The sequence below is a fragment of the Acidisphaera sp. S103 genome, from assembly GCF_009765975.1.
Classification (GTDB): Bacteria; Pseudomonadota; Alphaproteobacteria; order Acetobacterales; family Acetobacteraceae; genus Rhodopila.
Genome location: NZ_LMUJ01000064.1, coordinates 4,659 through 114,769, shown reverse-complemented (window position 1 = coordinate 114,769; position 110,111 = coordinate 4,659). Strand labels below are relative to the sequence as shown.

Here is a 110,111-nt window from a genome sequence, read left to right as displayed (position 1 = left end):
TGGCGGTGACGCCAGGGGTTCATAGATCACCCGCCGTTCTGTTGTCGCGCCACGGCTTTCTCGATCATGCTGGCCGTAAGGGCCAGCAACGTCAGGCAGCACGCCGTCTCGGTCAATGCGGTGACCCACAGCGTGCTCACCGCTGTCAAGCCTGACCACCACGGGACCAGCACGGCGATGACCACCAGCACCAGGCGGCAGGCCTGCCAAACTGCCGCCATGGCCTGATGCTCCAGCAATTGCAGCGTGCCGGAAACCGGATGCAAAACAATTTGCAGCAGGTACGCCATGCTCAGCGCGCGCAGATAGGGAATGGCATTTGCCCATGTGGCACCGAACAGCCGCGGAAACGCCCAACCGGCAACCAGGTTTGCAGCCAGTATCCACGTCGTGGCGAGCAGGAATTGCAGCGGCACCACCTGTTGGAAGCGGCGACGGAGTTGCGCCGGGTTCTGCGATGCCGTGCGCCCAGCTTCTCCGGTGAAGACCTGCAACAGCGACGTGCTGATGATCATCATCGGCCGCATGACGACCCGTTCCGAAATAAACATGAAACCGGCGATTGCCGGCGAGTAGCATGCGGCAAACAGGACGAACAGGATCATTCCGCCACCCGCCTCATCCAGGAGGCGGGCCCAGGTCGAGAACAGCGGGAACGCGATGTAGCGCCGGCCAACCGCGGCGATCCGTCGCCAGGTGACCTGCCGCAACCATTCACGTCGGCCAAGCACGAAGCGGAAAAACAGCAGCAGCGTGCCACTGGACTGGCCGATCACGTAGCCGATGATCAGGCCGGGTGTTCCCGCACCCAGCACGCCCAGCAGCACTTGCGAAACGGGTCCGCTCAGACCCTGGGAAATCCGCGTCCGGGCAATGCTGCTGAACGCACCGGCGCGTGTCGCCACCGCCAGCATGATGTAGTAGCCCCCCAGGCAGACCAGCCCGACCGGCAGCAGGTAGCGATAGGACGCGAGTGAGCCGAGCGACAGCAGGTCCAGAGCGTGCAACGGGATCAGCCAACTGACGATGCCGACCAGCCCGGTGGTCGCCGCCAGCACGATGCCGCACAGTGCCAACAGGTTTGCACATTCGCTGTCGGCAAGGCAGATCGGAATCGCCAGTTCGAATCCAAGGCTGGCGATCGTCGTCAACAGGCTCAGTACCGAGTTGTAGACGCTGAGGCGCCCGAACTCCTCGGGTGTGAAAAGCCGCGTGAGGACAGGCGAAAGCAAGAGACTGACCGCCTGGCCGGCCATGGTCCCGGCCAGCATAACAGTGACATTACCAACGAAACTTCCTCCTGACGCCGGTCGGCGCAATTCGCGGAGATGCCCCTGGACCCTGGTCGGCAGCCAGTCGACCAGCACCGCATAACTCCGCATCACGCCACCCACCCGGACACGAGGCGCAGCGCGAACCCATCGTCGCTTTGCCCTTGAAAGGTCGCGGATGCAGCTTGGCGGCAGGGTACTGCTTCAGCCAGCGTAACGCCTGCCTTAATCCGATATGGCAATATTATTCCGGTCACCGAAAGAGAGTTTGAAGGTTCTGCTGAAACACGACCAGGAAATGCGGTACCGCGACGCGCCTGCGCTGAACGGTCCGGGTCGGCCGCCGCGGGTGATGATAGACCGGCCACGGCGCCGAATACGTTGCCTCTTGCACCGGATTTTCGGGAGTCGCCCCGAATGGTTGCGTTGCCGTTGGCTGAACGGCGGTTGCCTGCAGTGTCTCCACGGGTATGGCGCCTTGAATGTCCGCGGGCGGTGGGTCTACCGTTGCCGTATCGGTATGGTTGTCGGCGATTTCGGATTGAACGGCCGCAAGGTGCTGGCTGGCCTGCTGCTGTTGGCCCAGCGGTTCGGCGGTTGCCGGCAGCGTCTCCGCCGGTATCACGCCTTGGGTGTCCGCCTCTTGTACCGTGACGGTATCCGTGTGCCTCTTGACGATTTCCGAACGAACGGCCGCAAGCTGCTGGCCGGCCTGTTGCTGCTGTTGACCCAGCGATTTGACCTCGCCGGCAATCTCGGTAAGGCGGCTGTCGGTCGCGTTGCCACGATGGTTGCCGATCATGCCAGTGGCCCCCGCCGCCAACCCCACCGCGACGCTTACCGCGGCAACTGATGCGAAGGCCCACGTCGCATAGGTCGCCTTCCGGTTCGCCGCATAAGCTTCGCGCAGCAGATCGTCGGCCCGTTCCGATGACGCAACGGCAATCGAGACAAGATCTTCAAAATATTGTTTGGCCGCCGGGTCGGCGTTGGCCAGCACAATGGCAGGCGGCCTCAGTTCGGGCCGCGTCACCGGCGGCTGAATGGCCGGGGTTTGCGCCGTTCTGGCGTGGCCGCGCGTTCGCTTGACCAGCGTGGGGTCATCCCGCGTGCATTGCAGCAAGAGTTGCGCAACAACATCTGCCGGCGGTCGAGCGATGTCGTCAGGCCTCACACGGATCATCTACCTTACCCCGTTGATCAGTTTGGCGGAGCGATGGTGGTCAACGCTCGCCGCGAACCGCGGACAAATCCCTCCTGCCGGCAAAAGCCATGGCGCGGCCCGTTGAGTCCAGTCACGTCTGATGGCGCGAACTGGCTAATGGGATCGTTCGACATGACTATTCTGTGAGGTGCCAATTGGCGGAAAATATAGTCGTCCGGATGTCAAGTGATACCAGCCATCACATTGATCGCACCTCACGCGGACGTGCGATTTGTCATTGTCGGCGCCAAATTCCCACAAGGAGTTGTGATCGATCTGACGGTCCCAACACGCGTGTTCGTGCCATCAGTGGCAGGATTCATGCGTCGCCTCATTGGTGACGATATAAACGATTAGGTGATCCATGACTCCGATTTTGCGGTTGGGGTCAAAAGCCCAACGGCCGCCTCGCCAATCCCGCGTCCGGCAACACTGAAAGGAGGCCAAATGTACCGGTTCCTGCTTCCCGCTTTCGTAATGATCAGCGCGATCGTGGTTCTGTTGGCCGGGGCGCTCGGTGGCATTCCATCCCTGCCGGACCTGGCCGGCGAATGGGTCGCGTACTTCACCAGTACCGCGCCGGAACACACGACCCCGCCCGCCAATGACAGCACGCACGTGGCGTCAGCGCCGCCTGCAACGACGCCGGCGGCACCAACGCAACCGACGCCAACCGCCCCGGATGATCAGGCGAGCCAACGCCCGGCCCCCGATACGCTGCAGCAGCAGGCGACCGAGTTGCAGCGGCAGATCGCGCAGCGCTCGCGGGAACTCGCCTCGCTCAACAGCAGTGAGGACCAGGCACGTCACGAACTCGATGCATTGCATCAGCAGCGACAGGCGGAGCAGGCGACCATATCCCAATTGCAGGCCCGGCAGAAACAGGTGGCCGCCGCTGCGCCGCAATCCGCGCCTGCACCATCAGGCAATCCCCCGGTGCAGGCAGCGCCCGTGCCGCCGCGCGCCATAGCGCAGTACCCTCGGCGACAAGCACAGCCCGCATCGGCATCGCCGCGGCGCGTTGCGCCCTATCCCGACCAGACTCAAACGCCACGGGACGACCTGGAGAATGCGCGCGACCTTCTGGTGTCCGGCCGGCCGGCTGACGCGCGGCAGTTGCTGGTGTTGGCACAGGCGCAATCGGCGCTGCGCCCCGTCACGCCCGATCAGCCGCATGCCACGGGCGGCAGTCTGACCGCGACCCGGATCAGCGACGCGATTCGCTTCCTGGATAGGGGAAATACGAAATACGCGCTGCAAGCGATCAATATGGCGATGGATGGCAACACCACCGCGACCCGAGCCTGGCCCGCCTACCCGTCAGCCACGTCCCAAGGTAACCACTATCCGCCCCAACCTGTGTACCGCTGAGTCGGCAGGGCAGGGCGCGGCGCTATACCAGCGATGCGGACAACAAGTCCGACAGACTCACCGCACCCGATCCGTGCAGCGTTGCAACGCTATAGCTCGCACCGCCGGCGATCCCGCTCGGGTCCACCGTGATCGTCGCATCCACCTGGTCGGGCGCGGCCACTTTCACAAAGTTGCCGATTTTCGCGAGATTGCCGTTCCACGCGGTGGCCGCGAGCATCGGGCGCAGATCAAGCGTATCGTTTTGCTGCAGAACATACCCATAGATATCGTCGAAGCCCTGGCCGCCTTGGGGCAGCATGATCCGGTTGTTGCCGCCGCTGTCTTCAATCTGGTTGGTGCCGGCGCCGGCATTGACCACGTTGCCTGATCCCGCGATCCGAATCGTGTCGTTGCCTACCCCTGTGGTGATCGTGTTGCCACCCTGGAACGCCATTACGGTCTCCGTTCCATTGACGGCAGTCAGCACGTCACCTGTGCCACCGATGAAGAAGACGTGGTCGCCCGAGCCGGCGTTGATGCTCGTGCCGTTGACTGCGATGTTGGAATCCGTGTCGGTCGCCGCAATATCGGCCAACGGTACCGGGGGAGGGGCAGGGGCCGCGGAGATCTCGGTGATTGCGATGCTTGTGCTGGCCTCGATGCCTGCCTGATCCCATACATCGATCAGTACGGAGTCCGTGCCGACACTCCCCTTTGCGGTATAGCCCAGATGCTGAAGATCGGTGTTGATCTGCGCGAGCGTCCCGGTGACAGACAAAGCGTGCGTGCCGGAACCAGTGATCTTGCCGCCGCTGGCACCTGTCAGGGTGACGATGCCCGTGCCGGCACTGACATTCAGCACCAGGCTGCCGGGGTTGCCCGCGGCGAATGCGTCGGCGATCGAAACACCGCTTATGGTAACGGAGGAACCGGGCGTGACGTCGTCGTTCGCCGGCGCGGTGATCACCGGGCCGGACGGCGGTGGCGCTTGCGGTGATGTCGAAGTCGACGTGGATGCGGCCGCGGTAACGGCAACATCGAAGCTTTTGGTGCCCTCGAGACCGGCCTGATCCCAGACATCGACCGTTATCACGTCGTTTCCGCCACTGCTCCCCGCGGTGTACGACAGCGTCGCGAGCTCGGCGTTGATCTGTGCCAACGTACCGGAGACCGAGATGGCATGCGTGCCGGACCCGGCGAGGTTGCTGCCGCCTGAGGTCATGGTGATCAGACCTGTGGATGCGCTGACATTCAGTGTCATCGTCCCGGGGTTGCTGGCGGCAAAGCTGTCAATCACCGACACGCCGGTTATCGCGATGGTGGCGCCCGTCGCCGCGGCTTCGCCGCTGGGCACGGTGAAGGTTGGACCGCTTGGTGGCGCTGTCGTCTGGCCTGATGTCACGGCCCCTCCGCTGCCCGGCACGATTTCCAGCAGCACCGGATGGTCCGGCACCGACACCTGAAGCGTCGACACGTTACTCCACGACGCGATCGAGCTGGTTCCCGTCAACGGATCGAACTCGATCACCGTCGCGGCCGTTATGCCAAGATTGACGGTGATGGTGTGGGGCGCGTTCGCGGTTTCGGTCTCGTTCCAAAGCGACAGCCAGAACTGGCCGTTCGATTTCTCGATCAGAACCGAGCTGTCTCCGGTCTGCGTGCCGCTCAGGGTGTAGTTGAGCGATCCGGGCGTAAAACTGCCAGTGCCGGTATCGGTCAGCAGTGTCGTAAGGTTGTGCAGTGCCGTCGCCGCGGGGCGCGGCGTGCCATCGGCATTGAACAGACCCCAATCGCCCGAGGCATCGTCGTACAGCCCATAGAAATACATCCCCGCATCGCCGTCCTTGGCACCATCCATGGCCGCATCGAGGACATATTTCGCGATCGTCTGCTGGTCGAATTCGGTCGTTTCCCAGCCAATTTCGGTGGTGATCACCGGCCGCGTCGACGCCGCCAGGCCAGCCAGCCCATTCATGCGCTGGATTGTGTCGTCCGGCAGTTGTCCGGGGTTTGGGTAGGTATGTGCATTGGCGTACCCGGTATAAGCCGACAGATCGCCGACCACGCCGTAGTCGCCCTGCCAGTTGTTCGCCGCGGTCCACCCGGCGCCAAAACTCATGTTAATGACAGGTAAATTCAGTTGCTGACCCAGCGCGTACACCTGTTGCTGGAACTGCGCGGTGATCGACAGTGTATTGCCCAGGGATGCGGGATACGAGTCGTCTTCCTCGTCGCCGCCCTCGAGCGACGCAAGAATGCCCTCCTGGGCGAGTTGCTGCACGAACCCGAGGTCGGCCTGCATGCCTGCCGGCGACGTCTCCGCGATGTAGTCGTCGAATTTTGCCCCTGTCGCCTGCGCGACCTGCAGCCACGTCTGTGCGTCGGTCGCGACTTCCGCGCTGTCGCGAATGATCTTTACGCCGAGGTAATCGATGTCACTCTCGACCGTGGTAAGGTTTTGATAGCCATAGTCTGCGAAATCGATGTGGGTATTGATACCGAGCGAACCAACGAACGCGGTCGCTGAAATTGCGATTGCCATACAAATTACTTTCTAACGAAATGGTCATGCCCCGTGGGGCCCGCGGATTGCACGAATTCGAACGATGCCGACCGCATCTTTGCAATCGGCATCAGGATGCTCGTTACGCTGGGAGGGCGCTTTCTGCTTGAGGTGAACCCGCAACGGTTTATCTCACGGAGAATTGAGCAAGTCAACAAAATTTGATGGAGATATTGTGCTGGAACCCAAGTACCGATGACCGCGTAATATAGTACTCGCCCTGGTTATATTAGGCCTCCATCCGCACTGCAATTATGATACAATTGGTCGCGTCGTCTAATTTTTACTCTTTCTCTCTTATTGTAATGTTTCCAACGACGCGTAACGTTTATTCGAAAGCCGATAGGCCGCACACCATAACGGCCATCGTAAAGGGTTACGTAAACCCGCGCACATGAATGCGTCCGTCATTGATCGCCGACCCGGCGCGGTACCGCTCTGGCCTGGCACGATGGTTGCTTCCGTCCCTTGTTAGTGATCGGAGAGCGGCCCGAGCCCATGCACCACGCTGTCACCTACACATTTCGTGGAAGTTTGTGCTGATGCAGCACCAAGATTGTCAGGCGTCGGTCGTCATCCCGGTTTACAACAGTGCCAGCACACTCCGCCGTGCCGTGGCATCGGTACTCCGCCAGACCCTGGAGCAGGTCGAGATCCTGATCGTCGACGACGCGTCGCAGGATAATTCCCTGGCATTGGCGCGCGAACTCGCAACGACCGACAGCCGCATCCGCGTGCTTGCCTTGCCCGCGAACCGTGGCAAGTCAAATGCCATGAACGTCGCCATCAGCGAGGCACGGGGCGCCTGGATCGCGGTGCTCGACGCCGACGACTGGTACGAACCAGAACGCCTTGTGACCCTTGTATCCGTGGCGGAATCGCGAGGCGTCACGTTGGCGGCTGACAATCAGTATTTTCACGACGCCGCGGCTGACCGCATTGTGCGCACTGCTTTTCCGCTCGCCCAACCGGAGCAACCATTGAACCGGCGGACGTTCGCCATCGGCAGCGACCCATACGCCGGTTTCGACTATGGCATGTTGAAACCAGTCGTCCGTGCCGAATTCATCCGCCGCACCGGACTCGCCTATCGCGAAAACACCAGGCTGTCCGAGGATTTCCTGTACCTGGTGGAATTCTTCGCCGCGGGCGGTACCGGCGTTCTTGTGGCCGAACCATTGTATCATTGGATACAATCCTTTGGTACCGTGTCACGCCAGTGGACCACGACGGGTGCCGGCCCCTGGCGCTACGACTTTCTGGCGGCGTTGACTGCCTATGATGATGTACTCAGCGAATTGAATGCCGAACGGGATCGTGATCTTGTGCGCCTGTTGACCACGCGCATGCGCGCTTTCAAGCACCTTCATCACATCGACAAGATCAACCGCATGCGCGCATCCGGATCGCCGCTCATGGCGGTTCTGGGCACGGCCATGCGTCACCCCTCCGTCTGGCCACGACTCGCGCGCCGCGTCTTCCGTTCTACTTGACGCGATCACGGCCCTGCGAGCCAGTGTTGCGGGCCTTACGGCAATGCGCGGGACAGTGACAGCCCGCTACGTAAACCGGCACATCGCATCCACGGTGTCTGCAAAGAGTGCTGTCCCACACAACGGCACTTATGACCGATGATACAGCTCTGGCATGCGGTTTGCGTCAGCGATCGCGGCGCATGTCGGGTCGCCAGGTGGCAACACAGATCTCTTCCGACTGTCGAGGCGAAGGAGGTGCGATGTATCCGGTGAAACAATGGGAACGGGAATCCCCCCTGGCATCCAAGGTGGATACGCGTGCCCGTGGCTCCGCCCGCTCTCGTCGCGGCGTGCATGGCTGCACCGCCACCGTGATCGGCGCCGACCTTGTGGCATTCGCCGTGGCGACATTCGTTGCGTTCGCGGTCGATGTAGTACCGCAGTCGCCGCCATCCACACGCGCCATTGAGAACCTCTCGGAATTGGGAGCGGCTTGGCACGGCTGGGGCACATTGCTGGTCCTGGTCTGCTTGCTTGGCTACTTCGGCGGCCGCGGGCATTACACGTCCCGTGTTCCATTCTGGACACAACTGGGCGACGTAGTCGTCGCGATCACCGTCGCGTTGGCCTGCGACATCTTCCTGACCATCGCGATATACGACCGGCCAGTGCAGCTTGAGGGTTTGCTGCGCTGGGTCTTGTTCTGCCCTTGCCTGCTGATGGTGCGGGCGGGCGCGCGCCAGTTTTTGCGCGCCGCGGGACTGTGGACATTGCGAACCCTGATCGTGGCAGGTCCCACCGAAATCGAGTCCGCTCGGGCTGCCCTGACATCGGATCCTGCACTCGGCTACAGCCTCGTCGGCAGCGTCTCACCGGAGAATGCCGCCGAACTGCACGACGATGAGTTGCTGCATATGGTGGCCATGTACGGGGCCGACTTTGTCGTCGTGTCCGTGGGCGGTGGCGATCCCGAGGCCGAACGTTCAGTGCTGGGCGCGCTGCGTCGCGCCGACCTGCCCATCGCGTTGGTACCGTCCATGGAAGAGCTTCCGGTGATCGGCCTTCGCCAGCATTACTTCCTGGGTCACGACATCGTCATGCTCGTGAGCCAAAGTAATCTTGCACGTCCACTCGCTCGGGTTCTGAAATGGACCTTCGACCAGATCGCCGCTGTCATACTGGTGATTCTGTTCGCGCCGCTGCTTTGCTCCCTCGTGCTTCTGCTGCGGCGCGATGGCGGCCCCGCCTTGTTTCGCCATCGTCGTGTCGGCGCCGGCGGGCGCACCTTCGATTGCATCAAATTTCGTACAATGGTTGTCGATGCCGACGCAACATTACGGCGGGCGATCCAACAGGATCCCGAAGTCGCGGCCGAGTGGGCTTCGACTCAAAAATTGAGCAACGACCCGCGCGTAACGCCAATTGGCCGGTTTCTTCGCCGATCAAGCCTCGACGAACTGCCGCAGCTACTCAATGTGCTGCGCGGAGAAATGAGCCTGGTCGGCCCCCGGCCCATCGTGCAGGCCGAGGTGGCACGCTACGGCAGCGACATCGAGCATTATTACGCCGCCAAGCCCGGTCTGACCGGTCTATGGCAGGTTAGCGGCCGAAGCGACATTTCTTACCCCCGCCGCGTGAAACTCGATGTCTGGTACGCCAGGAATTGGACCCTGTGGCACGACATCGCCATTCTCTTCAAGACCATACCCGCCGTGTTTCTGCAGCGCGGAGCGCACTAGGGATGGCGCGTGCACAGCCTGCTCACAACTGCCCAATTCTCGTTACGCCGGAGGTGCGATAGGCCATGGACAACAGTCCCGCGCGTGCGTCATTCAATGAGTCACGGTCGCGTGCTCCATCATGGTGCGGCCCGTTTCCATTGCGTCGCGCCTTGATCGTTGTGGTGGCCGCGGCGATTCCCGGTTGCAGCCCGGTTCCATCCCTGCCACCGGCGCCCCCCATCCCAGCGCCGAATAACAGCGACATGAGCCAACTCACGCCCTATCGAATTCAGGTCGGCGACGTCCTGGATGTGAAGTTCATCGCGGATCCCGAGTTGAACGAGGAAGTCACCGTCCGTCCCGACGGCCACATCTCCACCTCGGTCGTGCATGATGCTGTCGCCGATGGCCGCACCGTGCCGCAACTGATCGACGATCTGTCAAGAGACTACGGGCACGAACTGAAAAATCCCCGCCTGTCCGTCGTCGTCAAGGCGTTTGCACCTACGAAGTTCTATGTGGGCGGCGAAGTCACCAACCCCGGGGAATTCGTCAATGTCGGACCCAACCTGACGCTGACGCAGGCGCTTGCCCGCGCCGGCGGCTTGAAGATGATGACCAGCGACGAGGACAAAATCTTCATCATCCGCCGGGGACCCGGCAATGTCCCGAAATTCTATTCAGTCCGCTATCAAGATTTGATGTGGGGCAAGAATGCTGCCTCCGACGTGCAACTCGCGCCGTACGACGTGGTTTATGTACCGCGCGCCGGCGTGGCCGAGGTTTACAAATTCGTCGACCAGTACTTGCTGCAATTCGTACCGGTTTCGTGGGGATTCTCCTATGTCACGGGCGGTGCGACGTCCAACGTAACGCCGATAAAGTGAGCCACGCGCCCATCCTGGAGTAGTTTATGGCCTATCAACCATCATTACGGGATATAATCGCCGCATACTTGCGGCGGAAGGCGCTGTTCATGATGCTGTTCGGCGGCGTCAGCCTGATCGGTGGACTCTACCTCCTGGTCAAGCAACCGGAGTATCTCTCCGGCGCGTCCCTTTTGCTGCATTTCGACAGTCAGGCTGTTCCCGACATCGATCAGAATCTGAAGGCCACGCAGCTTGAAGGCTCGAACGAACATCGCGAAATCCTCTATTCCGATGCCGATATTCTGCACAGTCCCGCGATCGTCCGCGACGTCGTCCAGAAGATCGGGCTCGCGCGCCTGTATCCTAAGATCGCCAATGGGCCAGGCGATGAGTCGCGTAAGCTGGATCTTGCGTCGCGGGCTTTCTCGTCGAACCTCGTTGTCGATGTGGGACTGCAAAGCGACGTTCTGAACGTAAGTTTCCTGCACTCGGACCCGACCTTGGCGCGCGATGGGGTCCAAAGCCTGATCGACCGGTTTTTCGGGCAAGAGGCCGAGGTATACGCCAACCCGCAGTTAGAATTTGCGGAATCCGAAGCCAAAGCCAGCAGGGATAAGTTGACGGCAGACCAGAATGCGCTTGCCGGCTTCAAATCCAGCCACCAGATCGCCGACCTCCAGCTGCAGGTCACGCAACTATTGAAATCGCAAGCCGACGTCGAAAGCCGCTACAACATAGCGCACGGTCGGTTGCTCGAATCTGAAAAGCAGCGGGATGCACTGCAACAATTGCTGTCGAGCGTACCGCAGAATGTCACCAGCTCAGCGATGGGTGAGCAGTACCACACGGTAGACAGTGCTGAATCTGAACTCGATGATCTGAAAGCCAAGCGCAGCCGGCTCGCCAGCGTCTATCTGCCTGGCAGCGACGTCTTTCAGCAATTGGATGCGCAGATTGCATCTCTGTCGTCGGCAGCCAAGGCACGCAGCCGAGAGGCACGCAGCAGAAGTGCCAGTGAGCCGAACGTCGTCTATCAGAATGTCAAGACAGACTATCTGCGCGCATCCGCCGCGGCAGACAGCAACCGCCAGCCGGAGCAGGTGCTGCACCAGCAACTCGACCAGATCAATCAGCATTTGTCCGATCTGGAAGCGGCACGAAATCACTATGACGACTTGACGCGTTCCGTCCAGATCATGAGCGATACGTATCGGACGTTGGCCATTCGCTACGAAACGGCACGCGTGGAAGCCAACCGTAATGCTCAGAAGATTTCGGCAGCCGTGGTGATTTCCGCGCCCATGGTGCCCAATGAACCCGCTCGGCCCAGGCGCAAGCTGATCGCCCTGGCAACACTGGTCGCTGCCCTGCTCGTTGGCATAGCCGGCGTGCAGGCAGTCGAAGCCTTCGACGATCGCCTGCATGCACCAAGGGATGTGACGCGGGCACTCCGTCTTCCAGTGCTCGCGACATTTACCGGTAACGGCTAGGCGTCGTAGCCAGCCGACGCCAGACCGCAGTCTATATGGAACGGGATGCGCATGAATTATTCAAGCGTCGAGGGGCCGATCTTGGAACGTAACGTACCAGAGTTGATGTCCCGTTTACCGCCTCGGGTGGCCGCTGGTTCGCGGCTGCATGGCCTCGAACCGGGAGAACTTGTGAAATTGCACCATTCTCTCGCGGAGTCGCTCGACTGCACGCACGGCGTCATTGCGCAGTTCGTGGCACCCGAACCGGATGCAACGATCGAAGCCGTGGTCTACGATCTTGCCTACGTCAGTGCTGCCTGGCTCGACAAGCGCGTGTTGTTCGTCAACGGCACCGGCATGCGGTTTGATATGAAGGAACACACCGCGGTGCGCCGGCAGGAACCCGTACCGGCCAGAGAATTCGACATCGACGACATCGAGGCTTCGATAACCCGCGTGGTCGGTCTGGAACTCTATCAGTTGACGTTCCCCAGCATGCAGGGCGCCTTGAACCTGGCACCCACCCTGCGTCGCATGCCCGAGTTTCTCGATCGGCTGCGCGACAGCTTCGATATGGTCGTCATCGCTTCGCCGCCCGCTTCCGCCGCGCCGATGGGCGTTCTGTTGTCGCCCTTCGTCGACGGCAACATCCTTGTGCTGGAAGCCGGACGCACACGTGCGCCGGTCGCAATGGAGCTGCGCGATTCACTCAGTGCGTCCGGTGGTGCGGTGGTTGGCACGGTGTTGACGCACTATCAATCGCCCATCCCGCGCTTCCTGCGCCGTTGGCTGTGATCGACGATGCATATCCTCGTCGCCAATAACATCTATCCGCCGATCATGGCGGGTGGTGCGGAGCTGATCGTTGCGTGGCTGAGCGAAGGTCTCGTCGCGCGTGGTCACCGGGTGACCGTCGTTTCCACGTGCGGGCCGGAGATGTCGCCATATCCTGTGGAAACCCGGAACGGCGTGACGATCCTTCGATTTTTCCCGCCAAACGTCTATTGGAATTTCGACCGCGGTGGACAAAAGCCGTATCGCCGGATGCTTTGGCATTTGCGCGATGCCTGGAACGTTGAAGCGGGGCGGACATTCCGAACGATCCTGGATGAAGCACCGCCGGACGTGGTGCATACCCATCTGATCGACGGGTTTTCGGCGGCGATCTGGCGCAGCGCGCGACGGGCCGGCGTGCCCATCATTCACACCGCGCACGATTATCACCTGCTGTGCCCTCGCGCTTTCCTGCTGACGAAAAACTGGCAGATCTGCCGGCGACCCAGCGTGGCGTGCCAACTCTATCGCGCCTGGCACCTGCGCACGGCGCGCTATGTCGATCTGTTTGTCAGCCCGTCGCGGTTTTTGCTCGACCAGCATCAACGCGCCGGACTCGCGCCGCGGCAAACCGCCGTCGTGCGCAACGGTATCCCGCTGCCCCCCGAGGCTTCCAACCGCCAACCCGACAGCCGACGAAGTTTTCTGCTGCTGACCCGTCTCACCGAGGAAAAGGGCATCCGTGTCGTGTTGCAGGCGGTTGCCGCATTGCCCGACACGCTCGACTTTGAACTGGTGATCGCCGGCCGCGGTCCGCTGGAAGCAGACGTGCGTCAGGCCGCGGCCCGCGATCCGCGCATTCGTTTCGTTGGCTATGTGACCGGAGACGCCAAGGCGGCATTGCTCAATGCCGCGCACTGCCTGTTGATCCCGTCGCTGTGGTACGAAAACGCACCGGTCGCGGTCATCGAGGCCGCGGCGTACGGACTCGCGGTCGTTGCCAGCAGGATCGGCGGGCTACCGGAACTGGTGCGTGAAGGTCATACCGGGCATCTGTTCGAACCGGGCGATGTCGAGGGTCTTGCCGCGGCCATGCGCCGTGTGCTTCGCGGCGACGCCACACTGCCCCATCTTGCGGCCGAGTCCCGAACGCTCGCGCAACAACATTCCGTTGATCGCATGGTGGATGCTTATCTCGATTGCTACCGGACCGTGGTGGCAACGAATCGCTCTGACGAGGTGGCACATGCGGCATAGGGCAGGGCTGTCGTTGCTGCTGGCCGTGCTGGCGTGGCCGTTGTCGGCGGCCGGCCAGCAGCGGTTTCCATCAGATAGCGGCATATTGAACGTCCATGATTTCGGCGCCAAAGGCGATGGCCGCACTGACGATACCGCCGCGCTGGTCGCCGCGATCGCCGCGGCCGGCACCGATACGGGGGCATTTTTCTGGCGTACCCGGATCGTCTACCTGCCGCCCGGCACCTATCTCGTGTCCGGCCCCCTGATCAAGCGGTATGCCAACGGCAAGTTTGGCTCCGGAATGATATTGGAGGGCGAATCCGAGGCCAAGACCACGATCAAACTGGCCGACAACGCCGCGGGTTTCGGTGACGTCAACGCACCGCGCGGCGTCATCATGACGACCGCGAAATTGCTCGACGGCACGCCCACCAGCGGTGGTAAGGACTATACGAACAAGGGCGAAGGCAACGATGCGTATGAGAACTTTGTCGAGCACCTGACAGTCGATGTCGGCACCGGCAATCCCGGGGCAATCGGCATCGATTACCTTGCCAACAACATCGGTGCCATTCGTGACGTTCGTGTGATCGCGCCCACCGGTCATGGCGCGATCGGCATCGCCATGCAGCGCAAGTGGCCAGGTCCCGCCTTACTGCAGCGCGTCGAGGTGCAAGGTTTCGATACCGGTATCGCCGTCGCCAACACCGAGTACGGCATCACCATGGACCATGTAAGGCTTTTGCATCAGCGCAAGACCGGCCTTGCCAACGACAGCAACAGCATTTCCGCCGCTGACCTCACGATCGACGCCGCCGGTACCGCAGTCGCCAATACCGCGCCAGGTGGGATCGTCACGCTGACGAATTCAACCTTCCGGCGGGCGTCAGAGGGTGCCCAGGCGATGTCCAACAGCGGTGTGATCGTCGCCCGCGACGTCTCGCTCGACGGCTTTTCAGCCCCACCGAACGCGGCCTCCCCGTTGACCGGATTCTGGCAAGGCCAAAGCTGGCATCCTGAACAATCATCGCCGGCCCCGTCTCTTGCCGACGCTCCGCCGCTGCCGGCCGATCCGGTGGCAAGTTGGGTCAACGTATTGCATTACGCGAAGCCGTCGCAGCCCGCGCCAAAAGATATTACCGACAGCCTGCGCCAGGCCATGGCGACCGGGGCCTCGACGATCTACCTGCCATACGGCCGCTACACGATCAGTGACGGTATCGAGATTCCGCCGACGCTCCGCCGCATCGTCGGCATGAATGCGTCGATTACGGTCACGCCGGATCGGAAGCCCGAATTCGCACGCGACACCGGGATGTTTCAAATCAACCAACCTGGTCCGCCACTGGTCATAGAGCGGCTGGCGTTCGACATGACCAACCTCGGCGACCAACTCGCGGTGGGCGTGACCGCGCGACGTGACGTTACGTTGCGTGACATCGTCACCGCTGGCACGTCGCTGCTGGATCGCAACGCCGGCGGTGGGCGCGTGTTTATCGAGGACGTCTGCTGCGGCAGCATGCGGATCGCCGGACCGGCACCGGTGTTCGCCCGTCAGTTCGATACCGAGGGCGGCGATACACGTATTCTAAACGAAGGCAGCCCGCTGACGATCCTTGGCCTGAAGACCGAGGGCGATTGCACCGTTCTCGACAATCGCGACGGCGCCGTCAGCAACATCCTGGGCGGGCTGCTCTACATCGTCAGCGCTGCCGACCCCAAAGTGCCCGCATTCCGGAATAAGAATGCCACGCTGCAAGCGTCCTTCGCGGAAGAAGCCTTCGACCCCAACAAGCGATACACCGTTTACGTTCAGGACGGGCCGCACGACAGACTGGCCGCCACCTACCCAACGCGAGGCTACGGGCGCCTCGTGCCATGGCTAATGACCAACCATTAGCGGACGGATCTCGCGATATGGATCAGGTGCGGGACTTTCTGGGCTGTCGGGTGCTTCGATGCACACCCCCTGCTGATGGGTAGCCTCTCGCGCGCAGTCCGCTTGATCCGCGTAAATGCAGCTCGAGACCGTTCCGGAGGTGAGAAGACAATAGTGACCCAACCCGGTGGAAACATGAACTTCGGCTGGATTGACCGTGCAGCTTCCCCCCATCTGCGCCGCGCGTGTGTTGCACGCGGCAGGATCGGTGTAGATACATTGCGGTGGGATCGCCTGGGTCTGGACACAGTATGGCGACGCCAGCACCGGAAGCGGGACACCCAGCAGTACCGCCCCAATCAGCATCGCCGTGCCGCCGCCATTTCGTCTGTTCATTGCCTCGAACCCTATCGTATTTCTCGCTGGTGCCGCCCAGCAAGCGCTGTGCCATCAAATACGAACTCGTTGCGGTAGCGACGGGATGCAGGCACTCTTCACATTCTGCGGGACCGCCTATCTGCTGATCTATGCCTTCGAAGGCGTGATCCGCTACGGCCTCTACAGTGTAGGGCATGACGACCTGATCCTGCTGCGCGATGGGCTGATTATAGGGCCGCTCTTGCTGTTGCTGGTGATGCAGACATTTCGTCACCATATCCATCCGGCGTTCGCTATCTTTGCCGGCATCGTCGCCGTGCACGGGGCGATCGCCACATTCAACCTCGGCACCACTCTTCCGGCGATATACGGCACCAAACTGCTGGTTAACGTCCTGTTTGGATTCATTGCCGGCCGGCAACTGACCCAACCGTCGCGGCGCATGTTGCTGTTGCTCGTTGCAATCTGGGTGATTTCGGTCACCGGGGTCATATTGGACAAATTTGTCTATACCTTCCCATGGATGGGGCTGGAAACCCATGTCGGCGGCATCCAGGTGGACGTCTCCCGCGGCTGGGACATCGACAGTGGGCCCGATAAACGGGCCGCAGGCTTCACCCGCAGCTCGATTTCCGCCGCCATGATGTTGCCGATCCTCGTGCTGATCATTGCCCCAAGGGTCAGAAGTTTGCTGATTCGTTTCGTGCTTCTGGCGACGACGACAGTTGCGGTCGCGCTCACAACGCAGAAGGGTGCGATGGTCGCGGTCGCCGCGGTCAGCCTGATCCTGTGCGCACCGTACTGGAGCCGCTACCGGTTGCTGTGCATCGCGTGCGTGGCATTCGCCATCCTGGCGGTCGCGCTGCCGGTGATGTCCACCGGCCTGCTCATCCCGGACAGTGGTGGTGTGTTCAGCCTGGCATCGTTTGCGATGCGGATAACACTGACCTGGCCCGACGCATGGCAGTGGATATCCAACAATCAGGTGTTTCCGTTCGGCGTCGGCCTTGGCGGTATTGGAGGCGCGCAACGCTTCTACGCCGCCAACTTCGTCAATCCCTCCGACAATCTGTTTGTTTTCCTCTACGCGAATTTCGGCGTGTTCAGCCTGCTGTATCTCGGTTGGATCGCAACGATCGGCCGGCGTCTGCCACGAAACGTCCAGTCCATGGCAATCCCCGCGCTGGCGATCCTTGCATTCAATCTCGGGTACGGTGCGGCACTGTCGATGCTGGAAGACCAGGTTTCGGCCCTGTTCATCGGCGCGTCCGCCGGAATGCTGTGGCAATTGCACCAGGTGGCCCGCGCCGGCCAATGGAGCAACCCATTCTCTGGAGAGCCGATCGACCGCGGGCCGTCGATCGCCAAATCGTTTCATGACGGTACGGTGAGGGTCAATTGACACGCGCGACTGACGAATCCCGGAACAATTTCACCCTGTTGCGTCTTCTATTGGCGCTCATGGTGGTGATCGGTCATTTCAAGTTGCTGTCCGGCACGGCCTATCCATCGTTTCCGTTCAACCTGGCTGACGCCGCGGTCGATTGCTTTTTCGTGGTCAGCGGTTTCCTGATCGCCGGCAGCTACGAACGTTGTCATGGCCTGTGGTCGTTTTACGCTCGGCGGGTATTCCGGCTCTACCCAATGTATCTTTGCGTTGTGCTGATCCAGGCCGTGATCATGATGGCGCTGCTGCCGGGTGGCCCGTTCAGCGCGTTGCGATCGACAGTGCGATACCTGGTCACGAACGCGCTGATGGCGAATTTCCTGCAATACGACATTGGCGGAGTCTTGTCGGGCCTCAGCAATCCCGGAATCAACCCCAGCCTGTGGACCCTGAAAATCGAGATCGGTTTTTACCTGATCGTGCCGCTGATCTACGTCGCAACCCGGCGCCTGGGCTGGTGGGTCCTCGCATTCATCTTCGTCGCGTCGGTCGCCTACAACGTGTTGGCCCTGCACCTCGGAGATCCACGGATGGCCAAACAATTGCCAGGACAATTGCAGTTTTTTGTCGTCGGCGTGGCGCTCTACCTTTACGGACAGCGACTGCGCGTTGCCGCCTGGGTCAGTGCGGCAATAACCGTGGCGTTTCTTGTCACCTGGACGCTGGTGGTACCAATCCCCCCTGGCATTCGGCCTTTGATCGTGGGCGCATTCGTCTTCAGCTTTGCCCTGTGCACGCCGGTGATCCGGTTGAAGTCGGACCTGTCATACAGTGTCTACCTGCTGCACGGACCGATATTGCAAACCCTGATCCTGCTTGGCCTGTTTCACGACACCCTGCCATTCCTGTCCGGCATCGTATGCTCGGTGCTCGTGCTTGCGTTCATCATGGAGCGCCTGGTGGAACGGCCAGGCAATGAATTTGGCCGGCGTCTCGCCATGCGCCTGGGCCGACGTGTTCCAGCGATGCCGAGCGTGGCCTGAACCATGACCGTTCGTTCTGTCGTGGTACTCAATGATTTCTGCCATGTGCAGGGGGGTGCCAGTCGCGTTGCCATTGATGAGGCCGTGGCACTGCGGCAATCCGGCCTCGACGTCACATTCATTGGCGCGGTCGGGCCGGTTTGTGAGGCTCTCGATGCCGCCGGCGTCAGGACCATCTGCCTCAATCAGCCCGAACTCGCGCACGTCGCACAGCATCCGCTCGTCGCGTTGCAAACGCTGTGGAATCGAACCGCCTGCCGCGCTCTGCAATCGCTGATGCCGGCGCTGGATCCGCGACAGTCGATCGTGCACCTACATGGTTACACAAAAGCATTGACCACGGCGCCCGCGTTGATCGCAAACCGAGCGGGTTTACCGGTCATTTGCACGTTGCATGATTTTTTCGCGGCCTGTCCCAATGGCGCGTTCTTTGATTATCGCCGCCAGGAACCGTGCCGATTGCGCGCGCTGTCGAAGTCCTGCGCATTCACCGCCTGCGATAAGCGGCACCCCATGCACAAAGCCTATCGCGTCGTGCGCGGCATTGGGCAGCGCCACATCGCGCACTTTCCCAAATCGGTGCGGGATTATATAACGCTCTCGGGACAATCAACCGATCTGCTCAGGCCGTACCTGCCGCCGGATGCACGGTTCCATCCACTCGCCAACATAATCGACGTCCAACGATCACCCAAGGTAGACGTCGGCGCAAACCGCACCCTTCTGGTGGTCGGGCGTCTCGACGCGGAAAAAGGCGTCCTGCTGGCGGCTGAAGCCGCACGGCGCACCGGACTGCCGATCGTCTTCGCGGGCGATGGACCGTTGCGCTCCGCTATCGAGGCAACCGGCGCTCGGGTCACCGGCTGGCTAACGCCGGAAGGTGTTCGACACGAAATGGACCAGGCGCGTTGCCTGATCTTTCCCAGCCTGTGGTACGAAACATTCGGACTCGTTGTAACCGAGGCCGCCGCACGTGGCGTGCCCGCCATTGTCAGTGACATCGCGGCACCGGCCGAACGGATCGTTGACGGATCGACCGGTTGGGTGTTCCGTAGCGGCGACCTCGACAGCCTGATGCGTTGCGTCCAGTTTACCCGGGATTCCGATACGGTACAAGCGGTCGGAACGGCCGCCTACAACGCGTATTGGGCCAAACCATCCGATCCCCGCCGGCACACGGCGGCACTGACCGCCATCTACGACGCCGTAATCGCCGATAACGCGCCCACAGGTGGACAACCGCACAGCGCGTTGCATGTCGCCAGCAACTGTTCGTCGGTCATGTCGCGGCATTGAATGAACCTTGTGTCCTCGGCCATCGCATTGACCACAGGCAACGACTCAGCCGAACCAAACCAACAGACGACGCCGCACGCCTGTATCAATGGCAGGTCGTCGATGTGATCGGTGAACAGGATCAGCGGCCGACCGCACCAGCCGATGTCATCTAGGAACGCAACGACCCTCTGCCGTTTCATTGTACCGCTATTGGACGGCTCACCAGCCGAACGGCCGGACCGCGTCGCCAGTACGTGACGGAACCCCAGGCGTCGTCCAAACGCCTCGGCGTAATCGGCTGCCGCCGCGGTGGCGAGCACCGCATCCAATTGGCGTTCCACCATCAGGTCGAGGCATGGTCGCATGTTGGCGCGCACCCGGCCTAACAACATCGCCTCGAAGTGGCTCGCTAAGTCCGGGCCGCGGCCGGCGTTTGCCGCCTGCCATGCTGCCTGAAGACAGCGTTGGAATTCGTCATGGCTCAGTCGCCCGATCTTACGCCTCAGCAACAGACTTGCGGCGCGCAGCGACAACAGCGCGCGGCGTCTCGCGCCAACCCCGCGCAGCCGTCCGGTCATCAGGAACAGGGTCCAAAGCGGAAAGCTGTTGCAGGACAGGATCGTGTCATCAAGGTCGAAGATCAGCACCGGCATCGGATCAGGCGACTGCATCGAACGACCATGGGAAACGGCACAGCGTGTCATGGAACAGGACGTAGTCCGGCGCCGTGATGGGCTGTTCCAGTGTCTGGGTAATGACGGCGCTGCGAATCTCGGTTCCGGAAGGACACACGGTGCGAACAAGCCGCAGCACCGTTGCCAGCGTGGCGCCGCTGTCGATGGCGTCGTCTGCTACGAGAATACGCGATTGTGATCGCTGCTTCGCAAGCCAGGCGGCGATCACACCGATTTCGGCATGATCGACCTGTTGCGGACGCGCCTGGTGCGTGCGCGGCGCGATGAACAACCGATGTTCGATACGCCGCAACAGGTCCAGTGCCGGACGCGGCAACGCGGCCAACGCCGTGCGAAGCAACGGAACGCGGGCTTTTGCGCCCGTTGCCGCGCGTCGGCAGGTGACCGGCAGCACAGGCAACGGCGCGGATGCGGCACGGACCATGGACTCCGCGACTTGCAATCCACCGGTGCGGATACCCACCACCAATGTCGGCTCATAGTCCGCTTCGACCATTTGCATGAGCTCGGCACACGAAGCATGGAATTCGGGTAACCGCAGTGTGCGCAGCGCCGGCCCGAACCACGAACGGTTCCCGTCGACACGGGTAAACTCTGGATTTTGTTGGATTTGCGCCACATTGCCCTCGATGTCGATGATGACAACTCGGGCGGCTGCAAAATCGGCGCCGATGCAGGGGAACGCCGATCACAACCTGTTGACAGTCGTGAAGAGGCGCGTGATAGCGTGCCAGCCGACGCAAAGGCTGGAGCGCATGAGGCCTGAATCAGTAGGAACACCAGTCAGGAACCCACATGTGGCGGCTGACGCCAGGAAAGCGGTCGAAAAGTCCGCCTCCTGGGACGTGCGGGATGATGGGGCAGGGGAAGCCATGTTGCGGCGCCGTGCTAGGCGCCTGGCACTGCTTTTCATGGTCTTGTCCGGTGTTTTTATGATCGCCCTCGCGGTGGGCGCGTGGCTTTTGCTCCGTGGCTGACCTTCGCGTGTGCCACAACGTCTCCCGTGACGTGAAGGGGTGCGTCGCGAGTCACACTGAGTTGCTTCGCGTGTGGAGGCAAAGCGTTGCACGATCAAGACGTCGCGGGATTGCTGCTTGATGCATGAACGTTTGGCGCATAAATTGCTTAGTATGCCCTAGGTGAGGAAATCTACTTCGGTACGCGATATGCAACGCATGAGTGACCACAGCACTGATCTTGGTTCTGCCCGGCAACGGCGATGGCGCCGTCGAGGGGCCAGCATGCCGCCGTCCAGAAGCCAGGCGATTCCATCCCTGCCAGCGCCGACGTTTCTCGCGCTGACGCCGGAGGAGCGTGTGTATCTGCAAACCTGGCGGAAGCTGGCGCTGCCCGCCGGGATAGACATGGTGGAAGACCTGATGGCCCGGCCGTGGCCGTGCGCGGTCGCCGATAGTATCTTGGGCATCTTCCGGTTCGGCGAAGACACGGCCGCTTGGATGGTCATCGGCCAGGATGGGACCTGGGTCGTCGCCCGTTGCGACAATGGCACGATTTCACAGCAATACGGCACACTCGCCGAAGCCTTGTCGCAGATTTATCCGCTCGACGACCCCGCCTGATCCCGGCGATCGTTCGGATCAACCCGGCCTGGCGTCGCCTTGAACCCGCGGGTCAGCGATATCGCGTGACGGTGCAGCATGCGATACAGCGTCACCCGCGAGACGCTCAGTTCACGCGCGGTCTCGGCAATATTCTCCTGCGTGCGTTCAAGTGCGCCAATCAGCGCCAGACGCTCTCCCTCCGACCCTGGCAGCGGTCGCGCCGACACCGGCGGCACGGATGGCATGCGATCCGGGTCGGCCAGTCCGACCAAGTCGGTCGCCGCGATGACCGGGCTATTGCTCATCACGACCGCGCGACGAATGACCGACATCAGTTCACGCACGTTCCCGGGCCACGGGTGCTGGCACAAAGCGTCGATCGCGTCCGGGGTGAAATCGATTATGTTCCGATTGAACTGACCGGCGGCCTCCCGAAGAAAGTGGCGTGCCAGCGGTTCGATATCGCCCGTCCGCTCACGCAGTGGCGGCAGCGATAGCGTCAGGATGCCAAGCCGGTAATACAGGTCCTCACGAAACCGGCCCTCCGCCATCGCGGCCCGCAGGCGCACATTGGTCGCCGAGACAACGCGCACGTTGACGTTGGTCGCTTCGCGTGCGCCGACCCGAACGATTTGCCCCTCTTGGAGAAACCGCAGCAAATGGGCTTGCAGATCCATCGGCATGTCACCGATCTCATCCAGGAACAGGGTTCCCCCATCTGCGTGCTCGATCTGCCCCTTGGTACGGGCGGCCGCACCGGTGAAAGCACCCTTTTCGTAGCCGAATAACTCCGATGCGATCAGGCTGGATGGAATCGCCGCGCAGTTGATCGCGACGAAGCGGCCGCCGTGCCGTTTCGAGTTCTGATGAATCGCACGCGCCGCCAGTTCCTTGCCGGTGCCGCTCTCGCCGGTGATAAGCACGGGTTCATCGGTCTGGGCGTAACGATCCAGCATCTCGTTCACATGACGCATGGCGGCGCTGGAACCGATGATGTCCGAACCGCCATCCGTGGACGTCGCATGCGCAGGCACCGCACCGTCGTCGGTTGCCAGTGAAACGGTCGCGTGCAATCGGCTCAGGAGGCTGTGATCTTCAGCCGCCCATTCCAACAGCAGTTGCGCAAGACGTTCCACCGGAACGCGCGAAAGGTCGCCCAGCGTCACCCGCATCATCAGTGAAGCCTGTGTTCGGTTATGATCGTGCATGAGAGCGTCATGTCTAACACAGAGAATCGGGCCGTTTGGTGGCGCGTCGTGAGTCAATTCTCGGTGTCTGACACAATGCTCACAAACCCACGCTTTTGCGGTCCCGCCGCCTGAGACGCCGGCAGATTAACGTCCCGTAAAGGAATTCAATGCCGCGGACCCCCAGTCAGGGTGGATGCGGTCCGAACCCGCCATGCTGCTGTTGGAGCCAATAACGACGGCTTGACCGGTTGCGCCCGGCACATTGGGGTCTCCCGCAGCCGCCGACCCCTGCTGAAGGCCTGCCGCGGTACAGGAGGCCGCCGACAGGACGACTGCCATCAGCAACACCCGCGTTGGAAAAAGCATCGGAAATTCCTCGGCACATGCCCGGGGCGATCCCGGGACGCCGTAAGACGTGGGTGCCCGGGTGTGGATGTCCAGTGGTCGCGCCTGACAGCCGAGAAGCCGGTGCACAGGTCTGGCCGCGGGGAAGGCGCCGAAGAGCGACGACGCTTGCTGGTCGGTCTCGGCCATCTCGACAGCGCGATAAAAGCCGTGCGACCTCTTACCCCTTGAAATCAAGATACTTTGAAAAAAGTCAACCATTTGTGAACGTGCGGAAAGCGTAATGGCCTATCGTTAACAGTCACGATCTTTTAGGTGTTTGCTCCAAAGCGGTGCGCCGGATGAGGCCCCCCAAGCGCACGACAAAGGAGCTACCAATGGAACTGCAGACGGCTGTCTCAGCGGACGTCGCCTCCTTTAACGGCCATCTGGGTGGCGACATCGACAGCAACCAACTGCTCTCGGCACTGCAGGCGATGCGCGGGGGGGATTTCTCCGTCCGGCTCCGCAGCGACGGCACCGGTTTTTCCGGCAAGATCGCCGATACATTCAACGAAATCGTCGCTGCGAACGAACGCATGGCCGATCAACTGAAGCTGGTCGGCCAGGTCGTCGGCAAGAACGGCCGCACCCGGCAGCGGGTGAAATTCGGCACCTCCGTCGGCGCCTGGGGCGATATGGAAGAGTCGGTCAACACGCTGATCGACGACCTGCTCTGGCCGATCACCGAGGTGACCCGCACCATCAGCGCCGTCGCCAAGGGCGATCTCTTGCAGACGGTCCCGCTCGAAGTCGACGGCCGCGGGCTGGAGGGCGAATTCCTGCGCTCCGCCAACATCGTTAACACGATGATCAAGCAGCTTGGCGTGTTCACGTCGGAAGTGACCCGCGTGGCCCGCGAAGTCGGCACCGACGGCAAGCTGGGCGGCCAGGCCCAGGTCAGTGAAGTAACGGGCGTCTGGAAGGACCTGACCGAGTCAGTGAACTCCATGGCATCCAACCTGACCGCGCAGGTTCGCAACCTCGCCGAGGTCACCATCGCCGTCGCCAACGGCGACTTGTCCAAGAAGATCACCGTCGACGTGCGCGGCGAGATTCTACAGTTGAAAGAAGCCATCAACACGATGGTGGATCAGCTGCGCTCTTTCGCTTCCGAAGTCACCCGCGTCGCCCGCGAGGTCGGCACCGAAGGCAAACTCGGCGGCCAGGCTCTCGTCCCGGGAGTCGCTGGCACCTGGAAAGACCTGACCGACAGCGTCAACGCGATGTGTGGCAACCTGACCGACCAGGTACGCAACATCGCCCAGGTGACCACGGCAGTGGCGCGCGGCGATCTGTCGCGCAAGATCACCGTCGATGTGCGCGGCGAAATCCTGGAGTTGAAGGACACCATGAATACCATGGTGGATCAGCTCAACTCCTTCGCCTCCGAAGTCACCCGCGTCGCGCGTGAGGTCGGCACCGAGGGCCGCCTCGGCGGCCAGGCGCAGGTGCCAGGTGTCGCCGGCACCTGGAAGGACCTGACCGACAACGTCAACTCCATGGCCTCCAACCTGACCGGCCAGGTGCGCAACATCGCCGAGGTCGCAACCGCCATCGCCCGCGGCGACCTGTCGAAGAAGATCACCGTCAACGTCTCCGGCGAGATCCTGCAGTTGAAAGAAACCATCAACACGATGGTCGATCAGCTCAACGCCTTCGCCTCCGAAGTCACCCGTGTGGCGCGTGAGGTCGGCACCGACGGGCGCCTGGGTGGCCAGGCGAACGTGTTGGGGGTGGCCGGCACCTGGAAGGACCTGACGGAATCGGTCAATTCGATGGCGTCCAACCTGACCGCGCAGGTCCGCAACATCGCCGAGGTCTCCACCGCCATCGCCAACGGCGACCTGTCGAAGAAGATCACCGTCAACGTCTCCGGCGAGATCTTGCAGTTGAAGGAGACCATCAACACGATGGTCGACCAGCTCAACCGTTTCGCCGGCGAAGTCACCCGCGTCGCCAGAGAGGTTGGCACCGAAGGCCGCCTCGGCGGTCAGGCGCAAGTGTCCGGTGTCGCCGGCACCTGGAAAGACCTGACCGACAGCGTGAACTCCATGGCAAGCAACCTCACCGGCCAGGTCCGCAACATCGCCGAAGTCGCCACCGCCGTGGCGCAAGGTGACTTGTCAAAAAAGATCACCGTCAACGTCTCCGGCGAAATCCTGCAGTTGAAAGAAACCATCAACACGATGGTCGATCAGCTCAACGCCTTCGCCGGCGAAGTCACCCGCGTCGCCCGCGAGGTCGGCACCGAAGGCCGTCTCGGCGGCCAGGCCCAGGTGTCGGGCGTCGCCGGCACGTGGAAGGACCTGACCGACAGCGTGAATTCCATGGCCGGCAACCTCACCGCCCAGGTCCGCAACATCGCCGAAGTCGCCACCGCCATCGCCGGCGGAGACCTGTCCCGCAAGATCACCGTCGATGTGCGCGGCGAGATCCTTCAGTTGAAGGAAACGCTGAACACCATGGTCGATCAGCTCAACCGCTTTGCCGGCGAGGTGACCCGCGTCGCCCGCGAGGTCGGCACCGAAGGCAAGCTGGGCGGCCAGGCCCAGGTTCCGGGTGTCGCGGGCACCTGGAAAGACCTGACCGACAACGTCAACTCCATGGCCGGCAACCTGACCGCCCAGGTCCGCAACATCGCCGAAGTCACCACCGCCGTCGCCCGAGGCGATCTGGGCCGCAAGATCACCGTCGACGTGAAGGGCGAAATCCTCGAACTGAAAAACACCATCAACACGATGGTGGATCAGTTGAACGCCTTCGCCTCCGAAGTCACCCGCGTGGCGCGCGAGGTCGGCACCGAGGGCAAGCTGGGTGGCCAGGCCGTCGTCCCCGGCGTCGGCGGCACCTGGAAGGACCTGACCGACAACGTCAACTTCATGGCGTCCAACCTGACCGGCCAGGTGCGCAACATCGCCGAGGTCGCCACCGCCATCGCCAACGGCGACCTGTCCAAGAAGATCACCGTGGACGTGCGCGGCGAAATCCTGCTGCTGAAGGAAACGCTGAACACGATGGTGGAGCAGCTTCGGTCCTTCGCCGCCGAAGTCACCCGCGTCGCCCGCGAAGTCGGCACCGAAGGCCGTCTCGGTGGCCAGGCCGTCGTTCCCGGCGTCGGCGGCACCTGGAAGGACCTGACCGACAACGTCAACCTGCTGGCCGCCAACCTGACCACCCAGGTCCGCAACATCGCCGAGGTCACCACTGCCGTCGCCCGCGGCGACCTGTCGCGCAAAATCACCGTGGACGTGAAGGGCGAAATCCTCGAACTGAAGAACACCATCAACACGATGGTGGATCAGCTCAACGCCTTCGCCTCCGAAGTCACCCGCGTCGCCCGCGAAGTCGGCACCGAGGGCAAGCTGGGCGGCCAGGCGCAAGTCCCCGGCGTCGCCGGGACGTGGAAAGACCTGACCGACACCGTCAACGTCATGGCCGCCAACCTGACCGAACAGGTGCGCGGCATCGTCAAGGTCGTCACCGCCGTCGCCGACGGCGACCTGAAGCAGAACCTGACCATGACCTCCAAGGGTGAGGTCGCGGCGCTGGCCGAAACCATCAACAACATGACCAACACGCTGGCCACCTTCGCCGACCAGGTCACCACCGTCGCCCGCGAAGTCGGCGTCGAAGGCCGGCTCGGCGGCCAGGCCAACGTGCCCGGTGCCGCCGGCACCTGGAAGGACCTGACTGGCAACGTCAACCTGCTGGCCGCCAACCTGACCACCCAGGTGCGCGCCATCGCCGAGGTCGCCACCGCCGTCACCAAGGGCGACCTGACCCGCTCGATCCAGGTCGAGGCCCGCGGCGAGGTGGCGGAGCTGAAAGACAACCTGAACACGATGATCGACAACCTCCGCCTGACGACGGAGCGAAACACCCAGCAGGACTGGCTGAAAACCAATCTCGCCCGCTTCACCAATATGCTGCAGGGCCAGCGCGACCTGGCGACCGTCGGCCGCATGCTGCTGGCAGAACTGGCGCCGCTGGTGGAGGCCCAGAACGGCGTCATCTACCTGGTGGATGCCGATCATCCGGATGCGCGTGTGACGCTGAAACTACTGTCCTCATTCGCTGACGGCGGCGAGGAAGGCCATGCGCAACGCCTCGCCTTCGGCGAAAGCCTGATCGGCCAATGCGCCGCGGACGGAAGGCGCATGCTGATCGCAGACGTTCCCGCCGATGCGACACCGATCCGTTCCGGACTGTTCAGAGCCACCCCGCGCAGCGTCTACGTGCTGCCGGTGTTGTTCGAGGGCCAGGTCAAGGCGGTCATCGAACTCGCCACCGTCGGCAGCTTCACCGATCTGCAGCAGGCGTTCCTGGAACAGCTCACCGGCGGCATCGGCATCGTGCTGAACAGCATCGAAGCCACCATGCAGACCGAGGGCCTGCTGAAACAGTCGCAACAGTTGGCGATCGAACTGCAAACCCAGCAGCGCGAATTGCAGCAGACCAACGAACAGCTCGAACAGAAGGCGCAGCAGCTCGCCGAACGCAACGTCGAAGTCGAACGCAAGAACCAGGAAATCGAGCAGGCCAGACGAGCGGTGGAAGAAAAAGCCACCGAACTCGCCCTGACATCGAAGTACAAGTCCGAATTCCTCGCCAACATGTCGCACGAATTGCGCACGCCGCTGAACTCGATCCTGATCCTGGGCCAGCAGTTGACGGATAACTTCGACGGCAACCTGACGTCACGCCAGGTCGAATATGCGCGCACCATCCACGGCGCCGGCACCGATCTGCTGAACCTGATCAGCGACATTCTCGATCTGTCGAAGATCGAATCCGGCACCGTCTCCGTCGACGTTGAGGAAATTCCCCTGGTCGCGCTGCAGGAAACCGTGACGAGGCCGTTCCGTCACGAAGCCGAAAACAAAGGCCTGTCCTTCGAAATACTCGTCGAGCCGCAACTGCGCACGATCACCACCGATTCCAAACGCGTGCAGCAGGTGCTGAAAAACCTGTTGTCCAACGCGTTCAAGTTCACCTCCCAGGGTGGCGTCCGCCTGCGCGTCTTCACCGCGGCGACGGGATGGACTGCCGACAACGCCGTCCTGCGGCAGGCGCCATCGGTGGTCGCGTTCGAGGTCAGCGACACCGGCATCGGCATTCCGGCCGACAAACAGCGCATCATCTTCGAGGCATTCCAGCAGGCCGATGCCTCGACCAGCCGCAAATACGGCGGCACCGGCCTGGGTCTGGCGATTTCCCGCGAACTTGCCAGCCTGCTGGGCGGCGAGATCCAGCTTCGCAGCCAGCCGGGCGTCGGCAGTACCTTCACCCTGTTCCTGCCCCTGACCTATGTCGGACCGCGCGCGCCCGTGCCGATGACGGCAACCGAACAATCTGCCGCGGCCGAGGCATCGGTCGAACTGATGCGGGTGCTGGCGCCGGAACTGGTTCCCGAACGGGTGCCCGATGACCGGCTATCGATCGGACCGGGTGAACACGCCTTGCTGATCGTCGAGGACGATCCGCATTACGCGCGCATCCTGGCCGACCTGGCACACGATCACGATCTGAAGGTGCTGGTAGCGTCCCGCGGTGCGGAAGCGTTATCCCTGGCACGCGAGTACCAGCCTTTGGCCGTGTCGCTGGACGTGTTCCTGCCCGATATGCTGGGCTGGACCGTGCTGAACCAGTTGAAACAGGACCCGGCCACCCGGCACATCCCGGTGCAGATGCTGACCCTGGACGAAGACCGCCAACACGGCCTGGCACGCGGCGCGTTCAGCTTCATCAGCAAGCCGACCACCACCGTCGGCCTGGAACAGGCGCTGGACCGCATCACCGCATTCACCCGCCCGCGCCGCAAGCAACTGATGATCGTCGAGGACGACGCCGGCGAACGTCTGGGCATCAGCGAATTGCTGCGCGACGACGACACCGACATCGTCACGGCGGCAACCGGCGAGGAAGCCATCGCGCTGATGACCGGCTCGCCGCCCGATTGCGTCGTGCTTGATCTGCGCCTGCCCGACATGACCGGCTTCGACATCCTGGAACGGATCAAGGACGATCACCGTCTCGCCGACATGCCGGTCGTTGTCTTCACAGGCCGCGAACTGTCGCCCGAGGAAGACGCCACGCTGCACACCATGGCCCGCAGTGTCGTGGTTAAGGGCGTTGAATCGCCGGAACGCCTGCTCGACGAAACCTCGCTGTTCCTACACAGGGTTTTCGCCGACATGCCGGCCGACAAGCAGCGCATGTTGCAGCGCCTGCACAGTTCCGACGAAAACCTCATCGGCCAGAAAGTGCTGCTGGTCGACGACGACGCGCGCAACATCTTCGCGCTGTCCAGCGTGCTGGAACGCCGCGGCATGCACGTCCTGACCGCCACCACCGGGCGCGAGGCGATCGACCTGCTGGATCACACGCCCGGTGTCGGCATCGTGCTGATGGACATCATGATGCCGGAAATGGACGGCTATGAAACGATGCGGGTCATCCGCCAAAAAGCCGACTTCCGCCGCCTGCCGATCATTGCCCTGACCGCCAAGGCGATGAAGGGCGATCGCGAGAAGTGCCTGGAAGCCGGTGCCTCCGACTACCTGGCGAAACCGGTGAATACGGAGCAGCTTCTGTCCGCGCTGCGCAGTTGGCTACATCGGTGAGTACCATGGAAAAAGTCAATATCCTTCTTGTCGACGATCAGCCCGCCAAGCTGCTCAGCTTTGAGGTGATCCTGGAGGAGCTTGGCGAAAACCTGCTGAAGGCCGGGTCAGCTCGAGCGGCGCTGGAGATACTGCTGAAGACCGAGGTCGCGGTTGTATTGACAGACGTATCGATGCCGGAAACCGACGGCTTCGAGCTGGCGGCGATGATCAGGGAGCATCCGCGTTTTCGTCGCACCGCGATCATCTTCGTGTCCGCCATTCACCTGACCGACCCTGACCGGCTGCGCGGCTATCAGGCCGGGGCAGTGGACTATCTACCCGTACCCCTGGTCCCCGAATTGATGCGCGCCAAGGTCAAGGTCTTCGCCGAACTCTATCGCAAGACGCGGGAACTGGAACGCCTGAACGCCGAACTGGAAAACCGCGTCGCCGAACGCACCCGCGAACTGGCCCAGACCAACGCGCAATTGGAACAGCGGGTCGAGGAACGCACCCGCGAACGTGAGGCCGCGCTCGCCAAGGTCCACGAAATGCAGAAGATGGAAAGCATCGGCCAGTTGACCGGCGGCGTCGCGCACGACTTCAACAATCTGCTGACGGCGGTCTCGGCCAATCTGGAACTGCTGAGAAAACGAATTCCGGACAACCCCGCCCTTCATCGCCTGATCGACGGCGCCCTGGCCGGCGCCAGCCGGGGCGCGTCGCTCACCCGCCGTATGCTCGCCTTCGCCCGCCGGCAGGAACTGAAACCGGCCCCGGTTCACCTGCAGACCCTGCTGGAGGGGATGAGCGACATGGTCCGCCGCTCCCTCGGTCCACAGATCGACGTCAGCATCGATATTGCACCCGGCCTTCCATCGGTCATGGTCGATCCGCATCAATTGGAGCTGGCGATCCTCAACCTCGCGCTCAACGCTCGGGATGCCATGGACGGCGAAGGCCAGCTTACGATCTCCGCGGAACGTGAGGCCACGGCGAACCCGCTCTCCGGGTTGTCGTCGGGCGCGTATGTCAGCATCACCGTCACCGACACCGGAACCGGCATGGATGAGGCGACGTTGAAACGCGCGACAGAGCCGTTCTTCACGACGAAAGGGGTCGGAAAAGGGACGGGTCTCGGACTGTCGATGGTGCAGGGCTTGATGATGCAGTCAGGCGGAGCCATGCAGATCGACAGCCGGATGGGACAAGGAACATCGATCCGTCTCTGGCTTCCGATGGGGGACGTGATGCACCTGGATGCGCCGCGCACAATCACGGTCAGCAAGCCGTCTTCCCCTATTTCGAGACAGATTTTGCTCGTTGACGACGACCCGTTGGTCCTGACCAGTTCCGCGGCCATGCTGGAGGACCTGGGCCACCGCGTGGCCACAGCCGAATCGGGTATGGCGGCGCTCCAGCTTCTGGCGACCGGTTTGGAAGTGGAGCTGCTGATCGCCGACTACGCCATGCCGGGAATGAACGGACTCGAGCTGTCGGCGACCGCCCGGCATCAGCGGCCCGGTCTTCCGATCATCATCGCCTCCGGATTCGCGGAACAGACGTCGGCCGAGGGTCAACCGTTTCAGCGTCTTGCCAAGCCCTATCTGCAAAGCGAACTGGCCGCCTGCATCGAGGAAGCCTGGCGAAGCAAGGAGATTTTCCCCGTCTCCGGGGCCGAAAATCATCGGTTTTCCCGGGATGTCGTGCTCGACGTGCCCGCGGCTTTGGCCGGCCAGGCCAGCCGGACATAGAGCATGATCGCGCTGGGCGGAACGTCCAGAGCGCGTGAATCATGCGATCAAACAAAACGTTCTAGGGCGACCATCCGACGCCATGCTCGGGACACCACGAAGTGGCCGTTACGGCGGCGATCCTGCCGTCTGTCAGGGCGCTTTCACGGTCGGATAGATGTCCGCCCCGTAGAATTTACGGAATGTTTCGATCTGGTCAGGCGGCGGCGGGGCATAGACGCATTTCTTGGAGGTGAACCGCCCGCCCATGATGCGGTTCAGCTTCACCGCCGCTTCGCCCAGCTTCACCAGGTTGGTGATGCCGTTGAGGATCGGCACGCCATCCTCGGTTTCATAAACCCCGGCATGCGCCAGCAACGCCATCACCACGCCGCCGGCGGCGATCACCACCTCGGCGCCCGCTTCGGTATTCTTGCGGGCCGCCTCATTGAACTGTGCCAGGATGCGAGCCTGCGCCTCGGGATTGTCGAACCCCGGCCCAAGATCGGTGATCCGCTCGATCCGCATGCGGTTCGCGCCGACGAAGCGTTCGCGCAGTCCGTAGCGCGCCACGTTCTCGATAATGCGCGGGGTGAATTTCTCGTTGATCGTCACGAACGAAAAATTCGCCCCCATCATGCACGCCATGTGCATCGCTGACTCGCATAATCCCAGCACCGGGATATCGGCGATCTCCCGCGCCGCGTGCAGGCCGGGATCGGCGATGTTGCCAATCAGGAATGCATCGAAACCTTCCCGCACCGCGCGATGCACGTTCTTCAGCACCTCCCCGGTTTCCAGATATTCCAGGTAGCGGAACTGATCGCCGGTGCCGCCGATTTCCGTGATTCCGGCTACGTGGATCTCGGTATCGGGGTCGCGCACACGATCGAGGATCTCGCGCAGCACGCGCGGATAGCCGCCCCATTCCGTTTGCCGGGACATGCTTTGATACCACAGCTTCATGCGTGCTTCCTCCGAGCCTGTAAGTTTTTCGCGTGATTCACGCCTTCCGGCCTTCGGCCTCAGGCGATCTCGCTTTCAGTTCCTTGATCAGCGTGTAGCCGATCGTGGCCAGCGTCAGCAGCACCAGGGCCGCGCAGATCGGCCGTGTCATCGCCTGCCAGATGCTGTTGTAGAGCACCGTTGCCTGCAGGAAGTAGGTCTCGATCGGCCCGCCCAGGATCAAGCCGAGCAACAACGGTGGCAACGGCACGCGCAGCAGGCGCAGCGCGAAGCCGAACAGCCCCGTGGCCAGCGCCACGTAAACATCGAACATATCGCCGTTCACCGCGAAGGCGCCGACCATCGCGAACACGATGATGATCGGCGCCAGGATCGCCAGCGGCGCGCGCGTGACACGAGCAATCAGGCGGGCGCAGGTTAGAGCGAAGATCAGCATCAGCGTGTTGGCAACAAATGCGCCGGCGAAGATCGTGTACAGCACGTCGCCGCTGCTTTGCAGCAGCATCGGCCCGGGGATCATCCCGTGCATGGTCAGCGCCGCCATGACGATCACCGCGTCGACGCTGCCCGGAATCCCCAGCGTCAGCGCCGGCACCAGCGACGAGAACACCGCCGCGTTGGCCGCCGTCTCCGGCGCCAGCACGCCGCGAATGTCGCCGCGGCCGAACTCATGTCCGGGCTTCGCGGTACGCCGAGCCTCACCAAACGCAATGAAACTGGCGATGGTGGGTCCGTGCCCGGGCACCACGCCCAGGAACACGCCCAGCACGGCCGATTTGGCGATGGTGAACCAGTGCGTCGTCCAGTCCGACAGACGCAGCAGGAACGTGTCAGGCTGATCCAGCGAGGCCAGGTTCACCGCCACCCGCGTGCGCCGGTGCAGCACCATTTCCAGCAGCACCGGGACCGTAAAGAATCCCACCAGCGTCGGGATCATCGGCAGCCCATTGATCAGGTCGGGCGTCACCACCAGCCGAATGTCGCCGCTCGGCGCGGTACCGACACTGGCGATCAGCAGTCCGATCAGCATGCCAATGGTGCCACGCACCAGTGAGCCGGACGCCAGCGACACCACCGCGGCCATGCCGAACAACGCCAGTCCGAACATCTCGGCCGGCCCGAATGTCAGTGCCATCGCCGCGAGCGGTGGCGACAGCAGCATCAGCGCGGCCGCCGCGGCGAACCCGCCGATCGTTGCGCCGACAATAGACGCCCGCAGTGCCCGGCGCGCCAGGCCACGTTGCGCCAACAGATGCCCCTCGATCGCGCAGGCCGCGGCCGCGGCGTTGCCGGGAATGTTCAGGCAGATCGCCGCGATCGATCCGGCATACACCGCCGAATTCCAAATCGCGATCAGAAACAGCACGCCGGTATCGGCTCGGAATACGAAGGTCAGCGGCAGCAGCATGGTCATCGCGGTGGCGCCGGACAGGCCGGGGATCGCGCCGAAAATCATGCCGATCGTGACGCCGAACACCATCGCGGCCAGATTGCCCAGCGTGAAGACGTGCAGGAAGCCTTGCGCGATCAGATGCTCCATGCCGACCGCGTGCTCCCCCTGCGTGTTGTCGTTCGTTGGCCGCGCAACTATGGTAGGCGCCGACCGAAGCCTGTCAAATCGAGGCACCGGTTGGGCTGGGAGGGCCGGATGCAAAGAAGAAGCCTGCTGCTGGGCGTCACGGGTGCGCTGGCCGTGTCCCACATCGCCCGCGCGGACGACTATCCGTCCCGTCCGGTCACCATGATCGTGCCCTATGGCCCCGGCGGCGGCGTGTCGATCAACGCGCGCGCCCTGCAACCCTACTACGAGAAGACGCTGGGCACCCGCGTCATCGTGGAGAACCGCGAAGGCGCCGGCGGCATCACCGGCTATACCGTGGGCGCGTTCGCCAAGCCCGACGGCTACACCATCACCATGGTCAGCCCGGCAATCACCGCGTCGCCCTGGCTGGTGCCGAACGTCCGCTTCACGCCGGACGATTACGCCTTCATCGGCCAGGTCAGCTTCGTGCCGAACATGCTGGTGGTGAACGCCGACAGCGCGTTCAAGACCCTGAAGGACCTCGTGGATGCGATGAAGGCGAAGCCAGGCGAAATCTCCACCGGGATCGAGGCAAGCTGGCCAAGCTCCAGCGTGTGCGGAGCCTTGTTCCTGGCGCTGTCCGGCGCCAAAGCGAAGGTCGTTCCCGGCTTCAAGGGCGGCGCGGAGAAAATTGCCTCGGTGCTCGGCGCCCATCTCGATTTCTCGGTGAACAACACGCAGGAGGTGATGCCGCTGTACCAGGCGAAGCGGATCCGCGTGCTGGCGATGGCGGCACCGGAACGATCCGCTTTCTTTCCGGAAGTTCCGACGTTCCGCGAACTGGGCTACGACGTTACCACGGGCGTGTGGCGTTCGATCGCGGTGCCGAAGGCGACGCCGCAGCCGGTGCAGGACAAGCTGGCCGCCGCGCTGAAGCAGGCGATGGCCGATCCGGCCCTGAAACAGGATTTCGCCAAGGTCGAACTGACAGTCGACTACCTCGATCCCGCCGCGACGCGGGCCGCGGTGATGGCGGAATACGCCGAGTTCGACAAGCTGTTCACCCAGCTTGGCATGAACATCAAGCACAAGGCCTAGGAACGTGCTGCGTGCGGCGGGCGGCCTGATCATGGGCGTGGCGTTCGCCATCGGCTTTCTTGCGACGCTGGGCATGGACGGATCGTTGCACTACCCGCTGGCCTATTCGCAGGTGCTGATCGCGGCCATCGCGCTGCTGTTGCTGACCTCGGCAGCGAACGACTGGCGAACCGCGCGGGCCGGGGCAGGGGGCGTCGGCACCCCCGCGGTCGTGCCCGACACGGCAGGCGGTCCGGTCGTCCTGTGGGTCACGATCGCCCTGTGCACCGCCTATGTCGCGTCATGGACGCTGGTCGGCTTTTTCCCCGCGACGTTCGTCTATGTCGCAGTGCAGCTTTGGCTGTTGCGCCAGCGGTCCTGGGGTATTCTGTTCGGCGTGCCCGCGACGGTGACATTGCTGGTCTACGTGGTGTTCGCCAGGCTGCTGACGCTGCCATTCCCCGTGGGGGCTTGGTTCGGCGGATAACAAACCATACCCGGCAAGAGGACAAACCGATGCGACTGCGTGACAGAGTGGCGATCGTGACCGGTGCGGCCGGCGGTCTTGGCAGCGCCATCAGCGAACGCTTTGCGCAAGAAGGCGCGTCGCTGTGCCTCGCCGACCGCAACAGCACCGCGGCGACGGCCGCGGCAGTGCGCTCACTCGGCAGGGAGGCGGTCGAGGTGCTGGCTGACGTGACGCAGACTGCCTCGGTCAATGCCATGGTCGCCCAGGCGCTGGTGGCGTTCGGCCGGATCGACATCCTGGTCAACGTGGCCGGCGTCAGTTCGCACGGCGCCGCGGCGACACTGCCCGAGGCGGAATGGGACCGCGTACTGAACCACAATCTGAAGAGCGTCTTTCTGTGCACCCAGGCGGTCGTGGCGCCGATGCGCGAACGCCGTTACGGGCGCATCGTCAGCATCGGTTCCATCCTGGGGAAGAATGGCGGCAATCCCCGGCCATGGATTGATCCGTCGGAACAGGTGCGCGCCGGCAATGTCGCCTATGGCGCGTCGAAAGCCGGCATCCACGCAATGACATTTTACTTCGCGAAGGAACTGGCGGCCGACGGCATCACCGTCAACGTGGTGGCGCCGGGACCGATCGCGTCACCGATGACGACCAACTTCCCCGACACGCTGCGTGGCCTGATCCCGGTGGGCCGGATGGGCACCGCCGTGGAGGTGGCCGACGCCGTGACGTTCCTGGCCGGCGAGGCCGCAAGCTTCGTCACCGGCGAGGTGTTGGACGTCAACGGCGGCGCCTGGTGCGACTGAACCGGAAAATCGTAACGGATAAACCCAGATCATGAGCACGGATGACCTGATCGATCCACGCGGCATCCTGGCTGGTCAGCCAGTGCGGCCGGCACCGCGCCTGACCGGCCTGGAAGGGCGGCGTGTGCTGCTGTTGGACAACGGCAAACTGGGTGTCGGGGCCTACGCCGTTGTGGCCGACGCACTGCGTTCGGGCGCGGCGGAAGCCGCCTGGGCACACGCGACGATCAACATGCTGCGGGTCGACGACGCCGATGTGGACGGTATCGCGGACAACCTGATCGCCGCGCACCAGCCGGAGGCCTGCATCCTGGCCTTGGCCGATGCCGGCGTCACAGCGCACACCGCGCTGCTGAGCATCGCCCTGGAACGGCGCGGCATTCCAACCGCCATGCTGGCCACACCGCTCGGGGCCGGGCTGGCAAGGGCGATGTTTCAAGCGCGTGCCCCGGGGTTGCAGGTGGTCGTGCTGGACCTCGTGCGGACCGACAGTCCCGAAAAGGCGGTGGCGCTGATCACGGCGACGATGCCGAGCATTCGCGCGCTGCTGACCGGCAACGTGGTTGCGACAACCGCGGAACAGGCGTCGCCCTATCCCGCCGAGGCCGTTCGGCAATGGGCCAGTGCGGCCTCGGATATGGCATCGTTCCAGGACTGGGCTGAACAGGCGGAGATCGGTGATGGGCTGCCGTTGATCCCACCAACCCAGGCGGCAGTCACGGCACATCTGGCGACCGTCGAGTCCGACCCGGATGCGGTGGTGTATGGGCCGGCGCTGACCTCGGGGCGCCTGTTGCGCGTGCGTGACGTCGCCGCCAACGCCGTCATGGCCGGCTGTCCGCCGCGCGGCTTTCCGGTCGTGCTGGCCGCGCTGCGCGCGATGGCCCAGCCAGGCTACCGCCTGTCGCAGGCCGCGATCACCACGCATCCATCCGGCAACGCGATCGTTCTGTCCGGGGTCGATCCGGCAGCTTACGGGCTGTCGGCGGGTGCCGGCTGTCTGGGACCAGGGCATCGCGGCAACGCCTGTGTCGGACGTGCCGTTGCACTGAGTGTCCTGCACCTGTTCGGCGCCCGCCCGGGTGAGGCGGACCTGACCATCTTCGGTTCGTCGGCGGAATTTACCTATTGCACGGCGGAGGCCCATTTCGGGACGCCATGGCCGTCCCTGGCGAGCGAACTCGGGGACGGAAAGCCGGGCGTGTTCGTGCTGAAAGCGGAAGCACCGCGCAACGTCCTGGAAAACCTGCTGCTGACGCCGGAGGCTCTGTGCGAGGCGATCGCCGAGGCGTCGGTGTCACTGTGCTCCAACAACAGTTTCATTCCGGGCGAGCTATTGGTCTTCCTCAACCCCGAACACGCCGCTGTATTCACTGGCGCCAACTGGACGCGGCAGGACCTTGCGCAAGCGATCCACAATATGGCGCGCATTGCCCGGCAGCTTGTCAGCGGGCGGGGCGTGGGTGCAATCCGGCCGCGCTACATGGACGCACTGACGCAGTTGCCGGTGACACGATCGCCCGCCGACGTCCATATCGTGGTGGCCGGGGGCGCCGGGCCGCAGTCCATGGTGGCGCTACCCTGGGGCTATTCGCGCGGCCAGTGGCAGGCGTTGTAATACCGGGTCAGCCGCCGTTGCGCAGCCGGCCGATACCGTAAAAATCGAGCAATTCAAGCACCCGCTCGCGCGGCGGCCTGGCGCCAAAATACCCGCGCTTTGCCGGCGCCAAACCGCTCGAGCGCCGCAGATCGACCGCCGTTTCCGCCGCCTTGATCGTCGCCGCAAGGGCATCGATCACCGGCACGCCGTCCACCTCCGATACGCCGTGTCGCGCCAACAGCAGGCAAAGCGGCGCCTCGCCGGGGATGATGGCATCGGCGCCCTGGGCGATCAGGCGGCGTGCCGCCTGCCGGAAACGTTCCAGCAGGTCGTCGGCGTTGTCATAGGCCGCCAGCACATCGTTGAACGTGAAACCGACATCGTGTGCGCCGGCAAAACGATCGCCCAGCCCGATGCGGCGGGCGTTGCGCTCGATCATCGGGATCATTTCGCGAATGAACAGCAGCACGCCGCAGCGCCGGCCAACCATCACGCTCGCCGTCATGGCACTTTCGCCATAGCCGATGACCGGGATGTCCACCATCGCGCGTATATCCTCGATCGACGGTTCGGGCAGCGTCATCAGCGCGAAGGCGTCGTAACCCTGCCGCTCAGCCTCCAATGCGCCCAGCACGAATTGCTGGCTGTGCAGTGTCTGGAAGTAGGCGTACTGGATGTCGTTGCCCGGGTAGTTGGTCTGGTACGTGTCGGGGTGCATGCCGTGCATGACCACCTCGGTGTCCGGCCGCGCCAGTTTGCGGAAATGCTGCGCAAGCCCGTCCGCGTAGGCCGGCAGTTTTTCCAGCACGGTGAAGCTATGGTGCCAGATTCGTATGGCCATCGATTTGTTCCCCAATCTCTTCGACGCTCGGGATGGTCGACACAAGTCCCCCCCCCTGAGGTTCCACCGCCGGAATCGAACGCTTAAACTATCAATCCGCCGCCTGGGCTTCCTGCCGTGCGGTGAAGGCCGGCATGATCTCATGCGCGAAGCGCCGCAGGCTGCGCCGGCCGCGTTCACCGCCGCCGGACCCGCCACCGTTGATCAGCACATATCCCACACCGGCCGCTTCCAAATCCTGCAACCGCCGCGCGATCTGATCGGGGGTGCCGTAAATCGCGCTTTTCAGGTTGACCTCAACCGGATCGCCACCGGCGCGATCGGGGCCACCCAGCACTGTGCCGTCCGGCGTGGTCGCCAGCTTCAATTGCCGTGTCCGGTTCGCCAGCCGGCGTTGCAGCGCGTCCTCACGTTCCTGTTCGCTTTCCGAGACAAAGAACGCCCGCGTGACCCCCACCCGCATCGGATCCCAGCTTTGCCCGGTGGCTTCGACGGCTTCGCGGAATACCGCGATGTTGTGCGCGACATCCTCCGGTGAGGCATATTGACCCAGCAACAAATTGAACCCGCGTTTGGCCACGTCGCGGATCGACCGGTCGCTGCCCGCGCCCATCCACACCGCCGGATGCGGTTTGCGAAATGGCGGCGGCTCGACGATCACATTGTTGAACGTCCAATACTTTCCCTTATGCGAGAACGGTTCTTCCGAGGTCCAGGATTTCAGGATAACCCCGATCGACTCTTCGAACTTCTCCCGCGCCTCATCCATCCCGACATCGAAGCCGAGAAATTCGTTGTAACGGTACCCGGTGCCGATACCGAAATCCAACCGTCCGCCGGACAGCAAATCGAGCGTCGCCGCCTGTTCCGCGAGCAAAACCGGATTGTGCCAGGGCAGCACGATCACCGCGGTGCCCAATCGCAACGTCCGGGTGCGCGCGCCCAGCCAGGTCAGCAGGTTGAGCGTCGCCGAGACCTGGCCAAAGCCGGTAAAGTGATGCTCGACCACGAATGTGCCATGGAAGCCCAGCGCTTCGGCTTCGACATTGTATTCGATGAAGTCGCGAAAGCCTTCCGAACTGTCGAATTCACCCGTGCCACGCCGCGCCGCCGCGCTGCCGAACAGACCAAACCGCATTACGTTTTCCTCCTGCCTTCCCTCAGCGCAGCGTAAACGCGGTTGGCCGACTCGCCAAACCGAGCGTCCGCCCCTATTTTGCGCGGCCTTGTACGGGAAGCGACCATGGAAATTGGCTGGTACCACGAATTTCATCGTCAGACGACGAATCAATCCGATGCCGACGCGTTCGCGATGGGCCTCGACCAGGTGTGCCAGGCGGAGGACTGGGGCCTGGACGCCGTCTGGCTCGCCGAAATCCACCAGCAAGCCGAACGCTCGGTCATGAGCGCGCCGCTATCGGTGCTGGCCACCATTGCCGGACGCACGACGCGGCTGAAGCTGGGCACCGGGGTGCAGGTCCTGCCGCTGACCCATCCGTTACGCTTGGCCGAGGAAACCGCCACGGTCGACCAAATCAGCCGTGGCCGATTGTTGATGGGCGTCGGCCGCAGCGGCAATCCGCGCGCCTATGCCGCCTATGGCGTGCCCTATTCCGAAAGCCGCGACCGGTTTTACGAGACGCTGGAAGTGCTGAAACTGGCCTGGACGCAAACGAGTTTCTCGTTTCACGGCAAGTACCACAACTTCGACCAGGCCCGAGCCGTGCCGCGTCCGTTCCAGACGCCGCATCCGCCGATTCGTATCGCCGGCGCATCCGAGGACACCTTTCCCGTGCTCGGCGCCCTCGGCTATCCGTTGTTCGTCGCCGTGCGCAGCGGCTCGCTGGCCGCACTCGCCCCCGATCTGCATGCGTATCGAGAAGCCTACACGGCGGCAGGCCACACCGGAAAAGGCGAGGTGCATCTTCGCCTGACGCTGCACGTCGCCGAAACCGACGCGGAAGCCCAAAGCCAAGCGTATGATAGCATCATGGCCGGCTACCAAAAACTGGTGTCACAACTGGAAGGTTCACCCAATGCCCGCCGTCGTGCCGAACTGGAAACGGTGCGGACGCTGACCTACGACGATATCATGCGCGACAAGGTCGTCATCGGTTCGCCCGATACCGTGGCGGCACGATTGTCCGAGTTGCAGGACGAGCTCGGGATCGACGGAATCCTGGCCGAATTGAATTTCGGCGCCATCCTGCCAACCGACCATATGATGCGGTCGTTACATCTGTTGTTGCAGGAAGTGCGCCCGCGGATGCGCCCGGTCAAATGACCGCAGATGCCCATCCTGGCCCATCGGCGATTGACGTCAGCGCCAGCCAAGGGCGGGCGCGACAAGGGTCAGAATCGCCTCGATAACATGGGCATTATAGGCGACACCCATCTGGTTCGGCACGGCCAGCAACAGCGTATCCGCCTCGGCGATGGCCTCGTCCTGCCGCAGTTGCGTGATGAGGGTATCCGGTTCGGCTGCATAGGTCCGCCCAAAGATCGACTGTGTCGACTCGTGGATAAATCCAATCGAATCCTGATCCTCGCCGCTGTGCCCAAAATACGCCCGGTCAAGATCGTTGACCAACGCAAAGATACTACGGGTGACCGAGACGCGCGGTTCGCGCGCATGGCCCGCCTCCTTCCAAGCGGCACGGAACGCGCGTATTTGCGCGGCCTGCTGAATGTGAAATGGCTCCCCGGTCTCGTCATTTTTCAGCGTCGACGCTTGCAGATTCATGCCAATCGTCCCCGCCCAGACCGCCGTCGCATTAGACCCGGATCCCCACCAGATCCGGTCCCGCAACCCCTCCGAATGGGGCTCAGGGCGTAACAATCCCGGCGGATTCTGAAACATCGGCCGCGGGCTTGGCTTTGCGAAGCCCTTGCCGCGCAGCACATCGAAAAACACTTCGGCATGGCGCCGTCCCATATCGGCGTCACTCTCGCCCTCCGCCGGGCGATAGCCAAAATAGCGCCAGCCATCGATCACCTGCTCCGGCGACCCCCGGCTGATCCCCAACTGCAAACGCCCGCCGGCGATCAGGTCGGCCGCCCCCGCGTCCTCCGCCATGTACAGCGGGTTCTCATACCGCATGTCGATCACCGCCGTGCCGATCTCGATGCGCTTCGTCCTGGCACCCACCGCCGCCAGCAGCGGAAACGGCGAGGCCAACTGGCGCGCGAAGTGATGGACGCGGAAGAACGCCCCGTCCGCGCCCAGTTCCTCGGCCGCGACGGCCAGGTCGATGGATTGCAGCAGCACATCGCTCGCGGTGCGCGCCTGCGATTGCGGTGAGGGCGTCCAATGCCCGAACGACAGGAAACCGATCTTTTTCATAGGGACACAGCCTATCGATGTTTCGGCGCCAAGTCAGCAGGTCTTGCGCCACACTGCCTCCCAGAGAACAATGCCCCCCGAACCAACAAAATCGCACCAACGGGAGAAAACGCCATGGACCTCGGACTGCACGGCAAGCATGCGATCGTGACCGGCGGCAGCCGCGGCATCGGCAAAGCCATCGCCCGCGAACTGGCGCGCGAAGGCGTCGATGTCGCCATCGTCGCCCGCAACAAGGCCGATCTGGAAGCAACGGCACGCGAACTGGCAGCCGAGACGAACCGTCGCATCCTTCCTTTAGCGGCCGACGTCACCAGCAAGGAGCAAGTGGATCGCATGGTCGCCGAGGCAGCCCAGCAACTCGGCGGCCTGCACATCCTGGTCAACAGCGGGTCCGCGCCAGGCGGTTCGGCCACCGCGATCGGCCCGATCGATACCATCGTCGATGAGGATTTGCTGCAAGACTTCAACGTGAAATACGTCGGCGCGCTACGCTGTTCCCGCGCCGTCATTCCGTTCATGAAGAAGGAAGGCTGGGGCCGCATCATCAACATCAGTGGTGCCAATGCCCGTAATGCCGGCAACCTCAGCGGCGGCGCCCGCAATGCCTCTCTCGTGCATCTGACCAAGACGCTGGCGGTCCAAATGGGCCGGCACGGCATCACGGTGAACTGCATCCATCCCGGCACGACCCGCACGGAGCGCACGCCCAGCCTGCTCGCCGCCCGAGCCACCCAACTGGGCGTGTCGCCGGAAGAAGCGGAGCGGCAGGACTTCCTGCCTGACTCGCCGCGTGGCAACGCCATCTGCCGCATGGTGGACGCGTCGGAAGTTGCATTCGTCACGGTATTCCTGGCCTCCGAAAAGGCCTGGGCGGTCTCCGGCGAACTTGTCGCCGCGACCGGGGGCGCAGGACGGACAGTTCATTACTGAGCCGCACGGAGGTTCGCATGACGACGATTGAAGCAACAGCCTCCGTAGACCAGGCGACCCTCGACGCCTTGCGCGAAGGCGTCGCCGGCGTGCTGGCGGAGCAAAGCGGCAGCACCGCCGTCCATGCATTCATCGACGGCAAGAACACGCTGGATCGGGAATTGTGGTCGCAGGCCGCGTCCCTCGGCTGGCTTGGCTGCGGCATTCCGGAGCAATACGGCGGCCTTGGCCTGGGCTGCCACGGCCTTGCCATCCTGCACACCGAACTCGGACGGCAGGCCGCACCCGGGCCATATATTCCTACGCTGTCCGCCGCCCAGGTCATTGCCGAACACGGCGCCGAGGCGGTCCGGACGGCATGGCTGCCGCGTATCGCCTCCGGTGAGATCAGTGCCGCCGTCCCGACCAACCCGGACGCGGCGGCCCTGACACGTTCCGGATCGGGCGTGTCGGGCACGCTGCGCTGCCTGGGTGCGCCCGACGCCGCGTTCGTTCTCGCACCCGCCGGCGATACCTGGGTCATCGTCGAACTTGCCGGCGCCGAGGTAAACGCAGTCCCGATGTGGGACCGCACGCGGCAGGTGATCGACATCCGCATGCAAAACGCCAAACCCGCCGCCTTCCTGGAGAACAGTGAAACGCTGATCCAAGCCATGGCACTGGCCGTGGCGGCCGACAGTTGCGGTGCTGCCCGTTCGGTCACCGACCGAACCATCGCCTACATGAAAACCCGCGAGCAGTTCGGCCAGCCGATCGCCGGGTTCCAGGCGCTGAAGCATCGGGCCGCCGACCTCGCCACCAAACTGGCGGTGATGGATGAGACACTGGCCCACGCCGTCCACCGCACCGCCACGAACGAACCCGACGCCGATATCTGGGCATCCCTCGCCAAGGCCGAAGTCACCGAGGCCTTTGTCTTCATCGCCACCGACTGCGTGCAACTGCACGGCGGCGTCGGTTTCACCTGGGACTACGATCCGCAGATCTTCCTGAAGCGCGCACGCCTGAACGAGGTACTGGTCATGCCGAACCCCGCCCTGCGCGACCGGGCCGCCGCCGGACTGGCTGCCGCGACGCGCGCCGGGCATTCAGCGTTGGAGCTGGGGCTATGACAATCCTGGACGCACAAAACGATCTGCCGGCCTTCCGCCAGGCAATCCGCGATTGGTTGGCCGAGGTGGTGCCCCCCGACTGGAAGGCCCGCATGGCGCGTGCCGACAATGACGAATTCATCGCCTTCCAACGCTGGTGGATGGCGGAACGCAGCAAGGTCGGCCTTGCCATTCCGCATTGGCCGGTCGAATACGGCGGCGCCGGCCTGACGTTACGCCACCTGATCGTCATCGCCGACGAAATGGCCAGGGCGGACGCCCCACAGGCCCGCATGTTCACTATCTCACTGATCCACCTCCCCGGCACCCTGTTCCCGCACGGGACCGAGGCACAGAAGCGCCGCTATCTGGCAGGCGTGGCCAAAGGCGATGTCTGGTGCCAGGGATTCTCCGAACCCAACTCCGGCTCCGACCTCGCATCGCTGCGCACGCGAGCAGTTCGCGACGGCGATCATTACGTGATCAACGGTCAAAAAATCTGGTCCTCGTACTCGATGTACGCCGACCGCTGCATCTTGCTGACCCGCACCGATCCGGACGCGCAAAAACACCGCGGCATCACCTACTTCATCATGGACATGCGCTCCCCCGGCGTAGAAGTGCGGCCGATCCGCCAGGCCAACGGCCGTTCCGAATTCGGCGAAATGTTCCTGACAAACGTCCGGATCCCAGCCGAGGACATGATCGGTCGAGAAAACAACGGCTGGCGTGTCGCACAGGCCACCCTGGCCTCAGAACGCGGCGTAATCGCGTTCGAAGGCGCGGAACGGCAGCGTTATGAGGTCGAGACGTTCTATCGCAAAGCCCTGGAAAGCGACGCGGCCTGGCTGCACGACGACCAACTCCGCCGCGAATTCATGAGTTTTCTTGCCGAAATGCAAGCAGGCCGCCGGCTATTGCGGCGCGTGCTGGCGGAAAGCGAAACCCCCGAAGCCTCGGCCAGCGTCTTGCCGTCGATCGTGAAACTGTCGGCCACGGTGCTGCGGCAGCGGATCTGTTCCTTCATGACCCGGATCGCCGGCGTCGAAGGCCAGGAATTCGCCATGCTCGCGGAAGAACCATTCGGCAGCCCGATGTTCGATTTCCTCAGCGCGTTCTCCGGCACAATCGCTGGCGGAACAAACGAAATCCAACGCAACATCGTCGCGGAACGTGGCCTCGGGATGCCACGGATATGAAGGAGAACCCATGCGTCTGAAAGACAAAGTCGCCGTCATCATCGGTGCTGGGCAAAGCGCGGGCGAAACCCTGGGCAACGGCCGAGCCACCGTGTTGCGTTTCGCCCAGGAGGGTGCTCGGATTTTCGCGGTGGACCGCGATCTGGCGTCCGCCGATGAAACCGCCGCGATGGTTCGCGCGGAAGGTGGCGAATGTGAAACCGCCCGCGCCGACGTGGCGCATGAATCCGAATTGAAGGCTGCCATCGAAGCCGCGCATGCACGCTTCAGCCGTATCGACATCCTGCACTACAATGTCGGCATCTCGGTGGCCGGCGGCGACGCACCGGTGACGGAAATCACCGAGGACGCGTTCGACTTCATCAACACCGTGAACCTCCGCGGCGCGGTCATGGCCTGCAAGCACGCACTGCCGATCATGCGCGCACAGAAATCCGGCGTGATCCTGATGATTTCGTCGATTTCCGCGTGGGAAAACTACCCGAACGTCGCCTACAAGACGACGAAAGCCGGCATGATCGCCTTCACGCAGCAACTGGCGATCCGCAATGCCGAATTCGGCATCCGCGCGAATGCCATCCTGCCGGGCCTGATGGCGACACCGATGGCCGTCGATGTGCGGTCCCGGACCATCAACAAGCCGCGCGACGAAATCATGCGCGAACGCGATGCCCGTGTCCCCCTGCGAGGCCGTCAGGGCACCGCCTGGGACGTCGCCAACGCGGCGTTATTCCTGGCGTCCGACGAAGCCGATTTCATCACCGGCGTATCACTGCCGGTGGATGGCGGCATGCTGGTGGACATCGCCCCCGGTCGGCGCAACTAAGTATTCATGGTTCAATAAGTGCTTCGGCATCCGCACAACCGCCCCGTCCCGTCATAGCGGGCGAAGGCCCGCTATCCACGCCTTTTTCGAGACACACACTGCAAGTCGTGGATGGCGGGCCTGCGCCCGCCATGACGATGAGGGCCCGGCGGCACTCGCCGGTCGTTTCACGCGTACCCGTAATGACTACGCCAAGGCAAACCCTTCATACCCCCGCGCCACCACGTCCTGGCAAATCTCCCGATACCGCACCATGCCACCAGCGTAAGGCATAAACACCCGCGGCTTGCCCGGAATGTTAGCGCCCAAATACCAGGAATGCGTCGCCAGCGGCAGCAGAGTCTTGCCGGCGACATCGTTGACCTCCGCCACCCATTTCTCCACCGCTTCGGGGCGGGCCTCGATCCGTTCCAGGCCCTTCGTCCGCATATGCGCGATGCAATCGGTGATCCAGTCCGCGTGCTGCTCGATCGCCACCGGCATGTTGCACAGCACGGACGGACTGCCGGGACCCGTGATCGTGAACAGATTGGGGAACCCCGCGATCTGCAGCCCGAGGTAGTTGCGCGGCCCCGCGTCCCACACGTCTTGCAACGCCACGCCATCACGCCCACGAATATTCATCCGCAGCATCGGACCGGTCATCGCATCGAATCCGGTCGCGAAAACGATGATATCCAGCGGATATTCGGCTTCCGTCGTGCAAACCCCCGCCGGCGTAATCCGCTGGATCGGCGCCGCCTTCACATCCACCAGCGTGACATTTGCCCGGTTGTACGTCTCGAAGTAATTCGTATCGATCGGCGGCCGCTTCGCCGCATACGGATGATCGATGTCCGACAGGATCGCCGCCGTCCTGGGGTCCTTCACGATCGAGCGGATCTTACGCTTGACGAAATCCGCCGCCGTGTCGTTCGCCGCCTTATCCACCATCATGTCCTTGAACGCAGCGCGGAACTGCAACCCACCACGCTCCCACGCGGCCTCGTAAATCGCCTCGCGTTCCTCCGCCGGAGTCTCGACGGCCAGGCGTTCCTCGATCCGGAACCCCATCCCGTTCAGCGTCTCTCGCGTCACCGCCCTGATCCCAGCCGCGTTTTCCTTGATGTAGCCCTGGAATTCCGATGTCAGCGGCGCATTACGCGCCGGCACCGAGTAATTCGCCGTGCGCTGAAACACCGTCAGATGCTCCGCCGATGCGGCGATCACCGGCGCCGCCTGGATGCCGGTCGAACCGGTGCCGATCATCCCGACCCGCTTGCCGGTGAAATCGACCCCTTCATGCGGCCATTGTCCCGTGTGATACCAATCGCCAGCGAAACTCTCCAACCCCTCGAATTTCGGGACATTCGCCGTGGACAGGCAACCGACCGCGGTAATCAGGAATTTCGCGACAAACGTCTCGCCGGCTTCGGTCCGCACCCGCCAGCGGTTCGCCGCCTCATCGTACTCCGCCGCCACAACACGCGTATTGAACTGAATATCCCGTTTCAGGTCGAACCGATCCGCGACAAAGTTCAGATACCGCATAATCTCCGGCTGACCCGGATACCGCTCCGACCATTCCCATTCGCGCATCAACTCGGGTGAGAACGTATACCAGTAAACATGACTCTCGGAATCACACCGGGCACCGGGATAGCGGTTCCAATACCATGTGCCACCCACGCCGGCGCCCGCCTCCAACGCCTTCACCGACAGGCCAAGGCGATCACGCAGGCAAAGCAGTTGGTAAAGCCCCGCGAACCCCGCACCAACCACCAGTGCGTCGAGTTCGGTGGCGCCCGTGATGTCCGTCATCATCGTTGTCACTACCTTCCATCTCCCACTGCCCGAAATTAGGCTCCGGATCAGGCGCGATATCAAGCCGCCTACGGATTCTGATCCCAGTCCGGATCGCTGCTCGGGATCAATGGATTATCAGGTGATACCAACAACCCCTTGCCCGGAACGAAGTTCACCTCCAGCCGGATGCCATCGGGATCCTCGAAGACAAAGAAGTAATACCCGGGCGCGAAGTCGCCCTCCACAGGTCCACGATCGATACGCCCGCCGATCGCACGCACCTTGTCGGCGGCGGCATCGACATCCTCGCGCGACCTGGCCCGCAGGCAAAGATGGTGCAAGCCCACACGGTTCTGGACGAACCGCTCGTTCTCATGCTCCGGCGCGCAACGCTGGATGCCGATCGCCGTGCGCCCACCCACGTGATACAGGAAATTGTTGCCGTCGTAGACCTTCGTCATGCCCAGGAAGGGCAGCAGTTCGCCATAGAACGCACGCGCCTTTTCCCACTGGCTGACCGTCAGGATCACATGCGCCATACCGTTGACGTCAATCATCGATCATCGACCTTTCATGCCCTGTCGCTTGACCATATCGCGCAACCCGTTGGTAATCGCTCCGACAATCTGATCAAGAGCAGGAGACATACCATGCCGTCCGTCCACCCCCAGGTCCAGAAGGCCCGCGATCTCCTGCCCCTGATCGGCGCCGCCTCGGCCGAAAACGACGAAATCCGCAAACTCACCCAACCTGTCGTCAGGGCGCTGATCGACGGCGGGTTCTTCACCATGCTGAAGACCAAAGCCGTCGGCGGGATGGAGCTGAAACCCTCGATCTTCGCCCAGGTGACCGAGGCGATCGCCAGCGTTGACGGATCGACCGGGTGGGTGGTCTGCCAAAGCAACGGCTGCTCGACCACCAGCGCCTATCTCGACCCGCACATGGCGCAGGAGATTTTCGGTCGGCCGGACGGGATCGTCGCCTGGGGCCCACCCGGTTCGCCCTACGAGGCAATACCGGTCGAGGGCGGCTACCGCCTCACCGGCAAATGGCGCTTCATGAGCGGCAGCCAGAATGCGACCTGGCTCGGCGCGCATGTGCGGGTTGCGGGCACCAAGGAAGTGAAGACCTTCCTGTATCCGAAATCCAGCGCCACCTTCCACGACATCTGGCACACGCTGGGCCTGCGTGGCACGGCCAGCAACGAGTACTCCATCGACAATCTTTTCATTCCGAACGAACTTGCCATCTACCGCGACGATCCGCGCGACCGCCGGTCCGATAGCCCACTGTATCGTTTCAGCAGCAACCAGCTTTACTCCATCGGCTTCGGTGGCGTCGCGCTTGGCATCGCCCGCGGCACGATGGACGCCTTCCTGGCCTTGCCGCAGGAAAAGACCCGCCGCGGCGCCAGTAAACCAATGGTCGAAAACAACGTCGTCCAATCGCACGTCGCACAGTCCGAAGCGCGCTGGCGCTCCGCCCGCTATTTCCTGCACGCCGCGGCGGACGAAGCACTGGAAACCATCGAGGAAAAAGGCGCGATGGCCCTGGATCAGCGCACCCGCCTGCGCCTCGCCTCCACCTGGGCCATCCAGTCGTCACGAGAGATCGTCAACACGCTCTATCACGACTGTGGCTCGATGGCGGTGTTCGAGGACAACCCGTTCGAACGCCGCCTGCGCGACATCCACACGGTCGCACAACAAGGCCAAGGCCGGATCCTCCACTACGAAACGGTCGGCCAGGTCATGCTCGGCCAGGCGCCGGAGAACATCTACTGACCGGAAGCCCCCACAGAAGCCATTGTGCTTTCAAGTCGCGTGTTGCAGAAACAAATCTGGCAACAACGCTTACCTGAAAGATGTGCGCACCGATGGCAGGTCGTGCCCATATGTCGCTCGCCCTGCTGTACGGTGCCGCGGGATCGCATCCGGCGAGCTGGCTGCATCGCGGATCACGCCTGGCCCCGCCCACGGACCTGGCCGCTTACACAAACGTCGCCCGCACAGCCGAACGCGGCCTGTTCGACCTGTTTTTCATTGCCGATACCCCCGCCGCCCGCACCGATAACCTGCACGCCTGGTCACGTTTCCCGTTGTTCATGAACGTGCTGGAACCGGTGACCCTGCTGACGGCACTCGCCGGCGCGACCACACGGATCGGCCTGGGTGGCACCGTTTCGACCAGCTTCTCCGAACCCTACAACGTCGCCCGGCAGTTCGCCTCGCTCGACCATCTCAGCGGCGGCCGAGCCGCCTGGAACGTCGTCACCTCGGCCAACGACTATGCCGCCCGCAACTTCGGCCACGCCAAACTGGCGCCCCACGCGGACCGCTACCGGCGCGCTGGTGAATTCGTCGATGTGGTGCGCCAACTCTGGGATAGTTGGGACGACGGCGCCTTCGTGCTCGACCGCGACAGCGGACTGTATTTCGACCCGACCACCCAACACCCGGTCCATCACCAAGGCACCTTCTTCAAGGTCGACGGCGCCCTGAACATTGCCCGCTCCCCGCAAGGCCATCCCGTCATCATCGCCGCCGGCGCCAGCGACACCGGCCAGGATCTCGCCGCCCGCACAGCGGAGGTCGTATTCTCCTCCAACCCCTCGCTCGACGATGCCAAACGCTTCACTGATGGACTGAAAGCACGCATGGCCAAATTCGGCCGTGAACCGTCCGAACTGAAGGTCCTGGCCGGACTGCCGATCGTGCTGGCGGAAACGGATGCGGAGGCCGCCGACGACTACGCCCGGCTGCAGGAACTGGTGCATCCCGATGTCGGCCGCTTCCGGCTGGGCATGGACCTGGAAACCGACCTGTCCGACCTGCCGCTGGATCAGCCGATCCCGGAAGACCGCATTCCCAAAAGCGCCAATTTCCACAAGGGGTTCTTCGACGACATCCTGCGCCTGATACAAGACGGCAAGCCGACATTACGAGACGTGTATCTGCGCTACGAACGCGGCCGCAAGACCATCACCGGCGGGCCGAAGCGCATCGCCGACCTCATGGAGGAATGGTTCGCCGGCGGCGCCGCCGACGGCTTCATGCTGCAATTCCACATCATGCCGCGCGGGCTGGACCTGTTTGTCGATCGCGTGGTCCCGGAATTGCAACGCCGTGGGCTGATGCGGACCGCCTATGCCGGCGCCACGCTGCGCGATCATATGGGACTGCAACGCCCGGACCGGGGCGCCCGCATCCCGCAACCCTCGGAGTGAACCAGCCTTGAAACGCATGCTTGCACTGGCGCTGGTCGCCATCCCGGCTCTCGCCTGGGCCGCACCACCCACCACCGTCGCACCCGAGAAGCTGTCCTGGGGCACCAGCCCGACATTCGCGCCGTTCGAATTCCAGCGCGACGGCAACGCGGTCGGCTTCGACGTCGACCTGATGGCCGAATTGGCTCGGCGGATCGGGCTGCAGTCGGCCATGCTGGGCATGGACTATGCCGGCATCATTCCCGCCGTGCAGGCACAACGGATCGATGCGGCCGTCAGCGGCATCTACATCACACCGGCTCGGCAGGAGGTACTCGACTTCGTCCCCTATCTGCTGATCGGCGGCCAGATGGTCGTGCAAAAGGGCAACCCCGCCCATCTGGCGGGCAAGGACGCGCTGTGCGGCCATCACATTGCCGTCGCCGTGAACACGCTGTACGAAAAGACCGCGCACAGTCTCAGCAATGCCTGCACCGCCGCGGGCAAACCGGCGATCAATATCCTCGCTGTCGGCAGCAGCGCCGTCGTCGCACTGACCCTGGCGCAGGGGCGGGCGGAGGGCGCCGTCAGCTCCACTTCCGTGATATCGGCGATGATGAGCAACGCGCCCGACACGTTCGAGCCGCTGGGTGAACCGTTCAATGCCAATTCCAGGCTGGGTATCGGCATCGCCAAGACCAATCCGGGGCTGCGCGATGCGCTGACGGTGGCGCTGAAGGCCATGCATGATGACGGCTCTTACGACGCATTGATCAAGAAATGGGGCCTCCCGGCATCAAGTACCATCTTCTGAATGGCATGGCGGGATCCCGACACCCGAGCTGACGCGCCATGACGTTTCGGACCGACGTATTCCTGCACGACCTGTTCGGCTACGACCTCGCCGGCGCCGCTCTGGTGACGCTGTGGATCAGCGTCACGTCGATGGCGGTCGGTTCGGCGATCGGCCTGACGCTGTCGTTGATGCAGCAATCGCGGTTCCGGGTGCTCCGCTATCTGGCCTGGACGTATCTGTGGCTGTTCCGCGGAACACCGGTGCTGCTGCAAATCATCTTCGCCTTCAACGTCCTGCCGAGCTTCGGATTGATCCTGTCCGGCCCGGCTTGTGCCGTTGTGGCCCTGGGCCTGCACGAGGCGGCCTATCTGGCAGAGATCTTCCGCAGCGGCCTCGGCGCCGTTCCCCCCGGCCAGCGCGATGCCGCGAGGGCGCTGGGCATGTCGGAATGGCGGGTCATGCGCCTGGTGGTTCTGCCGCAGGCATTGCGCATTGTCATCCCGCCTGTGGGCAACCAGTTCATCGGCCTGCTGAAACTGTCTGCGCTGATCAGCGTGATCGGCGTGCGAGAGTTGTTGTTGGCGGCTGAACAGTCAGCCTCCGCCACGTTCCGCTACCTGGAGGCACTGTCGGCCGCCGCCGTGTACTATCTGGCGTTTACCACGGTGCTGATGGCGCTGCAGCATGTGCTGGAGCGCCGATTCGGCCGTTCCGACCGGTTGGCGGCGGGGATAGCCGCCGACGGGTGACGCTGCCTTTGCGTTGTCTCGTGCGCGAACGGTCCCGCCAACCTGGCAACACAATCCCGGGGCGCGTCGCGGCGTAACGCGAAACCTTGATCTAGATCATAAATCTCGATCAAGGACACCGCCGTTTGCGTGTGTAATGTCTTATTCCTCAACACTTTGGCGACGACAGGGCATTCGGACCTGCCTGACCGGAGTCTGGTTCGAGGCACGGCGGTCGGGATGGTCACGATCGGCGCCCGTGTCCGCTGCTGCCGGGCCGGCAGGCCTGGATGATCTTGAATCGCTCAGGGAAGGACTGCCGAAACAATCTGAAAATGGAACCATTCGACGAATCGTTCCCATCGATCCTGATTGACGATCCAGTCGACGGGGGCGGCTCGTTACACCGTACGATCAGTGGCCGAAATCAACGAAAAGCCCGCAAAGCAGGGCACCAAAACACCACAGGGAGAAGCCGCATCATGCCCGCATCCACGACCTGGTCAGCTAATCCAGCCGGTCCACCCAGTTTAACGGACGACCAACATCGCGCCCAACTGCGGCGTGCCGTCCTGGCCAGCACCATCGGCACAACGATCGAGTGGTACGACTTCCTGCTCTACGGCACGATGGCCGCACTTGTCTTCGGCAAGCTGTTCTTTCCCAAATCGACGCCGATGATCGGCGTGCTCGAATCGTTCGGCGTGTTCTTCGTCGGCTTTGTCGGGCGGCCGATCGGCGCCGCGATCTTCGGCCATTTTGGCGACCGGATCGGCCGCAAGGCAACCCTGATCGTCACCCTGCTGGTGACCGGCATCGCGACAGTTGCTGTCGGCTGCGTGCCATCCTACGCCAGCATCGGTGTCTGGGGCGCCGTTCTGATGACGGTCATCCGCCTGGTTCAGGGCATCGGCGTCGGCGGCGAATGGGGCGGATCGGTCCTGCTGGCGATGGAATGGGCTCACACGGACAAGAATCGCGGGTTCCTGTCGTCGTGGCCGCAGTTCGGTGCACCCGCCGGTCTGTTCCTCGCCAACTGCGCCGTGCTGGCTTTCAGCTGGTTGTCGGGTGACCAGTTCTTCGTCTGGGGTTGGCGAATCCCGTTCCTCCTCAGCGCCGTCATGGTCGTCGTCGGGCTGTGGATCCGCCTCGGCATCATGGAAACGCCAGTTTTCCAAAAGGTGATCGATGAGGAGCGCATCGAACGTGCACCGGTGTGGGAAGTGCTGAAGCGCCAGCCCAAGCAGGTCCTGCTCACCGCCCTCCTGCGCATGCCGGAGCAAGCACCGGGCTATATCGTCGGCGCCTGGATCTTCAGCTACGGCACACTGGTGCTCGGGTTCTCGCGCAACTTCCTGCTTGTCGCGGTCATCACCCAAACAGTCCTTGGGTTCCTCTGGGTCACCGTTGCGGGACACCTGTCGGACCGCATCGGCCGCAAGAACATGTATATGCTCGGCGCCCTGTTTATGGGTGTCTTCGGCTTCGTCTACATCGCCATGCTCAATACGCAGATACCATGGGTCGTCTTCCTCGCCGTCGCGCTCTCCTTGGTGCCGGTCATGACCCAATATGGGCCGGAGGCAGCACTGATCGCGGAAAGCTTCACCCCGCGACTGCGCTACAGCGGCTGCTCCCTCGGTTACCAGCTTGCCTCGATCATCGCCGGCGGTCCGTCGCCGTTCATCGCGACGTGGTTGTTCGCCACCTACCATTCGGCCTGGCCGATCGCGATCTATATCGCCATCTGTGCCATCATCGGCATCGTCGCGACGGCGCTGCTGACGGACTACACGAACAAGTCTATCGCGACCGAGTACGCCGGCGTCTGAACCACGACGCGATGGCGGGACGAGCCTGACCAGGCTCGTCCCGCACGGCATCAGGCCAGCCTCTTTGACGCCATCGGCGCCTACCCCCGGGACCATGCCCGCGGAGACCGGCGAACATCATGGTAGCATCGAATTGATATCCGGCTCCTGTCCGCGCCCGCCGTTTCCCGGCAGACTGGCCGGCAGGGGGGAAACATGAAATCAGACCTAACGGATACGCCGCACCAGGAAACCGCGGCCACCGGCAGGCGAACGTTACTGCACGGGGCATCGTTCGCCAGCGCCATCGCCCTGCTCGGCAGCGCGCGCGCCGCCGCCGCTGCCGAGGCACAGCCGTTCCCGTCGCACAAGCGCTGGCGGCTGGCCTTCGTCAATCATGTCACGACCAATCCGTTTTTCGTGCCGACGCAGTATGGCATTGCCGACGCGTGCGACATGTTCGGCTGCGACCACCAATGGACCGGTTCGGCCAATGCCGACGTGGCGGAAATGGTGAACGCCATCAACGCCGCGATCGCCGCCAAGGCGGATGCGATCGCAGTGCCCATCGTCGATCCACATGCCTTCGACCAACCCGTGACGCGAGCGCTGCAGGCGGGTATCCCGGTGTTTTCCTACAACGCCGACGCCCCGCCCGGCAGCGCCAACAAGCGCCTCGCTTATATCGGCCAGGACCTCTATCAGGCCGGCGTCGCGATGGGCCACCGAATCGAGAGCCTGGTGGAAGGCGGCACCGTCGCACTGTTCATCGCCACCCCGGGCCAGCTCAACATCCAGCCCCGCATCGACGGCGCGCAGGACACGCTGAAGAAGTCGGGCAAGAACTACGACATCCAGGTCATCGCGACCGGCGCGACGGTGAACGAGGAGCTTTCGAAGATCAAAGCCTTCTACCTCGGCCACCAGGACCTGAAGGGGATGTTCGCCGTCGACGCCGGCAGCACCCAAGGCGTGGCCGAAACGATGCGACAATACCAACTGGCGGCGAAGGGCGTACACGCCGGGGGTTTCGACCTGCTGCCGCGCACGCTCGACCTGATCAAGGCCGGCTCGCTCGATTTCACCATTGATCAGCAGCCCTACCTGCAAGGCTTCTACACGGTGATGGAGATGTTCCTCTACCTCGCCTCCGGCGGTCTGGTCGGCCCGGCGGATATCAACACCGGCCTGAAGTTCATCACCAAGGACAGCGTTCAGCCCTACCTCGACACCTCCACCCGGTACGAAGGTAAAAGCGACAAGCCGGCAATCGTGCCGCGGTCGGGTCCAATTGCCGGTTGAAGGGCAGGGGGGATGAGCCCCAGAACAAGCCCCAAAGGCGGTCTGGATGCATTCCTGCGCTGGAAAGAAACCAGCATCCTGATCGTCGCGCTGATCCTGGCGGCGTATTTCGAATACGCCAACCGGGACTTCCTGCTGACCAGTGCGAGCCTGGAAAACCTCTCCCAGTTCATCGCCCCCGCCGCCATCATCGCATGCGGCGAAATCGTGCTGATGATCGGCGGCGAGATCGACCTCTCCGCCGGCATGGTGTTCGCCCTCGCCCCCTTCGTGCTCTACTTCGCCCACGACGCCGGGGTCCCCTTGGGATTGGCGTTCCTCCTCGGCCTGTTGGCCGCCGGCGCGGTCGGCCTGATCAACGGCGTGGTAACCGTGCTGCTCGGAGTTCCATCCTTCGTCACCACACTCGGCACGCTGTTCCTGATCAACGGCCTGACGCTGACAATCTCGCGCGGCACGCCGGTGACGCCGCCCGAAGCGCCCGGCTTCCAGGCCGTGATGGGCGGATGGGGCTACAGTGAGATCCTCTGGGCCTGCGCCGTCGTCGCAGTCATGCACCTCGTGCTGCGCCACACACGATGGGGTCTGCATACCATCGCCGCTGGCGCCAATCCGATCGGCGCCAGCGAGGCCGGCATCCATGTCGCGCGCCTCAAGATCGGCAACTTCGTCATCGCCGGTGTCCTGTCAGGGTTCACCGGCCTGCTGGAGGGGTTCCGGATCTCCAGCTTCGATCCGCAGGCTGGCGGCAACCAGATCATGTTCCTCGCCGTCGCGGCCGGGGTGATCGGTGGCACGCCGCTGGCCGGCGGTTCCGGAACCATCATCGGCGGCCTGATCGGCGCCGCGGTGCTGGGCGTGTTGAACGACGGGTTTACCCTGGTCGGCATCAACGCCTTCACCTTCAACATCATCCTGGGCGCCGCCATACTGGGGGCGATGCTGTTCAACATCCACATGACACGGCTCGCCCAGACCGGAGGGCGCCGATGAGTCCCGCGCCAACCGATGCGCCCGAAGCATTGCGCGCGGAAAACATCGTCAAGACCTTCGGCGCGGTGACCGCCCTGCAAGGGGTTTCGCTGTCTTTGAAGCAAGGCGAGATTCTCGGCATCCTAGGCGACAACGGCGCCGGCAAATCGACCCTGATGAAGGTTTTCACTGGCTATCAGCCGCCGACCAGCGGCCGGTTGTTCATCCATGGCACCGAGACATCCCTGCGTTCCGTAGACCACGCCAGATCGCTCGGCATCGAATGCGTCTATCAGGACCTCGCGCTGGCGAATTCGCTCAGCGTGTACCACAACCTGTTCCTCAATCGCGAAATTCTCCACCCGGGACCGATCCGGCTGCTGAACAACCGCGCTATGCGCCAACGTGCCGCCGAATTGTTGCACGATATCGGGGTGCACATACCCTCGGTCGATCTGCCGGTGGAACGCTTGTCCGGCGGCCAGCGCCAGGCGATCGCGGTGGCCCGAGCGGTGAACTCCAACGCCCGCATTCTGCTGTTGGACGAGCCTTTGGCCGCCATGGGCGCCCGCGAGGCCGGGCTGATCATCGACCTGATCCTCCGGCTCAAGCAAAAGGGCGGCATGGCGATCGCGATGATCATGCACAACTACGCCCAGACGTTGGAGATCGCCGACCGCATCATGCTGATGCAGCGCGGGCGTGTAACCTATGAGAGCCAGTCCGCCGCCACCTCGGTCGTGGAACTCATGGAAATCGTTCGTCGCGAATACCGTGAGATGCGGGCAACGTAATCCCTCAGCCGGTGCCGGCCCTATTCCCGCTGGTCGCGGCCATACAGCAGCAACAATGCGAGGATAACGACCCCATAGATGATGCTCCGCCCGTAATCGGGCATATTGAGCGCCAGCAATACGCTGACCAGCGCGGTCAGGCTGACAGCCCCGGCCGCGGCACCCAGATAGTTGCCGCGTCCACCCAGGATGCTGACCCCGCCGATGACCACCGCGGCGATCGACTGGAACAGGTAAGGCGTGCCCATGCCCAGCGACGCCTGACCGCCAAAGCCGACCAGCAGGATACCGGCGAGCGCGGAAAACAGCCCGCTCAGCCCATAAAGGCAGACAGTGGTAAGGCTCACGTTGATGCCGGCCAGGTAGGCGGCACGCGGATTGTTGCCGATGGCATAGGTGATGCGGCCAAAGCGCGTCAGGCCAAGCACGAATGAAACGATCAGGATCACCACCAGCCAAAGCCACAGGGCCGCCGGGACGCCCAGCCACACGTCATGCACCGAAGCGGCGATGACCGGAGGCGCATAGGAGGCACAGGCCCCGCAGGTCATGCCGCCGGTCAGGCCGAGCGCCAGGCCCTCGATGATGCCGTTCATGGCGAGCGTCATCACCACCGCCGGCACGCCCAGCCAGACGACGCCGACACCGTTGGCGAAGCCCGCCACCAGGCCCATGCCAAGCGTCAGCACCACGGCATAAGCCGCTCGGCTGTCCTGCCCCAGCGAGGACGTCGCCAGCAGGATCGCGGCGGCGTTCAGGACCCACGGCACGGACAGGTCGATGCCGCCCACCAGGACGACAAAGCATTGTCCCGCCGCCACCAGGCCGACGAACGTCGCGACCAGAAGAATGGACGTGATGCTGCCGAAGCTGGCGAACCCCGGATGGACAAAGGCGCCGATCACGAACAGCAGAACCGCGGCCCCGTACGCGGCCAGGACGCGCAACGCATCCGGCGACAGGGACAGGCGCTTCATCGGCCACCCCTGACAAGACGGCCGATCAGGGCGCCGAACACGACGGCGATCACCAGAAACAGACCCTCGTAGAACGACTGATAAAGCGGATTGATATGGGCGAAGAACAGGATGTTGACGATCATCGTGGTGATGAAGGCGCCGCAGATCGCGCCAACCGCGCTGCCCCGGCCGCCGAACAGGTTCACCCCGCCCAGCACCACGGCGACGATCGAGGTCAGCGTGTAGTCGTCGCCCGTGGTCGCATCGCCCCCGGTGGCGCTCGCGGCGAGGAACAGGCCGGCCACCGCATACAGCATGCCCCCGATCGTGTACGCAATGATCTTGGTGCGCAGCGCTTTGACGCCCAGGGCGATCGCCGCTTGCTCATCGTTGCCGATCGCGAAGACATCGACACCCAGCCGGGACCGCCGGAAACCCATCCAGCCAAGCGCGGCAAGGGCCAGGAAGCAAAGCGCCGTCGGTGCATTGGTGTTGACCAGGAAGGCGGTATAGCCGGCCGGAATCGACCCGCCGGGTGTCGGCAGGACGCGAATGGCAAGCCCCTGCAGGATCGACAATGTCGCCAGCGTCACGACGATCGGCTGCAGCCGGCCGAAGCCGACGATCAGGCCGTTGATCAGCCCCGCTACCCCGCCGGCCAGGACGATCAGCACCGAGACGACGGCCATGTGCCAGACGCCGCCGGTCAGGAAGATCGCGGCAAGCGCGTTGGTCAGGTCGATCACGCCGCCGACCGAAAGATCGATACCGCGCGTCAGGACGACGATCGTCTGCCCGATCGCGGCAAGCGCCAGCGGCATGGTGTTGTTGACGGTGGAGGTGATCTCGAAACTGCCCGGCAACCGATCCTGTTGCACAACGAACATCGCGGCGAAGATGACGATGCTTGCGGACAGGATGGCAACGGCCAGGATCAGCCCAATGTTTTGCCCGACCACGTGGGCCAGCACCGGGCGCCGCGTTCGGCCCCGCGGCGGTTCGGCGGCCTCAGGCGGCATCGCGCATCGCCGCGGCAACAATCGATTCAGCGGTCAGTTCGGGCCGGTTCAGTTCGGCCGCGATACGGCCACCGCGCAGGACCAGCACGCGGTGGCAAAGATGCGCCAGTTCCTCGGTATCGGAGGAATAGAACAGGATCGCCTTGCCCTCTCCAGCCAGCCGGACCATCAGTTCGCAGATTTCATGTTTGGTTGCCACATCGACCCCGCGGGTCACGTCGTACAGCAGCAGAATCCGAGATTCCGCCAGCAGCCAACGGCCGACCAGCACCTTCTGCTGATTGCCGCCCGACAGCGCGCCCACCGGCTGCATCGGGGTCGGCGTGCGGATACCCAGGCCGGATATCATCTCGCGGCTCATCCGCATTTCCGCGCCGCCACGGATGACGCCAAGACGGCTGATCCGCCGCAACAGGGGAAGCGACAGATTGTCTCGCACCGGCAGCGACAGCAGCAATCCCTCGGTCTTGCGATCCTCCGGAACCAGCGCAATGCCAAATCCGGCTCGGATCGCATCAGCCGGGTTGGCGATGCGGACCGGTTTGCCGCCGACGCTGATACGGCCGCGCCGCAGCGCCGGTGCGCCGAACAGCCCCAGGAACAACTCCCGGTGCCCCTGGCCGGCCAGCCCGCCGATGCCCAGGATCTCACCCGCGGCCAGCGAGAACGCGAACTCGGTTCTTCCGTCCAGCGACCCGTGTGCAAGCGCCAGGGCCGCCGGCGCGCCGTCCGGCACCGGCGGCAGACTGGGATACAGCGCGTCGACACGGCGGCCGGTCATCAGCGTGATCGCCTTGGCCTCGTCGATCGTGGTGAACGTGCCCACCTCCTGGCCATTGCGAAAAATGGTGATCCGGTCGGCGATCGCGGTGATCTCATTCCAGCGATGCGACGTGAAGACGATGCTGGTCCCCTGGTCCCGGAGTTCCCGGATACGGGCGAACAGCCATTCGACCTCGCGTTCCGCCAGCGAGGACGTCGGTTCATCCAGCAGCAGGATGCGCGGCCGGCGGATAATCACCCGCGCAATCTCGATGATCTGCCGTTCCGCCAGCGACACCTCCGCGGCGAGGGCCCTCGGATCGATGTGGTGGATGCCCAATCCGGCGAGCACCGCCTCGGCCTCCCGGGCGAGGGCACCGCGGCGGATCAGGCCGATCGCCGAACGCGGTTCCCGCCCGATCAGCAGGTTCTCGGCGACGCTCATCCAGGGCAGCAGCGTCAATTCCTGGAACACCGTGCCGATGCCGTGCCGCGCCGCGTCGGCGGTGCCGGACAGGCGCACAGCACGTTCGTCGAGCATCACACTGCCCGTGTCAGGCGGCAGACGTCCGCCCAGCAGCTTGATGAGCGTCGATTTCCCCGCCCCGTTCTCACCGACCAGCCCATGCACCTCGCCGGCACACGCGGCAAACGAGGCGCCACGCAGCGCGTGGACCCCACCAAAAGCCTTGCTGACCACCCGAACGCCGACGACCCCGGCAGCTTCGGCTGGTGCTACCGGTGCCTCGCTCATGCCGTGGGCAGGCGCACGTCGAGACTCCCCGGACAGGGCGTGCCGTTCAGCGCGGCGTCGGGACACAGCTTCACCACGGCATCCGCACCGCTGTCGGTGAAATCGGCGAAGAAACTGTCCGGCAGATCGGGGAACACCGTCTCACCGGCCTTGACCGTTTCGCTGGTGACAAAGGGGAACGGGATGGTCACGTCCTTGCGCGGATGTGTCTTCTGCAGGATGCCGAGCGCCAGTGCCAGCGAGACCAGCACAAGGTACGGCGGCTGGCCGATCGACAGCCCGTCCACCTTCTGGCCCTGATAGCCGATCATGAACTTGCGGAAGCCGTTCTCGGCCTCGCCGGCCGTGGGAGGCAACGGCAGCCGCTTGGCGGCGATGAACGCTTTCAACACGCCATCCGTTCCACCCTGGCACCAGATCCCATCGATCTTCGGCAGGCTGGGCAGGATCGCCGACGTGTTCCGTTCCGCGGTGGAGGAATCCCACATCCCGGTATACCGGTTCACCACATGGATATCCGGATGCTGCTTCCAGACGGACTCGGCACCAGCGTTCCGCTGCTGATCCACGAACGTGCCGGCTACGCCGGTGACCATGATGACATTGCCCTTGCCGTTCATCTTCTTCACGAGGAATTCAGCCAGCGTCTTGCCGAAATTGAACTGGTCCGTGTTCACCTTGATGACCGAGGGTTCGGTGACGACGTTGTCGAATGAGACGACAAGGATGCCGCGGTCCGTCGCCTGCTTCAAAATGCCGTTCAAGCCTGTGGGTGAGGCCGCATTGACGATGATCGCATCGACCCGCTCGCCGATCAGGCCGCTGATCTGCTGTGCCTGCTGGCTGACGTTGTTGCCCGAATTGAACCACGTTCCAGTCACCTGGTTCTTGTACGGGTCCATCTGCAGCGACGCCTTGAAGAGATTCTCCATCTCGATGCGCCACTTGTTGCCGATGAACGAATTCGACAGTGCAACGGTCAGCTTCTTGTCCGCGGCGCGGGCGCCAAACGGCAGGCTCGCCGCCAAAAGGCCGGCGCCGGCAAGCAAGGGGCGGCGGGTGATATCCCGGACCATGAAATCCTCCCATATTGTTTTTTATGCGGATCGGATGAACACGAACCGCAGGAGATCGTCTAGCATTGCGGTGCGCCCGACGGCAATCGCGGCCCTGCATTGATTTGGCCGGCGCGGTGGCATCTCATACGGTCTGCCGCCAAGAGGAGGAACAATGTCCAACGAACCCACCAGCCTGCCGCTCGGTCATCTGCCCGGGACGCGCTATCCGGATCACCGGATCGAAGCGCTGGACAAGCGATTTCCCAAACAGGGGAACGCCGCGATCGAACGCATCGCGACCGGATTCCGCTGGGCCGAAGGGCCGGTCTACTTCCGCGACGGCGGCTACCTGCTGTGGAGCGACATTCCAAACAACCGGATCATGCGCTGGCTGGAGGATGACGGACATGTCAGCGTATTCCGAACGCCATCGAACCATTCAAACGGCAATACCCGCGACCGGGAAGGGCGGCTTGTCACGTGCGAGCACGATTCCAGGCGTGTGACCCGGACAGAACTCGATGGGCGCATCACCGTGCTGGCCGATGGGTTGGAAGGCAAAAAACTGAATGCTCCCAATGACATCACCGTGGCCTCGGACGGTGCGATCTGGTTCACCGATCCCGGCTACGGGATCGACGGCGAATACGAAGGCCACAAAGACACGTTCGAGCTTCCCGGAAATGTCTACCGGCTCGACCCCGCGACCGGCCGGCTGACCGTGGTCGCGGACGATTTCGTCAGGCCAAACGGGATCGCCTTCTCGCCGGACGAGAAGGTTCTTTACGTCGTCGATACGGGAATCACGCACGGAGGACCATCACATATCCGTTACTTCGATGTAGATGGGGGCCGCCTGCGCAATGGCCGTGTGTTCGCGGAAAATTTCGCTCCGGGGATGACGGACGGCCTGCGCGTCGACGCCAACGGCAATGTCTGGTGCAGCATGGGATGGTCCGATCCGGCCGAGGACGGCGTGCGTTGCTACGCCCCGAACGGCGACCTGATCGGTAAAATCCATTTGCCCGAAGGCTGCGCCAATCTCTGCTTCGGCGGGAAAAAGCGAAACCGGCTGTTCATGGCCGCGAGCACGTCGATCTACTCGCTGTTCGTGGATGTGCAGGGCGCACAGCGCCCGTGACCCGGCTGCCAATCGCCTGGAATTGCGCGCCGAACGATGCCATGGCCTGTGTCAGCAGCGCGGACGCGGTCAGACCGGATGACGAACCATACGGCGCCGTCACATTCGCCATGTCCGTGGCATCCAGTGTCGGATTGTTCGCCCCGAGTTCGGGGAACATGATCGATCCCAGGTCGGAACTCGGGCCGAGACCAAGCGCGTTGCCGATTTGCTGCATTGCCGCCTGATACAGCGTCGTATCTGTGTCAGAATAAGTCAGCGCACCGCCGGTTCCCGCCACAAGAGCGGTCTGTGCGGGGTCGCCTGCTCGATCGCTTCCTGATATTGCGCCTGAATCGACCCGGTGAGCGGATTGTAACTGCTGCCGGCGCCCGTGGCGAAGCTCCAGGTGACCACGGTTCTGCTCCACGCGACGCTTTCGAAAGGCGACGGCGCTGCCACGGTCGCGGGGGAGGCGGCGGCCGCGATCGCTTCCGTAGTCCGTTATATAATCGTTGCTACCGTGAATACTGTCATCGCTTCCCTCTATCGTCAGGCTCGTGTCGTTGTTTATATATATCGTCTCATCGCTTCCATAGATCGCATCGCCACTGCCGGTCACGGTCTCGTTCTGGCCGCCGGCGAGCTGGCCGGCGTGCTTCGCGGCCTCGGGGCAAATGTGCCCCGACACTCCAAACGGACCATCGGCGGTGCGCCACCAACGGTCCAATCTCGGTCACGAATGAAACGTTCAACAACAGCCACGCCACCGCGGTGCGATGGAGGGCGTCACACGATATCCCTCGGCCAGATTCCGACTTTCTGGCCGAGAGACTCGTTACGGCTACAGCCTGATATGCGCGGCGGCGGTCAGGCCGGCTCTACCAGGAACCGGTGTTCGCCATGCCGGTCCAGGGTTCGGCGGGCGGCAGTGCGTCGCCGGCCTGCAGCAATTCCAGGGAGATGCCGTCCGGCGTGCGGATGAAAGCCATACGGCCGTCACGCGGCGGGCGATTGATCGTCACGCCACGGGCGATGAAAGCGTTGCAGGTGTCGTAGATATTGTCCACCGCATAGGCGAGATGCCCGAAATTGCGGCCGCCGGTGTAAGGCTCCGAATCCCAGTTATACGTCAGTTCCACCGGAGCCGTTTCATCGCCCGGGGCAGCGAGGAACACATTGGTATAGCGGCCCTTTTCGTCCGCGCGGCGGCGGATCTCGCGCAGGCCCAGCACCTCGAAGAAAGCGATCGTGTCGTCCAGCGAACTGACGCGGATCATGGTGTGCAGATATTTGGTCATGTCGTGTCCTCAGGTCAGGGATGGGAAGGGCGGGCGCCCGGGTTATGCAAATCGGCTGACACCATAATCCGAAACGTCTGCTTGGGAAATCAGGGAGATACGGTGGCGCTGCCACAGCCGGGGCGGGTGCTGCTGTCTCAGCGCGCGGTCCGGCGCGCCATGCTGGCCCGCGCCGACGCATTGCGCCCCGGATGCCGCGAGCTCGTTTGGTATTTGTGGTGATGAAGGAGACCGGCAGGATCATGGACGGATGTGTTCAGGCAACCCTGCGGCTCGCCGTGCTCGCGTCAGCCACGCTACATACCATTGCAATCCGAGCCCGAACCGGCGTCCCCCGAATCGAATTGCGAGAGATCGCGTGCAAGGCGGTGCGTGTGATCTGCGGACACTGATCGGTAAGGTCCGACTCTCATTGATTCAGCGCCAGCGGACCGCTGACGAACCGGCTGCCCCGAACGTAGAATCGCAGCAGGCTGTCGGCCGCGCGGGTAATGCCGATCCGTTTGCCTTGCCCGATTTCGTCCGGCGCCTGACCGTCGGTTCCGATCCACAGCGGGCCGACCTGGCACAGATCGATCCCATCCAGCCGGCGATCGATCTCCAAGGCCGAACACAGCCGGCCCGGACCCCGAGCCAGGTCGCGCATCCGTTCGGTGCCCCGATTTCGCTGCATAAGCGCGATGCCACAAGTTGGCTCGATCGCCCTGATCAACACGCCCGCGCCTACGCCGGGCGCCTCGCTGGAGACGTTCAGCATGAATGAAATGCCATACGCCAGATAGACATAGGCGTGCCCATGCGCGAGGAAAAGCGCCCCATTGCGCTTGGTCATGCCGCGATAGGCATGGCCCGCGGCGTCGCCGATATCATACGCCTCGGTCTCGACGATACGTCCGCCGGCCACACCGTCGGCCAGCGTCCGCACAACCAGTTTGCCAATCAGAAAACGAGCAAGACGAACCGTATCGACCGGAACCTCCGCTCGGTCCAACACCCGCGCGACCGCCGTCATTCCATGCGTTCAACCAAATGCACGCGCGAGGGGCCAGGCGGAAACGCGTCGCCAAAGTATTGCGTCTCGCGGGCCACCTTGCCATCCAGGAACTCCATGACGCTCACCGTATAGGATGGGCGGCCGTCGTACGTGATGACGAATTCCGAGACCCACAGGTCGTCCGAACCGACGATGCGACGCACCGTGAAGCGCTTCGCATTCGGCTGCGCGGTGCGGGAGGCCTGGATATTGCGCCGGCCCCTGATGCGTTCGCCCGATTGCGGGTACTCCAGAACCGCATCCTCCCGGTAAATGTCGTGTTCCACCTCGAAGTCATTGGCGTCCGAGGCGGCCCAGTGCCGATCGAGTGCCTCTCGAATCCCATTCCCGTCCATGCCAGCCACTCCCATGTATTGAGTTTGCCAGGACAACACCAAAAGCTCTCTCTATGCGCGCCGCGGATTTATACAGCATGCCATGGCCGACACGCTCCCCGATATCATCGCCGAACGCCTCGCCGTGGTCTTCTGCGGGATCAATCCCGGCATGACCGCGGCCGCCGAAGGACATCATTTTGCCGGAAGAAACAATCGCTTCTGGCGCGTGCTTCATCTCGCCGGCTTCACGCCGGCGGAAATCCGTCCCCAGGACGACCGCACGATCCTGCGCCACGGATATGGCCTCACAGCGGTCGTCGACCGGCCGACGGCTCGGGCGGACCAACTATCGGCGCAGGAATTCATCGCCGCCGCCACGCATTTTGAACAAAAGATCGAACGCTACGCACCACGCTTCGTCGGCTTTCTCGGCAAAGCGGCCTACGCCGCGCTATCCGGCCGAAGAGACATCGCATGGGGACCGCAGCCCACCGCCTTCGGCAATGCCGCGGTCTGGGTTCTGCCCAATCCCAGCGGGCGAAATCGCGCCTTCACCCTCGATCAACTGGTCACCGCCTACCATCAGCTTTATCTGGCGGCCGGCCAGGGCCGCCCTTCGGTCTGAACTCACTCACCGCCCACGATCGCGTCGGCAATCTTCTCCGCCACCATCAACGTCGGCACATTGGTGTTCGCACACGGCACCACCGGGAACAACGACGCATCCACCACCCGCAGCCCCGGCACGCCGCGCACCAGCCCGGCCGGATCGGTCACCGCCATCGGATCGTCGGCGGACCCCATCCGGCAACTGCACGACGCATGCCACACGCCGATCGCCGCCTGGCGAATGAACGCCTCCAGCTTCTCGTCATCGCGCATCACCTCGTCGAACCGGAAACCCTCCACGACATAGCGATCGATCAGCCAGCTTCGCAGCGCCGCCGGCCCGTCCAAAAACCGAGCAATCACCTGCGTCGCCAGACGGTTTTTCGTGTTCACCACACCGATCTTGCGCACCCGCTCGCTATAGCTGGCCGGAAACGGATCGGTGGTAACCGAACGCAACGTGTCGCTGAGGTGCAGGGCACCCAGGCGGCGGAACCCCTCCATCAACCGCTCCACATCGCGGCTGTCGGACAGCAGCTTGAACGCCACCACCGGTTCGGCGTCGGGATCGGGCGAAGCAAGCTGCACACGCCCGGCCTCGGAGTAGGTTTTGTTCACGAACAGCACCAGTGAGGCGATCTGCTCCCCCACCGCGTGCCAGGCCGACTTGCTGGCGCAGGCGACGAACATGTCCCCCGCCGGCGCGCCCCGCAGCCCGGACGAATAGCGCATCGCCACATGGATATGCCGTCGGGTCCGGTCGTCCATCCGAGCCGGCCGCTTGATGAAGGAGGCAAGCGCAACCGACGGATGGTCCATCAGCCTCGCCCCCACACCGGGCAGGTTCGCTCGGACATCGATACCCAGCGCGCGCAGTTCGCCGGCAGGGCCGATCCCGGCCCGCAGCAGATGCGCCGGCGTATGGATGGCGCCGGTGCACAAGATCACCTCCCGCCCGCGATAGTCGACCGCCCTTCCGTCCACCGTGGCGCGGACGCCGACGCAAACCGGCCCGTCGAACAGCAGGGCGCGCACCGTGGTATCGGTGCTGATCGTCAGGTTCGCCCGTGCGCGGGTGGTCCGGTCCAGATAGCCGACCGCAGCGGACGCCCGCTGTTCGTTCTGGTTGGAGATGGTGACGGGGAAATACCCGTCCTGCCACGCGCCGTTCTGGTCGGGCAGGAACCGGCTGCCAGCCTGCTCGAACGCCGCGGCGGTGGCGTGCGCATGCGGGCACCAGTGGTCGCGCGGAATGCGGCGGATCGGGATGCGGCCGTCCTTGCCGTGCAGAGGGCCGTCGAAATCCAGGTCGCGCTCCACTTTGCGGAAATACGGCAGCACGGCGTCCCAGCCCCAACCCGTCGCACCGCGCGCTTCCCACTCGTCATAGTCGGTCGGCGCGCCGCGATTGGCCATCTGGCCGTTGATCGAGGAGCCACCGCCCAGCACCCGCGCCTGCTCGTATTTGCGCAGCGGCGGCAGGTCGGTGGGGTTGTTATGCGATACAGGCTGGGTGCGGACCTTCAACGCGGTCCAGTGGAAGCGGGGGTCGAAATAGGCGACGCCGGGATAGCTGTCGGCGATCTCGGGCGGGATGTTGTCTTCCGGCATGTCCTGCCCGGCTTCGCACAGCAGCACGGTGTGGCTGCTGCGCGCCGACAGCCGGTTGGCCAGCACCGATCCGGCGGACCCGCCGCCGACGATGATCGTATCGTAGTCCATTGCCCAGTCCCGATTGACGTTTGTTCTCGATCGTAGCCCCTGGCCGATCGGTGTCCAATCGCCCGCACCGGGCGTCCGCGATCCCGCGCACCATCGCACGGCCCGCATCGGCCATTCGCGCCGGCAACCGCTGAAAGCGCGCGGCCGAGACCCCATCTACCATCGGTCGTCGCTCTATCCGGGAGGATCCTATGCCTGAAGCCAAAAAGGCCCGTGCCGTGGGTTTCAATCACGTCGCGCTCGAAGTCGGTGACATCGAGGAAGCGCTCGCTTTCTATGCTCGCATATTCGAATTCCGGCTGCGTGGGAAAACCGAGGAGATGGCGTTCATCGACCTCGGCGATCAGTTCCTGGCGCTCCAGCGCGGGCGCCGCCAGCCGCCCGACGATGGCCGCCACTTCGGGCTGGTGGTCGATGACAAGGAGGCCGTCCGCCAAGCTCTGCACGAAGCCGGCGTCGAGGTCGTGGCCGGGCCGTTCCTCGACTTCCGCGACCCCTGGGGCAATCGCTTCGAGATCGTCGGCTACGACAACATCCAGTTCTCCAAGGCACCCAATGTGCTGCGCGGCATGGGGCTGACGTATCTTGCCAAGAACGCGAAAGCGATCAAGGAACTGACCGACAAGGGAATGACCCCCACCGCCATTGAGGCCGACTCGTGATTCGTCATGACCCGACTGGTTCATCATGGCCCGACGTCGGTTGAGCCCCAGTCGATCCGTCACGGCCCGACGTCTGTTAATTCGTCATGGCCCGGACTGACGTCAGTCCGGGCCATCTGCCCCAGTAAAGTGCTGGATCAAAACACCCAAACGTCGCTGCCCCAAGACAACGCCGACGCATCAACATCAACACCCGTCGTAATGACCCCCGGCTAAGGGCTCGCCGGGGAATAAGCGAATTGTCCGGCGAACGCCGCCGTCCTCTCATCGTCATGGCGGGCGAAGGCCCGCCATCCACGCCTTGCTGTGTAGGTCTCGGGAAAGGCGTGGATGGCAGGCCTACGCCTGCCATGACGGGACCGGGCGACAGTGCCAACATCGAAGCATTTGTTTATGCACGAAGCCCAAGACCCACACCGCCGTCAGGCCCCCGATCCCCACCCAAAAGCCACCCGAACATCAACGCGCCGACACCGCCACCCGGCAGAAGGTGGCGGCGATATGGCTTCCAGCCCGCAGCGTGCCACGCAACGAACCAGCCACTTTCGAATGGCCGCCGCCGCGACGGCGATAGGGCAGGGGCACCTCCAATATCCGCAATCCGGCGCGCGCCGCCCGCATCTGCATCTCGATATTCCAGCCATAGGTCATTTCGCGCAGCTCGAGGCGTCTCAGTGCGTCCCGCCCGATCGCCCGAAAGGCGCACATATCGCTGTACCGCACCCCGTACAACGCGCCCATGCCGAAGCCGGCAACCCGGCCGGCAAGAACCTGGTGCCACAGCATCGCGCCGGGTTCGCGCGCCCCCCGGGTCCGCGACGCCAGCACCAAATCGCGCGTGCCATCCAGCACCGGCCGCGTGATCGCGGCGATCAGATCGCCCCGGTCGGCACCGTCTCCATCCATGAAGGCGATCGCGGTGCTGGCGGGATGTGCGGCCTCCGCCCCCAGCGCGCAGGCCCGGCCATAGCCGCGTCCCGCGTCGATCACCCGAGCACCTGCCCCGCGGGCGATCTCCGGCGTCCCGTCGGTGCTGCCGCCGTCGGCGACGATGATGTCGAAGCGATAGGCCGCCGGGATCTCGCGGATCACGGCACCAATCGTTTCCGCCTCGTTGAAGGTCGGAATAACCAGGCTCAAAGGCTCCATCGCATCCCGCAATTCTGGCACGGCGCCGGCGGCGCGTCGGACAGCAGACTGGTGCGGAACGCCCGATACGCCGGGCTGTTCCAGATATCGAGCAGGTCCTGCTGCGTGGCGTCGCCCAGCGTGTAGTTGCTGTAGCCCCGGACGGAGAACGGCGCGATACAGCAAGGCAGCGCCCGCCCGTGGGCGGTGAAATACATCAGCGACCATGGCCGCCGGCAAGCCGCCCAGGCCCGATCGTCCTGCCGTTTCAGGCTGAGTCCCGGCTCAGTCGCCCCCGAGGCATCAAGCGTCACCCCCAGCGGGGCAGCGAGTGCCTGCGCTGCCTCGATCGCCTGCCGTTCCTCATCCCGCATGCTCTCGAACAGCGAATTCCCCGCCATCGCCTTGCCGTAGCCGCTCTCGTCGAACACCAGACGTTGCAGATGCACCTCGGTGACGCCCATCCGAGCCGCCAGCCGCACGAATTCCGGCAGTTGATCGACGGTTTCCTTCAGGCCGGTCAGCCAGAGCGACACGCGCGGCGTGGTCGAGCCCACTTGCTGCTGATAGGCAATGAATTTGCCGACATCGCGCACGATGCGGTTGAAGAAGTCCTTGCCGCGAATTTTCGCATAGGATTCACGGTCGGCGGCGTCCAGCGAGACGCGCAGCTCGTCAAGCCCGGTGTCGATCAGCTCCTGGAACCGTTTCGGCTGCATCAACGTCCCGTTGGTGTTGAACAGGACGTAGGTGCCGCGCGCTTTCAGATAACGGATCATGTCCGGCAGGGTCTTCACCAGCATGGGCTCACCCACGCCGTGCATCACCACGCGCGCGATATCGGGTACCTGGTCGACGATCCGCGTGAACAGTTCCCAGCTCATGTCGGCTGGCGGCTCAAGTTCCTCAAAGGTGCGCGGACAGGTCTCGCACAGCAGGTTGCAGCGGTTCGTGACCTCCAGATACAGGCAAACCGGTGGCTGCTCGGCGATCGAGGACCGGTCGGCGCCGATCTCCTCGAAGTATCGGCGCGGATTTTTCAGGGCAGTCGTCGTGAACATGCGGTGTCTCCCATGCCGGCGCCGTGCCGGCGTTTGGTCATCAGCCAGGGCCGGATATCCGCCAGCAGCAGAACGATGGCGGGGACATAGATCAGCGAGGGCCAGAAGAAGCGGTCCCCGGGAATCGGCTCGTCGAACAGCAGAATTGGCACGGTTGCGAGCCAAAGCAGCGCACGTGACGGCGCGACAACGGCCGGCAGCGCGAGCCAGGCGAAATACCAGTGATAATGCGGACTGGTGGCGACCATGGCAGCGGCGGCTAACAGCGCCGTGTCGCGGCACAGCGCCTGCGCGTCGTTCGCCGGCACCGGCTGCCGCAAAATCGCGGCCACAAGGGCAATGAAGACCACGACGACGCCGGCGCCGTAGATCAGCGTGGCATCCGAAGGCAGCCTCGTCAGCGTGCCGAGACCGGCCAGCAGCCAAAGCCCCGTTCCGCTGTCCAGACCCTCCTCCTGGCCGTACGAAGGAAGGAAGCCGACCACATGCCAGCCGGCGCCGCTGTAAAGGGCGTAGCATCCGCCGATCAGCACCAACCCGGCCAACGCCGGCCGCCAGAAGCGTCCGCCGCGCAGGAAGGCCGGCGCGACGACCAGGGGAAACAACTTGACAAGGACCGCGCCGGCCAGCGCCGCGCCAGCCCAGCCATCCTTGTGCCGAACCCGCAGCAGCAGCGCGAGCCCCAGCAACCCGACCGCGACCGCATCCACGTGGCCGTCACTGGCGAATGACCACAAGGCGAGCGGGTTCCAGGCGTAAATCAGAATCCGCTCGCGGGGCAGCCCGGCCAGCGGCAGCAGCCGCAGCAGGCAGACGATGCCCAGCGCCTCAAAACCGACCATGGCCAGCCGCATCCCGGTGACGCTGCCCCATATCCGTCCGACCGCCGCGAAAACCATTTGTGCGACCGGCGGATAGATGGTGCGCGCGTAGCCGGCGCGGTTGATGCGGGGATAGATGACGTCATCCCGCAACGACGCCAGCGCGGGGTCCGCCGGGATGTAGCGGTACGGATTGATACCGGAGGCCTGCACGCGGCCGTCCCAGACATAGCGGTAGATGTCGGTGGACAGGATGGGGGGCGCCGTCAGCAGCAGCACGCGAAGCGTCACCGCCACGCCCAGCACCACCCAGACGGTGCCGCGCGGCCAGGCACGGCACAGGATAAGGCGGACCGCCCCGAAATAGACCGCGACGGAAACCATCAGCAGCCCGGCCAACACGTCCATGCGCCCGATGCGGGACACACCCGAACTCGCCGGGATATCAAGCAGCAGGCCGCACGCCGTCAACACAAGCAGCGCCCCGCCGAACCCAACCAGCAGACCGAATGACAGCCTGCCCTTCATGCGGCGCAGGGCGAATGCGAGAACGCGTGCAGCCCCAGCGCCGCGATGGCATCGCGCGTCCATCGCGCGGCATAGCCCTCGTTCTCTCGCACCAATCGCTCCAACGCGGCGGCGTCATCGATATCATACCAAACCGGCAATTCCACGAGATCGAGACCAAGTTCGGCGATCCGGGTGCGCGTGGTCGCGGCGACGGAACTGCTGCTCCATGCGATGTCGGCGAACAGGCGGGCATGGGGCGCCCGCATCCCCAGCAGGTAGTAGCCGCCGTCGTCGCAAGCGCCCAGCACCACGCGCCGCTCGTCGCCGGTCAGCAGAGCCGTGGCCGCGGTAATCAGGATGTCGGTTGGCAGGGTAGGGGTGTCGGAACTCAGGACGCAGGCCGCGGCATGGCCCGCGGCGAACAGGTGCCGGATCGCGTGCAGCAGGCACCGGCCAAATCCATCCACGCCCGAAGGGGCCGGCAGGGAGCCATCCGCCAGGACGCAGGGCGTTCCCGGCGCCAGATGCGGGATCAGGACGTCCTCCGAACCCCACGGAGCATAGGCGGCATAGCCGGCAATCGGCGCCGCCAGCCTGGCCCTGGCGATGTTCTCGGTGGTGTCCCGCAAAAAAGCCCCGCTCAACTGAGCGGCCTGATCCGGAAGCAGCGGCGGGCAAAGACGCGTCTTCGAGTGGCCGGGCCGAGGCGACTTCGCCATGACGCCGATCGCGCAACTCACTGGCGAACCAGGCACCACATCTTCCGGCCTGCGTGGTTGGCCATTCATCGAAGTTCTCACACCGTGTCCCCTCGCGGCTGAAAAAGAGCACATCCCGGCTTCGACACCCGCAAGCGGCAGGTCGCGAGGCCAGGCTGCGAACTCTTCTTTCTGCGGGACGCCCGATAAGGTTACAGCGTCCCGCCATTTAAGCGATGATGGTTCGATGACGGCGAGACCGAACGGAGACCGGTCAGGTATCAGTGCGAGGGTTTGGCGAGGCCGACCCTGATAATCGTGTCGTCCCCAACGTCGGTGGTGCCGGCGGGCAAGAATGTGGGAAATTGCCGGAGTTGCTTCGGCGTAAAGGCAACGATCTCCATGTCCTGGCCAAGCAGCACCATGGCGTCCACGGGAACGGCGATCGGCCGGGCTCCCAGGCCCAGGAACCCGCCGAAGTCCACCACGACCATGATCCGGCCATCACCGTCGCGAACCAGGCGGCGAACGCGCCCCAGAACGTCCTGGCTCTCGACGGGACGCAAAACCTCCCGTCCGAGAAGATCGCCGACGCGGACTGGTTGCGGAAATCGCATGGCGGCGGAAGCCGGCAGGCTCATGCCCGGCGGCGGCGGCATGCCCCCCGGCGTCGTGCTCTGCGCATGCACTGCGTCCGCGCTCGCAGCCAGAAGGCACCACGCAAGCAGGATGCGGCTCGGTGCCATGCGTCTCACAGGCCCGCGAACCACGAAAAGCCCTTCGTTTCCCAATATCCACCAGGATAGGTGTTGGTGACCTCGATCGCCGTGATCCATTTGGGGTTCTTGTAGCCAAGCTTGGTCGCCATGCGCAGGCGCACCGGATACCCGAACGGATCGGCAAGCGGATCGCCGCCATATTGGGTCGCCAGCAATGTCTGCGGATGCAGCGCCGTCGCCATGTCGATGCTGCTCGGATAGTCGTCGGCCGTCTTGAAGGCGACGTATTTGGCGCGCAAATCCGCGCCCACACGCTCCAGGAAGACCCGCAGCGGCACGCCGGTCCAGCCGCCGATATAGCTCCAGCCCTCGACACAGATGTGCTTGATGACCATCGAGCTCCGCGGCAGCGCCTGCAATTGCGACAGCGTCCACGGATGCTTGTCGGCGATCAGGCCGGACAGGTCGAGACGCCACGTCGCGCCGTCCACCGGCTTCACATCCATCACGTCGTAATAGGCGTTGAACTTGGGCGGTCGCAGGATCATCGAGGCCGGATAGGTCGGCGCCAGCCTGTTCGGATTGAACAGCAGCGCCTGCACGTCGTCCGTGAGGCGAGACAACGCGAGCAGCGCGGATTCAACCGCCTCGGGACGCTTCACGTCGCATCCCGTCAGCATGACGAGCGCACCCAGCGACAGCCCGCCGCGGATCAGCCCACGCCGTTCCAGCGTTCGGACCAGCGGCTTATGATCGTCGAGGACGGCGGCATCCGGAACGGCGTCCGGCCGGAACGGCGATCTCATGTCGCATGACCCCGCTGCGCATGGCCTTTCCGAATTCGGCTGCGCACGGCCAGATGCGGGCCGCCCGTCACCATCGCCCACAAGGTCCTCGGAACCAGCAGCGCGAGAGCGACATGCACGACCAGGAAACCGACGATCACCGCCATCCCCGCGAAGTGCAGCACCCGCGCCGTCTGGAAACCGCCGAACAGCCAGACGAGACCGGAGAACTGGACCGGCTTCCAGATGGCGAGGCCGGTGACGACCTGGCTGATGCCGGCCAGGATGACGACGATGTACAGCAGCTTCTGCACCGCGTTGTAGACGGTGATGTCCTCGTGCGCGATCTTGAAATGCAACGTATCGATGACGGTCCGCACCACGTCGGACGGCCGGATCGGCAGCAGCTTCTCCCGCAATCGTCCACTCGCGAAGCCGTAGATCAGATAGATCAATCCGTTGATGCCCAGGAACCACATGCCGGCGAAATGCCAGTTGAGGCTCCAGGCCGCCCAGTCGCCCAGCCGCCAGAACGGGCTGAAATGGAGGCCGCGGATAATCACGTCGTCGTCGTAGATGCCCCAGCCGGACGTGATCATGACCAGCATGACGATGGCGTTGATCCAGTGCATGACCCTGATGGGCAACGGATGCAGACGGCGTCCGGCTTGTGGCGGCGCGGCAGGCATATCCGGGGTCTCGTCTTTGACTTGGCTCATGAATTCGATCTCGACATGACCGGTGACGCGTAAGCGCCTGGGAAACGACGGCATCACGGCTGTATCGTCACCATCGTGACAGCCGCATCAGGATGGCCCGCCCCAGGATCGTCACGATCGAGCATCCAACGGTGTACCAGACCGCGATGTAGAGCGGATCATCCGACGGACAGGCGAAGACGAACACGAACGCGCCCCAGGCGGCCGACGCCAGGCCGGCGGCCAGCGCGGTCCCGCCGCGGTCGGTCGGCGCACCGCGTCGTATCAGCACGCCCAGCGCGATGGCCGGCGGGATCGACAGAGCGATCATCTTCCAGACGCACTGCAGGCCGTGCACCCAATCGAGACGGCGAACCAGGTCCCCCAGTCCGTTCCCGGAGGCGTCGATCAGCCACCCGCTGGCAATGATCATGACGATGCAGATCAGCATCCACCGCAGCCCACGGCGGGGCGATCGGACGGGATCGGCAGACAAGATCGCCACGCCCGCCCCAAGCACCGCGATCAGCCCCAGGCTGGCGAGCTTCCACCAGAAGGACGGCGCATCCATCGCCATCGGCATGTCCGGGCGCATGAACCCCATGCCCAGGAACGCCGCGACCTCGACGACACCCAGCACCAGCAGAAGCAACGCCTCCCGCACGATGTTCCGCCGTCGCACCGGGCGAAGATCCTGGCTGAGACGGTCGACCAGGGAGTCAGTCCGCATCGCCGGCCGCCTTGATCATATTGGTGAGATGCTTGATGCCGCGGTGAATGTTCACCTTGATGAGGGAGACCGACTGACCCGTCGCCCGAGACGCCTCCTCGACGCTGTAGCCCTCCAGCTTGACCAGCCGGATGGCTTCGGCCTGCGGCGCCTTCAGTCCGGCCAGCAGTTGCCGGAACGTCGAGCCGGCGATGACGGTATCGCCGTGATCCGGCACCCCGATCGTCTCGTCCAGGGGTTCGGCCGCTTCCGCCTTCAGCGAACGCAGCCGGTCGATCCATTTGTACCGCGCGATCGCGGCCAGCCAGGGCCCGAAGGGCCGAGCGGGATCATAGGTGTGACGCTTCTCGTGGATCGCCAGCAGGACGTCCTGGACCGCATCTTCCGTCATGGCAGGCGGCAGGCGCCTTGCGTAGTACCGGCGCAACCACGGCGCCAGTTGGGCGAGTAACGTCCTGTACGCATTGGCATCTCCCACCTGCGCGGCGGCCATCATCCTGTCCCAGTTCTCGCCGGGCGCATCGCCGCTCACGATCGGGGCCATGGCGGCCGGACCCGGTTCGAAAGCGGCCATTGTGCTCGACACATGCTCATCCCGTTGGCTTCGAACACCATGTTCGGCGGCAATCGGGGTTCGGTTACAGGCGTGGATGGTACCGCGCCAAAAAAACAACGGCAGACCCTCACGTTTCTGTCCCTGTATGTGACGGCGATTCGGATCCCGCCCGCGCCCTGCGATCGAGGAGGGTCCAAAGGCGATCCGGCACCTTAGAATCCATGGATAAAAATAGCGAGGCCCGCAACCGGATATGACCCTGGGAACGGCCCGCCTCGCGTCGATCGCCGCCCGTCTGCGACACCGCGAACATAACATGCGCGCAGATGATGCCCACATAGATCCACGGCCACTTCCCGAGAGCGGGTTACCGACGGGCCGCCGGTAATTCGATTTTATTCCCGTAACGTGCGACGGGGTGTCGTTATGCCGATGGGTGTAACCGACGCCCCCTTCCACCCGAATGGAAACAGCAGAGGCAGGCAGGTCCGCCATATCCTCTATTCGGGAGCGTAACATGCGTTTTTGGCTGGCCGCCGCGATCGCGGTCCTGATGCCGACCCTCGCGGCCGCTCAACCCGCCGCTCGGCCGGTCGTGGGCGAACTGTTCACCTCGGAAGGCTGCTCATCCTGTCCGCCCGCGGACGCTCTGGTCGCCGAACTGGCGCGGACACGGCCCGACCTGCTGCTGCTGACCTTCCACGTGACTTACTGGAACAACCTCGGTTGGCACGATCCCTACTCATTCGACGCCGCGACACAGCGGCAGCGCCACTATGTCGCACGCGGTGTGTCCCCCGAGGTCTACACCCCGGCGCTGATCGTGGATGGCAAACGCGACGCGGTGGGGTCTGATCCGGCGGCGGTTGACCTCACCCTGCGACAGGCGGCGGCAAACCAGGAAACCGCCGCACGGATCGACATCCAGCGCGGGCCAGAGGGTCTGACCGTTTCGGTCGGCGCCGGCACCGGCAACGGGACGTTGCTCCTGATCGGCTACGATCGCTTGCACCGGACCGCCGTCGGCCGCGGCGAAAACGGCGGACGCACGCTGGAGGAAGCCAATATCGTCCGTTCGATGTCCACCCTCGGCGCGTGGTCTGGCACGCCGGTTCACCTGCAGGTGCCTTCCCCCGCCGGACAGGATGTCGCCGTCCTCCTGCAGCGCGACGACGGACACATCGTGGGCGCCGCGGTTGCCCGTGCGCCCTCCGGTTCATCGTGATCGGCGCCGTCGCTCATTCCTCGACAGTTTCTCTCCGGGACCACCTGACCATGCACATGGATGATCGAAGCCTCTGCGTTATGCCGCCGATCCTGCGCGCCAAGCGCTACCGAGCACCCTCGGCCTTCACGCCGGAGAGCCTGTTGCGCGAGGCCCGCCGCCAGAAGGACGTGCCCGACACACCGGTTCCCGCGATCTGCATCCTCGATCCGGACGGCGACATCGTGCGCTACCTGCGCGCCGCGGACCGAACGCGGCCTGTCCCAGGCTGGGCCTGCTACCACAGCGCGATGGACCGCTTCGATCACGGCGGCCGCGAATACGGGATCGTCGGCTGCGCCGTCGGCGCGCCATACGCCGTGCTGGTGGCGGAGCAATTGTTCGCCTCCGGTTGCCGCCTGCTTATCAGCATCACCTCGTCAGGCCAGGTCACCACGCTGGGTCCGCCGCCCTACTTCATCCTGATCGAGCGGGCACTGCGCGACGAGGGCACCAGCTATCACTATCTGTCCGCCGGGTCGGACTACGCCGAGGCCGATCCGGTCCTGCTGTCGATTGTGCAAGGCGCGCTGGAAAAAATCACCGATCCAGTGGAGCGCGGTGCCACCTGGACGACCGACGCCCCCTACCGCGAGACACAACAAGCAATCGCCGCCGCTCGGGCCGAGGGCATCCTGGCCGTCGAAATGGAGGCCGCCGCCCTTTACGCGTTCGCCGAGGCGCGCCGCAAGCCGGTACTCTGCTTCGCGCACGTCACCAACCAGATGGGCCAATCCGGCGATTTCGAGAAAGGCGAGGCCAACGGCGCGACGGCGTCGCTCGCGCTCGTCGACGCCGTCGCCGAGGCTTATCTGGGCGCGCGGACCTGACGCGGCCGGCGCTTGGCATCGTGGTGCGGCCGTACTAAAACGGGATACGGTATGATCAGTCACGAAACGATCGCCATTCCGTTTTGAAGGGGCAGCGTCATGACGCCTTTCGCTGAGATCCTTGCGCTGGCCGCGGAGCGGAAAGGGGGCGTACCGGCACTCGAGCGGATCCTCGCGGCGACCGCGCCACGGTCGCCGGCTGAGATCGCATCGACACCCGACGATCGAATTCTGGCCGAAATGACACGGCGCATCTTCTACGCTGGATTTTCGGCAAAGGTGATCGACGACAAGTGGCCAGCCTTCGAGAAAGGCTTCAACGGATTCGACCCCAAGGCCTGTGCATTCATGTCGGAAGAGCATTTCGACCGGTTGATGCAGGACCGGGGAATCGTACGCAACGGGGCAAAGGTCAAGTCGGTTCAGATCAACGCCCAATTCCTGCTGACGCTGAAAACAAGCCACGGCAGTGCCGCCCAATTCTTCGCGAACTGGCCGGATGCGGACTATGTGGGTCTCTTGGATGTCCTGAAGAAGCGCGCCAGTCACCTCGGCGGGGATGCCGCCGGCCGGTTTCTTCGGGCAATCGGCAAGCCGGCCTTCATCGCAACACCCGATATGGTGGCAGCGCTGGTTCGCGAGGGCGTCATCGACCACCCGCCGACCGGCAAGCGGGACCTTTCGACCGTGCAAGCCGCGTTCAACCGCTGGTCCGAGGAATCGGGCCGGGATTTGACAGCCATCAGCCGCATCCTTGCCATGACCGTTGACTCGCAACCAGGTCCGGCGCCGCATCGGAAATCGCGAACGGTGTAACCTAATCGCCCTGTCTTCCGAACAAGGTCACGGAAGCATCTTCGGAGGCGTGACGATGACCAAACGACGCGAATTGCTCGGGATGACAGCCTTGGCGGGTGCCGGGCTCTATTTCCTGTTGCCTCGGCATCGGGCCGCGACCGCGGCACAGTCCGCCGTCTTTCCCGTGATGCACACCGACGCCGAGTGGCGGTCCCTCCTCAGCCCGGCAGCTTACGACGTACTCCGGCACGAAGGTACGGAACGCCCGTTCTCCAGCAAACTTGACTTCGAAACGCGCGGCGGCACGTACGACTGCGCCGGATGCGACCTGCCGGTCTTTTCATCGGCAACGAAATACGACAGCCACACCGGCTGGCCCAGCTTCTGGCAGCCGCTGGCGAATGCGGTCGCGGAAACCAATGACACCAGCTTCGGTATGGCCCGCACCGAAATCCACTGCGTCCGTTGCGGTGGACATCTTGGTCACGTGTTCCGCGATGGCCCGGCGCCCACTGGTCTTCGCTATTGCATGAACGGCGTCGCGATGACCTTCAAGCCAGCCTGAAAAAATGGAGCGACCTAAAATGTGGAATTTCCGGACTCTGTTACGCATGTCGGCCATTCCGGCGGCCGCTCTGCTCGGCGTCTACCTGCTGGGTCCCTCCGGCGGCACCGCCGCCCAAGGCGCCGATCTCAACCAGAAATTGCCCGCCCCGCTGGTGGATGAGACCCCATCCGGGTCCGGCACCGAAACGCTGACCCTCGCCGGCGGATGCTTCTGGGGTGTCCAGGGCGTGTTCCAGCACGTCCGTGGCGTCGTCAACGCCGTATCCGGCTATGACGGCGGCACCGCCGCCACGGCGGAATACGAGGTCGTCAGCAGCGGCACCACGGGGCACGCTGAATCGGTGCGGATCACCTACGATCCCCACGTCATCTCCTATGGCCGTCTGCTGCAGATATTCTTCTCGGTCACCACAGACCCGACACAACTCAACCAGCAGTATCCGGACCGGGGGACGCAGTACCGGTCGGAGATTTTCACGGCAACTCCCGAACAGGCCCGGATCGCCAAGGCGTATATCGCCCAACTCGACCAGGCCAAAATGTTCCCGAAGGCGATCGCGACGCAGGTCGGGCAGGATACCGGCTTCTACCCGGCCGAGGCCTATCACCAGAACTACCTGACCCTGCACCCCGACAGCCCATATATCGCGGAATTCGATCTGCCGAAGATCGGGGCGTTGCAAAAGGTCTTCCCCGCGGACTACCGGCCCGATCCCGTTCTGGTAGCCAAACGGAACTCCTGAGGGGGTATCATGTTTCTCATCCTCGCCGCCTATCTGGGCGGGGTGCTCACCATCCTGAGCCCCTGCATCCTGCCCGTGCTGCCGTTCGTGTTCGCGCGGTCCGATCAGCCCTTCAGGCGAAGCGGCCTGCCAATCCTGGCCGGCATGGCGATCACCTTCGCCGCGGTCGCCTCCCTCGCCGCCGTCGGTGGCGGATGGGTCGTCGAGGCCAACTACTACGGCCGCCTCGCCGCCATCGTTCTCATGGCGCTGTTCGGTATCACCCTGCTGCTGCCGCGGCTCTCCGAGAGGATGACGCGCCCCATCGTGGCATTGGGCGCCCGCCTGTCACAAACCGCCGGGAATGAAGGGGCGACCTTCGGCTCCTCGCTGGTCCTGGGTGTAGCCACGGGCCTGCTATGGGCGCCGTGCGCCGGTCCGATCCTCGGGCTGCTGCTGACGGGCGCGGCCCTGAACGGCGCCAGCCTCGGCACGACGTTCCTGCTTCTCGCCTATGCCGCCGGCGCCGCGACGTCCCTGGCCGTTGCCCTGCTCATCGGCGGCAAAGTCTTCACCGCCATGAAACGATCGCTCGGCGCAGGCGAGTGGATACGCCGCGGGCTCGGCATTGCCGTCCTCGCCGGCGTTGTCGCGATCGCCACCGGCCTCGACACCGGATTGCTCGCGCAAGTCTCGCTGGCGAGCACGAACGGGGTGGAGCAGGCGCTGGTCGATCGCCTTCATGCAACCCCGAATACCCCGGTCATGAAAGCCGGCCCGACCATGATGATGGCCGCGGCACAACCGCCCGCCGCGTCGCTGCCGGTCGAAGGCCAACTTCCGTCTCTCGCCGGCGCGGTCGATTGGCTGAACAGCCCGCCGCTGACCGCGGAATCGCTCCGCGGCCATGTCGTCCTGGTCGATTTCTGGACCTATTCCTGCATCAACTGCCTGCGCACGCTGCCCTACGTCGAGGCATGGGCCAAGAAGTACCATGACGAGGGCCTGATCGTCATCGGCGTTCACGCACCCGAATTCGCCTTCGAGCGGAACATCGACAACGTCCGAGCCGCCGTGAAACGCCTTGGCATCGATTATCCCGTAGCGATCGACAACAACTATGCGATCTGGCGCGGATTCAACAACGAGTATTGGCCGGCGCATTACTTCATAGACGCCGATGGCCGCATTCGTTCCCATCATTTCGGCGAAGGCGATTATGCCGAGTCAGAACACGTGATCCAGCAGCTTCTGCGTGAGGCCGGGCACAAGGACATCGCCTCAGGCACCGTCTCGGTCGCCGGCAAAGGTGTCGAGGCCGCCGCGGACATGACCGATGTCGAATCCCCGGAGACGTATATCGGCACCGATCGCGCCGAGAACTTCGCCTCCCCTGGCGGTGCGGACCAGGGCCAGGTCCACCCCTACACGGCGCCCGCGACGCTGGCGCTCAATCGGTGGGCGCTGACCGGCGATTGGCGCGTTGGCGGCCAGGACGCCGTCCTCACGCAACCCGACGGCGGGATCACCTATCGCTTTCACGCGCGGGACCTGCACCTGGTCCTCGGGCCTGCTCCGGATGGCAAGCCGGTAAAGTTCCAGGTCCTGGTCGATGGCCATGCGCCGGGCGACAACCATGGTGTCGACACCGACGCCGACGGCAACGGTGTCATCAACGCGCAACGGCTATATCAGTTGGTTCGTCTCGCCGGCGGCATCGGCGACCACACGTTCGAGATCCGCTTCCTCGATCCCGGCGCGACGGCCTACTCGTTTACGTTTGGCTGACCCGATGCCGCCACCGCACGGTGGCGCTCCGCGAAGCGGTCAAGATCAACCGCCGTGCACGATGCTTACGCATGAAAGCGCAACAATCGGCGGCGGAGGTTGGTTTGGCGGAACGGGCAGGGGACGCGGCGGTTCTTCGATGGGCGGCACCTCCTCCGGACCCGGATCGGGAATTTCCGGAGGCTGGCCTGGCGGTTTCACAGGATCGGATGCGGCCACACCACGGCTCGCCTTCTCCGGCACTTTCCCCGGCCGCCACGGCGGATCCAGGGTCTTGTCCGCCGCCTCCGGACCACCCCGCGTCTCGCTCTCCGGTCCGACCGACCGCCTGCGAGGATCGCCCAACGCCGGTTTCCCTTCCGTCTCGGCAGCGGGATCGGCAGCAGGAATATCGTCAGGCGCCATGGTACAACTCCTTCGTTGCGATAGCGTCGCCGCACGCCAATACGCCAACGTACCAGTTGAATTCCGCTGGGCGCGTCACGCTCTAATACCGGCCGCCGCTGTGGCCGACTCTCAATCCGTCATGGCCAATTGATTCGTCATGGCCTCAGTCCATTCGTCATGGCTCAGTCCATTCGTCATGGCCCGGCGAAGTCCGGGCCATCCGCCCCAGTAACGTGCTGGATCAGTTGTCCCAGGCCTAACGCCAGACCCATGTATCAACGGCAGCCGGTACAACGCGCCGCGCGTGCTCGGGTTGCCCATGATGCACCTGTCTTCATCGGTTCGGCATAGCGTAAACTGCCTGCTTTCCCACATGTCTCACAGAAAGTTCAGGCTTGGCTCTCAGCCTTCCCGATCCGCGAGAATGCCAGATTAAGCGCTCTTAGCTGCGCTTCGCTCAGATCGTCCAAATTGAGGAATTCTTGGCGAGCCTCCGGCAAACTGCGAATGATTTCGTTCAATTTGGCGTTGATGATGTCCGTGTCCCGGTTCTGGCTCCCTTGGATCACGAAAACCATGAGGAATGTCACGGCACTGGAAATTGTGTTCATCACCAGTTGCCAAGTATCCGACCAGTGAGCGATAGGGCCCGAGATTGCCCATGCCATCACCAGCAACGTCGCGATCACAAACGGAGCGATATGGCCTGTCCTGCGCGCGGTTGCCGCGGAAAATCTAGAAAAGGCACGGGCAGTCACTGAAGTCGGCACGCTTCGCTGCCGGCTCACGCTGGGTATCTCTCTCATCCTTAAAGTTCCTTATCGAAATCAAGGTTTGGCCGGGCATTCGGCATGACGATCGCCGCACTTGGACAGGATGCGCCGAATCTTGTTCCAGCAGGCGTCCGGGTTCGCGGCAACATTGCGCCACAGCTCTCGCCATTGCAGGTACCGAGGGGGACAATTCCGCAAGTGCCGCATTGATGCGTCCATATGCTTTCGCGCCGGAACGGATCCACAAAAACTGGCACTTCTTTTTCAACGCACGTCCCGATTTGCCGAAGGCGCTGGTCGTGGGTCGCGAGCGGGCCTTCCTTGCCTGGCTGTTTCAAGCAAAGGCCCATAATCCCACGGCAATCGACCCACCTGCTCTCGGCGTATACGTCCGCTGCTATTCAGCGCCAGGGGCATGGCGATGTGGCGTCGCCTACTACTTAGGGCTCGCCGGGGAATAAGCGAATTGTCCGGCGAACGCCGCCGGCCTCTCATCGTCATGGCGGGCGAAGGCCCGCCATCCACGCCTTGCTGTGTAGGTCTCGAAAAAGGCGTGGATGGCAGGCCTACGCCTGCCATGACGGGACTGGGCGACAGTGCAAACATCGAAGCATTTGTTTATGTACGAAGCCTTAACGGCCATCACGCTACGGTTTGGCGAGAATCCGTTCCAGCTCATCATACGCCACAGGTTTGACCAGGTGATGATCGAACCCCGCCTCGGACGCCAGGTTCTTGTCCCGCTGCTGGCCCCAGCCCGTCTGCGCGATAATCAGCGCATCCTTGAACAGATCGTCCTGGCGGAATGCACGGCAGACGGCGTACCCATCCATCACCGGCAGGCCGATATCCAGCAAAATCGCATCCGGCCTGAAATCGCGCGCCGCCTGAAGGGCTTGCCGCCCGTCATGCACCAGATGGTATTCGTGCCCGATCTCTTCCAGCATCCAGCCGACTGTCTGGGCAACCGCGATGTTATCGTCCACGACAAGCACCTTCAGCGGCCGGGTTGGCGCCGGTCGAGCGGCTATCTGTTCCGCTAAAGGCGGCGTTTCCACCTGGTAAGCCGCCAGCGGGATGCGGATCGTGAAAATGCTGCCCTGGCCTGTCCCGGCGCTCTCCGCGCGGACCGATCCGTCATGCATTGTGACGAGCTGCTTGACCAGCGCGAGGCCAATCCCAAGCCCGCCTCTCGCACGATCGGTATGGCTTTCCACCTGGGTAAACAGTTGGAACACTTTCGACTGCATGTCGGCGGGAATACCCAGCCCGTTATCGGACACGGCGATCACCGCCTCGTTGCCATCGGTCCGCAAGGACAGACCGATGCGGCCGCCTTCCGGCGTATATTTGGCCGCGTTGTTCAAAAGGTTGCCAACCACCTGAGCCAGGCGTGTCAGGTCGCCATCCAGCCAGATCGGCTCAGGCGGCACATCGACCGTCAGGGAATGCCGAGCGGAATCGATCAGCGGCCGGCTTGATTCCAATGCTGAACGAACAACGTCCACAGCCTGGATTCGCTCCTTGCGGAGTTCGATCTTGCCCTGGCTCACGCGCGAAACGTCCAGCAGGTCGTCGATCAGGTGGACCAGGTGCACCAGTTGCCGGTCCATCATCTGGCGAATTTCCACCGCCTCCGCGCTGTCGGGATTTTTGCGCAGGATATCCAGCCCGTGGCGAAGCGGCGCGAGTGGATTGCGCAGCTCATGCGCGAGGGTGGCGAGGAATTCGTCTTTGCGGCGGTCCGCTTCCTCCAGCGCGTCGGAGCGCGCTTTCAGTTCGTCACGCTGGATAGCGATCTGCTGGCGCTGACGATAAAGCTCGAAAAACACGTCGGCCTTGCTGCGCAGGATGTCGGGTTCGATCGGCTTGTGAATGAAGTCCACGGCGCCGGCCTCATAGCCGCGAAAGTGCCGTTGGCTATCGGCGTTGCCCGCCGTCACGAAGATGATTGGCACCCGGCGCGTGCGTTCGTTGCCGCGCATCAGTTCCGCCAATTCGAAGCCGTTCAGGCCCGGCATCTGCACATCGACCAGCGCCAGCGCGACGTCGTTTTGCAGCAGCAGTTCCAGTGCCTCGTCACCCGAACGTGCTTTCAGCAACACAAGCCCGTCGCGGCGAAGCAGGGCTTCGAGTGACAGAAGGTTTTCCTCCAGATCGTCCACCAGCAGAAAGCAAACGGGGCTCATGATCGGTGTCATGTCTTTTCAACGTCCTGTAGGTAGGCTGCAATCTCTTCGAGGGACATAACGCGGGCGTTTGGACAGGCAGCGATGGCCGCCGCGGGCATGGCCGAAGCATACGCGCCTTCGGGACTCTGCACGATGATGGTGCCGCCCGCGTCGGCGACGGCCCTCAGGCCTTCTGCCCCGTCCTCATTGGCGCCCGTCAGCACGATCGCGATCAGGTCTGCGCCGTAGGCATCGGCAGCGCTTTCGAACAGGACGTCAACGGACGGCCGCGAAAACAGGACCGGTGCATCACTGGATAGTGACAGGCTTTTGTCCGGTTCCACCAGCAGGTGGTAGTCCGGCGGCGCAAAGTAAGCCGTGCCGTCGCTGATCGGTTCTTTGTCCTCCGCCTCGCGGACCTCGATGTTGCACTTGGCCTGGAAGAGTTGGGCGAGAATGCCTTTGTTGTCGGGCGGCACATGGACGACGATGAGCATGGGCACCTCATAGTCGGCCGGCAGCGACGGAAGGATGACTGACAACGCCTCAACCGCACCCGCGGATGCGCCAATCACGATCGCTTCAGCCGATGTTCCCATCACTCAGTTCGCTTTTGATAGATTTTCTCTTCCCGCACGCAGTCCGCGAATGAATCCGCATGGTTGGAAAACCGCATGCTTTCCTTCGATCCGAGTCCCAAAAAACCCTTCCGTGTCAGCGAATCCTTGAAAAGGCCCAGCGCCCGGTCCTGCAAGTCGCGATCGAAATAGATCAGAACATTCCGGCAGGATACCAGATGCATCTCGGCGAAAACCGCGTCGGTCACCAGGCTGTGATCCGAAAACACGACCTGCCTGCGCAGGCTTTTATCGAATGACGCCTTACCGTAAGCCGCGCTGTAATAGTCGGACAGCGACGATTTCCCACCCGATTTCCTGTGATTTTCCGTGAACATCTGGATGCGGTCGAGGTCGTAGATTCCGGCTTCCGCTTTGCCGAGTGCATCCTGGTTGATATCCGTCGCATAGAATAGCGTGCGTTGCTCCAGACCTTCTTCGCGGAAAAGGATGACGAAGGAATACAGTTCCTCGCCGCTGCTGCAGCCGGCGATCCAGACCTTGAGCGACGGATAGGTACGCAGGTGGGGCACCACCTTCTCACGGATCGCTCGGAAATAGGACGGATCTCGAAACATTTCGCTGACCTGGATGGTCAGGTAACCCAATAGCCGGCCAAGCATCCCGGGATCGTGCAACAGGCTTTCCTGCAGCGCGGAAAAGCTGCGAAACCCCATCTGCTCACGCGCCTGTTTCAAGCGCCTCTTAACGGACGCCCACGCGTAATGGCGGAAATCGTAATGGTACCGTTGATATAGCCCTTCCAGCAGCAGTTGGATTTCGATGTCCTCGATTTTCTTTTCAAGCATTCGACTCTCTCATCGCGGCATCCAGACGCGCACAAGGGAGAGAAGCTTTTCAACGTCCAGCGGTTTCGCCATGTAGTCATTCGCCCCGGCGTCGATGCAACGTTGCTGGTCGTCGGGCATGGCTTTCGCTGTCAGCGTGATGACCGGTAGCGCTTTCCATTCGGGCCGCTTTCGGATTTCGCGCGTGGCGGTCAGCCCGTCCATCACCGGCATCATGACGTCCATCAGAACAAGATCGATCGCATGGCCGGGCAGCGTCGTGGATTTATTGAGGATATCAAGCGCCTCCTGGCCATTTCGGGCAATTTCGACACGGGCGCCGCGGGGCTCAAGGATATTGGTCAGCGCGTAGACGTTCCTGACATCGTCCTCGACGACAAGAATGCGCCGCCCTTCCAGGATGGCATCCCTGTTCCGCGCCTTGCGAATCATTTTCTGTTGTTCAGCGGGCAACTCCGAAACGACCTGGTGAAGGAACAGCGTCACCTCATCCAGCAGCCGCTCCGGCGATTTCGCGCCCTTGATGATGATCGATCTCGAGTAACGGCGCAGCCGCTGTTCATCGTCCGGCGACAGCTCGCGGCCGGTGTAGACGATCACCGGCGGGAAGGAATACGCGTCCTCGCGGCTCAGCGTCTCCAACAAGGAATAGCCCGAGGCATCGGGCAGGGAGAGATCAAGCACCATGCAGTCGAATGTTTGCTGCCGGAGAAGCTCAAGGCATTCGGCAGCCGTTCCCGCGGTCACTGTTTCGACGTCATGCGACGTCAGCAACTTTCCGACCGCGGCGCGCTGGACATCGTCATCCTCGACGATCAGCACGCGATGCATGCGCTGGGACAGTCTCGCTTCCAGTTTCTTCAGCACATCAACCAGTTCGTCGCGTTTGACCGGTTTCAGCATATAGCCGACGGCGCCCAGCGACAGGGCGGTTTGCGCGTGATCGCCCGCCGACACGACGTGGATCGGAATATGCCGGGTCAGGACATCGCGTTTCAGGCGGTCCAGCACGGAAAGCCCCGACTGATCCGGCAGACCCACATCCAGGACGATCGCGCTCGGCATGTAGTGTTTCGCGAGGTTCAATGCCTCCTCGGCGGTGCCGGCGATCAGGGATTGGAACCCCATCTCGCGCGACAGGTCACGCAGAATACCGGCAAAGGCCTCATCGTCTTCGACAACCAGTAGAATGCGCTTGGTGTCCGTCAGCGTATCGCGGTCATCCTCCACTTTGCGCGAAACAGGCGCTGGTGCGGACGCGGGGGCCATCGCCCGCTGCACGACAGGATCGGTTTGGATGCTGATACTGGGCTCGCGCGGCGACACCTTGGCCGGATCATAGGACTCCGGGATCACGATCGTGAACGTGCTGCCTTCGCCTTCACGGCTCCGCAACGCGATGGATCCGCCCAGAAGGCGCACCAACTCGCGCGATATCGAAAGACCCAGGCCGGTGCCGCCATATTTGCGGTTGATTGTTCCATCGGCCTGGCGAAACGCCTCGAACACACTTTGCTGCTGTTCCTTCGATATGCCGATGCCCGTATCCGTCACCGAGAACGCGATTCGTCCATGGCCCGACCGGTGGATCGCCAGTTCGACCTTGCCTCTTTCGGTAAACTTGAAGGCGTTGGACAGAAGATTCTTCAGCACCTGTTCCAGCCGCTGGACATCGGTATCGATCGCCGCCGGACATTCCGCGGCGATGTCGATTTCGAATGCCAGGTTCTTTTCCTGCGCGATGGGCTGAAAGATCTGCTGGATATCCTTGCTGAGGCGTTCGAGCGACAGCATCTCGGCATTGATATCCACATGTCCCGCTTCGATCTTCGACAGGTCGAGGATATCGTTGATCAGGTTCAGCAGGTCGTTGCCGGACGACTGGATCGTCTTGGCGAATTTGACCTGTTCATCGGTCAGGTTGTCTTCCGCATTGTCCGCGAGCAACTTGGCCAGGATCAGGGAAGAATTCAGCGGCGTGCGCAATTCATGCGACATGTTGGCCAGGAAATCGGATTTGTATCGGCTCGCCTGCTCCAATTCCCGCGCTTTCAACTGCACCGCCGCGGTGGTTCGCGCAAGATCGTCACGCTGCGCTTCCAATTGTTGGGCTTGCTCTTCAAGCTGTGTGTTGGTCTGTTCCAGTTCCGCCTGCTGCTGCTCAAGCCGAACCTGCGATTCTTTCAGTGCTCTGCTCTGCTCTTCGAGTTCCTCGTTTGAGACGCGCAACTCCTCGCTTTGAACCTGAAGCTCCTCGGACTGGCTCTGGGTCTCTTCCAGCAGCTTTTGCAGCTCGGCGCGATAGCTTGCGGAACGAACCGCCACGCCAATGGATTCCGAGGCCCGATCCAGAAGGGCCAGGGTGTCTTCGTTCACCGGGTTGATAAAGCCGAGTTCGACGACGGTGTTGACCGCGCCATCGACACTTGCGGGCGAAATCACCAGGTGCCTGGGTTTGTCCTGGCCAAGCGCCGAGGCGACCGTCAGATAGCCGTCGGGCACATCCCGGATGATAAAAGGCCGGCCTTCGACGGCAGCCTGGCCAAGCAATCCCTCCCTCGGCCTAAACCCTTCGGGCATGTTGGCATCCGCAGGAACGCCGTATGTCGACACCCGCCGATAGGCGTCGCCATCGCCGACAAAGACCGCGCCGGCGTGCGCATCCAGGTACCGCGCCAGGAATCCCAGAATGTTGCCACCGATCTGCTCCGAACGCTGATCGCCTAGCATCGCCGAGGACAGCCCGACCTGGCCCACCCGCAGCCAGTCCTGCCGCTGGCGGGCGATCATCGCCCTGCGGATCAGGAAGCCGACGATCGCGGTCAGAACGATGCCCAGCAGGCACGACAGGACACTGCCGGCAAACGCCGTCTTGTAGGCGTCCCTCATTTCGACGAGCCGTGTTTGGCGCAGCTCGGCTTCCTCCTGACCCATGGCCCCGAGTTGGGCGCGGACCGTGTCCATTTCGACCTTGCCACGATCGGTCTCGACAACCGACAGAGCGGCTGCGGCGCCCTGCGCACGGCGCAAATCGATGGTTTGCTTCAGCTCCGCGAGTTTGGCACCGATATGCAGCTTCAGCGGCCCGATCCTGTTCTGCTGTCTCGGGTTGTCGCGCGTCAGCTCGGACAGCGCGTCGAGCTGTGAGGTGACCGCCAGCAGGGCTGCATTGTATGGCTCAAGATAGTGCTCATCACCGGTCAGCAGGAAACCCCGCTGTCCGGTTTCCGCGTCCTGGACGGTGGACAGCAATCCATCGAGGGTCGCGACAATCTCATGGGACCGAATGATCCCTTCATTGTCCTCCCGGAGGGTCCGGATATTGAAGTAGGCGACTGCGCCACTGATCAGAAAGAAGACGAGGGCGGCTGCGAGGCCAAGCGAGACGCGTGGGTCCATCCCCGATTTGCGCGTCGGGGTGGTGGGTACGGCCATCTGGTTCATCAGGACTCTCGTCAGCGTTTCATCAGGGCGGTGGGGCAGGCAAAACCATTGAATCAGAAACCCTTGTACAAATTTTGGAACGCGCGAGCCAGTAGGCTCGCATCAACATGTGCTGAACCTCTTGCTTCGTTATCGCTCGGCGTCTCTTGGTTCGTCATGCCCCGGCGTCTCTTGATTCGTCATGGCCCGGCGCCAGTCAGTCCGGGCCATCCGCCCCAGTAAGGTACAGGATCAGATGGCCAGGACGTCGCTGGCCCAAAACGAGGCTGATGTGTCAACATCATTCGCCTGACGCGGGTCCGCGCACAGCCCGGCCTTCCCCTACCCCCCGGCGAGAATGGCAGCCGCCGCGTCCGCGAACACCTGGCATCCCAGGACGATGTCCGCGTCGCTGGTGTCTTCGGCGTAATGATGGCTGATTCCGCCAATACTGGGCACGAACAGCATGGCCGAGGGCAGCACCTGCGACAGGATCTGCGCATCGTGGCCGGCACCGGAGGGCATCGGCTGGTGCAACCCCGGCGCATGCCGCTCCGCCGCAGCGGTCAGGGCAGCCTGGAATCCGGGGTCCATCGCACTGGGTGCGGTGGTGCTGCGATAGGCCACGGACACCTCGCACGGGCCTTTCGCCGCTTCGGCCAGCAATTCGGTCAGGGCAGCCTCCAGGGCGTCCAGCGTGGCCGGGTCGGTATCGCGAAACTGGAACACCAGTTCGGCGCCCCCCGGCACGATGCTGGCCGCGCCCGGGTCGAGCTTGATATCGCCCGTCGTCCACACCGTCCGAGGCCCGGCGATCCGCGGGAACCGCTCTTCGATCGCAGCGACCAGTTTCACCAGTGCAACACCGGCATCCTTGCGCACCGACATGCGCGTGGTGCCGGCGTGATTCTGCTGGCCCTTGAACAGGATGCGGAACCGGCGGCTGCCGACGATGGCGGTGACGATGCCAAGGCGAAGATGGTGGTCCTCCAGGTCGGCGCCCTGCTCGATATGGGCTTCCAGGTAGCCGAGATACCGTGCCGTATCCACCGTCTGCCGAGGCCGGCCGGAAAATCCCGCCTCACGCAACGCGTCGCGCAGGGATGTGCCGGTTTCCCGGTTGGCGCAGGTGTCGATTTCCGCCTCGGTCAGCAAGCCGCAGAACGATCGGCTGCCGAGGAAAGAGCCGTAATGGCCTTCCTCATCCGCCCAACTGCCGACGTCGATGCCGCGCCCCAGACAGCGGGCGGTTTCCAGCCCGTACAGCACGCCCATGACGCCATCCAGCCAGCCGGCGTGGTTCTGCGTCTCCATGTGGCTCCCGGTCAGCAGTTTCCGTCCTGGCGCTGGATCGCGCCCATAGATGTTGCCGATGCCGTCGATCGAGGCGTCCAACCCGGCCTCGGTCAACCGGGCGGCGAGCCAGTGGCGGGCATCGACGTCCTGTGGCGAGAATGTCGGGCGGTGGACACCGGTCTTGTATTTGCCGATCTCCCGCGCCGCGTACAGGTCGCGCAACAGACGGTCACCATCGATCGCAGGCATGCTCGGGCTCCATTTTATCGGCGTGGGCTTCGGTGGCCATGCGCCGGGCCTCTTCCAACGACCAGCCCGCGGTCACACACCCCGGAAAATCCGGGAACGCGACACCGAACTCGCTGGTGACGTCCTTACGCAAAGGGGCGATGTAAGCGCTCATGGGATTACCCCAGTTTCATCACGCGGAACCCGCCCGGGGCCGTCCAGCACGCGGCATGGGGGCAGGGGCCCCCATGCCGCGTGTGGGTTACTTGACGGAAGAGTACGGGGTCGGGCCGAGGATGTAGTTGGTAACCTTGGCAACGATGGCGCCGTTTTCCTCGGTCTTGGCGCGCGCGGCGTGCCATTCCGGGTCGGCCTGGAAGGCATTCCACTTCTTCTCGCGGTCGGCGAGGGATTCCCAGGCCAGCATGTAGTACAGCGTCATGTTCGACTCGCCGATCACCGTGGTCCAGAAGCCGGCCTGCTTGATGCCGTGTTTCTCCCAGATTTTCAGGGTGATGGTGCTAAAGCGCTTGTTCAGGTCCGGCAGTTTGCCGGGGACGCATTCATAGATCCGCAGTTCGTAGAGCATGGTTTCCCTCCCATGGGGTTGAGACCCTTGGAGTGTGCGGCGGGCGCGACGATGGGGCAAGAAGGGGGGTGAGAGGCGATCCCGCCCGATCGGTGCGTGTCATTGCCGAGCCGCAGGTGGTTTCAATTCATCACAGCGTTTTTGCGGCCGGGAAGCCGATGGTATCGTGGCCCGTATCAACGCTAATTCAAGCGTGAGACCCGTGGGGAGTTATTCCAACCATTACCGCGCATCGTTCTCTTGCGCCTGTGGCCATCAGTGGTCGGCGTGCCGCGCCCCATTCGCCTCAGGCGCATGACATTGGAGGGTGATTGTGATCTATCTCCCATGTTCTGTTGATAGAAGATGGGGTGAGTTTGGTGGGTAGCGAGTTACCGTCTTCCATTGAGCGCAGTCGCGTGATCGAGAATGCACGTGCCGGTTCAGCGTTAGACGCTGCCTATGTTGTTGCCGACTTCAACAGACGATGTCGCATGCTACGGGAGGAACTAATTGATCTGGAGAAAACTATCAGCGGATTGGTACCAAGCGAAGTCGAGACTGTGAAACGTAAAGCCAATGCGTTGCATGCTGACGAGGGATACTTTGGCGAGAGGCATTGGACTGATAAGAAACGGGAGGAAATCTACAAGGAAATGCGAGATCGGCATCCTGGATTCGGGCCGTCTTCGTACGAACTTGCGTTGCATCGCGGTATCATTGCGATGCGGTAATGCGGCTTGCTTCATCGGCTCTCTGGTCGAATGCCCGGACTGAATCGTGGCACGCTTCGCTCGGGTCAGCCGTCGAAGGCACGGGACATCTCACCAGAGCCATTCCCCTCAAGTCGTTGTACCATAGGGTCTTTCATCATATGGATGATTGATGCGAAACCGTTAAGCAGGGCGGGGATAGACAGCATGGATGCGGGTAAAGACGCGGGTGACGCCCGTTGGTCCCTTCTGGAAGGCGAACGGATCATCTGGTCGGGCCGACCTTCTACGGGCTGGCTGTTTACGGCAGCGATTTGTTTCTGATCCCATTCAGTTTGTTGTGGGGCGGGTTTGCTGTCTTCTGGGAGGCAGATGTGTTCAGGTCGAGCGCACCGCTCATATTCCGCCTATGGGGTATCCCGTTCGTGCTGATGGGATTGTATTTCATCGTCGGCCGTTTTGCGCTCGATGCCTGGTTACGGGGGAAGGCACGTTATGCGGTCACCAACCGTTGAATTTTGATCGACCGATCCGCGCCGTGGGGCAATTTGATTGCACTCAGCCTCGATCGCTTGCCAGAGGTCCAAGTGAGTCAAAGGTCGAATGGGCGTGGGACAATTCGATTCTGAATAGTAACGACTATTTGGGGCAGAGCCGCGGCAGGTTCGGGAGCTGGTCGTCAGCGCTCGACCCAACGCCGCAGTTTATTGCGATCGACGGCGCACAATACGTGTTCGACCGGATCCAGCGAGCTGTCCGGGGCGATATCTGAACCCGTTTGTCCTGTTTTATTCTGACCTCAACACCTAGGCGGAACGTCGGATCGAAGGCGGATCGGAGGCCGCGACGGGTAGCGGGTAGGGCAGGGTGGCGGCGATATCGACCTCCAGCAGGTATGGCCTGTCCGCAGACTGGAGCAGCGGCAGTTCGGCGTCGCCGTTGGTCCAGCGGCGCAGGGTTTCTGGGTCGTGCCACTCCGGTGCCCACCAGCCGGTGCCCAAGCCCGGGTGATCGAGCGGGATCGGCGTTGCCTGGATGGTCAGGCCGCGCAGCAGGACGCCCAGGCGGCGGTCGTCGGCAAGCCAGGGTGTGGTGTCGGACGGGATCGCGGTGCGCGAGCGCAGGCGGACCTGCCGAGCGTCGGTGGGGATGATGAAACTGTGTTTGCCTTGGATGACGGCGATCGGGGCTAGGCGGCGGCCGTCGACGAACAGGTGCAGGGCAGGGTCGTCGGTGGCTGGGGTTGTGTCCGCTCGGGGCCAACCGCTGGCCGCCGCTCGGTCCGCCAAGGCGCGCCACAGCGGCTCGATGCGCGCGGGATCGCCGATGAACGGGGCGCAGGATCGGGTGACGCGGCGGGCCTGGTCGTTGGTCGGGTCGGGGTGCAGCAGCAGCGGTGCGCCGGCGTTCTCGAACATGCCGCGGTTGCCGGTCTCCAGGTAGGATTCGACCGGCAGGGCCTCGGCCAGCAGGATGTCGTGGGTTGCCAGTTCGACATGGTAATAGGTGACCCGGCGGCGGGTTTCGTCGCGCTGGATGCTGGTCCCGTTGACCAGCAGGCGGACGGGCACCAGCGCGCCATCCAGCAGCACGGCGTGTTCGGGGGACAGGTACAGGTCGCGGGCGGGCAGGCCCTCGCCGAAGGCATCGGTGCGGATGACGATCGGCTGGACGCGGCGTGGTTCGGGGTGGCGGGCCAGGTCGAGCGTGCGATGGCCGATCCAGCTTATCGGGCGTGACGCTCCGGACAGGGTGATGATGTGGTCGCCGATGGCGAGGCGTTCCACCGGCACGTCGCCGCGGCCGGTGCGGATCATGGTTCCGGCCACGAAACAGGGTGTTTCGGTGACGGCGCCGGTGGGGCTGACGGCATAAGTGTCGCCGGTGTAGCTGACGCTGGGATCGAGGGTCAGGAAGACGGGCGGATTGCCGGAGCGGTCGATTTCCAACGTGTTGCCGTTGACGATCTCGGCCGTGGTGCCATCGGTGACGCCGGCCAACTGGATGGTGTCGCCGAAGGTGAAGCCGTCGATCTGGCCGGCGAAGGCGGTGGGGTTGGCACCGAGGAGATCGTTGGTGCCGGAGAAGACGATGGTCTCGGTGGATGCGACCGCGCCCGTCACGTTCAGTGTGCTGCCGGTGTCGATCGTGACATCGCCGGTGCCGGTCAGGCTGGCCAGCGTGACGCTGGACGGATCGATGATGAGGGCGCCGTTGTTGATGAACGCGCCGTCGTCCAGAAGGTATGCGCTGGACAGGGCCAGGGTGCCGTCATTGGTCAGGGTGGCGTCGGCGGCCAGCGTGTTGGTGCCGGTCAGGTCCCAGTAGGCGCCGGCGTCCAGCGCCACCTGGCTGAAATCGACGAACTGCGTGCCCAGGCCGGACAGCGTTCCGGCCGAGGCGGCGGACGCCAGCTCGAGCGTGCTGGCTTTGGCGGCGCCGACGGCGTTGCCGCCATTGACCGTGCCGGTAAAGGCGGCGCCGGGATCGACGATCAGCCGGTTGGTGTAGCCGGCGGCGAACGTCACGGCGTTGCCGCCGGTGCCGATGATGACGCCGGCGTTCGTCACGGTCATGCCGCTGTCGTTAGCCTGGATTCCGGTATGGCCGCTGATTGTGCCACCCGAAACGTTGGTGACGTTGCCGCCGTTGAGCAGTTTGATGGCGGTCCCCGACGCGGTATTGGCCACGATGCTGCCGGCGTTGACCACTGTGATCGAGCCGTATTTGGCGTAAACGCCGTAAAATCCGCTGATGGTACCGCCGGCCTGGTTGGTGACGCTGCCGCCCTCGACCAGGTCGATGGCTTTGCCATTCGCCCCATAAGCCGCGATCAGGCCGGCGTTCACGACGGGAACAGCCGAATTGAAGGCGACGATCGCGTCGTAGGCAGCGCTGATGGTGCCGCCGGCCTGGTTGGTGATGCTGCCGCCGGCGGTGAAGTAGATTGCCCTGGCATTGGTGCCGTAGGACGCGATGCGGCCGGCATTCGCCACGGCGACCGCCGTGTCGAGAGCAACGATGGCGCCATAACCGCTGACGGTGCCGCCGGCTTGGTTGGTGACGCTGCCGCCGCCGGTGAAATAAAGCGCCTGGCCGCGATAGTCGTAGGACGTGATGAGACCGGCATTCGACACGGTCATGGGATCGCTGAAGCTGGCAATACCCTGGAGGCCGCCGGTGATCGTCCCCCCGCTCAGGTTGGTGATGCTGCCGCCCCCGAACAGGGCGATGCCCTGGCCGCCAATCTGGCCGCCGGCGATGAGGCCGTAATTGGTTACGGCGATGGCGGTGTCGAAGCTGACGATGGCCTCGACGCCGGCGCTGATCGTGCCGCTGGCCAGGTTGGTGATGGTGCCACCCGCGAAGAGGGCGATCGCCTCATCACCAATGCCGGACGTCGCAATGGTGCCGTCATTGGTGATGGCGACGGCGGTGTTGGCGCTGAAGATCACCTCGGAGCCGTCGCTGCTGATCGTGCCGCCGCTCAGGTTGGTGATTGTGCCGCCTGCGTAGACGTCGAGGGCTTCGCCGATGGTGCCGAATATGGCACCGCTGTTCACCAGGGTCAGGGCGCCGCCGTTGAAAACGCCGGTGGCGCCGGTGATCGTGCCGCCGCTCTGGTTGGTCAGATAGCCGCCGGCGGCGAAGACGACGCCGGTCTGGCTGTATCCGGCGATGCTGCCGCTGTTGATCACGGTCGCCGCGACGTTCTTGGCATAAACCCCGTAGGTTCCGGCGATCGTGCCGCCGCCCTGGTTGATGACGGCGCCGCCGGCGCCGAGGTAAACGCCGATGCCCGCCGCGCTGTTCAGCGGGGTGGTGCTGGCATCGATGGTGCCCGCATTGACCACCGTCACCGCGGCCGTGATGGCGAAAATCGCGTCGTACCCGTCGATGACGCCGCCGCTCTGATTGGTGACGCTGCCGCCGGCGTTCAGTTCGATGCCGTCACCACCGCCGTAGCTGGTGATGAGACCGGCGTTCACCGCGGTCAGCGGCCCGTTGGCATAGACCGCGTCGGCCGGGCCGGTGATGGTGCCGCCGGCCTGGTTGTCGAGCGACCCGCCGGCGAACAGGGCGACGCCGTACAGGTTGTAGCCCGAGATGGAGCCGGCGTTGATCACCGTGAGCGGGACGGATTTGCCGTAAACGCCGTTGCTGCCGGTGATGGTGCCGCCGGCCTGATTGGTGACGGCGCCGCCGTCTTCGATGACGACGCCGGTGCCTTTCGAACCGACCGCCGTGACGGTGCCGGCGTTGACGACGGTCGCGGCGGCGTAGTTGGAGATGATGCCGTCGAAGCCGGTGATGACGCCGCCGGCCTGGTTGGTGACGTAACCGCCGCCGTTGAGGACGACGCCGTAGCTTGTCCCGCCAACACCGCTGATGGTGCCGGCATTGATGACCAGCAGGCTGCCGGGTTTGCCGCCGTAGACCCCGTCGTAGCCGGTGATCGTGCCGGTCGCCGCGTTGCTGACGGCGCCGCCGCCAACGAGTTCGACGCCGCCCGCGTAGTGGTCGGCTGTACCGCCGGTGATGCTGCCGGCGTTGATGACCGTTACGGTGTGTTTTTCACCGCCGTAGACGCCATCATAGCCGGTGATATAGCCACCGGTCTGGTTGGTGACGATGCCGCCGTCGAGCAGGGCGATGCCGCCCTGCAACGCACCTTCCGCACCGCCCAGGATGCTGCCGGCGTTGACCACGGTGGTGCGGCCGCCGCCGTAGACTCCGACAGCCCCGCTGATGGTGCCGGTGGCCTGATTGACGACGGTGCCGCCCGACAGCAGGCCGATGGCGCCGTCGTAGCCGGCGATCGTGCCGGCATTGACCACCGTGAGGGTACGTTGCGATCCGATCGCTCGGGAGCCCTCGATGATGCCGCCGGCCTGGTTGGTGACGACGCCGGTCATGGCGAGATTGATGGCGTAATAGTTCCCCGCGATCGTGCCGGCATTCACGATGGTCGCTGTGAGCGTGTGGGATTGTGCGCTGTAGATCGCGTTGGCACCGGTGATGGTGCCGCCGGCCTGGTTGGTGATGGTGCCGCCGCCACCGAGGTAGATGCCCGTTGCGCGAGAGTAGGTCTGGCTCGCGTAGATGGTCCCGGCATTCACCACGGTGACCGGGCCCTCGCCGTCGATCGCGGTGGCGTAGCCGGTGATGATGCCGTTGGTCTGGTTGGTGACGACGCCGCCTGCATTCAGGGCGACACCTTCCTCGGAACCGGCGATCGTGCCGTCGTTGACGACGGTCGTGGCCCCGTAGAGGGAGATGACGCCGGCGGCTCCGCTGATGGTGCCGCCGATTGCGTTGGTGACGGCACCGCCGCCGGCGAGGAAAACGCCCACGGAATAGCTGGCCTCGACGACGCCGTAATTCACCACGGTCACGGCGACCGTGCCGGCCTCGATGCCCACGTAGCCGGCGATCACACCGCTGGCCTGGTTGACGACGGTGCCACCGGCCAGAATTTCTATGCCACCGCCGGAGACCCCGACGATGCTGCCGCTGTTGTTTACATACAGCGGGCCGCCGTAGCCGCCGTCAACTCCGCTGCCGCCGGTGATGGTGCCGCCGGCCTGGTTGACGACGGTGCCGCCCGCGGCCAGGTCGACGCCGGTGTACAGCGGGGACGCCGTGGCGGCGGATATGACACCGGCATTCAGCACGTAGAGCGGCGCGGTGCCGTAAACCCCGTTATAGCCGGTGATGGTGCCGCCGGCCTGATTGGTGACGTCGCCGCCATCGACCGCCTGGACACCGCCTCGATCCATGCCGGTCGAGGCGACGACGCCGTAGTTCACCACGGTGACGGGGCCGCCGGTGTAGATCGCGGTGAAGCCGGAAACCGTGCCGCCATATTGGTTGGTGATGGTGCCGCCAGCCTGGAGTTCGATGCCTTTTCCGTAGGTCCCGATCCCGGCGATGCTGCCGGCATTGACCATAGTGGCTGGATCGGAGCCGGCAAAGATTCCGGCGTAGCCGGCGATATAGCCGCCGGCCTGATTGGTGATGACGCCGCCGGCGGTGAGTTGGATGCCGTAATGGACGGATCCGGTGATGTCGCCGGCATTGACCACGGCGACCGGGGCGGTGGCGTAGACGCCGTCGCTGCCGCTGATGGTGCCGCTCGCCGCGTTGGTGACGGTGCCGCCGGCATAGAATGCGACGCCGTCGCCGCCCGAACCGATGGCGGTGATGCTGCCGTAATTGACGACCGTTGCCGGGGCGTTATCGGCCTGGATGCCGGAATAGCCGGTGATCGCGCCGCTGGTCTGGTTGAGGACGTAGCCGCCGGCTTGCAGATCGACAGCGGTCTGGCTGGCGCCGGTCGAAGCGATGTAACCGGCGTTGATCAGGGTGCTTTGCGCCTCGGCGTCGATCGCGTCGGAGCCGGTGATCGTTCCGCCCGTCTGATTGGTGACGCTGCCACCGTTCTCGAGGTAGATGCCGTCGCCCGAGCCGTTGCTGCCGATGCTGCCGGCGTTGATCACGGTCGTGGCGCCGGTTCCGACGATGCCGTTGTTGCCGGTGATGATGCCGCCGGCTTCGTTGGTGACGCTGCCGCCGCCACCGGCGAGGAAACTGATTCCGCCGCCGGAGGTACCGGTGATGGTCCCGGCGTTCACCACGTTCAGGTAGGCAGCGGAGTCGACGCCGAAATAGCCGGTGATGACCCCGCTGGCCTGGTTGGTGAGGCTGCCGCCGGCGCCCATGTCGATGCCGGTGCTCATGATCCCGGTGATGTCGCCGTAGTTCACGACCGTCGCGGAGACTCCGCTGGTGGCGATCCCATTGCTGCCGGTGATGGTGCCGCCGGCCAGGTTGATGATGGTGCCGCCATCGCCCAAGTACACGCCTTCGCCGTAGTAGGTCTCTTCTATGGGAAAGTAGGCCGCGGCGATGGTGCCTGCGTTGATCACGGTCAGGGCGCCGTGGTGGCCGCCGTAGACTCCCTGGTATCCGACGATCACGCCGCCGGCCTGGTTGGTGACGCTGCCGCCGTCGAGCAGGGAGACGCCGGCGTTGGAAAATACTGAGATGGCGAAGGGGATATAGGTGGCGATGACGCCTGCGTTGACCACGGCGACGGCGGCGGCTGACCCGCTGTAGACCCCGGTATAGCCGCTGATGATGCCGCCGGCCTGGTTGGTGACGCTGCCACCGTTCTCCAGGTAGATGCCGTCGCCCGAGCCGTTGCTGCCGATGCTGCCGGCGTTGAACACGGTCGTGGCGCCGGTTCCGACGATGCCGTTGTTGCCGGTGATGATGCCGCCGGCTTCGTTGGTGACGCTGCCGCCGCCGCCGTTTAAGAAACTGATACCGCCGGCGGCGGTACCGGTGATGGTCCCGGCGTTCACCACGGCCAGGTAGGCGACGGAGTCGACGCCGAAAGCGCCGGTGATGGCTCCGCTGACCTGGTTGGTGAGGCTGCCGCCGTCGCCCATGTCGATGCCGGTGCTCATGACTCCGGTGATGTCGCCGTAGTTCACGACCGTCGCGGGGACTCCGCTGCTGGCGATCCCGATGGCACCGGTGATGGTCCCACCGGTCTGGTTGATGACGGTACCGCCGTGGCCCAGATACACGCCGTTGCCGTAGTAGGTCTCTTCTATGGGAAAGTAGGCCGCGGCGATGGTGCCGGCGTTGACCACGGTCAGGGCACCGTCGTGGCCGCCGTAGATCCCCTGGTAGCCGAGGATCACGCCGCCGGCCTGGTTGGTGACGCTGCCGCCGTCGAGCAGGGAGACACCGGCGTTGGAAAATACTGAGGTGGCGAAGGGGATGTAGGTGGCGATGACGCCGGCATTGACGACGGCGGCGGCCGCGGCTGCTCCGCCATGGATGCCGGTGTAGCCGGTGATGGTGCCGCCGGCCTGGTTGGTGACGCTGCCGCCGGCGAACAGGGAAATGCCGGCGCCGTTGGACGCATAGATGCTGCCGGCGTTGATGACGGTCAGGGCGGCGTGTTCGGTGGCGATCCCGCCCTGGCTGCCGCCGATCGTGGCGCTCGTCTGGTTGGTGACCGTGCCGCCCCCAAGCAGGTAGATGCCGTAGGACGACGGCGCCTGGATCGTCCCCTGGTTCAGGACCTGCCAGTTGCCACTGTACTGAACATTCAGGCCCTGTTGCAGCAGGCCCGTGGACGTGATGGTCGTGGGATCATACGAGGCCGACGAAAGCGTGACGCCCGAACTGTAGGTGGTCGCGATCGTCTTGCTCATCAGTCGGTCCTTCAGGCTTGTTGCGTACCGGGATGGCGGCGCACCGTGGGTGCCCCGTTTCCAGGGAGCGTGGTCAAGGTGTGCCAGCAAGATGGCGCGCAACGATCCGGTTCGGAGCCGTCATGGCTCCGGCGGTAATTCGCCTGTATGTCTCATCCGACGCTCAGCACATTGCCAAATGTGACGAAGAACGTTTGAAAATACAAACTGATTCGGAAGAGTTATTTATTTGACGTGAGTCAATCCGGTTACGTAGCAGGTTGCGGAGGGTTGGGGCGCCTGGCCTATGCCGCGGCCTGTCCGCCGGCGAAGGCAAAAGACGGGTACCGGGTCGTGCCGCCGAGGTGCAGCACAAGTTCCACCGCCCCATCGAAGCCCTCCAACAACGCCGCCGGCAGGCCGGCGTCGCCGTCGGTCCAGCGCAGGTTGTTGTCAGCCTCGAACGCGTGGAAGCCGTCCGTCAGGCGTGGATCGTGGGCATCGATCGTCCGGACCCGAGCGCCCTGGCGCAGCATCACGCGCCGCAAGGCGATGCCGAGGCACCGCGGATCGCGTGCGAAGCCCAGTTCCTGCGGCGCGCCGGCTTGGGAGACGATGCGCACGGCGGCACGCGTGTCCGGAAGCGAGAAGACGTGGGCACCGTCCGCACGCAGCGTGGCGTCCAGGCGCCTGCCGTCCACCAGCAAATGCAGGTCCGGATCGTCCGTCAGCGTCACGCCGGTTCGCGCGCCGCTGCGATCGAGCAACCGCCGCCAGATCGCATCCACCGCCGGGCCGCCGGTCAGCACCGGCGCGCAGGCTGGCATCGACGGCTGGTCCCAGCCGGCGTTGGCGTTCCGGAACAGCCACCGGTTGCCGTCGTCGCGGTAACTCTCGGCCGGACTGCCGTTCGCCAGCAATACGTCATGGGCGTCGAGTTCGATGTGGTAGAATTCGACCTCGCGCTTGTGGTCGTCCCACTGGATCGACCGGTGGTTGACCAGGAACTCCGCCGGGATCAGCACGCCGTCGACGAACAGCGAATGGCCCTTGGTGATGCGCAGGTCGTAGTACGGCACGTTGTCGGCGAGGGCGCTCTTGCGGACGACGATCGGCGTGGCGGCGGATCGGCGGCCGGGGCTGACCACCACGCGCCCCGTGCCGATCCATGTGATCGGGCGGGACGTCCCGGACAAGGTCAGGACCCGGTCGCCCACGGCCAGGTCCTGCACCATCGTCTCCCCGCGTTCGGTGCGGATGCGCGTGTCGCGCAGGAAACAGGGGATCTCCGTGGTGATGGCGCCGCCGCCGCTGATGGCAAATTGGTCGCCGGTATAGTTGGTCCCGGGATCGAGTGTCAGGTAGACGGATGGATTGTCGGTGCGTTGGATCGCCAGCGTGTTGCCGTTGACGATCCGGGGCGAAAATCCATCGGTCACACCCGTCAGGTCGATCGTGTCGCCGGGGATGAATCCGTTGATCTGGCCGGCAAACGCTGTCGGGCTGACATCCAGCAGGTTGTTCGTGCCGGAAAAGACAATCGTTTCGCCGTTGGTCACTGCACCCGTAACGTCCAGCGTGCTGCCGCTGTCGATCGTGACGTATCCCGATCCGGTCAGGCTGCCGAACGTCACGCTCGACGGATCGATGACGATGGCGCCGTTGTTGATGACGACGCCGTTATCGGCAAAGCTTGAGTCGGCCAGGGCCAGGGTGCCGGCATTGGTCAGCGTCGTGCCGGCGGTCAGCGTTTCGTTGCCGCCGACGATCCAATAAGCCCCGGCGTCGATCGATACTTGACCGAAATCGACAAACTGCGTGCCCAGGCCGGACAATGTCCCGGTCGAGGCGCCCGATGCCAGTTCCAACGTGCTGACCGCGGTGGCGCCGATCGTGTTGCCGCCATTGACCATGCCGTGGAACACCGCACCCGGGTCGATCGTCAGCAGGTTGGTGTAACCGGCGCCGAAGGCGACGGCAGTGCCGCCGGTGCCGACAATGCTGCCGGCGTTCGCCACCGTCGCGCCGGCGAACTGGCTGTCGATACCCACCGAACCGGTGATCGTGCCGTCGGCCTGGTTTGTGACGCTGCCGCCACCGGTCAGGTAGATCGCCTCGGCCGAACTGCCGTAAGCCGCGATAACCCCGTTATTCGCCACGGCAACGGCGGCGTGGTAGGCCGAGACCCCCTCGGCCTGTCCGCTGATCGTCCCGTCGGCTTGGTTGGTGACGCCGCCGCCGCCGCCAAGCAGGATGCCGGCCCCGAACGTGCCGTATCCGGTGATGAAGCCCGCATTGGTCACCGTCGTCAGCCCGCCGGACGCGAAGATCGCCTCGTATTTGCCGTGGATGGCGCCGCCGGCCTGATTGGTGACGCTGCCGCCTACTTTGAGGTTGATACCCTCATCGCTGGAGCCATTTCCCTGGATGACGCCGTAGTTGCTCACGGCCAGGGCCGTGTTATAGGCGATGATCCCCGCGAACCCGCCGCTGATGGTGCCGCCGGCCTGGTTGGTGACGCTGCCGCCGCCGTCGAGATTGAGGCCCTCACTGGCCCCGTCGATGAGCCCGCCATTCACCATGGTGAAGACGGCGCCCGCATGGACGGCTTCGCTGGCGCCGGTGATCGTGCCACCGCTCTGGTTGGCCAGGTAGCCCCCCGAGAAAAAGGCCACGCCGAATTCGTTGAACCCGTAGATCGAGCCGGTGTTGATCACGGTCAGCGCGACGGCCTCGCCGTTGATCCCGCTGCCGCCGATGATCGTCCCGCCGGCTTGGTTAATGACGGTGCCGCCGGCCGTGATGACGACGCCGGGACCGTCGAGACCACTGCCGATGATACTGCCCGCATTGATCACCGTGGCGGCGGCTGTGCTGGCGGAGACCCCGTCGTACCCGGTGATGACACCGCCGGCCAGGTTGGTGACACTGCCGCCCGCCAGCAGGTAGATGCCGCCGCCCGTGCGGCCGGTGACATCGCCGGCATTGACCACGGTCAGGGCGCCGTCTTTGGCCGAGATACCAGCGGAGTTGCCGCCGATATACCCGCCGGCCTGATTGGTGACCGTTCCGCCGTCGAGCAGGTAGACGCCGTATCCCGCCGTCCCCCCCTGGATGGTGCCGTAATTCGCCACCTGCCAGGGGCCGTCATAGGTCACCCGAAGGCCCTGTTCCAGGTAGCCTGTCGAAGTGATGGTCGTGGGGCTATCCGAAGCCGACGAAAGCGTGACGCCCGAACCGTAGGTTGCCGTTAACGTCTTGCTCATCGGTCGATCCTTCAGGCGAGAGCGTGATGACCGGAGGCGGAATCGCCGCAGGTCTGAATCACGTGATCAAACAAAAAAGTTAAAGCTGGATGGCTGCGCACAGGCGAAGTCATCTTGCTCCGGTCGCATGCCCGCCGGGTGACGGGACGTGGCAGGCGCCCTGTTTCCACGGGCGGTGGTCGAAGTGTGCGGGTGAAGCCGTTCGGAGCGACCCGGTCCGAAGCCGTCGCGGCCCCGCCGATCATTCGTCCCTGCGTTCCACCGGATGTTCGGCATCTGAGGTCATGTGGCAAAAATATCTCGAAGGCAACTCGATTCGGGCAGGCTTTGTTTGATGCAAATCAATTCGATTGCGCAGCGGTTACCCATTGCGTAGCAGCCGCCTGGTTACGTAATGGTTGCGTGGCAACGCGCCGGGCGCGGGCCGCCAGGTTCATGCCGCGGTACGTTGGCCGGCAACGGCAAAGACGGGGTATCGGGTCGACCCGTCGAGGTGCAGCACCAGCTCCACCGGGCCGTCGAATCCTTCGCGCAATTCCGCCGTCACGGTGGCATCGCCGTCAGTCCAGCGGACGCCGGTCTCGGCCTCGAAGGCATGGAAACCGTCGATAAGCTGAAGGTCAGGGACCTCGATCGTCCGGAACCGGCTTCCCTGGCGCAAAGTGATTCGCGTCGGGGCGACGCCGAGGCAACGCGGATCGCGTCCCTGGCCTGGTTCCGGCGGCGCGGCCGGGCGATCACGATTCATTCACCGAAGGTCCTGGCCCGCCCCCCGCACAGACCAGCCCCGCCGCGCTCGGCCGCGTCATCCGGTTGCCCCCGCGGCGGCAGAGCATTAGAACCCGCTGCTTACTCCTTAGAATCCGCCGGGAACACGTCATGCCGCTCACCGCCGACCGCCTCGACCGCATCCAGCCCAGCCTGACCATCGCGATTTCCACGGTGGCACGCGGCATGATCGCCGAGGGCAAGAACGTCATCAGCCTGTCGCAGGGCGAACCGGACTTCGATACCCCCCGCAACATCAAGGACGCGGCGATCCGGGCGCTGGAGAACGGCGAGACGAAATATACCGACGTGGCCGGCACCCAGGCGCTGCGCAAAGCGGTGGCGCTGAAGTTCGCCCGCGACAGCGGCATCGACTACAAGCCGGAGGAAATCATCATCTCCACCGGTGCCAAGCAGGTGCTGTTCAACGCCATGCTGAGCACACTGAACGCCGGCGATGAGGTCATCATCCCCAGCCCGTGCTGGGTCAGCTATCCCGACATCGTCACCCTGGCGGACGGCAAGCCGGTGCTGGTGCCATGCGGCCAGAACAACGGCTTCAAGCTGCGCGCCGAGGACCTGGAAGCGGCGATTACCCCGAAGACCCGCTGGTTCATGCTGAACAACCCCTGCAACCCGACCGGCGCCGCCTACAGCGCGGAGGAGCTGAGGTCGATCTGTGACGTGCTGATGCGCCATCCGCATGTCTGGGTGCTGACCGACGATATCTACGACAAGCTGGCGTACAACGGCTTCAAGCCGGGAACCATCGTCGCGGTGGAACCTCGCCTCAAGGACCGCACGCTGACGGTGCATGGCGTATCCAAGTCCTACGCCATGACCGGCTGGCGCATCGGCTTCGCCGGCGGCCCCGTCGCACTGATCAAGGCGATGGACAAATTGCAGAGCCAGTCCACATCCAACCCCAACTCCATCGCCCAGGCCGCCGCCGTCGAGGCATTGACCGGCCAGCAGGACACGGTGGAGGAAATGCGGAAGGTGTTCGAGCAGCGCCGCGACATGGTGGTGGAGATGCTGAACAAGGCCCCCGGCCTGAATTGCAGTACACCGGATGGCGCCTTCTATGTGTATCCGTCGATCCACGGCTGCATCGGCAAGACCAGCAAGGGCGGCGTGCTGATCAAGGACGACGAAACCTTCGCCCTGACGCTGCTGTCTGAGGAAGGGGTCGCCACCGTGCATGGTGCGGCCTTCTGCTACCCCGGCTACATCCGCATCAGCTATGCCAATGCGACCTCGGAACTGACCGAGGCCTGCACCCGTATTCAACGTTTCTGCGAAGGTCTGCACTGATGCCTGGTTTTTCTTCGCGGCTTGGCCGGGTCGCCTTGGCGGCCAGCGTGCAGATGACGATCAAGGCGCGCGAGCTGAAAGCCGCCGGCAAGCCGGTCGTGACCCTGACCACCGGCGAGCCCAACTTCGACAGCCCGCCGCACGCCATCGAGGCCGCGCACCAGGCGGCGCTGAAGGGCGACACCAAATACCCGCCGCAGGACGGCACCCGCGTGCTGAAGCAGGCGATCCAGCGGAAATTCAAGCGCGATTCCGGGCTGGATTATGCGCTGGACGAAATCGCCGTCTCCAACGGCGGCAAGCAATGCCTGTTCAACGCCATCATGGCCACCGTGGACCCGGGTGACGAGGTCATCATCCCGGTGCCGTCGTGGATCGCCTACGCGCAGATGACCCAACTGTGCGAAGGCGTGCCGGTCCTGGTGAACTGCCCGCAGAACAACGGCTTCAAGCCCCGCGCCGAGGATATCGACGCGGCGATCACCCCGAAGACCAAATGGCTGGTGCTGAACAACCCCAACAACCCGACCGGCGCCTGCTGTTCGGCCGCCGAAATCGCCGAAATCGCCGTCGTGATGCGCAAGCACCCGCATGTCTGGATCCTGTCCGACGACATGTATGAGCATCTGGTGTTCGACGGCTTCCAGCACGCCACCTTCGCCCAGGTCGCACCGGACCTGAAGGACCGCACGCTGACGGTGTCGGGGGTTTCCAAGACCTATGCGATGACCGGCTGGCGGATCGGTTTCGCCGGCGGCCCCAAGCCCCTGATCAAGGCGATGACCGTGATGCAGGGCCAGGCCACCGCCGGCACCTCCACCGTCGGGCAGGCCGCCGCGGCCGCGGCGCTGGACGGCCCGCAAGATGGCGTCGACGTCCAGATCGAGGCCTACAAGCGCCGCCGCGACGTGGCCGTCGCAATGCTGAACGCGGCCAAGGGCATCAGTTGCCACAAGCCCGAGGGCGCCTTCTACGTCTTCCCCAACGTCGCCGGCTGCCTGGGCAAGACCACCACCGGCGGGCGCGTGCTGCACAACGATGAGGACGTGTGCCTCGCCCTCCTGGAGGAACACTACGTCGCCACCGTCCACGGCGCCGCCTATCACATGAGCCCGTTCCTGCGCATCAGCACCGCCACCGCGGACGACGAACTGCTGGAAGGCCTGAAGCGCATCCAGACATTCTGCGAGGGGTTGCGGTAGGCGAAACGACATGGCTGGGCATCCATCGTCATGGCCCAGCGTGGAATGTATCCGTCATGGCCGGGCGCGTCCCGGCCATCCGCGCTTCGTCCGCCGGTGCGAAGATGGCCGGAACGCGTCCGGCCATGACGGTGAGAGTGCGCCGGTCGACACTCACCGCGACCGGCCATGAATCTCGACTGGCTGATCCGCTCTGGCCGCGACGCCGATGGCCCTGCTGTCATCGCACTGATCTGGGCATGCTGGTCGGCCTACCCGGGCGTCAAGATGGACGTGGATCTGGAGATGCCGGAGCTGCACGCCCTGGCCAGCTATTACGCCGGCCACGGCGGCGCGCTGTGGATCGCCGAGGCCGGCGGGTCGGTTGTTGGCATGATCGCCGTGCGTCCTGCCGGCGATGCGGCGTGGGAAGTCTGCCGCGTCTATGTCGACCCCGCACGACACGGCTCAGGGCTGGGCCATGCGCTGCTCGACCTTGCCGAACGCCATGCCATCGCGGCGGGTTCGGAACGGCTGGTGTTGTGGAGCGATACCCGGTTCGACCGCGCACATCGGTTTTACGAAAAGCGGGGCTATGTCCGGTCGGGTCCGCTGCGGGTGCTGGAGGACATCTCCAACTCGCTGGAGTTCGGCTACGCCAAGCCGGTGAACGGCGTGCAGGCGCTGGATATCGCGGCCGCGACTTCGGCTGAGGCCCGGCTGGCCGATATCCTGATCGCATGCGTCGCGGCGGGGGCGTCGGTGTCGTTCCTGCCGCCGCTGTCGCGGGACAAGGCGACCGCGTTCTGGCATCGGATGGCGAGCGACGTCGGCGCCGGTAAGCGCGTACTGCTGGCCGCATGGCACGACGGTGTGATGGTGGGGACCGGGATGCTCGACCTGGGGACGCCGGAGAACCAGCCGCATCGGGCGGAAGTGCAGAAGATCCTGGTCCATCCGGATGCGCGCCGCGGCGGTCTCGGGCGCCAAATCATGCGAGCGCTGGAACAGGCGGCGGTGGCGGCGGGCCGGTCCTTGCTGACGCTGGACACCCGCGCGGGTGAGGCCGGCGAGGCGCTGTACCGGGCCGAGGGCTGGCGGGAAGGCGGACGACTGCCGGGGTATGCGCTGAGCGCGGACGGTTCGGCGCACGATACGGTGTTGTTCTGGAAGCGGGTCGGGGCAGGGTAGGGGCACCCGACCTGTCTGAGCGTCGCGCCGTGCT

Annotated in this window: 88 protein-coding genes; 45 read left to right on the top strand and 43 right to left on the bottom strand. The window is 63.8% G+C overall.

What is annotated here, in order from left to right; translation table 11 throughout:
- Positions 1–26: 26 nt before the first annotated feature.
- Both GSQ89_RS22750 and GSQ89_RS22745 read right to left on the bottom strand, forming a co-directional pair.
- Complete coding sequence (locus GSQ89_RS22750; RefSeq protein ID WP_158929525.1) at positions 27–1,382, bottom strand: lipopolysaccharide biosynthesis protein; 1,356 nt, start codon at positions 1,380–1,382, stop codon at positions 27–29.
- A 142-nt stretch (positions 1,383–1,524) separates the two neighbouring features.
- Positions 1,525–2,454, bottom strand: a complete 930-nt coding sequence (locus tag GSQ89_RS22745) for a hypothetical protein (protein WP_158929523.1) — start codon at positions 2,452–2,454, stop codon at positions 1,525–1,527.
- 468 nt (positions 2,455–2,922) lie between these two features.
- On the opposite strand from GSQ89_RS22745, the gene GSQ89_RS22740 reads away from it, so the two are divergent.
- Entirely contained in the window at positions 2,923–3,846 is a 924-nt protein-coding gene (locus GSQ89_RS22740) for a hypothetical protein (RefSeq protein ID WP_158929521.1), read from the top strand.
- 22 nt (positions 3,847–3,868) lie between these two features.
- On the opposite strand, the gene GSQ89_RS22735 is transcribed toward GSQ89_RS22740, so the two are convergent.
- Positions 3,869–6,370: a hypothetical protein gene (locus GSQ89_RS22735; protein ID WP_158929520.1), complete on the bottom strand. Its 2,502-nt coding sequence runs from the start codon at positions 6,368–6,370 to the stop codon at positions 3,869–3,871.
- 563 nt (positions 6,371–6,933) lie between these two features.
- On the opposite strand from GSQ89_RS22735, the gene GSQ89_RS22730 reads away from it, so the two are divergent.
- The 10 genes from GSQ89_RS22730 to GSQ89_RS22685 all read left to right on the top strand — a co-directional run bounded on the left by GSQ89_RS22730 (position 6,934) and on the right by GSQ89_RS22685 (position 19,924).
- Positions 6,934–7,884: a glycosyltransferase gene (locus tag GSQ89_RS22730; protein ID WP_216856336.1), complete on the top strand. Its 951-nt coding sequence runs from the start codon at positions 6,934–6,936 to the stop codon at positions 7,882–7,884.
- A 242-nt stretch (positions 7,885–8,126) separates the two neighbouring features.
- Complete coding sequence (locus GSQ89_RS22725) at positions 8,127–9,605, top strand: exopolysaccharide biosynthesis polyprenyl glycosylphosphotransferase (protein ID WP_158929516.1); 1,479 nt, start codon at positions 8,127–8,129, stop codon at positions 9,603–9,605.
- Between the two features lie 245 nt (positions 9,606–9,850).
- Entirely contained in the window at positions 9,851–10,474 is a 624-nt protein-coding gene (locus tag GSQ89_RS22720; RefSeq protein ID WP_158929514.1) for a polysaccharide biosynthesis/export family protein, read from the top strand.
- 26 nt (positions 10,475–10,500) lie between these two features.
- Positions 10,501–11,946 carry a hypothetical protein gene (locus GSQ89_RS22715; protein ID WP_158929512.1) on the top strand — a complete coding sequence of 482 codons (1,446 nt, stop codon included), beginning with the start codon at positions 10,501–10,503 and terminating at the stop codon, positions 11,944–11,946.
- Between the two features lie 51 nt (positions 11,947–11,997).
- Positions 11,998–12,723 (top strand): hypothetical protein, encoded by a 726-nt coding sequence (locus GSQ89_RS22710; RefSeq protein WP_216856335.1) that lies wholly within the window; start codon positions 11,998–12,000, stop codon positions 12,721–12,723.
- A 6-nt stretch (positions 12,724–12,729) separates the two neighbouring features.
- Complete coding sequence (locus GSQ89_RS22705; RefSeq protein ID WP_158929508.1) at positions 12,730–13,959, top strand: glycosyltransferase family 4 protein; 1,230 nt, start codon at positions 12,730–12,732, stop codon at positions 13,957–13,959.
- A complete protein-coding gene (locus GSQ89_RS22700; protein WP_158929506.1) occupies positions 13,949–15,841 on the top strand; it encodes a glycosyl hydrolase family 28-related protein in 1,893 nt (630 codons plus the stop codon). Before GSQ89_RS22705 ends, GSQ89_RS22700 begins: the two co-directional genes overlap by 11 nt.
- 460 nt (positions 15,842–16,301) lie before the next feature.
- A complete protein-coding gene (locus GSQ89_RS22695) occupies positions 16,302–17,600 on the top strand; it encodes a hypothetical protein (RefSeq protein ID WP_158929504.1) in 1,299 nt (432 codons plus the stop codon).
- Positions 17,597–18,628, top strand: coding sequence for an acyltransferase (locus tag GSQ89_RS22690; RefSeq protein WP_158929502.1), 1,032 nt, complete (start codon positions 17,597–17,599; stop codon positions 18,626–18,628). Before GSQ89_RS22695 ends, GSQ89_RS22690 begins: the two co-directional genes overlap by 4 nt.
- 3 nt (positions 18,629–18,631) lie before the next feature.
- Positions 18,632–19,924: a glycosyltransferase gene (locus tag GSQ89_RS22685; protein WP_158929500.1), complete on the top strand. Its 1,293-nt coding sequence runs from the start codon at positions 18,632–18,634 to the stop codon at positions 19,922–19,924.
- On the opposite strand, the gene GSQ89_RS22680 is transcribed toward GSQ89_RS22685, so the two are convergent.
- Positions 19,825–20,577: an HAD family hydrolase gene (locus tag GSQ89_RS22680; protein WP_158929498.1), complete on the bottom strand. Its 753-nt coding sequence runs from the start codon at positions 20,575–20,577 to the stop codon at positions 19,825–19,827. The two genes, GSQ89_RS22685 and GSQ89_RS22680, sit on opposite strands and share 100 nt — an antisense overlap.
- The gene (locus tag GSQ89_RS22675; protein WP_256367340.1) at positions 20,564–21,220 is read right to left on the bottom strand and encodes a phosphoribosyltransferase family protein; all 657 of its coding nucleotides are present in this window, start codon (positions 21,218–21,220) and stop codon (positions 20,564–20,566) included. The genes GSQ89_RS22680 and GSQ89_RS22675 overlap by 14 nt, the downstream gene beginning before the upstream one ends.
- A gap of 622 nt (positions 21,221–21,842) precedes the next feature.
- Here GSQ89_RS22675 and GSQ89_RS22670 point away from each other — a divergent pair.
- Positions 21,843–22,181, top strand: coding sequence for a hypothetical protein (locus tag GSQ89_RS22670; protein ID WP_158929494.1), 339 nt, complete (start codon positions 21,843–21,845; stop codon positions 22,179–22,181).
- Here GSQ89_RS22670 and GSQ89_RS22665 read toward each other — a convergent pair.
- Complete coding sequence (locus tag GSQ89_RS22665; protein ID WP_254073320.1) at positions 22,157–23,371, bottom strand: sigma-54-dependent Fis family transcriptional regulator; 1,215 nt, start codon at positions 23,369–23,371, stop codon at positions 22,157–22,159. The two genes, GSQ89_RS22670 and GSQ89_RS22665, sit on opposite strands and share 25 nt — an antisense overlap.
- 704 nt (positions 23,372–24,075) lie before the next feature.
- On the opposite strand from GSQ89_RS22665, the gene GSQ89_RS22660 reads away from it, so the two are divergent.
- Together GSQ89_RS22660 and GSQ89_RS22655 are read left to right on the top strand one after the other, a co-directional pair.
- The gene (locus GSQ89_RS22660) at positions 24,076–30,363 is read left to right on the top strand and encodes a HAMP domain-containing protein (protein ID WP_158929492.1); all 6,288 of its coding nucleotides are present in this window, start codon (positions 24,076–24,078) and stop codon (positions 30,361–30,363) included.
- A gap of 5 nt (positions 30,364–30,368) precedes the next feature.
- Entirely contained in the window at positions 30,369–32,099 is a 1,731-nt protein-coding gene (locus GSQ89_RS22655; RefSeq protein ID WP_158929490.1) for a response regulator, read from the top strand.
- A gap of 132 nt (positions 32,100–32,231) precedes the next feature.
- Here the strand turns inward: GSQ89_RS22655 and GSQ89_RS22650 are convergent, their stop codons facing one another.
- Both GSQ89_RS22650 and GSQ89_RS22645 read right to left on the bottom strand, forming a co-directional pair.
- Complete coding sequence (locus GSQ89_RS22650) at positions 32,232–33,044, bottom strand: aspartate/glutamate racemase family protein (RefSeq protein ID WP_158929488.1); 813 nt, start codon at positions 33,042–33,044, stop codon at positions 32,232–32,234.
- A gap of 37 nt (positions 33,045–33,081) precedes the next feature.
- Positions 33,082–34,584 carry a tripartite tricarboxylate transporter permease gene (locus GSQ89_RS22645; RefSeq protein WP_158929486.1) on the bottom strand — a complete coding sequence of 501 codons (1,503 nt, stop codon included), beginning with the start codon at positions 34,582–34,584 and terminating at the stop codon, positions 33,082–33,084.
- Between the two features lie 108 nt (positions 34,585–34,692).
- Between GSQ89_RS22645 and GSQ89_RS22640 the strand changes: the two genes are divergently transcribed.
- The 4 genes from GSQ89_RS22640 to GSQ89_RS22625 are packed head-to-tail and all read left to right on the top strand — an operon-like array spanning position 34,693 to position 38,542.
- A complete protein-coding gene (locus GSQ89_RS22640) occupies positions 34,693–35,664 on the top strand; it encodes a tripartite tricarboxylate transporter substrate binding protein (RefSeq protein ID WP_158929484.1) in 972 nt (323 codons plus the stop codon).
- 4 nt (positions 35,665–35,668) lie between these two features.
- Positions 35,669–36,130, top strand: coding sequence for a tripartite tricarboxylate transporter TctB family protein (locus GSQ89_RS22635; RefSeq protein ID WP_158929482.1), 462 nt, complete (start codon positions 35,669–35,671; stop codon positions 36,128–36,130).
- Positions 36,131–36,159: 29 nt separating this feature from the next.
- Positions 36,160–36,924, top strand: a complete 765-nt coding sequence (locus GSQ89_RS22630; RefSeq protein WP_158929480.1) for an SDR family NAD(P)-dependent oxidoreductase — start codon at positions 36,160–36,162, stop codon at positions 36,922–36,924.
- 31 nt (positions 36,925–36,955) lie between these two features.
- The gene (locus GSQ89_RS22625) at positions 36,956–38,542 is read left to right on the top strand and encodes a hypothetical protein (RefSeq protein ID WP_158929478.1); all 1,587 of its coding nucleotides are present in this window, start codon (positions 36,956–36,958) and stop codon (positions 38,540–38,542) included.
- Between the two features lie 7 nt (positions 38,543–38,549).
- Here GSQ89_RS22625 and GSQ89_RS22620 read toward each other — a convergent pair whose 3' ends face one another.
- Both GSQ89_RS22620 and GSQ89_RS22615 read right to left on the bottom strand, forming a co-directional pair.
- Entirely contained in the window at positions 38,550–39,365 is an 816-nt protein-coding gene (locus tag GSQ89_RS22620) for an aspartate/glutamate racemase family protein (RefSeq protein WP_158929476.1), read from the bottom strand.
- A 91-nt stretch (positions 39,366–39,456) separates the two neighbouring features.
- The gene (locus GSQ89_RS22615) at positions 39,457–40,503 is read right to left on the bottom strand and encodes an LLM class flavin-dependent oxidoreductase (protein ID WP_158929474.1); all 1,047 of its coding nucleotides are present in this window, start codon (positions 40,501–40,503) and stop codon (positions 39,457–39,459) included.
- A gap of 105 nt (positions 40,504–40,608) precedes the next feature.
- Between GSQ89_RS22615 and GSQ89_RS22610 the strand changes: the two genes are divergently transcribed.
- Positions 40,609–41,649 carry an LLM class flavin-dependent oxidoreductase gene (locus tag GSQ89_RS22610; protein WP_158929472.1) on the top strand — a complete coding sequence of 347 codons (1,041 nt, stop codon included), beginning with the start codon at positions 40,609–40,611 and terminating at the stop codon, positions 41,647–41,649.
- A gap of 36 nt (positions 41,650–41,685) precedes the next feature.
- Here GSQ89_RS22610 and GSQ89_RS22605 read toward each other — a convergent pair whose 3' ends face one another.
- A complete protein-coding gene (locus GSQ89_RS22605; protein WP_158929470.1) occupies positions 41,686–42,708 on the bottom strand; it encodes an LLM class flavin-dependent oxidoreductase in 1,023 nt (340 codons plus the stop codon).
- Positions 42,709–42,822: 114 nt separating this feature from the next.
- Here GSQ89_RS22605 and GSQ89_RS22600 point away from each other — a divergent pair, with 114 nt between their 5' ends.
- Genes GSQ89_RS22600 through GSQ89_RS22585 form a run of 4 tightly spaced genes read left to right on the top strand, consistent with a single transcriptional unit; the run spans position 42,823 to position 46,757 of the window.
- Positions 42,823–43,641 (top strand): SDR family NAD(P)-dependent oxidoreductase, encoded by an 819-nt coding sequence (locus tag GSQ89_RS22600; RefSeq protein WP_158929468.1) that lies wholly within the window; start codon positions 42,823–42,825, stop codon positions 43,639–43,641.
- Positions 43,642–43,658: 17 nt separating this feature from the next.
- Positions 43,659–44,753, top strand: a complete 1,095-nt coding sequence (locus GSQ89_RS22595) for an acyl-CoA dehydrogenase family protein (RefSeq protein ID WP_158929466.1) — start codon at positions 43,659–43,661, stop codon at positions 44,751–44,753.
- Entirely contained in the window at positions 44,750–45,931 is a 1,182-nt protein-coding gene (locus GSQ89_RS22590; RefSeq protein WP_158929464.1) for an acyl-CoA dehydrogenase family protein, read from the top strand. Before GSQ89_RS22595 ends, GSQ89_RS22590 begins: the two co-directional genes overlap by 4 nt.
- Positions 45,932–45,941: 10 nt before the next feature.
- Entirely contained in the window at positions 45,942–46,757 is an 816-nt protein-coding gene (locus GSQ89_RS22585; protein WP_158929462.1) for an SDR family NAD(P)-dependent oxidoreductase, read from the top strand.
- A 186-nt stretch (positions 46,758–46,943) separates the two neighbouring features.
- On the opposite strand, the gene GSQ89_RS22580 is transcribed toward GSQ89_RS22585, so the two are convergent.
- Together GSQ89_RS22580 and GSQ89_RS22575 are read right to left on the bottom strand one after the other, a co-directional pair.
- Positions 46,944–48,557 (bottom strand): NAD(P)/FAD-dependent oxidoreductase, encoded by a 1,614-nt coding sequence (locus GSQ89_RS22580; RefSeq protein ID WP_158929460.1) that lies wholly within the window; start codon positions 48,555–48,557, stop codon positions 46,944–46,946.
- A gap of 71 nt (positions 48,558–48,628) precedes the next feature.
- Positions 48,629–49,099 carry a VOC family protein gene (locus GSQ89_RS22575; RefSeq protein WP_158929458.1) on the bottom strand — a complete coding sequence of 157 codons (471 nt, stop codon included), beginning with the start codon at positions 49,097–49,099 and terminating at the stop codon, positions 48,629–48,631.
- A 93-nt stretch (positions 49,100–49,192) separates the two neighbouring features.
- Here GSQ89_RS22575 and GSQ89_RS22570 point away from each other — a divergent pair, with 93 nt between their 5' ends.
- The 8 genes from GSQ89_RS22570 to GSQ89_RS22535 all read left to right on the top strand — a co-directional run bounded on the left by GSQ89_RS22570 (position 49,193) and on the right by GSQ89_RS22535 (position 58,150).
- Positions 49,193–50,326 carry an acyl-CoA dehydrogenase family protein gene (locus GSQ89_RS22570; RefSeq protein ID WP_158929456.1) on the top strand — a complete coding sequence of 378 codons (1,134 nt, stop codon included), beginning with the start codon at positions 49,193–49,195 and terminating at the stop codon, positions 50,324–50,326.
- Positions 50,327–50,418: 92 nt separating this feature from the next.
- A complete protein-coding gene (locus GSQ89_RS22565; RefSeq protein WP_158929454.1) occupies positions 50,419–51,768 on the top strand; it encodes an LLM class flavin-dependent oxidoreductase in 1,350 nt (449 codons plus the stop codon).
- A 16-nt stretch (positions 51,769–51,784) separates the two neighbouring features.
- Entirely contained in the window at positions 51,785–52,561 is a 777-nt protein-coding gene (locus GSQ89_RS22560) for an ABC transporter substrate-binding protein (RefSeq protein ID WP_254073334.1), read from the top strand.
- Positions 52,562–52,599: 38 nt separating this feature from the next.
- Positions 52,600–53,292: an amino acid ABC transporter permease gene (locus GSQ89_RS22555; protein ID WP_158929450.1), complete on the top strand. Its 693-nt coding sequence runs from the start codon at positions 52,600–52,602 to the stop codon at positions 53,290–53,292.
- A 461-nt stretch (positions 53,293–53,753) separates the two neighbouring features.
- Positions 53,754–55,103: an MFS transporter gene (locus tag GSQ89_RS22550; RefSeq protein WP_158929448.1), complete on the top strand. Its 1,350-nt coding sequence runs from the start codon at positions 53,754–53,756 to the stop codon at positions 55,101–55,103.
- A 195-nt stretch (positions 55,104–55,298) separates the two neighbouring features.
- Positions 55,299–56,384, top strand: coding sequence for a sugar ABC transporter substrate-binding protein (locus GSQ89_RS22545; protein ID WP_158929446.1), 1,086 nt, complete (start codon positions 55,299–55,301; stop codon positions 56,382–56,384).
- Between the two features lie 12 nt (positions 56,385–56,396).
- Positions 56,397–57,377, top strand: coding sequence for an ABC transporter permease (locus GSQ89_RS22540; RefSeq protein ID WP_158929444.1), 981 nt, complete (start codon positions 56,397–56,399; stop codon positions 57,375–57,377).
- Entirely contained in the window at positions 57,374–58,150 is a 777-nt protein-coding gene (locus GSQ89_RS22535) for an ATP-binding cassette domain-containing protein (protein ID WP_158929442.1), read from the top strand. Before GSQ89_RS22540 ends, GSQ89_RS22535 begins: the two co-directional genes overlap by 4 nt.
- A gap of 20 nt (positions 58,151–58,170) precedes the next feature.
- Here GSQ89_RS22535 and GSQ89_RS22530 read toward each other — a convergent pair whose 3' ends face one another.
- The 4 genes from GSQ89_RS22530 to GSQ89_RS22515 are packed head-to-tail and all read right to left on the bottom strand — an operon-like array spanning position 58,171 to position 62,720.
- Complete coding sequence (locus GSQ89_RS22530; protein WP_158929440.1) at positions 58,171–59,127, bottom strand: ABC transporter permease; 957 nt, start codon at positions 59,125–59,127, stop codon at positions 58,171–58,173.
- Positions 59,124–60,128, bottom strand: a complete 1,005-nt coding sequence (locus GSQ89_RS22525) for an ABC transporter permease (RefSeq protein WP_158929438.1) — start codon at positions 60,126–60,128, stop codon at positions 59,124–59,126. Before GSQ89_RS22525 ends, GSQ89_RS22530 begins: the two co-directional genes overlap by 4 nt.
- Positions 60,118–61,644, bottom strand: a complete 1,527-nt coding sequence (locus GSQ89_RS22520) for a sugar ABC transporter ATP-binding protein (RefSeq protein ID WP_158929436.1) — start codon at positions 61,642–61,644, stop codon at positions 60,118–60,120. Before GSQ89_RS22520 ends, GSQ89_RS22525 begins: the two co-directional genes overlap by 11 nt.
- Positions 61,641–62,720 carry a sugar ABC transporter substrate-binding protein gene (locus GSQ89_RS22515; RefSeq protein WP_158929434.1) on the bottom strand — a complete coding sequence of 360 codons (1,080 nt, stop codon included), beginning with the start codon at positions 62,718–62,720 and terminating at the stop codon, positions 61,641–61,643. Before GSQ89_RS22515 ends, GSQ89_RS22520 begins: the two co-directional genes overlap by 4 nt.
- 154 nt (positions 62,721–62,874) lie before the next feature.
- Here GSQ89_RS22515 and GSQ89_RS22510 point away from each other — a divergent pair, with 154 nt between their 5' ends.
- Entirely contained in the window at positions 62,875–63,843 is a 969-nt protein-coding gene (locus GSQ89_RS22510; RefSeq protein ID WP_158929432.1) for an SMP-30/gluconolactonase/LRE family protein, read from the top strand.
- Positions 63,844–64,098: 255 nt separating this feature from the next.
- On the opposite strand, the gene GSQ89_RS38640 is transcribed toward GSQ89_RS22510, so the two are convergent.
- From GSQ89_RS38640 to GSQ89_RS22490, 4 genes are all read right to left on the bottom strand, one after another.
- The gene (locus GSQ89_RS38640; protein WP_216856334.1) at positions 64,099–64,239 is read right to left on the bottom strand and encodes a hypothetical protein; all 141 of its coding nucleotides are present in this window, start codon (positions 64,237–64,239) and stop codon (positions 64,099–64,101) included.
- A 464-nt stretch (positions 64,240–64,703) separates the two neighbouring features.
- Positions 64,704–65,123 carry a VOC family protein gene (locus tag GSQ89_RS22500; RefSeq protein WP_158929428.1) on the bottom strand — a complete coding sequence of 140 codons (420 nt, stop codon included), beginning with the start codon at positions 65,121–65,123 and terminating at the stop codon, positions 64,704–64,706.
- 409 nt (positions 65,124–65,532) lie between these two features.
- The gene (locus GSQ89_RS22495) at positions 65,533–66,135 is read right to left on the bottom strand and encodes a DNA-3-methyladenine glycosylase (protein WP_158929426.1); all 603 of its coding nucleotides are present in this window, start codon (positions 66,133–66,135) and stop codon (positions 65,533–65,535) included.
- Positions 66,132–66,512, bottom strand: a complete 381-nt coding sequence (locus GSQ89_RS22490) for a nuclear transport factor 2 family protein (RefSeq protein WP_158929424.1) — start codon at positions 66,510–66,512, stop codon at positions 66,132–66,134. The genes GSQ89_RS22495 and GSQ89_RS22490 overlap by 4 nt, the downstream gene beginning before the upstream one ends.
- 82 nt (positions 66,513–66,594) lie before the next feature.
- On the opposite strand from GSQ89_RS22490, the gene mug reads away from it, so the two are divergent.
- Positions 66,595–67,119, top strand: coding sequence for a G/U mismatch-specific DNA glycosylase (gene mug / locus GSQ89_RS22485; RefSeq protein WP_158929422.1), 525 nt, complete (start codon positions 66,595–66,597; stop codon positions 67,117–67,119).
- Between the two features lie 2 nt (positions 67,120–67,121).
- Here the strand turns inward: mug and GSQ89_RS22480 are convergent, their stop codons facing one another.
- Positions 67,122–68,825, bottom strand: a complete 1,704-nt coding sequence (locus tag GSQ89_RS22480) for a GMC family oxidoreductase (protein ID WP_158929420.1) — start codon at positions 68,823–68,825, stop codon at positions 67,122–67,124.
- Positions 68,826–69,016: 191 nt separating this feature from the next.
- Here GSQ89_RS22480 and GSQ89_RS22475 point away from each other — a divergent pair, with 191 nt between their 5' ends.
- Positions 69,017–69,487 (top strand): VOC family protein, encoded by a 471-nt coding sequence (locus GSQ89_RS22475; protein WP_158929418.1) that lies wholly within the window; start codon positions 69,017–69,019, stop codon positions 69,485–69,487.
- Between the two features lie 459 nt (positions 69,488–69,946).
- Here GSQ89_RS22475 and GSQ89_RS22470 read toward each other — a convergent pair whose 3' ends face one another.
- From GSQ89_RS22470 to GSQ89_RS22430, 9 genes are all read right to left on the bottom strand, one after another.
- Positions 69,947–70,636, bottom strand: coding sequence for a glycosyltransferase family 2 protein (locus tag GSQ89_RS22470; RefSeq protein WP_174254911.1), 690 nt, complete (start codon positions 70,634–70,636; stop codon positions 69,947–69,949).
- Positions 70,624–71,676: a radical SAM protein gene (locus GSQ89_RS22465; protein WP_158929415.1), complete on the bottom strand. Its 1,053-nt coding sequence runs from the start codon at positions 71,674–71,676 to the stop codon at positions 70,624–70,626. The genes GSQ89_RS22470 and GSQ89_RS22465 overlap by 13 nt, the downstream gene beginning before the upstream one ends.
- Positions 71,655–73,088, bottom strand: coding sequence for a glycosyltransferase 87 family protein (locus GSQ89_RS22460; protein WP_216856333.1), 1,434 nt, complete (start codon positions 73,086–73,088; stop codon positions 71,655–71,657). Before GSQ89_RS22460 ends, GSQ89_RS22465 begins: the two co-directional genes overlap by 22 nt.
- Positions 73,022–73,762 carry a DUF2064 domain-containing protein gene (locus GSQ89_RS22455; protein ID WP_216856332.1) on the bottom strand — a complete coding sequence of 247 codons (741 nt, stop codon included), beginning with the start codon at positions 73,760–73,762 and terminating at the stop codon, positions 73,022–73,024. Before GSQ89_RS22455 ends, GSQ89_RS22460 begins: the two co-directional genes overlap by 67 nt.
- 224 nt (positions 73,763–73,986) lie before the next feature.
- Entirely contained in the window at positions 73,987–74,451 is a 465-nt protein-coding gene (locus tag GSQ89_RS22450; protein WP_158929413.1) for a PRC-barrel domain-containing protein, read from the bottom strand.
- A gap of 5 nt (positions 74,452–74,456) precedes the next feature.
- Positions 74,457–75,230 carry a molybdopterin-dependent oxidoreductase gene (locus GSQ89_RS22445; protein ID WP_158929412.1) on the bottom strand — a complete coding sequence of 258 codons (774 nt, stop codon included), beginning with the start codon at positions 75,228–75,230 and terminating at the stop codon, positions 74,457–74,459.
- Entirely contained in the window at positions 75,227–75,928 is a 702-nt protein-coding gene (locus tag GSQ89_RS22440; RefSeq protein WP_254073319.1) for a cytochrome b/b6 domain-containing protein, read from the bottom strand. Before GSQ89_RS22440 ends, GSQ89_RS22445 begins: the two co-directional genes overlap by 4 nt.
- 67 nt (positions 75,929–75,995) lie before the next feature.
- Positions 75,996–76,637 carry an NrsF family protein gene (locus GSQ89_RS22435; RefSeq protein WP_158929411.1) on the bottom strand — a complete coding sequence of 214 codons (642 nt, stop codon included), beginning with the start codon at positions 76,635–76,637 and terminating at the stop codon, positions 75,996–75,998.
- A complete protein-coding gene (locus GSQ89_RS22430; protein ID WP_254073318.1) occupies positions 76,627–77,223 on the bottom strand; it encodes a sigma-70 family RNA polymerase sigma factor in 597 nt (198 codons plus the stop codon). Before GSQ89_RS22430 ends, GSQ89_RS22435 begins: the two co-directional genes overlap by 11 nt.
- Positions 77,224–77,710: 487 nt before the next feature.
- Here GSQ89_RS22430 and GSQ89_RS22425 point away from each other — a divergent pair, with 487 nt between their 5' ends.
- From GSQ89_RS22425 to GSQ89_RS22400, 6 genes are all read left to right on the top strand, one after another.
- Positions 77,711–78,418, top strand: coding sequence for a thioredoxin family protein (locus GSQ89_RS22425; RefSeq protein WP_158929410.1), 708 nt, complete (start codon positions 77,711–77,713; stop codon positions 78,416–78,418).
- Between the two features lie 56 nt (positions 78,419–78,474).
- Positions 78,475–79,287 (top strand): nucleoside phosphorylase, encoded by an 813-nt coding sequence (locus GSQ89_RS22420; protein ID WP_158929409.1) that lies wholly within the window; start codon positions 78,475–78,477, stop codon positions 79,285–79,287.
- A gap of 99 nt (positions 79,288–79,386) precedes the next feature.
- A complete protein-coding gene (locus GSQ89_RS22415) occupies positions 79,387–80,103 on the top strand; it encodes a DNA-3-methyladenine glycosylase I (protein WP_158929408.1) in 717 nt (238 codons plus the stop codon).
- 55 nt (positions 80,104–80,158) lie between these two features.
- Entirely contained in the window at positions 80,159–80,650 is a 492-nt protein-coding gene (msrB, locus tag GSQ89_RS22410) for a peptide-methionine (R)-S-oxide reductase MsrB (protein ID WP_158929407.1), read from the top strand.
- A gap of 19 nt (positions 80,651–80,669) precedes the next feature.
- Complete coding sequence (msrA, locus tag GSQ89_RS22405; protein ID WP_254073317.1) at positions 80,670–81,395, top strand: peptide-methionine (S)-S-oxide reductase MsrA; 726 nt, start codon at positions 80,670–80,672, stop codon at positions 81,393–81,395.
- 9 nt (positions 81,396–81,404) lie between these two features.
- The gene (locus tag GSQ89_RS22400) at positions 81,405–83,162 is read left to right on the top strand and encodes a cytochrome c biogenesis protein DipZ (protein WP_158929406.1); all 1,758 of its coding nucleotides are present in this window, start codon (positions 81,405–81,407) and stop codon (positions 83,160–83,162) included.
- Positions 83,163–83,207: 45 nt separating this feature from the next.
- On the opposite strand, the gene GSQ89_RS22395 is transcribed toward GSQ89_RS22400, so the two are convergent.
- The 9 genes from GSQ89_RS22395 to GSQ89_RS22355 form a co-directional block, all read right to left on the bottom strand.
- On the bottom strand, positions 83,208–83,567 hold the full coding sequence (locus GSQ89_RS22395; protein ID WP_158929405.1) for a hypothetical protein: 360 nt from the start codon (positions 83,565–83,567) through the stop codon (positions 83,208–83,210).
- 371 nt (positions 83,568–83,938) lie between these two features.
- The gene (locus GSQ89_RS22390) at positions 83,939–84,355 is read right to left on the bottom strand and encodes a low affinity iron permease family protein (protein ID WP_158929404.1); all 417 of its coding nucleotides are present in this window, start codon (positions 84,353–84,355) and stop codon (positions 83,939–83,941) included.
- A 614-nt stretch (positions 84,356–84,969) separates the two neighbouring features.
- Positions 84,970–86,511: a response regulator gene (locus GSQ89_RS22385; protein WP_158929402.1), complete on the bottom strand. Its 1,542-nt coding sequence runs from the start codon at positions 86,509–86,511 to the stop codon at positions 84,970–84,972.
- An 8-nt stretch (positions 86,512–86,519) separates the two neighbouring features.
- The gene (locus GSQ89_RS22380; protein ID WP_158929400.1) at positions 86,520–87,092 is read right to left on the bottom strand and encodes a chemotaxis protein CheB; all 573 of its coding nucleotides are present in this window, start codon (positions 87,090–87,092) and stop codon (positions 86,520–86,522) included.
- On the bottom strand, positions 87,092–87,919 hold the full coding sequence (locus GSQ89_RS22375) for a protein-glutamate O-methyltransferase CheR (protein ID WP_158929398.1): 828 nt from the start codon (positions 87,917–87,919) through the stop codon (positions 87,092–87,094). Before GSQ89_RS22375 ends, GSQ89_RS22380 begins: the two co-directional genes overlap by 1 nt.
- Before the next feature lie 9 nt (positions 87,920–87,928).
- Positions 87,929–91,363: a response regulator gene (locus GSQ89_RS22370; protein ID WP_216856331.1), complete on the bottom strand. Its 3,435-nt coding sequence runs from the start codon at positions 91,361–91,363 to the stop codon at positions 87,929–87,931.
- Positions 91,364–91,684: 321 nt separating this feature from the next.
- Positions 91,685–92,887 carry a hydantoinase/carbamoylase family amidase gene (locus GSQ89_RS22365; RefSeq protein ID WP_158929396.1) on the bottom strand — a complete coding sequence of 401 codons (1,203 nt, stop codon included), beginning with the start codon at positions 92,885–92,887 and terminating at the stop codon, positions 91,685–91,687.
- Positions 92,868–93,041, bottom strand: a complete 174-nt coding sequence (locus GSQ89_RS22360; protein WP_158929394.1) for a type II toxin-antitoxin system HicB family antitoxin — start codon at positions 93,039–93,041, stop codon at positions 92,868–92,870. The genes GSQ89_RS22365 and GSQ89_RS22360 overlap by 20 nt, the downstream gene beginning before the upstream one ends.
- An 87-nt stretch (positions 93,042–93,128) precedes the next feature.
- Entirely contained in the window at positions 93,129–93,455 is a 327-nt protein-coding gene (locus GSQ89_RS22355; RefSeq protein ID WP_158929392.1) for an NIPSNAP family protein, read from the bottom strand.
- Positions 93,456–93,853: 398 nt separating this feature from the next.
- Between GSQ89_RS22355 and GSQ89_RS22350 the strand changes: the two genes are divergently transcribed.
- Together GSQ89_RS22350 and GSQ89_RS22345 are read left to right on the top strand one after the other, a co-directional pair.
- Positions 93,854–94,168, top strand: a complete 315-nt coding sequence (locus GSQ89_RS22350; protein ID WP_158929390.1) for a hypothetical protein — start codon at positions 93,854–93,856, stop codon at positions 94,166–94,168.
- Positions 94,169–94,386: 218 nt separating this feature from the next.
- Complete coding sequence (locus GSQ89_RS22345) at positions 94,387–94,662, top strand: hypothetical protein (protein WP_158929388.1); 276 nt, start codon at positions 94,387–94,389, stop codon at positions 94,660–94,662.
- A gap of 291 nt (positions 94,663–94,953) precedes the next feature.
- On the opposite strand, the gene GSQ89_RS22340 is transcribed toward GSQ89_RS22345, so the two are convergent.
- From GSQ89_RS22340 to GSQ89_RS22330, 3 genes are all read right to left on the bottom strand, one after another.
- Positions 94,954–102,378, bottom strand: coding sequence for a Hint domain-containing protein (locus GSQ89_RS22340; RefSeq protein WP_158929386.1), 7,425 nt, complete (start codon positions 102,376–102,378; stop codon positions 94,954–94,956).
- Between the two features lie 284 nt (positions 102,379–102,662).
- A complete protein-coding gene (locus GSQ89_RS22335) occupies positions 102,663–105,623 on the bottom strand; it encodes a Hint domain-containing protein (protein ID WP_158929384.1) in 2,961 nt (986 codons plus the stop codon).
- Between the two features lie 433 nt (positions 105,624–106,056).
- Positions 106,057–106,371 (bottom strand): hypothetical protein, encoded by a 315-nt coding sequence (locus tag GSQ89_RS22330; RefSeq protein WP_158929382.1) that lies wholly within the window; start codon positions 106,369–106,371, stop codon positions 106,057–106,059.
- Between the two features lie 131 nt (positions 106,372–106,502).
- On the opposite strand from GSQ89_RS22330, the gene GSQ89_RS22325 reads away from it, so the two are divergent.
- The 3 genes from GSQ89_RS22325 to GSQ89_RS22315 all read left to right on the top strand — a co-directional run bounded on the left by GSQ89_RS22325 (position 106,503) and on the right by GSQ89_RS22315 (position 110,077).
- Positions 106,503–107,705, top strand: coding sequence for a pyridoxal phosphate-dependent aminotransferase (locus GSQ89_RS22325; RefSeq protein WP_158929380.1), 1,203 nt, complete (start codon positions 106,503–106,505; stop codon positions 107,703–107,705).
- The gene (locus GSQ89_RS22320) at positions 107,705–108,907 is read left to right on the top strand and encodes a pyridoxal phosphate-dependent aminotransferase (RefSeq protein WP_158929378.1); all 1,203 of its coding nucleotides are present in this window, start codon (positions 107,705–107,707) and stop codon (positions 108,905–108,907) included. Before GSQ89_RS22325 ends, GSQ89_RS22320 begins: the two co-directional genes overlap by 1 nt.
- Before the next feature lie 168 nt (positions 108,908–109,075).
- Positions 109,076–110,077, top strand: coding sequence for a GNAT family N-acetyltransferase (locus GSQ89_RS22315; protein ID WP_158929376.1), 1,002 nt, complete (start codon positions 109,076–109,078; stop codon positions 110,075–110,077).
- Positions 110,078–110,111 lie beyond the last annotated feature (34 nt).

Excerpts from the sequence above, each read along its gene's own strand:
- GSQ89_RS22750 (WP_158929525.1), bottom strand. The coding sequence starts at position 1,382 with ATGCGGAGTTATGCGGTGCTGGTCGACTGGCTGCCGACCAGGGTCCAG.
- GSQ89_RS22745 (WP_158929523.1), bottom strand. The coding sequence starts at position 2,454 with ATGATCCGTGTGAGGCCTGACGACATCGCTCGACCGCCGGCAGATGTT.
- GSQ89_RS22740 (WP_158929521.1), top strand. The coding sequence starts at position 2,923 with ATGTACCGGTTCCTGCTTCCCGCTTTCGTAATGATCAGCGCGATCGTG.
- GSQ89_RS22735 (WP_158929520.1), bottom strand. The coding sequence starts at position 6,370 with ATGGCAATCGCAATTTCAGCGACCGCGTTCGTTGGTTCGCTCGGTATC.
- GSQ89_RS22730 (WP_216856336.1), top strand. The coding sequence starts at position 6,934 with ATGCAGCACCAAGATTGTCAGGCGTCGGTCGTCATCCCGGTTTACAAC.
- GSQ89_RS22725 (WP_158929516.1), top strand. The coding sequence starts at position 8,127 with ATGTATCCGGTGAAACAATGGGAACGGGAATCCCCCCTGGCATCCAAG.
- GSQ89_RS22720 (WP_158929514.1), top strand. The coding sequence starts at position 9,851 with ATGAGCCAACTCACGCCCTATCGAATTCAGGTCGGCGACGTCCTGGAT.
- GSQ89_RS22715 (WP_158929512.1), top strand. The coding sequence starts at position 10,501 with ATGGCCTATCAACCATCATTACGGGATATAATCGCCGCATACTTGCGG.
- GSQ89_RS22710 (WP_216856335.1), top strand. The coding sequence starts at position 11,998 with ATGAATTATTCAAGCGTCGAGGGGCCGATCTTGGAACGTAACGTACCA.
- GSQ89_RS22705 (WP_158929508.1), top strand. The coding sequence starts at position 12,730 with ATGCATATCCTCGTCGCCAATAACATCTATCCGCCGATCATGGCGGGT.
- GSQ89_RS22700 (WP_158929506.1), top strand. The coding sequence starts at position 13,949 with ATGCGGCATAGGGCAGGGCTGTCGTTGCTGCTGGCCGTGCTGGCGTGG.
- GSQ89_RS22695 (WP_158929504.1), top strand. The coding sequence starts at position 16,302 with ATGCAGGCACTCTTCACATTCTGCGGGACCGCCTATCTGCTGATCTAT.
- GSQ89_RS22685 (WP_158929500.1), top strand. The coding sequence starts at position 18,632 with ATGACCGTTCGTTCTGTCGTGGTACTCAATGATTTCTGCCATGTGCAG.
- GSQ89_RS22680 (WP_158929498.1), bottom strand. The coding sequence starts at position 20,577 with ATGCAGTCGCCTGATCCGATGCCGGTGCTGATCTTCGACCTTGATGAC.
- GSQ89_RS22670 (WP_158929494.1), top strand. The coding sequence starts at position 21,843 with ATGCCGCCGTCCAGAAGCCAGGCGATTCCATCCCTGCCAGCGCCGACG.
- GSQ89_RS22665 (WP_254073320.1), bottom strand. The coding sequence starts at position 23,371 with ATGCACGATCATAACCGAACACAGGCTTCACTGATGATGCGGGTGACG.
- GSQ89_RS22660 (WP_158929492.1), top strand. The coding sequence starts at position 24,076 with ATGGAACTGCAGACGGCTGTCTCAGCGGACGTCGCCTCCTTTAACGGC.
- GSQ89_RS22655 (WP_158929490.1), top strand. The coding sequence starts at position 30,369 with ATGGAAAAAGTCAATATCCTTCTTGTCGACGATCAGCCCGCCAAGCTG.
- GSQ89_RS22650 (WP_158929488.1), bottom strand. The coding sequence starts at position 33,044 with ATGAAGCTGTGGTATCAAAGCATGTCCCGGCAAACGGAATGGGGCGGC.
- GSQ89_RS22645 (WP_158929486.1), bottom strand. The coding sequence starts at position 34,584 with ATGGAGCATCTGATCGCGCAAGGCTTCCTGCACGTCTTCACGCTGGGC.
- GSQ89_RS22640 (WP_158929484.1), top strand. The coding sequence starts at position 34,693 with ATGCAAAGAAGAAGCCTGCTGCTGGGCGTCACGGGTGCGCTGGCCGTG.
- GSQ89_RS22630 (WP_158929480.1), top strand. The coding sequence starts at position 36,160 with ATGCGACTGCGTGACAGAGTGGCGATCGTGACCGGTGCGGCCGGCGGT.
- GSQ89_RS22625 (WP_158929478.1), top strand. The coding sequence starts at position 36,956 with ATGAGCACGGATGACCTGATCGATCCACGCGGCATCCTGGCTGGTCAG.
- GSQ89_RS22620 (WP_158929476.1), bottom strand. The coding sequence starts at position 39,365 with ATGGCCATACGAATCTGGCACCATAGCTTCACCGTGCTGGAAAAACTG.
- GSQ89_RS22615 (WP_158929474.1), bottom strand. The coding sequence starts at position 40,503 with ATGCGGTTTGGTCTGTTCGGCAGCGCGGCGGCGCGGCGTGGCACGGGT.
- GSQ89_RS22610 (WP_158929472.1), top strand. The coding sequence starts at position 40,609 with ATGGAAATTGGCTGGTACCACGAATTTCATCGTCAGACGACGAATCAA.
- GSQ89_RS22605 (WP_158929470.1), bottom strand. The coding sequence starts at position 42,708 with ATGAAAAAGATCGGTTTCCTGTCGTTCGGGCATTGGACGCCCTCACCG.
- GSQ89_RS22600 (WP_158929468.1), top strand. The coding sequence starts at position 42,823 with ATGGACCTCGGACTGCACGGCAAGCATGCGATCGTGACCGGCGGCAGC.
- GSQ89_RS22595 (WP_158929466.1), top strand. The coding sequence starts at position 43,659 with ATGACGACGATTGAAGCAACAGCCTCCGTAGACCAGGCGACCCTCGAC.
- GSQ89_RS22590 (WP_158929464.1), top strand. The coding sequence starts at position 44,750 with ATGACAATCCTGGACGCACAAAACGATCTGCCGGCCTTCCGCCAGGCA.
- GSQ89_RS22585 (WP_158929462.1), top strand. The coding sequence starts at position 45,942 with ATGCGTCTGAAAGACAAAGTCGCCGTCATCATCGGTGCTGGGCAAAGC.
- GSQ89_RS22580 (WP_158929460.1), bottom strand. The coding sequence starts at position 48,557 with ATGACGGACATCACGGGCGCCACCGAACTCGACGCACTGGTGGTTGGT.
- GSQ89_RS22575 (WP_158929458.1), bottom strand. The coding sequence starts at position 49,099 with ATGATTGACGTCAACGGTATGGCGCATGTGATCCTGACGGTCAGCCAG.
- GSQ89_RS22570 (WP_158929456.1), top strand. The coding sequence starts at position 49,193 with ATGCCGTCCGTCCACCCCCAGGTCCAGAAGGCCCGCGATCTCCTGCCC.
- GSQ89_RS22565 (WP_158929454.1), top strand. The coding sequence starts at position 50,419 with ATGGCAGGTCGTGCCCATATGTCGCTCGCCCTGCTGTACGGTGCCGCG.
- GSQ89_RS22560 (WP_254073334.1), top strand. The coding sequence starts at position 51,785 with ATGCTTGCACTGGCGCTGGTCGCCATCCCGGCTCTCGCCTGGGCCGCA.
- GSQ89_RS22555 (WP_158929450.1), top strand. The coding sequence starts at position 52,600 with ATGACGTTTCGGACCGACGTATTCCTGCACGACCTGTTCGGCTACGAC.
- GSQ89_RS22550 (WP_158929448.1), top strand. The coding sequence starts at position 53,754 with ATGCCCGCATCCACGACCTGGTCAGCTAATCCAGCCGGTCCACCCAGT.
- GSQ89_RS22545 (WP_158929446.1), top strand. The coding sequence starts at position 55,299 with ATGAAATCAGACCTAACGGATACGCCGCACCAGGAAACCGCGGCCACC.
- GSQ89_RS22540 (WP_158929444.1), top strand. The coding sequence starts at position 56,397 with ATGAGCCCCAGAACAAGCCCCAAAGGCGGTCTGGATGCATTCCTGCGC.
- GSQ89_RS22535 (WP_158929442.1), top strand. The coding sequence starts at position 57,374 with ATGAGTCCCGCGCCAACCGATGCGCCCGAAGCATTGCGCGCGGAAAAC.
- GSQ89_RS22530 (WP_158929440.1), bottom strand. The coding sequence starts at position 59,127 with ATGAAGCGCCTGTCCCTGTCGCCGGATGCGTTGCGCGTCCTGGCCGCG.
- GSQ89_RS22525 (WP_158929438.1), bottom strand. The coding sequence starts at position 60,128 with ATGCCGCCTGAGGCCGCCGAACCGCCGCGGGGCCGAACGCGGCGCCCG.
- GSQ89_RS22520 (WP_158929436.1), bottom strand. The coding sequence starts at position 61,644 with ATGAGCGAGGCACCGGTAGCACCAGCCGAAGCTGCCGGGGTCGTCGGC.
- GSQ89_RS22515 (WP_158929434.1), bottom strand. The coding sequence starts at position 62,720 with ATGGTCCGGGATATCACCCGCCGCCCCTTGCTTGCCGGCGCCGGCCTT.
- GSQ89_RS22510 (WP_158929432.1), top strand. The coding sequence starts at position 62,875 with ATGTCCAACGAACCCACCAGCCTGCCGCTCGGTCATCTGCCCGGGACG.
- GSQ89_RS22500 (WP_158929428.1), bottom strand. The coding sequence starts at position 65,123 with ATGACCAAATATCTGCACACCATGATCCGCGTCAGTTCGCTGGACGAC.
- GSQ89_RS22495 (WP_158929426.1), bottom strand. The coding sequence starts at position 66,135 with ATGACGGCGGTCGCGCGGGTGTTGGACCGAGCGGAGGTTCCGGTCGAT.
- GSQ89_RS22490 (WP_158929424.1), bottom strand. The coding sequence starts at position 66,512 with ATGGACGGGAATGGGATTCGAGAGGCACTCGATCGGCACTGGGCCGCC.
- mug (WP_158929422.1), top strand. The coding sequence starts at position 66,595 with ATGGCCGACACGCTCCCCGATATCATCGCCGAACGCCTCGCCGTGGTC.
- GSQ89_RS22480 (WP_158929420.1), bottom strand. The coding sequence starts at position 68,825 with ATGGACTACGATACGATCATCGTCGGCGGCGGGTCCGCCGGATCGGTG.
- GSQ89_RS22475 (WP_158929418.1), top strand. The coding sequence starts at position 69,017 with ATGCCTGAAGCCAAAAAGGCCCGTGCCGTGGGTTTCAATCACGTCGCG.
- GSQ89_RS22470 (WP_174254911.1), bottom strand. The coding sequence starts at position 70,636 with ATGGAGCCTTTGAGCCTGGTTATTCCGACCTTCAACGAGGCGGAAACG.
- GSQ89_RS22465 (WP_158929415.1), bottom strand. The coding sequence starts at position 71,676 with ATGTTCACGACGACTGCCCTGAAAAATCCGCGCCGATACTTCGAGGAG.
- GSQ89_RS22460 (WP_216856333.1), bottom strand. The coding sequence starts at position 73,088 with ATGGACGCGCGATGCCATCGCGGCGCTGGGGCTGCACGCGTTCTCGCA.
- GSQ89_RS22450 (WP_158929413.1), bottom strand. The coding sequence starts at position 74,451 with ATGGCACCGAGCCGCATCCTGCTTGCGTGGTGCCTTCTGGCTGCGAGC.
- GSQ89_RS22445 (WP_158929412.1), bottom strand. The coding sequence starts at position 75,230 with ATGAGATCGCCGTTCCGGCCGGACGCCGTTCCGGATGCCGCCGTCCTC.
- GSQ89_RS22440 (WP_254073319.1), bottom strand. The coding sequence starts at position 75,928 with ATGAGCCAAGTCAAAGACGAGACCCCGGATATGCCTGCCGCGCCGCCA.
- GSQ89_RS22435 (WP_158929411.1), bottom strand. The coding sequence starts at position 76,637 with ATGCGGACTGACTCCCTGGTCGACCGTCTCAGCCAGGATCTTCGCCCG.
- GSQ89_RS22425 (WP_158929410.1), top strand. The coding sequence starts at position 77,711 with ATGCGTTTTTGGCTGGCCGCCGCGATCGCGGTCCTGATGCCGACCCTC.
- GSQ89_RS22420 (WP_158929409.1), top strand. The coding sequence starts at position 78,475 with ATGGATGATCGAAGCCTCTGCGTTATGCCGCCGATCCTGCGCGCCAAG.
- GSQ89_RS22415 (WP_158929408.1), top strand. The coding sequence starts at position 79,387 with ATGACGCCTTTCGCTGAGATCCTTGCGCTGGCCGCGGAGCGGAAAGGG.
- msrB (WP_158929407.1), top strand. The coding sequence starts at position 80,159 with ATGACCAAACGACGCGAATTGCTCGGGATGACAGCCTTGGCGGGTGCC.
- msrA (WP_254073317.1), top strand. The coding sequence starts at position 80,670 with ATGTGGAATTTCCGGACTCTGTTACGCATGTCGGCCATTCCGGCGGCC.
- GSQ89_RS22400 (WP_158929406.1), top strand. The coding sequence starts at position 81,405 with ATGTTTCTCATCCTCGCCGCCTATCTGGGCGGGGTGCTCACCATCCTG.
- GSQ89_RS22395 (WP_158929405.1), bottom strand. The coding sequence starts at position 83,567 with ATGGCGCCTGACGATATTCCTGCTGCCGATCCCGCTGCCGAGACGGAA.
- GSQ89_RS22390 (WP_158929404.1), bottom strand. The coding sequence starts at position 84,355 with ATGAGAGAGATACCCAGCGTGAGCCGGCAGCGAAGCGTGCCGACTTCA.
- GSQ89_RS22385 (WP_158929402.1), bottom strand. The coding sequence starts at position 86,511 with ATGAGCCCCGTTTGCTTTCTGCTGGTGGACGATCTGGAGGAAAACCTT.
- GSQ89_RS22380 (WP_158929400.1), bottom strand. The coding sequence starts at position 87,092 with ATGGGAACATCGGCTGAAGCGATCGTGATTGGCGCATCCGCGGGTGCG.
- GSQ89_RS22375 (WP_158929398.1), bottom strand. The coding sequence starts at position 87,919 with ATGCTTGAAAAGAAAATCGAGGACATCGAAATCCAACTGCTGCTGGAA.
- GSQ89_RS22370 (WP_216856331.1), bottom strand. The coding sequence starts at position 91,363 with ATGAACCAGATGGCCGTACCCACCACCCCGACGCGCAAATCGGGGATG.
- GSQ89_RS22365 (WP_158929396.1), bottom strand. The coding sequence starts at position 92,887 with ATGCCTGCGATCGATGGTGACCGTCTGTTGCGCGACCTGTACGCGGCG.
- GSQ89_RS22360 (WP_158929394.1), bottom strand. The coding sequence starts at position 93,041 with ATGAGCGCTTACATCGCCCCTTTGCGTAAGGACGTCACCAGCGAGTTC.
- GSQ89_RS22355 (WP_158929392.1), bottom strand. The coding sequence starts at position 93,455 with ATGCTCTACGAACTGCGGATCTATGAATGCGTCCCCGGCAAACTGCCG.
- GSQ89_RS22340 (WP_158929386.1), bottom strand. The coding sequence starts at position 102,378 with ATGAGCAAGACGATCGCGACCACCTACAGTTCGGGCGTCACGCTTTCG.
- GSQ89_RS22335 (WP_158929384.1), bottom strand. The coding sequence starts at position 105,623 with ATGAGCAAGACGTTAACGGCAACCTACGGTTCGGGCGTCACGCTTTCG.
- GSQ89_RS22330 (WP_158929382.1), bottom strand. The coding sequence starts at position 106,371 with ATGAATCGTGATCGCCCGGCCGCGCCGCCGGAACCAGGCCAGGGACGC.
- GSQ89_RS22325 (WP_158929380.1), top strand. The coding sequence starts at position 106,503 with ATGCCGCTCACCGCCGACCGCCTCGACCGCATCCAGCCCAGCCTGACC.
- GSQ89_RS22320 (WP_158929378.1), top strand. The coding sequence starts at position 107,705 with ATGCCTGGTTTTTCTTCGCGGCTTGGCCGGGTCGCCTTGGCGGCCAGC.
- GSQ89_RS22315 (WP_158929376.1), top strand. The coding sequence starts at position 109,076 with ATGAATCTCGACTGGCTGATCCGCTCTGGCCGCGACGCCGATGGCCCT.